This window comes from Naumannella halotolerans (assembly GCF_004364645.1).
GTDB lineage: Bacteria > Actinomycetota > Actinomycetes > Propionibacteriales > Propionibacteriaceae > Naumannella > Naumannella halotolerans.
On record NZ_SOAW01000002.1, the window covers coordinates 1 to 114,664 of the forward strand.

General features: G+C 67.5%; 108 protein-coding genes, 3 pseudogenes and 1 riboswitch (1 of these 112 cut by a window edge). Of the genes and pseudogenes, 53 read left to right on the top strand and 58 right to left on the bottom strand.

Annotation, left to right across the window (positions count from 1 at the left end; all coding sequences use genetic code 11):
• Positions 1-539: 539 nt before the first annotated feature.
• Positions 540-1,319, bottom strand: coding sequence for a DUF881 domain-containing protein (locus tag CLV29_RS11135; RefSeq protein ID WP_133755184.1), 780 nt, complete (start codon positions 1,317-1,319; stop codon positions 540-542).
• A gap of 103 nt (positions 1,320-1,422) precedes the next feature.
• Here CLV29_RS11135 and CLV29_RS11140 point away from each other — a divergent pair, with 103 nt between their 5' ends.
• A complete protein-coding gene (locus CLV29_RS11140) occupies positions 1,423-1,710 on the top strand; it encodes a cell division protein CrgA (RefSeq protein WP_133755185.1) in 288 nt (95 codons plus the stop codon).
• A 286-nt stretch (positions 1,711-1,996) separates the two neighbouring features.
• Here CLV29_RS11140 and CLV29_RS11145 read toward each other — a convergent pair whose 3' ends face one another.
• The 4 genes from CLV29_RS11145 to CLV29_RS11160 all read right to left on the bottom strand — a co-directional run bounded on the left by CLV29_RS11145 (position 1,997) and on the right by CLV29_RS11160 (position 6,074).
• Positions 1,997-2,836, bottom strand: coding sequence for an HAD-IIA family hydrolase (locus tag CLV29_RS11145; RefSeq protein WP_133755186.1), 840 nt, complete (start codon positions 2,834-2,836; stop codon positions 1,997-1,999).
• Positions 2,837-2,882: 46 nt separating this feature from the next.
• The gene (lysS, locus tag CLV29_RS11150; protein WP_133755681.1) at positions 2,883-4,355 is read right to left on the bottom strand and encodes a lysine--tRNA ligase; all 1,473 of its coding nucleotides are present in this window, start codon (positions 4,353-4,355) and stop codon (positions 2,883-2,885) included.
• 195 nt (positions 4,356-4,550) lie between these two features.
• Positions 4,551-5,249, bottom strand: coding sequence for an HAD family hydrolase (locus CLV29_RS11155; protein ID WP_133755187.1), 699 nt, complete (start codon positions 5,247-5,249; stop codon positions 4,551-4,553).
• 114 nt (positions 5,250-5,363) lie between these two features.
• Positions 5,364-6,074 carry a dihydrofolate reductase family protein gene (locus CLV29_RS11160; RefSeq protein WP_133755188.1) on the bottom strand — a complete coding sequence of 237 codons (711 nt, stop codon included), beginning with the start codon at positions 6,072-6,074 and terminating at the stop codon, positions 5,364-5,366.
• Between the two features lie 612 nt (positions 6,075-6,686).
• Here CLV29_RS11160 and dnaB point away from each other — a divergent pair.
• Complete coding sequence (gene dnaB / locus CLV29_RS11165; RefSeq protein WP_133755189.1) at positions 6,687-8,045, top strand: replicative DNA helicase; 1,359 nt, start codon at positions 6,687-6,689, stop codon at positions 8,043-8,045.
• A gap of 137 nt (positions 8,046-8,182) precedes the next feature.
• Here the strand turns inward: dnaB and CLV29_RS11170 are convergent, their stop codons facing one another.
• Entirely contained in the window at positions 8,183-8,647 is a 465-nt protein-coding gene (locus tag CLV29_RS11170; RefSeq protein WP_133755190.1) for a hypothetical protein, read from the bottom strand.
• A 264-nt stretch (positions 8,648-8,911) separates the two neighbouring features.
• Between CLV29_RS11170 and CLV29_RS11175 the strand changes: the two genes are divergently transcribed.
• Together CLV29_RS11175 and CLV29_RS11180 are read left to right on the top strand one after the other, a co-directional pair.
• Positions 8,912-9,334, top strand: coding sequence for an OB-fold nucleic acid binding domain-containing protein (locus tag CLV29_RS11175; protein WP_133755191.1), 423 nt, complete (start codon positions 8,912-8,914; stop codon positions 9,332-9,334).
• Between the two features lie 252 nt (positions 9,335-9,586).
• Entirely contained in the window at positions 9,587-9,934 is a 348-nt protein-coding gene (locus CLV29_RS11180; RefSeq protein ID WP_166649241.1) for a peptidoglycan DD-metalloendopeptidase family protein, read from the top strand.
• 98 nt (positions 9,935-10,032) lie between these two features.
• Here CLV29_RS11180 and CLV29_RS11185 read toward each other — a convergent pair whose 3' ends face one another.
• Positions 10,033-10,398, bottom strand: coding sequence for a DUF5997 family protein (locus CLV29_RS11185; RefSeq protein ID WP_243831897.1), 366 nt, complete (start codon positions 10,396-10,398; stop codon positions 10,033-10,035).
• Positions 10,399-10,436: 38 nt separating this feature from the next.
• Between CLV29_RS11185 and CLV29_RS11190 the strand changes: the two genes are divergently transcribed.
• A complete protein-coding gene (locus tag CLV29_RS11190) occupies positions 10,437-11,087 on the top strand; it encodes a LysR substrate-binding domain-containing protein (RefSeq protein ID WP_133755193.1) in 651 nt (216 codons plus the stop codon).
• Positions 11,088-11,102: 15 nt separating this feature from the next.
• Here CLV29_RS11190 and CLV29_RS11195 read toward each other — a convergent pair whose 3' ends face one another.
• The gene (locus CLV29_RS11195; RefSeq protein WP_133755194.1) at positions 11,103-11,447 is read right to left on the bottom strand and encodes a hypothetical protein; all 345 of its coding nucleotides are present in this window, start codon (positions 11,445-11,447) and stop codon (positions 11,103-11,105) included.
• A 73-nt stretch (positions 11,448-11,520) separates the two neighbouring features.
• On the opposite strand from CLV29_RS11195, the gene CLV29_RS11200 reads away from it, so the two are divergent.
• Positions 11,521-12,009, top strand: a complete 489-nt coding sequence (locus CLV29_RS11200) for a hypothetical protein (RefSeq protein WP_133755195.1) — start codon at positions 11,521-11,523, stop codon at positions 12,007-12,009.
• Between the two features lie 46 nt (positions 12,010-12,055).
• Here the strand turns inward: CLV29_RS11200 and CLV29_RS16495 are convergent, their stop codons facing one another.
• The 7 genes from CLV29_RS16495 to CLV29_RS11230 form a co-directional block, all read right to left on the bottom strand.
• Entirely contained in the window at positions 12,056-12,436 is a 381-nt protein-coding gene (locus CLV29_RS16495) for a hypothetical protein (protein WP_208292925.1), read from the bottom strand.
• Positions 12,373-12,957, bottom strand: coding sequence for an SDR family NAD(P)-dependent oxidoreductase (locus CLV29_RS16500; RefSeq protein ID WP_208292926.1), 585 nt, complete (start codon positions 12,955-12,957; stop codon positions 12,373-12,375). Before CLV29_RS16500 ends, CLV29_RS16495 begins: the two co-directional genes overlap by 64 nt.
• A gap of 37 nt (positions 12,958-12,994) precedes the next feature.
• Positions 12,995-13,516, bottom strand: a complete 522-nt coding sequence (locus tag CLV29_RS11210; RefSeq protein WP_133755196.1) for an ASCH domain-containing protein — start codon at positions 13,514-13,516, stop codon at positions 12,995-12,997.
• Positions 13,516-13,764, bottom strand: coding sequence for a DUF2630 family protein (locus CLV29_RS11215; RefSeq protein WP_133755197.1), 249 nt, complete (start codon positions 13,762-13,764; stop codon positions 13,516-13,518). Before CLV29_RS11215 ends, CLV29_RS11210 begins: the two co-directional genes overlap by 1 nt.
• A 52-nt stretch (positions 13,765-13,816) precedes the next feature.
• Positions 13,817-14,827, bottom strand: coding sequence for an RNA polymerase subunit sigma-70 (locus CLV29_RS11220; RefSeq protein WP_133755198.1), 1,011 nt, complete (start codon positions 14,825-14,827; stop codon positions 13,817-13,819).
• A gap of 52 nt (positions 14,828-14,879) precedes the next feature.
• Positions 14,880-15,296 (bottom strand): VOC family protein, encoded by a 417-nt coding sequence (locus CLV29_RS11225; protein ID WP_133755199.1) that lies wholly within the window; start codon positions 15,294-15,296, stop codon positions 14,880-14,882.
• Positions 15,297-15,471: 175 nt separating this feature from the next.
• Positions 15,472-15,954, bottom strand: coding sequence for a hypothetical protein (locus CLV29_RS11230; RefSeq protein ID WP_133755200.1), 483 nt, complete (start codon positions 15,952-15,954; stop codon positions 15,472-15,474).
• 214 nt (positions 15,955-16,168) lie between these two features.
• Here CLV29_RS11230 and CLV29_RS11235 point away from each other — a divergent pair, with 214 nt between their 5' ends.
• Complete coding sequence (locus tag CLV29_RS11235; protein ID WP_166649242.1) at positions 16,169-17,596, top strand: MGDG synthase family glycosyltransferase; 1,428 nt, start codon at positions 16,169-16,171, stop codon at positions 17,594-17,596.
• On the opposite strand, the gene CLV29_RS11240 is transcribed toward CLV29_RS11235, so the two are convergent.
• A complete protein-coding gene (locus CLV29_RS11240; protein ID WP_243831898.1) occupies positions 17,583-18,557 on the bottom strand; it encodes an arsenic resistance protein in 975 nt (324 codons plus the stop codon). The two genes, CLV29_RS11235 and CLV29_RS11240, sit on opposite strands and share 14 nt — an antisense overlap.
• A 248-nt stretch (positions 18,558-18,805) precedes the next feature.
• On the opposite strand from CLV29_RS11240, the gene CLV29_RS11245 reads away from it, so the two are divergent.
• The 3 genes and pseudogenes from CLV29_RS11245 (at position 18,806) to CLV29_RS11255 (ending at position 21,542) form a co-directional block, all read left to right on the top strand.
• Complete coding sequence (locus tag CLV29_RS11245; RefSeq protein WP_133755202.1) at positions 18,806-19,822, top strand: LacI family DNA-binding transcriptional regulator; 1,017 nt, start codon at positions 18,806-18,808, stop codon at positions 19,820-19,822.
• Positions 19,823-19,858: 36 nt separating this feature from the next.
• Positions 19,859-20,143: pseudogene (locus tag CLV29_RS17225) on the top strand (NAD(P)-binding domain-containing protein); the annotation flags it as partial.
• 556 nt (positions 20,144-20,699) lie between these two features.
• Complete coding sequence (locus CLV29_RS11255; RefSeq protein ID WP_133755203.1) at positions 20,700-21,542, top strand: prephenate dehydratase; 843 nt, start codon at positions 20,700-20,702, stop codon at positions 21,540-21,542.
• A gap of 59 nt (positions 21,543-21,601) precedes the next feature.
• Here CLV29_RS11255 and CLV29_RS11260 read toward each other — a convergent pair whose 3' ends face one another.
• Positions 21,602-22,030 carry an Lrp/AsnC family transcriptional regulator gene (locus CLV29_RS11260; RefSeq protein ID WP_133755204.1) on the bottom strand — a complete coding sequence of 143 codons (429 nt, stop codon included), beginning with the start codon at positions 22,028-22,030 and terminating at the stop codon, positions 21,602-21,604.
• A gap of 183 nt (positions 22,031-22,213) precedes the next feature.
• On the opposite strand from CLV29_RS11260, the gene CLV29_RS11265 reads away from it, so the two are divergent.
• Entirely contained in the window at positions 22,214-23,248 is a 1,035-nt protein-coding gene (locus CLV29_RS11265) for an ornithine cyclodeaminase (RefSeq protein WP_133755205.1), read from the top strand.
• A 3-nt stretch (positions 23,249-23,251) separates the two neighbouring features.
• Positions 23,252-24,274, top strand: a complete 1,023-nt coding sequence (gene ctlX, locus CLV29_RS11270; RefSeq protein ID WP_208292927.1) for a citrulline utilization hydrolase CtlX — start codon at positions 23,252-23,254, stop codon at positions 24,272-24,274.
• Between the two features lie 86 nt (positions 24,275-24,360).
• Here ctlX and CLV29_RS11275 read toward each other — a convergent pair whose 3' ends face one another.
• The gene (locus tag CLV29_RS11275) at positions 24,361-24,864 is read right to left on the bottom strand and encodes a hypothetical protein (RefSeq protein ID WP_133755207.1); all 504 of its coding nucleotides are present in this window, start codon (positions 24,862-24,864) and stop codon (positions 24,361-24,363) included.
• A 264-nt stretch (positions 24,865-25,128) separates the two neighbouring features.
• On the opposite strand from CLV29_RS11275, the gene CLV29_RS11280 reads away from it, so the two are divergent.
• Positions 25,129-25,833 (top strand): DNA alkylation repair protein, encoded by a 705-nt coding sequence (locus tag CLV29_RS11280; protein ID WP_133755208.1) that lies wholly within the window; start codon positions 25,129-25,131, stop codon positions 25,831-25,833.
• A gap of 92 nt (positions 25,834-25,925) precedes the next feature.
• Here CLV29_RS11280 and CLV29_RS11285 read toward each other — a convergent pair whose 3' ends face one another.
• Complete coding sequence (locus CLV29_RS11285) at positions 25,926-26,909, bottom strand: RCC1 domain-containing protein (RefSeq protein WP_424991534.1); 984 nt, start codon at positions 26,907-26,909, stop codon at positions 25,926-25,928.
• Positions 26,910-27,268: 359 nt separating this feature from the next.
• Here CLV29_RS11285 and CLV29_RS11290 point away from each other — a divergent pair, with 359 nt between their 5' ends.
• The gene (locus tag CLV29_RS11290) at positions 27,269-28,582 is read left to right on the top strand and encodes a M20/M25/M40 family metallo-hydrolase (RefSeq protein WP_133755210.1); all 1,314 of its coding nucleotides are present in this window, start codon (positions 27,269-27,271) and stop codon (positions 28,580-28,582) included.
• Positions 28,583-28,719: 137 nt separating this feature from the next.
• Here the strand turns inward: CLV29_RS11290 and CLV29_RS11295 are convergent, their stop codons facing one another.
• From CLV29_RS11295 to CLV29_RS11330, 8 genes are all read right to left on the bottom strand, one after another.
• Positions 28,720-29,037: a hypothetical protein gene (locus CLV29_RS11295; protein ID WP_133755211.1), complete on the bottom strand. Its 318-nt coding sequence runs from the start codon at positions 29,035-29,037 to the stop codon at positions 28,720-28,722.
• A 74-nt stretch (positions 29,038-29,111) separates the two neighbouring features.
• The gene (locus tag CLV29_RS11300; RefSeq protein ID WP_133755212.1) at positions 29,112-29,954 is read right to left on the bottom strand and encodes a transglutaminase family protein; all 843 of its coding nucleotides are present in this window, start codon (positions 29,952-29,954) and stop codon (positions 29,112-29,114) included.
• The gene (locus CLV29_RS11305; RefSeq protein WP_133755213.1) at positions 29,951-30,922 is read right to left on the bottom strand and encodes an alpha-E domain-containing protein; all 972 of its coding nucleotides are present in this window, start codon (positions 30,920-30,922) and stop codon (positions 29,951-29,953) included. The genes CLV29_RS11300 and CLV29_RS11305 overlap by 4 nt, the downstream gene beginning before the upstream one ends.
• 3 nt (positions 30,923-30,925) lie before the next feature.
• Positions 30,926-32,779: a circularly permuted type 2 ATP-grasp protein gene (locus tag CLV29_RS11310; protein WP_243831900.1), complete on the bottom strand. Its 1,854-nt coding sequence runs from the start codon at positions 32,777-32,779 to the stop codon at positions 30,926-30,928.
• 139 nt (positions 32,780-32,918) lie between these two features.
• Complete coding sequence (locus CLV29_RS11315) at positions 32,919-34,331, bottom strand: NCS2 family permease (protein ID WP_243831901.1); 1,413 nt, start codon at positions 34,329-34,331, stop codon at positions 32,919-32,921.
• Positions 34,332-34,479: 148 nt separating this feature from the next.
• On the bottom strand, positions 34,480-35,589 hold the full coding sequence (locus CLV29_RS11320; RefSeq protein WP_133755215.1) for an SPFH domain-containing protein: 1,110 nt from the start codon (positions 35,587-35,589) through the stop codon (positions 34,480-34,482).
• 104 nt (positions 35,590-35,693) lie between these two features.
• Positions 35,694-36,338, bottom strand: a complete 645-nt coding sequence (locus CLV29_RS11325; protein WP_133755216.1) for a 4a-hydroxytetrahydrobiopterin dehydratase — start codon at positions 36,336-36,338, stop codon at positions 35,694-35,696.
• A gap of 146 nt (positions 36,339-36,484) precedes the next feature.
• Entirely contained in the window at positions 36,485-36,808 is a 324-nt protein-coding gene (locus CLV29_RS11330) for a putative quinol monooxygenase (RefSeq protein WP_133755217.1), read from the bottom strand.
• A 465-nt stretch (positions 36,809-37,273) separates the two neighbouring features.
• On the opposite strand from CLV29_RS11330, the gene CLV29_RS16505 reads away from it, so the two are divergent.
• On the top strand, positions 37,274-37,978 hold the full coding sequence (locus CLV29_RS16505) for an alpha/beta hydrolase (RefSeq protein WP_208292928.1): 705 nt from the start codon (positions 37,274-37,276) through the stop codon (positions 37,976-37,978).
• Positions 37,979-38,018: 40 nt separating this feature from the next.
• Positions 38,019-38,660 carry an NAD(P)H-binding protein gene (locus CLV29_RS11340; protein WP_133755218.1) on the top strand — a complete coding sequence of 214 codons (642 nt, stop codon included), beginning with the start codon at positions 38,019-38,021 and terminating at the stop codon, positions 38,658-38,660.
• Between the two features lie 6 nt (positions 38,661-38,666).
• On the opposite strand, the gene CLV29_RS11345 is transcribed toward CLV29_RS11340, so the two are convergent.
• From CLV29_RS11345 to CLV29_RS11355, 3 genes are all read right to left on the bottom strand, one after another.
• On the bottom strand, positions 38,667-39,071 hold the full coding sequence (locus CLV29_RS11345; RefSeq protein WP_133755219.1) for a phage holin family protein: 405 nt from the start codon (positions 39,069-39,071) through the stop codon (positions 38,667-38,669).
• A 94-nt stretch (positions 39,072-39,165) separates the two neighbouring features.
• Positions 39,166-47,499 carry a DUF5979 domain-containing protein gene (locus CLV29_RS11350; protein WP_133755220.1) on the bottom strand — a complete coding sequence of 2,778 codons (8,334 nt, stop codon included), beginning with the start codon at positions 47,497-47,499 and terminating at the stop codon, positions 39,166-39,168.
• 144 nt (positions 47,500-47,643) lie between these two features.
• Positions 47,644-48,162 carry a GNAT family N-acetyltransferase gene (locus CLV29_RS11355; RefSeq protein WP_133755221.1) on the bottom strand — a complete coding sequence of 173 codons (519 nt, stop codon included), beginning with the start codon at positions 48,160-48,162 and terminating at the stop codon, positions 47,644-47,646.
• An 89-nt stretch (positions 48,163-48,251) separates the two neighbouring features.
• Between CLV29_RS11355 and CLV29_RS11360 the strand changes: the two genes are divergently transcribed.
• The 15 genes from CLV29_RS11360 (at position 48,252) to CLV29_RS11430 (ending at position 59,467) form a co-directional block, all read left to right on the top strand.
• On the top strand, positions 48,252-48,860 hold the full coding sequence (locus CLV29_RS11360) for a dienelactone hydrolase family protein (protein ID WP_133755222.1): 609 nt from the start codon (positions 48,252-48,254) through the stop codon (positions 48,858-48,860).
• Positions 48,860-50,356, top strand: coding sequence for a glutamate-cysteine ligase family protein (locus CLV29_RS11365; protein ID WP_133755223.1), 1,497 nt, complete (start codon positions 48,860-48,862; stop codon positions 50,354-50,356). The genes CLV29_RS11360 and CLV29_RS11365 overlap by 1 nt, the downstream gene beginning before the upstream one ends.
• A gap of 11 nt (positions 50,357-50,367) precedes the next feature.
• Entirely contained in the window at positions 50,368-50,715 is a 348-nt protein-coding gene (locus CLV29_RS11370) for a universal stress protein (RefSeq protein WP_243831902.1), read from the top strand.
• Between the two features lie 180 nt (positions 50,716-50,895).
• Positions 50,896-52,317, top strand: a complete 1,422-nt coding sequence (locus CLV29_RS11375; RefSeq protein WP_133755685.1) for an RNA polymerase sigma factor — start codon at positions 50,896-50,898, stop codon at positions 52,315-52,317.
• 104 nt (positions 52,318-52,421) lie between these two features.
• Positions 52,422-53,312 carry a tyrosine-type recombinase/integrase gene (locus tag CLV29_RS11380; protein ID WP_133755225.1) on the top strand — a complete coding sequence of 297 codons (891 nt, stop codon included), beginning with the start codon at positions 52,422-52,424 and terminating at the stop codon, positions 53,310-53,312.
• The gene (locus CLV29_RS11385; protein WP_133755226.1) at positions 53,309-53,812 is read left to right on the top strand and encodes a hypothetical protein; all 504 of its coding nucleotides are present in this window, start codon (positions 53,309-53,311) and stop codon (positions 53,810-53,812) included. The genes CLV29_RS11380 and CLV29_RS11385 overlap by 4 nt, the downstream gene beginning before the upstream one ends.
• Positions 53,813-53,911: 99 nt before the next feature.
• On the top strand, positions 53,912-54,196 hold the full coding sequence (locus CLV29_RS11390) for a hypothetical protein (protein ID WP_133755227.1): 285 nt from the start codon (positions 53,912-53,914) through the stop codon (positions 54,194-54,196).
• Positions 54,190-54,507 carry a hypothetical protein gene (locus tag CLV29_RS11395; protein WP_133755228.1) on the top strand — a complete coding sequence of 106 codons (318 nt, stop codon included), beginning with the start codon at positions 54,190-54,192 and terminating at the stop codon, positions 54,505-54,507. Before CLV29_RS11390 ends, CLV29_RS11395 begins: the two co-directional genes overlap by 7 nt.
• Positions 54,504-54,851 carry a hypothetical protein gene (locus CLV29_RS11400; RefSeq protein ID WP_133755229.1) on the top strand — a complete coding sequence of 116 codons (348 nt, stop codon included), beginning with the start codon at positions 54,504-54,506 and terminating at the stop codon, positions 54,849-54,851. The genes CLV29_RS11395 and CLV29_RS11400 overlap by 4 nt, the downstream gene beginning before the upstream one ends.
• Positions 54,851-56,515, top strand: a complete 1,665-nt coding sequence (locus tag CLV29_RS11405) for a hypothetical protein (protein ID WP_208292929.1) — start codon at positions 54,851-54,853, stop codon at positions 56,513-56,515. Before CLV29_RS11400 ends, CLV29_RS11405 begins: the two co-directional genes overlap by 1 nt.
• Positions 56,516-56,568: 53 nt before the next feature.
• Entirely contained in the window at positions 56,569-57,198 is a 630-nt protein-coding gene (locus CLV29_RS11410) for a hypothetical protein (protein WP_133755230.1), read from the top strand.
• On the top strand, positions 57,198-57,503 hold the full coding sequence (locus CLV29_RS11415) for a hypothetical protein (protein WP_133755231.1): 306 nt from the start codon (positions 57,198-57,200) through the stop codon (positions 57,501-57,503). Before CLV29_RS11410 ends, CLV29_RS11415 begins: the two co-directional genes overlap by 1 nt.
• On the top strand, positions 57,496-57,912 hold the full coding sequence (locus CLV29_RS11420; protein WP_133755232.1) for a hypothetical protein: 417 nt from the start codon (positions 57,496-57,498) through the stop codon (positions 57,910-57,912). The genes CLV29_RS11415 and CLV29_RS11420 overlap by 8 nt, the downstream gene beginning before the upstream one ends.
• Positions 57,913-58,019: 107 nt before the next feature.
• Entirely contained in the window at positions 58,020-58,931 is a 912-nt protein-coding gene (locus CLV29_RS11425; protein WP_243831903.1) for a phage major capsid protein, read from the top strand.
• Positions 58,932-59,068: 137 nt separating this feature from the next.
• A complete protein-coding gene (locus tag CLV29_RS11430; RefSeq protein WP_133755233.1) occupies positions 59,069-59,467 on the top strand; it encodes a hypothetical protein in 399 nt (132 codons plus the stop codon).
• Positions 59,468-59,577: 110 nt separating this feature from the next.
• On the opposite strand, the gene CLV29_RS11435 is transcribed toward CLV29_RS11430, so the two are convergent.
• From CLV29_RS11435 to CLV29_RS11450, 4 genes are all read right to left on the bottom strand, one after another.
• The gene (locus tag CLV29_RS11435) at positions 59,578-60,051 is read right to left on the bottom strand and encodes a hypothetical protein (protein ID WP_166649243.1); all 474 of its coding nucleotides are present in this window, start codon (positions 60,049-60,051) and stop codon (positions 59,578-59,580) included.
• Positions 60,052-60,176: 125 nt separating this feature from the next.
• A complete protein-coding gene (locus CLV29_RS11440; RefSeq protein ID WP_166649244.1) occupies positions 60,177-60,554 on the bottom strand; it encodes a DUF6907 domain-containing protein in 378 nt (125 codons plus the stop codon).
• A 73-nt stretch (positions 60,555-60,627) separates the two neighbouring features.
• Complete coding sequence (locus tag CLV29_RS11445) at positions 60,628-61,365, bottom strand: aspartate/glutamate racemase family protein (RefSeq protein ID WP_243831904.1); 738 nt, start codon at positions 61,363-61,365, stop codon at positions 60,628-60,630.
• Positions 61,362-62,948 (bottom strand): NCS1 family nucleobase:cation symporter-1, encoded by a 1,587-nt coding sequence (locus CLV29_RS11450; RefSeq protein WP_133755236.1) that lies wholly within the window; start codon positions 62,946-62,948, stop codon positions 61,362-61,364. Before CLV29_RS11450 ends, CLV29_RS11445 begins: the two co-directional genes overlap by 4 nt.
• Before the next feature lie 138 nt (positions 62,949-63,086).
• Here CLV29_RS11450 and CLV29_RS11455 point away from each other — a divergent pair, with 138 nt between their 5' ends.
• Together CLV29_RS11455 and CLV29_RS11460 are read left to right on the top strand one after the other, a co-directional pair.
• Entirely contained in the window at positions 63,087-63,704 is a 618-nt protein-coding gene (locus tag CLV29_RS11455) for a helix-turn-helix domain-containing protein (RefSeq protein ID WP_133755237.1), read from the top strand.
• On the top strand, positions 63,701-64,384 hold the full coding sequence (locus tag CLV29_RS11460; RefSeq protein ID WP_133755238.1) for an IMPACT family protein: 684 nt from the start codon (positions 63,701-63,703) through the stop codon (positions 64,382-64,384). Before CLV29_RS11455 ends, CLV29_RS11460 begins: the two co-directional genes overlap by 4 nt.
• Positions 64,385-64,474: 90 nt before the next feature.
• Here the strand turns inward: CLV29_RS11460 and CLV29_RS11465 are convergent, their stop codons facing one another.
• Together CLV29_RS11465 and CLV29_RS11470 are read right to left on the bottom strand one after the other, a co-directional pair.
• Positions 64,475-65,383, bottom strand: a complete 909-nt coding sequence (locus CLV29_RS11465; protein ID WP_133755239.1) for a CE1 family esterase — start codon at positions 65,381-65,383, stop codon at positions 64,475-64,477.
• Entirely contained in the window at positions 65,365-66,606 is a 1,242-nt protein-coding gene (locus CLV29_RS11470; protein WP_133755240.1) for a glutamate--cysteine ligase, read from the bottom strand. Before CLV29_RS11470 ends, CLV29_RS11465 begins: the two co-directional genes overlap by 19 nt.
• A 78-nt stretch (positions 66,607-66,684) precedes the next feature.
• On the opposite strand from CLV29_RS11470, the gene CLV29_RS11475 reads away from it, so the two are divergent.
• From CLV29_RS11475 to CLV29_RS16515, 4 genes and pseudogenes are all read left to right on the top strand, one after another.
• The gene (locus tag CLV29_RS11475) at positions 66,685-68,088 is read left to right on the top strand and encodes a serine hydrolase domain-containing protein (RefSeq protein ID WP_133755241.1); all 1,404 of its coding nucleotides are present in this window, start codon (positions 66,685-66,687) and stop codon (positions 68,086-68,088) included.
• A 160-nt stretch (positions 68,089-68,248) separates the two neighbouring features.
• A complete protein-coding gene (locus CLV29_RS11480) occupies positions 68,249-68,446 on the top strand; it encodes a DUF7455 domain-containing protein (protein WP_133755242.1) in 198 nt (65 codons plus the stop codon).
• A 453-nt stretch (positions 68,447-68,899) separates the two neighbouring features.
• Positions 68,900-69,268 (top strand): annotated as a pseudogene (locus tag CLV29_RS16510) (phosphatase PAP2 family protein); the annotation flags it as partial.
• Positions 69,269-69,336: 68 nt separating this feature from the next.
• Positions 69,337-69,927: a diacylglycerol/lipid kinase family protein gene (locus tag CLV29_RS16515; RefSeq protein WP_208292930.1), complete on the top strand. Its 591-nt coding sequence runs from the start codon at positions 69,337-69,339 to the stop codon at positions 69,925-69,927.
• Between the two features lie 426 nt (positions 69,928-70,353).
• Here the strand turns inward: CLV29_RS16515 and CLV29_RS11490 are convergent, their stop codons facing one another.
• Positions 70,354-70,935 (bottom strand): phosphatase PAP2 family protein, encoded by a 582-nt coding sequence (locus tag CLV29_RS11490; protein WP_133755243.1) that lies wholly within the window; start codon positions 70,933-70,935, stop codon positions 70,354-70,356.
• A 313-nt stretch (positions 70,936-71,248) separates the two neighbouring features.
• On the opposite strand from CLV29_RS11490, the gene CLV29_RS11495 reads away from it, so the two are divergent.
• The gene (locus CLV29_RS11495; protein WP_133755244.1) at positions 71,249-72,925 is read left to right on the top strand and encodes an ABC-F family ATP-binding cassette domain-containing protein; all 1,677 of its coding nucleotides are present in this window, start codon (positions 71,249-71,251) and stop codon (positions 72,923-72,925) included.
• A 28-nt stretch (positions 72,926-72,953) separates the two neighbouring features.
• Here CLV29_RS11495 and CLV29_RS11500 read toward each other — a convergent pair whose 3' ends face one another.
• Genes CLV29_RS11500 through CLV29_RS11515 form a run of 4 tightly spaced genes read right to left on the bottom strand, consistent with a single transcriptional unit; the run spans position 72,954 to position 76,549 of the window.
• Complete coding sequence (locus tag CLV29_RS11500) at positions 72,954-73,517, bottom strand: AAA family ATPase (protein ID WP_133755245.1); 564 nt, start codon at positions 73,515-73,517, stop codon at positions 72,954-72,956.
• Positions 73,517-74,302, bottom strand: coding sequence for an energy-coupling factor transporter transmembrane component T family protein (locus CLV29_RS11505; protein WP_133755246.1), 786 nt, complete (start codon positions 74,300-74,302; stop codon positions 73,517-73,519). The genes CLV29_RS11500 and CLV29_RS11505 overlap by 1 nt, the downstream gene beginning before the upstream one ends.
• On the bottom strand, positions 74,299-75,861 hold the full coding sequence (locus CLV29_RS11510) for an ABC transporter ATP-binding protein (RefSeq protein ID WP_133755247.1): 1,563 nt from the start codon (positions 75,859-75,861) through the stop codon (positions 74,299-74,301). The genes CLV29_RS11505 and CLV29_RS11510 overlap by 4 nt, the downstream gene beginning before the upstream one ends.
• 40 nt (positions 75,862-75,901) lie before the next feature.
• Complete coding sequence (locus CLV29_RS11515) at positions 75,902-76,549, bottom strand: ECF transporter S component (RefSeq protein ID WP_133755248.1); 648 nt, start codon at positions 76,547-76,549, stop codon at positions 75,902-75,904.
• Between the two features lie 19 nt (positions 76,550-76,568).
• Positions 76,569-76,679, bottom strand: a riboswitch (TPP riboswitch).
• Between the two features lie 159 nt (positions 76,680-76,838).
• Here CLV29_RS11515 and CLV29_RS11520 point away from each other — a divergent pair.
• A pseudogene (locus CLV29_RS11520) lies at positions 76,839-77,768 on the top strand (aldo/keto reductase).
• 81 nt (positions 77,769-77,849) lie between these two features.
• Here CLV29_RS11520 and CLV29_RS11525 read toward each other — a convergent pair.
• The 3 genes from CLV29_RS11525 to CLV29_RS11535 form a co-directional block, all read right to left on the bottom strand.
• Positions 77,850-79,229: an NAD-dependent succinate-semialdehyde dehydrogenase gene (locus CLV29_RS11525; protein ID WP_133755249.1), complete on the bottom strand. Its 1,380-nt coding sequence runs from the start codon at positions 79,227-79,229 to the stop codon at positions 77,850-77,852.
• Between the two features lie 213 nt (positions 79,230-79,442).
• On the bottom strand, positions 79,443-80,693 hold the full coding sequence (locus CLV29_RS11530) for a glucose-1-phosphate adenylyltransferase family protein (protein ID WP_166649245.1): 1,251 nt from the start codon (positions 80,691-80,693) through the stop codon (positions 79,443-79,445).
• A 79-nt stretch (positions 80,694-80,772) separates the two neighbouring features.
• Positions 80,773-81,153 (bottom strand): BlaI/MecI/CopY family transcriptional regulator, encoded by a 381-nt coding sequence (locus CLV29_RS11535; RefSeq protein ID WP_133755251.1) that lies wholly within the window; start codon positions 81,151-81,153, stop codon positions 80,773-80,775.
• A gap of 82 nt (positions 81,154-81,235) precedes the next feature.
• Between CLV29_RS11535 and CLV29_RS11540 the strand changes: the two genes are divergently transcribed.
• Positions 81,236-81,661 (top strand): heavy metal-responsive transcriptional regulator, encoded by a 426-nt coding sequence (locus tag CLV29_RS11540; RefSeq protein WP_166649246.1) that lies wholly within the window; start codon positions 81,236-81,238, stop codon positions 81,659-81,661.
• Positions 81,662-81,688: 27 nt separating this feature from the next.
• Here CLV29_RS11540 and CLV29_RS11545 read toward each other — a convergent pair whose 3' ends face one another.
• A complete protein-coding gene (locus CLV29_RS11545) occupies positions 81,689-82,294 on the bottom strand; it encodes a DUF5134 domain-containing protein (protein ID WP_133755253.1) in 606 nt (201 codons plus the stop codon).
• Between the two features lie 91 nt (positions 82,295-82,385).
• Between CLV29_RS11545 and CLV29_RS11550 the strand changes: the two genes are divergently transcribed.
• A complete protein-coding gene (locus CLV29_RS11550; RefSeq protein ID WP_133755254.1) occupies positions 82,386-83,810 on the top strand; it encodes a PepSY-associated TM helix domain-containing protein in 1,425 nt (474 codons plus the stop codon).
• Between the two features lie 39 nt (positions 83,811-83,849).
• Here the strand turns inward: CLV29_RS11550 and CLV29_RS11555 are convergent, their stop codons facing one another.
• Positions 83,850-84,848, bottom strand: coding sequence for a DUF4185 domain-containing protein (locus CLV29_RS11555; protein ID WP_133755255.1), 999 nt, complete (start codon positions 84,846-84,848; stop codon positions 83,850-83,852).
• Between the two features lie 26 nt (positions 84,849-84,874).
• Positions 84,875-85,708, bottom strand: coding sequence for an aldo/keto reductase (locus tag CLV29_RS11560; protein WP_133755256.1), 834 nt, complete (start codon positions 85,706-85,708; stop codon positions 84,875-84,877).
• A gap of 252 nt (positions 85,709-85,960) precedes the next feature.
• Between CLV29_RS11560 and CLV29_RS11565 the strand changes: the two genes are divergently transcribed.
• Together CLV29_RS11565 and glpK are read left to right on the top strand one after the other, a co-directional pair.
• Positions 85,961-87,988 carry a DNA gyrase/topoisomerase IV subunit B gene (locus tag CLV29_RS11565; RefSeq protein ID WP_243831941.1) on the top strand — a complete coding sequence of 676 codons (2,028 nt, stop codon included), beginning with the start codon at positions 85,961-85,963 and terminating at the stop codon, positions 87,986-87,988.
• Positions 87,989-88,116: 128 nt separating this feature from the next.
• On the top strand, positions 88,117-89,631 hold the full coding sequence (glpK, locus tag CLV29_RS11570) for a glycerol kinase GlpK (protein ID WP_133755257.1): 1,515 nt from the start codon (positions 88,117-88,119) through the stop codon (positions 89,629-89,631).
• A gap of 105 nt (positions 89,632-89,736) precedes the next feature.
• Here glpK and CLV29_RS11575 read toward each other — a convergent pair whose 3' ends face one another.
• Positions 89,737-90,339, bottom strand: coding sequence for a LysE/ArgO family amino acid transporter (locus CLV29_RS11575; protein WP_133755258.1), 603 nt, complete (start codon positions 90,337-90,339; stop codon positions 89,737-89,739).
• Between the two features lie 87 nt (positions 90,340-90,426).
• On the opposite strand from CLV29_RS11575, the gene CLV29_RS11580 reads away from it, so the two are divergent.
• On the top strand, positions 90,427-91,311 hold the full coding sequence (locus CLV29_RS11580; protein ID WP_133755259.1) for a LysR family transcriptional regulator ArgP: 885 nt from the start codon (positions 90,427-90,429) through the stop codon (positions 91,309-91,311).
• Between the two features lie 252 nt (positions 91,312-91,563).
• Here the strand turns inward: CLV29_RS11580 and CLV29_RS11585 are convergent, their stop codons facing one another.
• Complete coding sequence (locus CLV29_RS11585; protein WP_243831905.1) at positions 91,564-92,370, bottom strand: crotonase/enoyl-CoA hydratase family protein; 807 nt, start codon at positions 92,368-92,370, stop codon at positions 91,564-91,566.
• Positions 92,371-93,015: 645 nt separating this feature from the next.
• Here CLV29_RS11585 and CLV29_RS11590 point away from each other — a divergent pair.
• Positions 93,016-93,654 carry a class I SAM-dependent methyltransferase gene (locus tag CLV29_RS11590; protein ID WP_133755260.1) on the top strand — a complete coding sequence of 213 codons (639 nt, stop codon included), beginning with the start codon at positions 93,016-93,018 and terminating at the stop codon, positions 93,652-93,654.
• Positions 93,655-93,695: 41 nt separating this feature from the next.
• On the opposite strand, the gene CLV29_RS11595 is transcribed toward CLV29_RS11590, so the two are convergent.
• The 5 genes from CLV29_RS11595 to CLV29_RS11620 form a co-directional block, all read right to left on the bottom strand.
• The gene (locus tag CLV29_RS11595) at positions 93,696-94,718 is read right to left on the bottom strand and encodes a glucosidase family protein (RefSeq protein ID WP_133755261.1); all 1,023 of its coding nucleotides are present in this window, start codon (positions 94,716-94,718) and stop codon (positions 93,696-93,698) included.
• 38 nt (positions 94,719-94,756) lie between these two features.
• Positions 94,757-95,458 (bottom strand): class I SAM-dependent methyltransferase, encoded by a 702-nt coding sequence (locus CLV29_RS11600; protein WP_133755262.1) that lies wholly within the window; start codon positions 95,456-95,458, stop codon positions 94,757-94,759.
• A complete protein-coding gene (locus tag CLV29_RS11605) occupies positions 95,452-96,693 on the bottom strand; it encodes a glycosyltransferase family 4 protein (protein WP_133755263.1) in 1,242 nt (413 codons plus the stop codon). Before CLV29_RS11605 ends, CLV29_RS11600 begins: the two co-directional genes overlap by 7 nt.
• A gap of 247 nt (positions 96,694-96,940) precedes the next feature.
• Entirely contained in the window at positions 96,941-98,074 is a 1,134-nt protein-coding gene (locus CLV29_RS16220) for a hypothetical protein (RefSeq protein WP_166649248.1), read from the bottom strand.
• 200 nt (positions 98,075-98,274) lie between these two features.
• Entirely contained in the window at positions 98,275-99,801 is a 1,527-nt protein-coding gene (locus CLV29_RS11620) for an ATP-dependent DNA ligase (RefSeq protein ID WP_133755265.1), read from the bottom strand.
• 215 nt (positions 99,802-100,016) lie between these two features.
• Here CLV29_RS11620 and CLV29_RS11625 point away from each other — a divergent pair, with 215 nt between their 5' ends.
• The 3 genes from CLV29_RS11625 (at position 100,017) to CLV29_RS11635 (ending at position 104,653) form a co-directional block, all read left to right on the top strand.
• The gene (locus tag CLV29_RS11625; RefSeq protein WP_133755266.1) at positions 100,017-101,231 is read left to right on the top strand and encodes an acetyl-CoA C-acetyltransferase; all 1,215 of its coding nucleotides are present in this window, start codon (positions 100,017-100,019) and stop codon (positions 101,229-101,231) included.
• Between the two features lie 2 nt (positions 101,232-101,233).
• The gene (locus CLV29_RS11630) at positions 101,234-103,399 is read left to right on the top strand and encodes a 3-hydroxyacyl-CoA dehydrogenase NAD-binding domain-containing protein (protein ID WP_133755267.1); all 2,166 of its coding nucleotides are present in this window, start codon (positions 101,234-101,236) and stop codon (positions 103,397-103,399) included.
• 189 nt (positions 103,400-103,588) lie between these two features.
• Positions 103,589-104,653 (top strand): alpha/beta fold hydrolase, encoded by a 1,065-nt coding sequence (locus CLV29_RS11635; RefSeq protein ID WP_166649249.1) that lies wholly within the window; start codon positions 103,589-103,591, stop codon positions 104,651-104,653.
• Between the two features lie 313 nt (positions 104,654-104,966).
• Here CLV29_RS11635 and CLV29_RS11640 read toward each other — a convergent pair whose 3' ends face one another.
• The gene (locus tag CLV29_RS11640; protein WP_166649250.1) at positions 104,967-106,580 is read right to left on the bottom strand and encodes an SAM-dependent methyltransferase; all 1,614 of its coding nucleotides are present in this window, start codon (positions 106,578-106,580) and stop codon (positions 104,967-104,969) included.
• A gap of 104 nt (positions 106,581-106,684) precedes the next feature.
• Positions 106,685-107,485, bottom strand: a complete 801-nt coding sequence (locus CLV29_RS11645; RefSeq protein ID WP_243831906.1) for an SIR2 family NAD-dependent protein deacylase — start codon at positions 107,483-107,485, stop codon at positions 106,685-106,687.
• A gap of 74 nt (positions 107,486-107,559) precedes the next feature.
• On the opposite strand from CLV29_RS11645, the gene CLV29_RS11650 reads away from it, so the two are divergent.
• Positions 107,560-108,897 (top strand): protealysin inhibitor emfourin, encoded by a 1,338-nt coding sequence (locus CLV29_RS11650; RefSeq protein ID WP_133755270.1) that lies wholly within the window; start codon positions 107,560-107,562, stop codon positions 108,895-108,897.
• 132 nt (positions 108,898-109,029) lie between these two features.
• On the top strand, positions 109,030-109,974 hold the full coding sequence (locus CLV29_RS11655; protein WP_133755271.1) for an aldo/keto reductase: 945 nt from the start codon (positions 109,030-109,032) through the stop codon (positions 109,972-109,974).
• 101 nt (positions 109,975-110,075) lie between these two features.
• Here the strand turns inward: CLV29_RS11655 and CLV29_RS11660 are convergent, their stop codons facing one another.
• On the bottom strand, positions 110,076-110,603 hold the full coding sequence (locus CLV29_RS11660) for a rhodanese-like domain-containing protein (RefSeq protein WP_243831907.1): 528 nt from the start codon (positions 110,601-110,603) through the stop codon (positions 110,076-110,078).
• Positions 110,604-110,627: 24 nt separating this feature from the next.
• On the opposite strand from CLV29_RS11660, the gene CLV29_RS11665 reads away from it, so the two are divergent.
• Positions 110,628-111,755: an NAD(P)-dependent oxidoreductase gene (locus CLV29_RS11665; protein WP_208292931.1), complete on the top strand. Its 1,128-nt coding sequence runs from the start codon at positions 110,628-110,630 to the stop codon at positions 111,753-111,755.
• A gap of 73 nt (positions 111,756-111,828) precedes the next feature.
• On the opposite strand, the gene dinB is transcribed toward CLV29_RS11665, so the two are convergent.
• Positions 111,829-113,037: a DNA polymerase IV gene (dinB, locus tag CLV29_RS11670; RefSeq protein ID WP_133755272.1), complete on the bottom strand. Its 1,209-nt coding sequence runs from the start codon at positions 113,035-113,037 to the stop codon at positions 111,829-111,831.
• A gap of 192 nt (positions 113,038-113,229) precedes the next feature.
• Between dinB and CLV29_RS11675 the strand changes: the two genes are divergently transcribed.
• Together CLV29_RS11675 and CLV29_RS11680 are read left to right on the top strand one after the other, a co-directional pair.
• On the top strand, positions 113,230-113,574 hold the full coding sequence (locus CLV29_RS11675; RefSeq protein WP_133755273.1) for a bifunctional 3-phenylpropionate/cinnamic acid dioxygenase ferredoxin subunit: 345 nt from the start codon (positions 113,230-113,232) through the stop codon (positions 113,572-113,574).
• Between the two features lie 65 nt (positions 113,575-113,639).
• On the top strand, positions 113,640-114,664 hold the 5' portion of the coding sequence (locus tag CLV29_RS11680) for an NAD(P)/FAD-dependent oxidoreductase (protein WP_133755274.1). 241 nt of this gene lie beyond the right edge of the window; only the first 1,025 of its 1,266 coding nucleotides appear in the window; it begins with the start codon at positions 113,640-113,642; its stop codon lies beyond the right edge, outside the window.

Here is a 114,664-nt window from a genome sequence, read left to right on the forward strand (position 1 = left end):
TCGGCATGATGACCCCAGTCCAATACGAGCACCACCTACACCAGACGGCTACCCTGGCCGCCTGACCACGTGTCCGTCGAACGGGGTCAAGCCCACACCACCGCCGATCGAGTGTGACGTTTGTCTTGTTGGTGGGCGATCGCTGCATCGGTCCCGGGCGGGGCAATCGCTGGATCGGCGGCAGCCAGGTTGCCCAGGATGAGTCCCTCCCAGAATCAGTCGCAGCCCAGGATCAGTCCCGCCCGCCCAATCACTCGTGCCCCTGGTCAGCCACACCCCAAGATCAGCCACGCCCAATCAGTCGCACCCAAGATCCGTCCCGCCCAATCAGTCGCGCCCCTGGTCAGCCAAGCCCCAGGATCAGCCATGAAGCGAGGCGCAGAGGGTTGGTGCTTACGCACGGCGCGGTGTCCTGCACTGCGCGCAGCCCACGTTGTTGCGCGAAATTATCCCCTGAGGGCAACAGGTTCACGATCCGGCCCCGCTCCCACGGGCGCCGTCGGCTGCCAGGAGGTAGGCCCTCGCGCCGAGCGGCGGATTCACCCGGGCTGGGCGTACCGCAGATCGGCTCCGCCCTCATGGGCCGGCATCTCCACCTCGACGAGGGGTTCCTCGCGATAGCCGAGCTGATAGGCCTCGGAATACTGCCGGTAGATCTGCAGATGCCGATCGGCGGCCAGTGATTCCGACATCCGGGCCGGGTCACCGATCGCGGTGATCACGTACGGCGGCGCGTAGGGCCGTCCGTGCAGCACCACGGTGTTGCCGACACATTTGATCCCGGTGGTGGTGATCACCCGTACCCCCTGGATCGTCACCGCCTCGGCGCCGGCGGCCCACATCGCGTTGGCCACCGCCTGGATGTCTTGTTGGTGCACCACCAACGCGTTGTCGGAAGCGGCGGACTCGATCATCTCCGAGGGTGCGTCGGTCAGGGTGACGCTGAGGGCAGGGCCGACCACGGGGGTCATCGCGGCTGCTGCCTCGGCCTCGGCGAGTTGGCGCTGCAACTCGGGGTCGTCACTGTCGGTACGGGTGAGCGTGTCCACCTCGTCCCGCAGGGCAGCCGCCCGGGCGGTGAGGTCGGCGTTCCGCGCCGCCTGGGACTCGATCAGGCCGATCAGATCGGTCTGCCGGTCCGGCCGTAGGTCCTGGCCGCGGGCATTGATCGCCGAGACCGAGATCATCAACCCGCAAAGACAGGCCACGGCCGCGGTCAGCACGCGTCGTCCCCGACGCACCCGGTGGGTCTGCGTACCGGTCGCTGGGGGGTCGGCCGGGGGTTGTTCGGTCGGGTCGACGGATCCCGAAACTGTCATCGAACCCCTCCCATTCCCGATCCTTGCCGCCCGCAGGGATACTCGAGTGTGACCCGAGCGCCGTGGTGAACTACGCTACAAGGCGCATCAGCAAGGAGGAGCGTTGCCCGAACCCAAGGTACGCAAGAGCGCAGCCGAGAAGAAGAAGGTTGCGGACACCAAGGCCAAGGTCGCCAGTCGCAAGGACAAGGCCGCCAAGGCCCCCGGCGCAGGCAATCGGTGGGTGCCGATCGTCTTCATCGTGCTCGGTCTGCTCGGTGTCGCCTGGATCGTGGTGTTCAACCTGGCCGCCAGCCACATTCCTCCGATGTCGGCACTCGGCAACTGGAACTACCTGATCGGTATCGGGTTGATGGCCGCCTCGCTGATCGTCGCCACCCAGTGGAAATGACCCAGGGTTACTGACCTCGGGTACGACCCCGACACCTGGGCACGGATCGCCGTCGACCGGGTTGACCGTGCCTGCAGCGCCGTACCCCGCCGGGTCCGCTGCATCTCTACCGTTACCGCTGGATCACCCGCCCCGGTCGAACCCCGGGTTGCCCGGTGCGACTGAGCCCAGTGACTGACCCGGCGCGAATGTCCCCTGCCTCAGCACCAAGGCCGAGAAGTGGGGACCTCAACCCTGCCGGGGCCACGCACCTACTCGATGGCCCACCTCAATCGGCATCGACTTCTCAATTGGCGTCCAGTTCGTCGGTCTCCGGCGGCAGCAGTTCTCCCACCAGCGGTACGACATCGGCGATCGAGTCCATCACCCGGGTCGGCCGGAACGGATAGCGCTCGATCTGGCCGGCCTTGGTCGAACCGGTCAACACCAGGATGCTGCGCAGCCCGGCCTCGATCGCGGAGATGATGTCGGTGTCCATCCGGTCACCGATCATCATCGTGTTCTCCGAGTGGGCGTCGATGGTGTTCAGCGCCGACCGCATCATCAGCGGGTTCGGCTTCCCGACGTAGTACGGCTCCACCCCGGTCGCCCGGGTGATCAGTGCCGCCACCGCGCCGGTGGCCGGCAGCGGACCCTCCTGGGACGGTCCCGTGGCGTCGGGATTGGTGGCGATGAAACGCGCACCGTTGTCGACCAGCCGGATCGCCTGGGTGATCTGGTTGAAGGAGTAGGTACGGGTCTCCCCCAGCACCACGAAGTCCGGGTCGCGGTCGGTGAAGACGAACCCCGCCTCGTGCAGCGCCGAGGTGAGGCCGAACTCGCCGATCACGAAGACCGAGCCTCGCATCGAACCGGCATTGGCGGCGAGGGACTGTTCGGCCAGGAACTGGGCCGTGGCCAGGGCGGAGGTCCAGATCCGATCCTCCGGCAGGGTGATACCGGAGGCGTTCAACCGTGCCCGCAGGTCCCGCCGCGAGTAGATCGAATTGTTCGTCAGCACCAGGTACGGGCGGTCGTAGTGCTGCAGCGCGGCGATGAACTCGGCCGCACCGTCGATCGCATGCTGTTCGTGGACGAGCACACCGTCCATGTCGGTCAGCCAGGAACCTATCGGTCGAGCGTTCATCTCTCTCCTCCTCGGGTGCCGCCGTTGGCGCCCAGTCCGGTGTCTCTCAGCCTTCTCGTCGCGGTTTCAGCAGTGGGAACAAGATCGTCTCCCGGATGCCGACGCCGGTGAACAACATCAACAACCGGTCCACCCCGAGTCCGAGACCACCCATCGGCGGCGCGCCGAACTCCAACGCAGCAAGGAATTCCTCGTCCAGCTGCATTGCCTCGGGATCGCCGGCGGCGGCGGCCAGGGACTGGGCGGTCAGGCGTTCGCGCTGGATCACCGGGTCGATGAGTTCGGAGAATCCGGTCCCACGTTCCATACCCCCGATGATCAGGTCCCAGGCCTCGATCAGTCGTTCGCCGTTGCGGTGCGGGCGGGCCAGCGGCTGGGCAGCCGGCGGGTAGTCGCAGACGAAGGTCGGCTGCAGCAGCCCGGGTTCGACCAGCTCGCCGAAGAGTTCGATCACCAGCTTCTCGGCGTCCCAGGCAGGGTCGACGGTGAGGTCATGATCATCGGCGATCCGGCGCAGCTCGTCGGCGGTGGTGTCGGGAGTGATCTCCACCCCGACCTTCTCCGACAGCCCGGGATAGACACCCAGCCAGGCCCATTCCCCGTCGAGGTCGATCACACCGTCGGGAGTCTCGATCTGCCGACCACCCAGGACATCGGCGGCATTGACGATGATCGACTGGGTGAGTTCGGCGATGCTGTGTTGATCACCCCAGGCCTGGTAGGCCTCCAGCATCGTGAACTCCGGCGCATGGGTGGAGTCGACACCCTCGTTGCGGAAGACCCGGCCGATCTCGTACACCCGGTCGGCGCCACCGACCATCGCCCGCTTGAGGTAGAGCTCCAGGGCGATCCGCAGCGTCATGTCGGTGTCGAAGGCGTTCAGGTGGGTATGGAACGGGCGGGCCGCCGCGCCGCCGTGGATCGGTTGCAGGATTGGGGTTTCGACTTCCAGGAAGTTGCGCGAGTCCAGGGTCTGACGGATGCTTCGAGTCACCTTGGCCCGGTCCCGCAGGAGGTCGCGCGCGGCCTCGCGTACCGTCAGATCGACGTAGCGCTGACGGACCCGGGTCTCCTCGGCGAGCTCCTTGTGCAGCACCGGCATCGGTCGCAGCGCCTTCGACGCCATCTGCCAGCTGCTGGCCATCACCGACAGCTCGCCACGGCGGGAGCTGATCACCCGGCCGGTGACGGCCACATGATCACCGAGGTCGACCAGCGATTTCCAGTCGTCGAGGGCTTCTTGTCCGACCTCGGCCAGGGACAACATCACCTGCAGCCGACCGGCGGGATGTTCGGTGTCGAAACCGTCCTGCAGGGTGGCGAAGCAGAGCTTGCCGGTGTTGCGGATGAAGACCACGCGGCCGGCGACGGTGACCACGTCCTGGGTCTCCTCGCCGGCGGTCAGGTGACCCCAGATCTGACGTACCTCACCCAGGGAGTGGGTACGGCCGACATCGACCGGATAGGGCGGTCGCCCGCTGCCGGCCAGCTGCTCGCGCTTCGCGGAACGGAAACGCATCTGCTCGGGCAGGTCGTCTGCCTCGTCTTCTGTCGGGATGGCGGCGTCATTCACCCGACCAACCCTACCGGCGAGCAGACCTTCCGCGGATCCGCAGGCCTGCGTCGACGCGGGCCGATCGTGAGCGCATCCGGACACTCGATGGCCGAATCAGGCACGATCGAGCCGATCCGACGATCGAGTGGCAGTTTTCGCTCACTCGGCTCGATCAGCCGACTCCGCGGGCACCACCCGGATCCGGCCGTCGACGACCTGCCAGGCGACCGCCGACAGGTCATCGACCACCAGGTCGGCGGCCAGCACCTCGCGCGGGTTGGTGGTGACCACGGCCAGGGTGGCGCAGCCGGCCGCCTTGGCACCGAGCAGGCCCTGCGGCGCGTCCTCCACCACCAGACAGTCCGTCGGATCCACCCCGAGCTGGCGGGCGGCGAGCAGGAACGGGTCGGGGGCCGGCTTGCCCCGCTCGACCTGGTCGGCGGTGACGAGCACATCGGGGGCCAACAGTTCGCTGGCGCGCAGGCGCGCCTGGGCCAACGGCATGGTGCAGGAGGTCGCGATCGCATGCGGTGCGTCGGCCAACTCGATCATGGCCCGTTCGGCACCGGGCAACGGCACGACGTCGTCGACATCGGCCAGTTCGAGCTCGGTGATCCGGTCGACCGCGGCGGCGTGCTGGTCCGGCGGGAGAAGTTCGGCGACGATCGCCGCCGCCGGCACCCCGTGGTGCCCGCTCATCTGTTCGCGGGTGAGCTGGTACTCGATGGCCCAGGTGGTCCAGGAACGGTTCACCGCCGGGGTGGAATCGATCAGCGTGCCGTCCATGTCGAAGATGACGGCGGCGAAGTCGCGGCCGCCGAAGAAGCCGGTCGCCTCATCGGGCTGCGGACTGGGCATGGGTGTCTCCGATCTGGTCTGGCTCCGACACCGATGTCGTGCACTGCGTACGGGGCCAGCCTGCCATGCACACCTGCGCCGACGGCGGGTGCGTCCGGCGTACCGACCGCTGGTTCAGTCTCGTCGGCGCACCCAGCGGGCGAACAACGTTCCGTCGTGGTGCAGCAGCCGGGCGAGGTCGAAATCGCGTTGGAGTGTCCGGTCGTCGATCGCCAGCCGGGAGCCGGTACCGAGGACCGTCTTCGGTGTCGTGGTCAGGCAGAGTTCGTCGACCAGGTCGGCGGCCAGCAGCCGCCCGAGGGTACGCGGCCCGCCCTCGCTGAGGATCCGGTCGTGTCCGCGCTGCCGCAGGGCGGTGACGGCCGCGGCGAGGTCGAGCTCGTCGTCGCCGGCGATGATCAGTTCGGCTGCTTCGGCCAGTCCGGTGGTGGGTGTGGCAGCGGCGGGGACGATCAGCAGCGGGGTGGTGCCGGTGAAGGCCGGGCCGGCGGGATCCAGTCGCCCGGAGTTGCTGAGGATCGCCAGCCGGGTCCCGGGGTCGGCACCGAAGGCCGCTCGCAGGGCGATCTGCTGCTCGGGGATCCGGAGCGGTCCGTACCCCTCGGCACGGATGGTGCCGGACCCGACCAGCACCACCTGCGCCTGCGCGCGCAAGGTCCACAGGACCTCCTGGTCGGCGGGACTGGTGAGGGCACCCACGTGTCCGTCGAGCTGGGCCGCCCCGTCGAGGCTGGCGACCATGTTCGCCCGCAGGTACGGCCCCGGCCCTCTCTCGTAGGCCGAAACCGGGTCGATCGTGACCGGCTCGGGGAGGAGTTGCTGCACGGGCCCAGATTAGGTTCCGATCGCGGACGGGTGGCTCTGGCTCGCGGGGCTGACCGCCGGTCGGCGTCGGCATCGGCGCGCCCGCAGCGCCCGGGCGTCGATGATCATGCTGTGAGTCAGTGATGGCGCGGTGAATGCCTCCGACTCCGTCCACAGACCCTTGGGATAACTCACCGGTAACCCCGCGCTGTACACCCGTTGCAGGTGGCTGTCAAACAGTCCCAGGAGTCGATCAGACCACTCGAAGAAAGTTTCTACCCACAATCCGCTGTGATCGTTTCCCCTAGTCAAATGCCACTTCTCAGTGTAATCCGGTGACTTGTCCCCACCTACGTGAACAGGCGATGCACAACTCGCCGGAGTGTCTCCACACCTTTCCCCCGGTTGTCCACAATGCCTGTGGACAACCGTGTTGGTGGGTCGCCCTCCGAGGACTACGGTGGGCCGAGTTCAGATCAACCACAACTGTGTCCGGCGCGCTGACCAGGCGATGTCAGAGCTCCTGCCTACGCTGGAAGTATCGCATCGCAGGAGGCCTCCGAGCCGGCGCAGACGGTGGTCTGTTCTGCCGTCACGACGGCATCCGGGGTTCCACATGGAAGGAGTTTGGCGTTGAGCGTTGCAGAGGTTCGCAGCTTCGAATCCGCACCGCCCCCACCGGACCGGACTCCCCCACAGGATCTTGCCGCCGAGCAGAGCGTGCTCGGGGCGATGATGCTCAGCAAGGATGCGATCGCCGACGTGGTCGAGGTCGTGAAGGGCGCCGACTTCTATCGCCCGGCCCATGAGTTCATCTACGAGGCGATCCTCGATCTCTACGGCCGGGGTGAGCCGGCCGACGCGATCACGGTGGCCTCGGAGCTGACCAAGCGCGGTGAGATCGGCAAGGTGGGCGGCCACCCGTACCTGCACGATGTGATCGCCTCGGTCTCGATCGCGGCGAATGCCGGCTACTACGCCCAGATCGTCCGGGACAAGGCGATCTTGCGGCGGCTGATCGAGGCGTCCACCCGGATCGCCCAGATGGGGTACGAGGGCGCCGGTGACGTGGCCGATCTGGTCGATGAGGCGCAGGCGACCATGTACTCGGTGGCCGATGGCAAGACCAGCGAGGACTATCAGCCGCTGAGCGAGCTGATGGAGTCCACCCTCGACGAGATCGAGGCGATCGCCAACCGATCCGGTGAGATGGCCGGCGTACCGACCGGCTTCGTCGAGCTGGACGAGCTGACCAACGGTCTGCATCCGGGGCAGATGATCATCCTCGCCGCCCGCCCGGCAATGGGGAAGTCGACGCTCGGCCTGGACCTGGCGCGGGCCTGTTCGATCAAGAACGGGATGACCTCCTGCATCTTCTCCCTGGAGATGGGCAAGTCCGAGATCATCATGCGCCTGCTCAGCGCGGAGGCGAAGATCGCGCTGAACAACATCCGCAAGGGCATGATGACCGACGACGACTGGGCCCGGCTGGCGGCGAAGATGTCCGACATCTCCGAGGCCCCGCTGTTCATCGACGACTCGCCGAACCTGACCATGATGGAGATCCGGGCGAAGGCGCGCCGATTGAAGCAGCGTCACGACCTGAAGCTGATCCTGATCGACTACATGCAGCTGATGACCTCGGGCAAGAAGGTCGAGTCCCGGCAGCTGGAGGTCTCGGAGTTCTCCCGCCAGATCAAACTGCTGGCCAAGGAACTCGAGGTGCCGGTGGTCGCCATGTCCCAGCTGAACCGTGGTCCCGAGCAGCGCAACGACAAGAAGCCGATGCTCTCCGATCTGCGCGAATCCGGCTCCCTGGAGCAGGACGCCGACATGGTCATCCTGCTGCACCGCGAAGATGTCTACGACAAGGAGTCGCCCCGCGTCGGCGAGGCCGACTTCATCGTCGCCAAGCACCGCAACGGCCCGACCAAGACCATCGGTGTCAGCTTCCAGGGCCACTACAGCCGGTTCGCCGATATGCAGCACTGATTGGATTCGCACCCTACGTCAGGTGTCGCGGTCGATTCGATCAAGAAGATCCGAACCTGTTTGCGATCGAGCCACGATTCGGCGGCTGCCAACATCCACGCAACCGAAGATCGGCGTCGCAGCGCGGTCGGTTTGGCTCAGGCCAGGACGGCGACGCCGAGACTGGCGAGGATGCCGAACACGATCGCCCAGACGATGATGCCGATGCCCTGCCAGATCAGCACCTTGGTGGTCGAGGCGCCGAGACCGACGAGCGCCGGGGCGGTGAACTGGTTCGGTACGACCATCTGACCGATCAGGCCAACACCCGGTACGCCGAACCGGTCGACCAACTTCTTGATCTTCAGCTGCCGCGGGGTGGACACGCGTTTCTGATCGAAACTTCCGCGGGCCTTGCCTGCACCGACGACCAGCAGACCGGTGCAGATGAAGTTTCCGATCGCTGCCACGATGATCGCCACGGCGAGCGGCAGACCGGCAATCACACCGAGCGCCGAGGCCCCGTGGGACTCCAGGAACGGGATGGCGCCGACCCCGGCAACCACCAGCACCTGGATGATCTCCGGCACGGTCGACATGAATTGCTGGATGGACTCGATCACTGATCTCTCCTGGGTCCCTGAGGGGTTGGTTCGTTGACAGGAACCAGCCTCTCCCGAGACATCGCGTTCGAGCCGTGTACCGAACATCAGCTGGGCTGAGCGGCTACGCGGTGCACGGTGACATCCGTCATGTATGCCGCGTCCGCCGACGACCTCGAGTCGAAGGAGCGCTCTCCGACCGTCGTTCGAACCGGACCTGCCCGATTCGGCCGGGGCAACTGCTCGGCCGATCGGGGTGTCAGTGGGCCACTGAAGACTAGGGCCATGGCTGACGACGATTGGGTACGCGCGGGCTCCGATGAACACCGGGCGCGGGAACGACGACGTAGCCGGCAAAGACTGCAGCCCGTCCCGGACCCGGTCAGCATTGCCGATGCGATTCGCCAGGGACGGTCCGGTATGCAACGAGCTGTGATGGTCACTGGCGTGATCACTCGGCTGGCGGAGAAGCGCACTGATCACGATGAACCTTGGGCGATCATGGAGATCACCGATGAGACAGGTGCGATCGATGTCCTGGTCTTTCCCCTGGCCCATGCTCGGACACAATGGAACGGGCTGGCCTCGGGCGCCCGCGTGCAGGTCTTTGGGAACGTCAGCGACCGTCCCGATGCGGTACCGGAGATCGCCGCCAAAGCGGTTTCCAGCCGGCTTCCTGAGGAATCCGAGGGACGGAAAGATGCTTGAAATGACTCCGAGTGATCGATTCGACCTTCATCGCCACGTTCATGAAGCGGGCCAGAATCACCCACTGTGCCGCGACAGCAACGGAATCCGGACTCTACCGATCATTGTTCTCCCGGGCATCCGGACGGTCACCACACCGCGAGCAATTTCACCGACCCCGAGACGAGCTATTCCGCCGACGGGGCCGCTGATTACGGTGTCGCTGCCGGCACCCCGATCAAGCCCCGCCTCAACGGGCCGTCCAATCTGGAGTTGAAGGTTTCCAAAGTCGCACCCTCCTGTTCCGGAGGCGGCGGTGGCACCGGTGTCCAGGTCGAGGTGAGCGAAGGATCGGAGGTGATCGGCTTCGTCTCCTACCTGCACCTTTCCGATGTGGATGTGGAGGTGGGCGACGTGGTCGACTCCGACACCGTGCTGGGTGAGATCGGGACCGGCTACACCCAGGACGAGAACTGCTGGACCGGACCGCACCTGCACCTGGAGGGGTTCAACCGAGCCGATTACAGCTGCTGGGCCACCCCCTCCAGCGTCAGCGCGGGTTCGACCCTCGGACGCATCGGCGGCAGCGATGTCGGTCAGGCCGGGACGGCCTGCCCCTGACCTCTTGGGGGCCGGCTGCACAACCCGGCCCACTCCGCGGACCGGCACCGCCGGGCGTCCACCGCTCGGCGGTGCGGCAGGTCTACCCACATCCGCCGCTACTCCGCGTCGGGTCGCCGAGCCTTCAACCGCGCGTTCTCCGCGCTGACCTCGCGATAGGTCTCCCGCTCCCGGCGCAGCCACTCCGGCGGATCCGCCAGCAAGGCGCCGATCTGGTCCGAGTCCAGTGCCTCGGTGACACCGGCCCGGGACAGGCCCGAACGCGAGACCCCGAGCTTCTGCGCCACGACGTCGCGCGGGTACGGGCCGTTGGCCCGCAGCTCGATCAGCCACTGCGGCGGATCTGCCCGGAGTGCATCCAGTTCCGCCCGGGTGATCGACGTCTGCTGGAACTCCGCCGGCGCGGCAGGCAGGTAGATCCCAAGCTTGCCGGCAGCGGTCGAGGGCTTCATGGTCTGGCTCACTCCCCCACACTATCCGCGCCGGGAGTAGCCTGCCTGGGGTGACCGATCAGCCCGACCCGCCAGCCGCGCCGCTTCGGATCGGTTTCGTCCCCGGAGTCACCTTGACCAAGTGGCGACGGATCTGGTCCGAACGATTCGGCCGCCGCCCCTTGGAGGTGGTCGAGGTCGACGCCGCCGCCCAGCGGGAGGTGCTGGACTCCGGTCAGTTCGACATGTGTTTTGTCCGACTACCAATCGAGCGCGACGACCTGCACCTGATCCCGCTCTACGACGAACTGCCCGTGCTCTGGTTGTCCAAGGAACACCTGCTCAGCGCCTTGGATGAGATCACCGCCGATGACCTCGCCGAGGAGGATGTACGTACCGATCCGAACCCGATGAACATCGACCTGACCGCCGCCCAGCACACGGTGCTGCACGTACCGATGTCGATCGCCCGCACCCACAGCCGTCGCGACCTGACCTATCGGCCGATCGTCGACGCCAACCCGCCCACCATCGGGCTTGCGTGGCGTACCGACAACAACCATCCGATGATCGACGAGTTCATCGGCATCGTCCGCGGTCGGACGGCGAACAGTTCACGGACCGCTCAGGAACGCCAACCCGAGAAGCCCTCGAAGAAGAGCGGCAAGCGGGCGACCGATCGGGACAGACAACAGCGCCGGCGTCCGCGGCACCGGCGCTGATCGACCCGAGGATCCTCAGTGCCAGGTGAACGCCACGATCGCGTTCACCACGGTCACGCCGGCTGCCGCCAGGGCGAAGGTACGACTCGGCTTGTCCTTCTTGTACCGCGCCTTGCCGACCTCGGCCAGACCGACGACGACGATCGCCAGGATCAGCTTCACTGCGATCTTGGCATGGTTCAGCTCGCCCAGATGCCCGACCTCGATGATCCCGACCAGCGCGAGACCGATCAGCAACTGGATCCGGGCCGCCCAGACCTGGACCGGATGTCCGCTCCTCAGCGGGACCACGGCGCCGACGATGATCGCGACAGTGGCGATCATGTGGCAGACATAGAGAATGATGCGCAGCGTGTCCATGGGCGCAATCTACGACGTTCCGCAGCGGAGCCACATGTAGGCACCCCTGCACGGGGTACGGCAGACTGAACTGGTGAGAATCGAGGAGGAACAGATGTCGGAGACGACGATGGACGCGGCCGCCAAGCAGCGGGTACGCGAGGCCCTGCTGGCCCAGTTGCAGGCCCAGCTCGAGGCCTCCCAGGAGAGCATCGCGGTGGAGACCGAGGGGGCGCAGATCGACGAGGAGGACGACCACCGCGAGGACGACACCGCGCAGTCCTACGAGTACGGCGACAAGGCCGGTGTCCTGGAGGAGTTCGCCGCCGGTCAGGAGCAGCGCGCCGAGACCGCCGAGGACCTCGACTTCTCCCTGACCGACGTCGTCCGTCCGGGTGCGATCGTCGGTTTCGACGGCAACCGCTACATCGCCGGCGTGGTCTCCGATGCCTTCGACGTCGACGGCATCACCTATGAGGGGATCTCCGCCGACGCCCCCGCCTACCAGGCGCTGGAGGGCAAACACCTCGGCGACGGCTTCTCGATCGGCGACCGGGGTCACACCATCGACTTCCTGGCCTGACCTCCGGGCCGCCCGCCCGATCAATCAGCCCGATCAGTCAGCCCGATCAATCAGTATGCGTGGAAACCCGCGTGGCGGGCTGGAGGTCATAGGCGGCCTGTGCCGTCTCCGGACGCCGCCCGTCGTTCAGCAGGCGATCCCACTGACTCTCGGTCTGCGCCCGGATGTCGTCGACGGTGCTGGCCGGTAGTACATGGCGATAGGCCGTGTCCTTGCCGGCCAGTACGTCGAGGGTCACCTGGTAGACCTCTTCGGGATCGAACTGCTCGTGCGGGAACGCCAACTTCGCGTAATCGACCGACCGTGCGGCCGGATCGTCGATCCAGGACTTCCAGGTCTCGAACATGGTGTCGTTGAAGCCGGTCAGGAACGGTCCGGGATTGATCGTGGCGATCTGCGCCCCGTGTTCGGCGAGCTCCTGGTCCAAGGCATCGGCGATTGCTCCACGGCATGTTTCGATCGGGAGTAGGCACCGGTGAAGAGATCGGCGGTCAGCCCGGCCACGGAGGACATGAAGATGATCTTCCCGCCACCCTTTGCGATCATGTTCTTGGCGATCCCCTGGGTGAGCAGGACCGGTCCGAAGACATTGACCTCGAACTGCCGGCGAAGATTCTCCGCCGGGATGTCCACCGCTGAGCCACCTTCGGCGATGCCGGCATTGTTCAGCAGGACGTCGACATCCCACCCCCAGGCCTTGCGCCGATCGCCTTCGTCGGTCACGTCGAGCTTCTCGATCCGAAGGTCGACTCCCCGTGCACTCGCCTCGGCGCGCAGCGCGCCGACCTGGGCGATGATCTCCACACCGGCGATCACCTCGCTGCCCTGTTCAGCCAATCGCAGCGCCACTTCCTTGCCGAAGCCGCTGCCTGCACCTGTGATCAGGTACGTGCTGGACACGATGATCACTTCCCGTCGATAGAGGACGCGGTGTTCCCGCTCCTCCACCATGGCACGGTGGACAAACCAGCCACTCCGGTGGGGCTCAGCTGTAGAGCACCCGGAACCGTTCCAGCACGACCGGCATGTCGGGGCTGAAACCGCCGTGGGAGAACTCGGTGAAGAACCGTCGGTGCTCGGTCTGCCAGTGTGCCAGCGACCGGTCACCCTCTCCCTCGAGACGGGCGTGTTCGGCATCGACCTGGTCGAACGGGCGTACCTCCACCGCGGTGGTACGGATCAGCGCCCGCGGCCGACCGCGACCGTCGACCACGATCCCGAGGTCACCGACACTCGGCACCGGCTCGTCGGCGGCCTGGTAGTCGGCCAGTGCGGAGGCGGTCGCCGTCTTCACCCCGTCGACGATCAGTTCGGCCAACGCGTCCTGCTGTTCGGGCGTACCGCCGAAGGCCATGGTGGGCGGCGGCAGGGTTTCACCGGTGGTGACGCCGAGGTAGCCGGGCAGCGGATTCGCCCGGGTCGCCAGGTGCGCCCCGGCCCAGAACTCGGCGACCAGATCGGGTCCCGGGCTCCCGGGCTCCGGAGCATTGTCGTCCGAAATCGCCATCAGCCCTGGTAGTCCTCGACCTCCGCGGCCGGTCGCAGCTTCGCGTCATCGGGGTCGCGGCCGTACTGCCGGTCGGCCTGCCGCTGCCGCAACAGGTCCCACAACTGGTCGAGCTGGGTCTCCAGGGCAGCGATCCGCTCGTGTTCGGTATCGCTGGAGATCCGCCCGGCCTGCAGGTCGGCGCGCAGCTTCTTCTCCTCAGCGATGGCGTCGGTGATCTGGGAGTGGATCGTCGAATCGTTCGTCATGAACCCATTCTCCTCCTCGCTCACCCTCTTCCACCATCCGGCCGGGTTCCGATCACGTCTGCCACGAACCGACCACACTCGTCCGTCGATCGGATCCGTCCAGGACGATCGGCAACCCGGCCAGGCGGAACCACTGGGGTTCGAACCATCCCGTCACCTGGTCGACCAGACCGTCGCGGTCGACCCGCAGCACCTGGAACTGGAACGCCTCGAACTGGGAGCCCTTGCGCAGGTACATACCGACCGCGGGTTGTCCGTTCGCCCGCGTCGGCAGGTACCGAAGTTGATCCGGGCCATGGCTCGGGCAGTGGGTCCAGGACAGTCGCGCCGACGCCTCGGCGCCGACGTACCACCGGTCGAAGGGCGGCATCTGCCAGGTCACCTCGTCGGCCAGGCTGGCGACCACGGCGTCGAAGTCGTGGTCCTGGAAGGCCGCCACGAATCTTGCGACGGCCACTTTCTCGACCTGCGGATCGACGGCCTCGCCCGTACCGTCCGCGGCTTCGCCGACCATCGCCCGTGCCCGGTGCAGAGCGGAGTTCACCGCGGCCACCGTGGTCTGCAGCGTTTCGGCCGTCTCCGCCGCGCTGTAGCCGAGGACTTCCCGCAGCAACAGCACTGCCCGCTGATTCGCGGTGAGCTGTTGGAGGGCGGTGGTCCAGGCGATCGTGATGTTCTCCTGGGCCAGGAACCGCTCCTCCGGGGTCGGGTTCGCGCCCTGCCACAGGTACGACTCCGGCAGCGGCTCGACCCAGTTGACGTCACTGCGCAGGTTCAGTGGCGCGATCGGGTCCCCGGCAGGAGTGCCCAGATCCGTCGGCAGCACCCGCCGGGAACTCGACGCGAGCGCGTTCAGACAGGCATTGGTGGCGATCCTGTACATCCAGGTCTTCACCGAGGCCCGGTGGTCGAAGGCACCGAATCCGCGCCAGGCCCGGAGATAGGTCTCCTGGACCAGGTCCTCGGCCTCCGTCGTGGAGCCCATCATCCGATAGCAATGCGCCAGCAGCTGTGCCCGCAGCGGCCCGGCCGCGCTCTCGAAGGCTGCCTCGTCGGTGCTCATGCCCCATTCTCCCCTTTTGTCCGTCGCCGGCGTTGCCGGGTTCGGCGGCGGATCAGTTCGACTCGGCCGCCGCGCTCGGATCGAAGTACATCCACTCCCAGACGTGGCCGTCCAGATCGGTGAAGGCACGCGAATACATGAATCCCAGGTCCTGGCTGCAGTTGCGCACCTCGGCGGCGCCGAGGCCGATCGCCTTGTCGACCTGCTGATCGACCTGGTCTCGCGAGTCGGCCGACACGCAGAGCAGTTGCTCGTGGGTACCTGGCTCGTGCGGACGCCCGTCGTGGAAGGAGTTGAAGTAGCTGCGTTCCAGCAGCATGACGTGGGTGTTGGAGTTCACCCGCATGGTGTGCGCCTTCCCCTCCTGGCACATACCCGGGTCGAACTCGTACCCCAACTCGACGAAGAACTGCTGTGCCTTGGCGGTGTCGACGACGGGAAGGTTGATGAAGGTCATCTGGTTCTGCATGGTCGTACCTCTCGGGTCTCGGCGCTGCCGGTTCGCTGCGCCCTCATCACTACAGACCGGCCAGGTACGCCGAACTCATCGCACTCGGCTGACATTCTTTTCGCCATGGTGCCCGGGGCCCACCGACATGTACCCCGGCCCTCGCCCGGGGTACATGATCATCGGCCTCACCGGATCAACTGATCAGGAACTCCTCGAACTGGCCGTAGTCGTTGGTGAAGCTCAACGTGGTCGTCCCCGGGGTGACGTGGTTGCTCATCGCCACCTCGAAGGGCAGCTTGCCCGTGACACACTCACCCTCGGCCAGGAAGACCTCGCGCGGGAACCCCTCGTCGTCACTGATCATCTCGGACTCGATCCCGTCCCAGGGCTTCACCTGCCGCCCTTCGGTGCCCTCCTGGCTGACAGTGAAGTCGTCGTGGGTGACCGTCACCACACCATCGCGATCACCGGCCGGGAGGTCGTCCAGGCAGACCTGCACCTCCGCCACCATCGCCTGCAGCACATGGTCGCCGAGACCGGAGTAGCGCACCTCCTCGAGCTGGATGGTGAGCGCCTCGTCCGCTGGCGCCGCCTGTGCCGGCACGGCTCCCAACCCGAAGGCTCCCAATGCAGCGATGGGGGCAACCAGTGCGGTGATCTTCTGCGGCATGCTCATCGTTCTCCCTCTCCTCGCAGCCGACCTCGGTGGCCGGTCCTACTGAATGCGATGTCGATCCACCCGGATCGGTTCGCTGGCGAGTGGGCCCAACCACCACGAGATCGCCGATCAGCCCGCTGTCGCAGCCTCAGATCGCTGTCCGGATGGTGAACAAACACTCCTGCCGAAACGAGACAGGGCTGCCCTGAGCCCACCCGGTTACGATGCGCTGATGGACCGCAAGGTGTTGATCCTCAGTGCCAGCGTCGGCTCCGGCCACAACAGTGCCGCCGCCGCGCTGGAGACTGTGCTGCGCAACAGCAACGACGTCACCCAGGTCCGCCGGGTCGACGTGCTGCAGACCACCCCGGACCTCTACCGCACCCTCTATGACGACGCCTACTTCAAACTGGTCGAGGCCGCGCCATGGCTGGTGAGCTGGCAGTACGACCTGAACGAACCGCCGTTCAAGCTCGGTGGCACGGCCTCGATCTGGGACCGGCTGAACACCACCGCGATCTCCCGGTCGATCCGCGAGTTCCACCCCGACCTGATCCTGTGCACGCACTTCCTGCCTGCCCGGTTGATCTCGCTGCTGCAGACCCGGGGCGTCCTTCACACCCGGATGGCGGTGATCACCACCGATTACGACTTCCAGGGTCTGTGGTTGCCGAACACGTTCTCCCGCTTCTTCGTGGCCCGCGAGGAGACCCGACAACATCTGATCACCCTCGGCGTACCCGCTGACCGGGTGGCCACCTCCGGCATCCCGGTGCGCCACGAACTCGGCCGTCCGGTCGACCGCCCCGCCGTGCTCGACCGGTTCGGCCTGAGTGGAGAGGTGCCGGCGGTGCTGGTGTCCGCCGGTGCCGCCGGGGGTGCATATGCGACCACGATCGTGCAGCAACTGCTGCACCGGCCCGAACCCTTCCAGGCGGTCGTCGTGTGTGGTCACAATGCCGAGCTGAGGCAACAGGTGGATGCCCTCGTGGCCGGACACACCGATCGGTTCACGGTGCTCGGCTACACCACCGAGATGCCCGATCTGATGCGTGTGTGCGATCTCTTCGTCGGCAAACCCGGGGGGCTCAGCGCCTCCGAGTGCATGGCCGCCGGACTGCCGATGGCACTGATCGATCCGATCCCCGGCCAGGAGGAGCGCAACAGCGACTACCTGCTGGAACGTGGTGCTGCGATCCGCTGCAACTACGACACGACGATCGGCTGGAAGGTCGGTGAGCTGCTGGGCGACCCCGAACGACTCACCCGGATGTCGGCCGCCGCCGCAGCGACCGGTCGGCCGCATGCGGCCGGTACCGTCGTCTCGCAGATGCTGACCGATACCGATGACTCCTTGTGGATCAGTCATGGCGCCCAGCGTTCTCTCCTGCTCGCCAGCGAGGACGGGCTTGCGGAGCTGGATGCCTCCCGCCGCGTGACCGCCCTGCACGATCCCGAATCCGGGCGTTCGCTGGCGCTGATCACCAGGTCCCAGTTGGATTCCTTGCAGCGCGCCACCCGTACCGACCATCCGCAGGAGATGACCGTCGACCGGTCGAGGATGCGTGGCCTGCGGAGCCTGCGGGTGGACCCGTTCCTGCTGCTCACCCTGCACCAGATGCTGGGTGACCGATCGCAGATGACCTTCAGTCTGAGCTGACCCTGGGCCTCCGCTCGGGCAGCACCCGGGGCAGGAGTCGGACCATGATCACCATGGCCACCAGTTCGACCAGGGTCTGGGTCACCACCACCAGTGGCGCCATCGACAGACTCTGCGGCAACGCCAGCGCCAGCGGCAGCACGACCAGGGAGTTCCGGGTGACCCCACTGAAGATCAGCGCCCGACCATCGGCTGCCGGCAGCCGGGCCATCCGGGCCGTGGCCAGACCGATCAGGTTCATGATCACGACGAAGGCCGCATAGACACAGACAACCTGCCACAGCTGCCCGAGCCGTTCACCTACTCCGCGGATCTGGGAGCCCACCACCGTTGCCAGGGTGATCATGAGCAGCGGCACCATCGCCGCCTGCATCAACTCCTCGAGCTGACGGGCGAGGCCGAGGCGGAGCCGCTGGACCACGGCCGCGGCGGCCAGCGGCAGCAGGATCAACAGGCAGAAGGCCCGGAGGAAGGGCTGCGGGTCGATCATCGCGACGGCGCTCGGTCCGAGGAACAGGACGAAGCAGACCGGTAGCAGCACCAGCTGCCCGATCATCAACAGCGGTGTCACGGCCAGCAGTTTGTCCGCAGACCCTCCGACCAGTCGGCTGAAGACGATCACATAGTCGACGCACGGAGCCAACAGCACCAGGAGCATTCCGACCAGCAATGCCCGGTCGGCAGCGACGAACCGGGAGAGACCGAAGACGATCAACGGCACCAGCACGAAGTTGAGCACGCTCAGCGAGCCGAGAAAGCGCAGGTCGGTCCAGGCTGCACCCAAGCGGTCGAACGGCACGCTCAGGAAGGTGGCGAACAACAGCAGGCCCAGGGCCGGCTCGATGGCCACCTCGGCAATCCGGGCTCCGGGCAGGAACCACCCGCCGAGGATTCCGGCACCGATGGCCACCAGGTACAGCATCACCTGATGGCGTTCGGCGAGGGCGGCGAACCGGGACACATCCCGATCCTAAGGAATCGGCGTGCCCGGGGTGCTCGGAGCCGAGCTACGCGATCGACGGCCTGCCGGGCCGTCGCCGATCGAGGATCTCCGACGGGTCGGTCGACAGCGGGTACAGGGAGGTCTCGATGTGATGCCGGTTATGACATCGCTGTCACCATGTGTGAAGCTAGCACAGCCGCAGTGACCTGCACCACCCTCGGCATGATCAAGGAGCCCGACGACGTGCGATCCAGGAGAATCACAGGATGAGCGAAACGACCACCGTGACCCCCCAACGACGGGTGACCCTGGCACAGGTGGCCGAACACGCCGGAGTCAGCCTGAAAACGGCCTCCCGCGCACTCGGCGGCGAACCGCATGTCACCGATCAGACCCGTCAGCGGGTGCTGTCGGCGGCCACCACGCTCGGCTACCGCCGCAACACCGCAGCCAGCCTGTTGGCCAGCGGCCGGGTGGCCGAGCTGGTCGGGCTGGTCACCGGTGATCTGACCAACCCGTTCTACGCCGCCCTGGCTCAGGGCCTGGAGGACGTGATCGATCCGGCCGGGGTGCAGCTGAACGTCGCCAGCACCCGGGAGGATCCCGAACAGGAGTGGCGACTGGTCCGCGACCTGGCCGATCTTCGGGTACGCGGCCTGGCGATCGTCTCGGCGATGGATGATCATTCCCGCTATGCCGAACTGCAGGCCCGCGGAATCGAATTGATCTTCGTCGACCGGCCGGCCCAAGGCGTCAGCGCCTGCTCGGTGATCTCGGACAACCTCGGTGGCGGCCGGGCCGCCGCGACGCACCTGCTGCAGCACGGACACCGCCGGATCTCCTTCGTGGGTGACTATTCCTGGCTGCACACCTATCGGCAGCGAGTCGACGGCATGGGCCAGGTACTCGACCCCGAGGCCCCACAGTGGCGGGAACTGATCCGCGACGGGGCCCATGACTCGGCCACTGCTCGTCGCCATGTACTCGAACTCGAATCGAGCGACCAGCCGCCGACGGCCTATGTCGCCGGCAACAATCGGGTCCTGCTGGGCATCCTCGAGGCGTTGAGCACCACCCGGGAGGATCGCCCGATGCCCGCGGTACTCGGTTTCGACGATGTCGAATGGGGGCCGGTGATGCAGCTCAGCGTGGTGGCGACCGACCCGTACCGGATGGGGCGTCTGGCCGGGGAACAACTGGTCGCAGGCCCGAGCGCCACCGAGGAACCGCTGGTCGTACCGACATCGCTGATCGCGCGCGGTTCCGGGGAGCGGCAGTCGTGACCCAGCCGGCCCGAGCTGTTGCTGCACAATGACGCCATGACATCGTCACACCCCGACAGCATCGGTTTCATCGGTGTCGGAGAGATCGCAGCAGCCATGGTCGACGGCCTGTGCAGACAGCAGGATCCGCCGATGATCATCCTCTCCCCGCGTGGGGCGGACACCTCGGCGAGGCTGGCATCGGCCCATCCGAACGTGAGCGTCGCGGCCGACAACAGCGCCGTCGCCGAACAGTCCTCGACGGTGGTGCTGGCGGTACGACCGGACCAGGTCCACGATGCCCTGTCCGGTCTGGTCTTCGGCCCCGGAACGACCCTGATCAGCGCGGTGGCCGCGACATCGATCGCCACGCTCACCGGTCTGGTCGGTGACGCGGTGACGATCACCCGCTCGATCCCGATGCCCGCGGTCCGGCACGGTTGCGGGGTGACCGCGATCCATCCCGACGAACCGGTGACCAGCAGCTTCTACGAGACCCTCGGCACCGTCGTCCCGGTGGATTCCGAGGATGCCTTCTCGACCCTCTCGGTGTGCAGTGCGACCGTCTCGACCATGCTGGGTTACCTGGCCGAGATCGGCGCCTGGGCCGGTGAGAACGACGTGGAGCCTGAAGCCGTCGACGCGTACCTGAAGGGCATCTTCGCCGGAGTCGGGGAGGAGATCGCCGACCCCGCCACCGGCCTGGACGAGCTGGCGAAGGGGCACGAAACCCCCGGGGGACTGAACGAGCAACTGCGTACAAGTTGGTTGACCCGGCAGAACCGGTCGGCATTGCGAACCGCCCTGGATGCGGTCCGGCGCCGGACCACCCAGGGCCTGACCACCCAGGGCCTGACCACACAGGGCAGGGGGCCGAACGGCTCTACACTGACCAGCCGTGGACACCCTCCGACGCATCGCCTATCAGGGCGAACCCGGCTCCAACTCACACACGGTGTGCGCCAAGTACTACCCGGACGCAGAAGCCATCCCCTGCGCCTCCTTCGAGGATGTCTTCGCCCTCGTCGGTACGGGCGGCGCCGAGCTTGCCATGATCCCGATCGACAACTCGATCGCCGGCCGGGTGGCCGACATCCACCAGTTCCTGCCGACCTCGGGTCTGCACATCATCGCCGAGCACTTCCTGCCGATCCGGTTCCACCTGATGGCGCTTCCCGGTACCTCACTGGACCGGATCGAGACCGTGCACAGCCACATCCACGCCCTTGGACAGTGCCGGGCATTTCTGCGTACCCACCGATTGACCCCGGTGATCTCCGGCGACACCGCCGGGGCCGCCCGGGAGACCAGGGAGGCCGGTCTGGTCAGCCAGGCTGCGATCGCACCGGAACTGGCCGCCGACATCTACGGGCTGGAGATCCTCGAACGCGATGTCGAGGACGAGGCCCACAACACAACCCGTTTCGTCGTCCTCTCGCGCGACCTGGTGGAGGCAGCCCCGGACAACGGACCGGTGGTGACCAGTTTCGTCTTCCGCGTCCGCAACCTGCCCGCGGCGCTGTACAAGGCGCTCGGCGGGTTCGCCACCAATGGCGTGAACATGACCAAACTAGAGTCCTACATGGTCGACGGGCAGTTCACCGCCACCCAGTTCCTGGCCGAGGTGGACGGTCACCCCGCACATCAGGGTGTCCGTCGGGCACTGGAGGAACTGCGCTTCTTCACCCATGAGGTGAAGATCCTCGGCGTCTACCCCGCCGCACCCGACCGCGTGTCCTGACATCACGGCAACACGCCGAGAACGACCGGCTTCGACCCATCGCGGCCGATCGAGGCAGCTCAGCGCAGGACGCTGGACAGCAAGAGACTGGTCTCGCTGTTGATCACGCCGTCGATCGACCGGATCTGACCGAGCAACCGGTCGAAGTCACCCAGATTGGCGGTCCGCAGTTCGGCCACCAGATCCCAACTGCCGTTGGTGCTGTGCAGGGAGGTGATCTCGGAGAAGCCCCGCAACCGCCGGATCACCGCATCGATGCTGCGTCCCTCGACCTCGATCAGCGAGACCGCGTGGATGGTCAACGGGTCGGCCTCCCCGCGTACCCGCGCGGTGAAGCCGATGATCGTCCCCTCCTCGACCAACCGGGCGATCCGGGCACCGACCGTGGCCCGGGAGACCCCGAGCTGGCGGGACAGTGCAGCAGTGCTGGCCCGACCATCCTCCCGCAGCGCCGAGAGCAACCGACGATCCAGATCATCCAGAGCCATGGCCGCACTCTACTTCACAGATTGACCAACAAGAGCTATCGATCTGTGCAGAATCCTGCGATAAGTCGATCACTCTTGCGGTTGCCCTTGCACATCGACCAAATCTAGCCTTGAAGGACCGTCGGCCGGCGAGGTTGCCGCCCCCGGCGTACCCTGCGAGATCCCGAGCTGCGAGGAGCGACCATGACCACCTTCGTCGACGTACCCAATATGGTCCGTTGGATCAGCGACCGCGGTGTCGCGAACATCATCGGCGGCATGGCCGAGTACATCCGGTCTGATTTCACGCGCTGGGAGCACTTCGACAAGACCCCGCGGGTCGCCAGCCACACCCCCTTCGGCGTGATCGAGCTGATGCCGACCAGCGACGGGGAGACCTACGGCTTCAAGTACGTCAACGGCCACCCCGCCAACCCGGCTCGCGGCTTCCAGACCGTCACCGCCTTCGGGGTGCTGGCCGATGTGCACAACGGTTACCCCACCTTCCTGACCGAGATGACCCTGTTGACCGCGCTACGCACCGCCGCCACCTCCGCTGTGGCCGCGAAGGCCCTGGCTCGCCCGGACTCGCAGGTGATGGCGATGGTCGGCGCCGGTTCGCAGTCGGAGTTCCAGGCCCTGGCGATGCGGGACGCGCTGGGCATCGACACCCTCCGGGTCTTCGACGTCGACCCTGACGCGACCGCGAAACTGGTTCGCAACCTCGAACCCCTGGGATTCACGATCACCGTCTGCGGATCGGCCGCCGAGGCGACCCGTGGCGCCGACATCGTCACCACCTGTACGGCCGACAAGGCACTGGCCACGGTCCTGCACAATGCCGATGTCGTTCCCGGGATGCACCTGAACGCGATCGGCGGGGACTGCCCGGGCAAGACCGAACTCGATCCGCTGATCCTCGACCGGTCGGAGGTGAAGGTCTTCGTCGAATATCCGCCGCAGACCTTCATCGAGGGTGAGATCCAGCACAAGAGCCCCGACTTCGGTGTCACCGAGCTCTGGCAGGTCCTGACCGGTGCGGTTCCGGGCCGCGACAGCGAAGAGCAGATCACCCTCTTCGACTCGGTCGGTTTCGCCGTCGAGGACTTCTCCGCGCTGCGCTACCTGCGCGACGATGTCACCGGTACCGACCTCGCCGACGAGATCGATCTGATCGCCGCACCTGAGGATCCGAAGGATCTGTACGGTCTGGTCGGCGCGTTCTCCCCGGTCGGCTGAGTGATGCAGCGTCAGGCACCGGGGGCGGTGATCATGATCCGCCCCCATCACTTCCGACCCAATCCGCAGACCCGTGCCGACAATGCTTTCCAGTCCCCCACCGACCGCTCACCGCGCGCTGTCGCCGCGACCGCCTTCGCCGAGGTGACCGCCGCTGCCGAACGCCTGCGTGGAGCCGGGGTCGAGGTCCATCTGTTCGACGACCATGATCACGGACGCCCCGACAGCGTCTTCTGCAACAACTGGTTGTCGACCCACGCCGATGGCCAGGTCGGGCTTTTCCCGATGTATGCGCCGAATCGTCGCAGCGAGCACCGGTCCGACGTGCTGGAGTTCCTCCGTACCCACTATCGCGTCGGCCGGGTCACCGACTACTCGCCCCTGCAGGCCGAGGAGGTCTTCCTCGAGAGCACCGGCGCGATGGTTCTCGATCATGAGTTCCGGACCGCCTACACCGCCCGCTCGCATCGCGCCGACCCGTACCTGCTGGAACGGTTCTGCACCGACTTCGGCTACCGTCCGGTGATCTTCGACGCCCTGGACGGCGCCGGCGTGCCGATCTACCACACGAACGTGATGATGGCGATCGGCACCGAGTTCGCGCTGATCGGGCTGGATGCGATCGCCGACCCGGCCCGCCGTACCGAGGTCGCCCTCGGACTGTCCGCCGACGGTCGACGAGAGATCGTCGAGCTCTCCATCGAGCAGTTGCAGCAGTTCGCCGGTAACGCCCTGGAGCTGAGTGCCGGCAGCCATCGCATCCTGGCCATGTCCACGACAGCCCTGGCCGCCCTGACCGCCGATCAGCGACGGGTGATCGAGAAATCGGCCGAGATCGTCGCCCTGTCGGTGCCGACGATCGAACTGGCCGGTGGTTCGGTGCGGTGCATGCTGGCCGGGGTGCACCTGCCACCCCGCGACGACCCGCGCGCACCGACCTCGGCCGATCAGCACCAAGTTGATCATGGATCGGTTGACGGAGGACCGGTTGATCATCACCACGACCGGGAGTGCGCCGACAGCTGAGGACAGACGCGAGGGCCCGGGTGTCGATCACCCGGACCCTCGTGCAGTTTTCGGTCAGCCCCTGTTCGCCCAGCGAACCGAACCGATCAGTGGGCCTGGATCGCATCGTCGAGGGAGAAGGTCTCGACCTGGCCGAGCCCGGAGTCCCAGACGACCTCGTTGTCGGCGATCGTGCTCCCGTGATTGACCCGGATCGGCAGGTTGCCCTCGGCGCACTCGCCGACCCGGTAGCTGCCACGCTCGGGGAAGTCTCCGGAAGCCTCGTCCGGGCCGGCCTCGATGCCGTCCCAGGCATGTGTGGTCTTGTCGTCGTTCTCCTCGATCACCACACCCCACGGCTGGATGCTGATCTGCGACCACCCGTTGACCGAGGTCGGGTTCTCCGCGGTCACACAGACCTTCGCCGGGACGTTGTAGATCGTGTAGGTGTCCTGTTCGCTGTAGACGATGGCACCGGTCAGCTCGACCGAGTAGTAGTCCTCGCTCTCGACGGGACCGGCGCTGGCCGGGGTGGCGGCCAGGGCGCCTGCGGCCAGAGCGGCCGGGACAGCGGTGGCCAGGGCCAGGGTGCGGAGCTTGGGAGCGTTCATGATGTGCATTCCTTTCGTGGTTTGCCTACAGCTGCTTCGAGTCCCCGCCTGGCCGGGAAGTTCGGAGAAGACCGTGATCTTCCGGCTCCTGACGCCCACCGGCCCGCGTCTCAGGCCGCCGTGGCAGGCTCAGCGACCGATCCGGCAGCGCCACCAACATGGTCCACATCGTGGGATCCGGATCTGCGCCAGCCCGGCTGCCACCGGTCCACCCTGGTCGACGCACACGGATCGTTCCCGGTGGTGCTGCGGCAGAATCCCGCCATGGACGCACCCACTCGCGCCGAACACCTCCGCCGGCTGCTCGACGCCGCAGCCGACCCGGGGATCGCCGCAGGCCAGCAGGCCTACATGAAATCGGCGATGCCCTTTCGTGGGGTACGGATGCCTGCGGTGCGCCGGATCGTCCGGGATGCGCTGGCTCCCCGGTCCGCGATCCCTGCCGGTCCCGGAAAGGTGTCCAGCGATGATCTGTTGCCGATCGCGACCCTGCTGTGGCGCGGTGCGCAGTTCCGGGAGGATCGCTATGCCGCGATCACCGTGCTCGACCTCCCACCGATACGAACCTCACCGGCGACGATCCCGCTGAGCCGGGAGATGATCACCACCGGTGCGTGGTGGGATCTGGTCGATGCCACCGCGAGCCATGTCGCAAAGGTGCTGCTCACCCATCGTGACGAGCTGACTCCGCTGATGTACGACTGGGCCGGTGACGACGACCGCTGGCTGCGGCGATCCGCGATCATCAGTCAGTTGGGTGCGAAACAGCGCATGGACCGGGTGCTGTTGCACTCGGTGATCGAATCGAATCGCACCGATCCCGACTTCTTCATCCGCAAGGCGATCGGTTGGGCGCTGCGCGACTTCGCCCGTACCGATCCCGACTGGGTGCGGGCCCTGACCGACCAGGTGGAGCTGAGTCCGCTGTCGCGTCGCGAGGCCCTGAAGCATCTGCACCTTCCGGTCTGACGACGAGGATCTCCCGCCGCGCGACCGCGCCTCAGCCCGGTAGCTCCGATCAGGTGGACGGTCTCGAAATCGAGGTACGGGCCGGTGCCCGGTCAGTTCGCGCAGCCGGGGCCGGACCAGCTCCCGACATCGCGCCTGCCATCGGCGCTGTTCCCTGTGCTGATCACAGTCCCATCGGCCCTGAGACCGAGAGTATGGGTCGAACCGGCAGCCACGGCGACGATCCGTTGCCAGCTCCCGACATCGCACTGCCCGTGACTGTTGTCCCCCACGGCGACAACCCGGCCGAGCGCATTGATACCCACGGTGTGATGGCTCCCGGCATCCACCGCCACGATGTCCTCCCAGGACTCGATGTCGCAGGCGCCAGCCGCGCCTGACCCGACTGCGACGACCCGTCCATCGCGACGCAGGCCCACGGTGTGCAGATACCCGGCGGAGCTGGCAGTGAGATCTCGCCAGTTCTCGACGGCGCATTGCCCCCGTTCGTTGTTCCCTGCCGCGATGGCCGATCCGTCCGCGCGGACACCGACCGAATGCCAGTCACCGCAAGTGACCGCCACGATTTCTCGCCAGGCTCGTACCTCACACGCCCCGTCGGCTGTGCGGCCAGTCGCGAGCACGGTGCCGTTGGCGGTGAGCCCCAGCGTGCGGCGCCAGCCCGCCGCCACCGAGATGACGTCTCGCCATTCGTGGACGTCGCACTGACGATCGTCACCCCAACCCGTCGCCAGCACCGTGCCATCGGCGCGGAGCCCGACGGTGTGCGACTTCCCGGTATTGGCTGCGGTATGGACATTGCCCGCCGCGACAGCAACGACGTCTCCCCAATGGCCGACTTCGCATTCACCAGCTCGGTTGTCACCGACGGCCAAGACTGTGCCGTCCGGCCGTATGGCGACTGAGTGACGTCGGCCGGCCGCCAACACTGCTCCATGTCCACCCATGGCCCCTCCCTGCCGGGTCAGAATAGGCGACCTACTGCCCCGCAGGACGCGTGCCGTCCCGCCAATCGGGCCCTGCGGGAAACCGCTGGAGTGGCTCCAGACACAGAAAGCGGCGTCAGATTCACCCATTTCACGATCTGGCGCCACTGTTACGGTGCACCCCCGGGACACAGTGGAACCGACTGTCGGATGGCAGGTGAGCTGCGCGGCTGCCGACGAGCGCCACGAACGCCGCTGATGGGTCGTCACGAACACGAGTCGTCACGAACACGAGTCGTCACGAACAGGGTCCACATCCAGCCCGTCATTCAGAACTGGCGCCGGGTGGTGGGCAGCGGCCCACACGATTCGATCCCCGAGTTTCGAGGTTCGGCTGGCACCTGGGGCGCGGAATGCCTACGCTTCGTTCAACAACCACGTGAGAAAAGACCCCCTGCATGACTTCCTCGGCGACAACCACCTGGCAGCACGGCTGCCGGGCTGCCGTCGTGTCCGCAGCCACCGCAGTCGTCCTCACCTCCGGAGTGGCGTTCGGGCCGGATGCCTCGGCTGCGCCGGTCGATCCGTACGAGTTCGCGGCAGCGGTCGATCGGGAGGCGATCTCCGACCATCTGGAGACCTTCCAGCAGATCGCCGATGAGAACGAGGGCAATCGCGCCGATGGCAGCCCGGGGGGCGTCGCCAGCGCGGACTACATCGTCCAGGTCCTGACCGAGGCCGGTTACGCCGTCGAGGTGCAGGAGTTCACCACCGAATCCGGCAGTGAGTCCGAAAACATCATCGCCTCCACCCCAACCGGTCGCGACGACAACGTCGCCGTCTTCGGTGCGCACTACGACAGCGTGCCCGAGGGGGCCGGGATGAACGACAACGCCAGCGGTACGGCAGCCCTGCTGCAGGTGGCGACCGAGCTGATCGCCACCGAGCCGCTGAACAACCAGGTCCGCTTCACCTTCTGGGGTGCCGAGGAGACCGGCCTCGAGGGCTCGGCGGCCTATGTCGACTCACTCACCGATGCCGAGCTGGAATCCCTGATCGTCTACTACAACTACGACATGATCGGCTCCCCGAACTACCTGATCGGCGTGGAGGACGGAAAGGCCGACAGCTACAACGGTGCTCCTTTGACCGAGGGGTCGGCGGCGGCGATGGACCTGCAGACCGACTACTTCGACAGCATCGAGCAGCCCTGGCAGCCCTCGGAGATGTGCTGCACCGATTACAACCCGTTCCATGACGCCGGCATCCCGATCGGTGGTCTCTACACCGGCGGCCGGGAGGCCCCGAAGACCGACGAGGAGTACGAGAAGTTCGGCGGCGTGGCCGGTGAGTTCCCGGACCCGAACTACCACACCGCCGGTGACGACCTGGCGAATGTGAGCCTGGAGGCGATCGACATCAACACCGGGGTGATCGCCTTCGCCGCGGCCTCCCTCGGCGCCTCCTCGGAGTCGATCAACGGCATCGCGCCGACCGAACCGACGACCAGCCCCAGCGGATCACCGAGCAGCTCCGGGTCCGTGCCGCCATCGACCAGCCCGTCGACCCCGACGAGCCCACCGAGCAGCCCGCCCACCACGAGTAGCCCGCCGACCTCGAGCAGCACCAGCCCGGAACCGTCGGCGACGCCCACCCCGGTGCGCAGCACCGCCCCCACGACCCCCAGCCCGGAACCGGTACCGGACCGGAAGCCCTTCAGCGGTTCCATGGCCGAGACCGGCGCGCCCGCCCTGGCCGTCATCGGGGCCGGGGCCTTGGCTGCCCTGACGGCCGGCACTCTGCTGCTGCGCCGACGTCCCTGACACCCGTCGATCCTGACACCCGTCGGTCCTGACACCCGTCGGTCCTGACACCCGTCGGTCTTGACAATCGTCGTCGCTGAGAACCGGCCCGCCCTCGGCGCCCGGTCGTCACTGACAACCCGGCATCCTTGGGCCTGTCAGATCAGGACGAACACGATCAACCCGACCAGCAGCATCACCACGGCAGTGATCGTCAGCCGTCGCGGGAACCGGTGGTAGCCGACCAGCACCCAGACGACGCCGGTCGCGACCAGGAACAGCAACAAGCCCAGCGATCCCCAGAACAGTCCCGGCAGGACATTCGAGGCCTCGGTGCAGTCCAGCAGGCAGCCTTGCCAACCGGCCGCCATCAACAACGCCGTGACCGACACCGGCACGATCAGCACCAGCAGAGCGCCCAGGCCGCAGACCACGGCCCACGGAACCGACGTGGATCGGGCTTCGGCTGACGGCACGGCGATGAGGATACGCCGAGTCGGCTGGCAAGGGGCTACGGATCGGCTGTGCAACCGCTCAGCGAACAGACACCTCAGGCCAGCCGGGTGACCTCCACGGTGACTGCCAGATCGGTCGAGCGGGAACCGGTGAAGATCCCCTTCAGCGGCGGTACGTCGGAGTAGTCGCGGCCGACCCCGACCGTCACATGCCGCTCGTTCACCAGGTTGTTGTTGGTCGGGTCGATCGACCACCACTCCCCGGTCCAGGCCTCCACCCACGCATGGGACTCACCGAGGACCGCATCGCCGATGTCGGCATTGGGCCGCGGATGCAGATAACCCGACACGTACCGGCTGGGCACACCGATCGACCGCAACATCAGCAGTGTCAGGTGGGCGTAGTCCTGGCAGACGCCCTTGCGTTCGGCGAAGGCCTCCACCGCCGAGGTGTGCACCGCGGTGGCTCCGGGTACGTAGCTCATCTGCTCATGCACCCATTCGGAGATCGCCACCACCGTGTCGGCCGGGGAATCGGTCTCCCGCCGGATCTTCCGGGCGGCGGTCGCCAGCTGCCGGTTCACCGGGACGTACTTGGTCGGCACCAGCAACTCGTTGAACCGGTCGCCGACCTCGTCATTGTCGATGTCGGACCAGCTGCCCTCGATCGGTCCCCGGGTCGGCTCGGTCTCCACGATCGAGGACCCGACGACCTCCAGCGAGGTGTGCGGTGCGTGCAGGTCGAAGGCGGTGACGGCGCTGCCCCAGTAGTCGGTGTAACGGTACGCACGGGTCGATGGGGTGGTCTCCACCCGGTTCAGCACCACGTTCTGCCGCGAGTCGCTGCGCGGGGTCAACCGCGCCTCGTTGAACGACGAATGGACCGGTTGTCCGTACTCGAAGCCGGTGGTGTGCACCACCCGCAGTCGCCAGCTCACAGCTCTCCCTCCACAACGATGTCCTCGACGCCGGTGCCGGCATCGCTCCAGGCCACCCAGGGAGCGGCGTGGAAGTACTGCAGGGCGATCGCCTCGTTCACCTGCCGGGTCGACTCGCGCAGCGACAGCAACCGCTCCTGCAGACCGTCCAGCAGGTCGGTCGGTTGCAGGAACTCCAGTTCGCTACGGGTCCGGCCGAGCAGTCGCTGCGCCTCGGCCCGCTGCCCGACCCGGCTGTAGGGCCGGTGGTCCAACTCGTCCAGACAGGTCTCGGCCAACCGGAACGCATGGAAGACCGAGCGCGGGAACAACCGGTCCAGCAACATGAACTGCACGATCCGGGAGGCATCCAGTGCACCCCGGGTGGTCCGCAGGTACGTGTCATGGGCGCCGGCCGAGCGCAACAAGGTGACCCAGGCCGGCGACGACGGTCGGTCACCGGCGCGCGAGAGCAGCAACCGGACCATCATGTCGGCCCGTTCGATCGAGCGCCCGAGCAGCAGGAACCGGTAGCCGTCGTCACGGGACAGGGTGGAGTCGGCCAATCCGGCGAACATCGCGGCCCGTTCCTCGACATAGGTGAAGAACTGCGCCGGACCGAGCCGACGGGCCAGCCGCTGCCGATCACCGAGCGCGTTGTAGGTCGTGTTCAGGCATTCCCACATCTCCGAGGAGGTCACCTCCCGGGCCGAGCGGGCGTTCTCCCGGGCGGCGCCGAGGCATTCGACGATCGACCCGGCCTGCCCATGGGAGTAGGCGACCAGCTCGGTCAGCGACCACACGTCGAGCTCCTCGTCGGGCGGCTCGATGCCCAGCACCCGCAGCAGCACCCGGGAGGTGAAGTCGGGGTTGGCGGTCGGATCCTCCAGCAACTGGTGCACGGTCACGTCGAGGATCCGGGCGGTGTCATCGGCCCGTTCCACATAGCGACCGATCCAGTACAGCGATTCGGCATTGCGCGCGAGCACCGGTCACTCCCCCTTCGCGGTCGTGGCGACCGAATCGGCCACCGAGCCCGATCGGCCCGCTGTCCGTGGGGTCTCCGAGGGAGAATCGGGCGCCGACCGTACCTGTTGTTGCTGTTCCTGCTGCTGTTGCTGGCTGGCGGTCAGATCCCGGCCGAACTCGGCGGTGGCCAGTTCCGGCGGATCGCTGACCACTTCGTCGCCGGCGAGTTCCTGTTCCTCCCGCGAGGCCCGCGTCGCGAGCACCCAGGTGTCCTTCGAACCGCCTCCCTGGGAGGAGTTCACCACCAGCGACCCCTCCGGCAGGGCGACCCGGGTGAGGCCACCGGGCAGCACCCAGACGTCCTCACCGTCGTTCACCGCGAACGGCCGGAGATCGACATGCCGGGGCACCAGATCATTGCCGATCCGGGTCGGTACGGTCGACAGCTGCATCACCGGCTGGGCAATCCAGTCACGCGGATCGGCCTTGATCTTGCGGGCCAGGGTCTCCAGTTCCTTCGCCGTGGCGTCGGGGCCGAAGACGATCCCGTACCCGCCGGAGCCCTCGACCGGCTTGATCACCAACTCCGTGATCCGGTCCAACACCTCCTCGCGCTCGTCGTCGAGCCAGCAGCGCAGGGTGTCGACATTGGGCAACTGCATCTTCTCGCCCAGGTAGTAGTCGATCATCTCCGGTACGTAGGTGTAGACCAGTTTGTCGTCGCCGACGCCGTTGCCGACTGCGGAGGAGATCACCACATTGCCTGCCCGGGCGGCGTTCACCAGCCCGGCCACGCCGAGCACCGAGTTCGGCCGGAACTGCAGCGGATCGAGGAACTCGTCGTCCACCCGGCGATAGATCACGTCGACCTGTCGCTCCCCTTCAGTGGTCCGCATGTAGACGGTGTTGTCCCGGCAGAAGAGGTCGCGGCCCTCGACCAGTTCGACACCCATCTGCCGCGCCAGCAGGGAATGTTCGAAATAGGCGGAGTTGAACACCCCGGGGGTGAGCACGACCACCGTCGGGTCGGCCTCGTTGGTCGCCGAGGCGGCACGCAGCGCGCGCAGCAGGTGGCTGGCGTAGTCGCCGACCGTGCGTACCCGGTGGGAGGAGAACAGGTCGGGGAAGGTACGGGCCATCGTCCGCCGGTTCTCCATCACATAGGAGACTCCCGAGGGGCTGCGCAGATTGTCCTCCAACACCCGGAAGGTGCCCTCGGCATCGCGGATCAGGTCGATGCCGGCGACGTGGATGCGTACCCCGTTGGGCGGCTGGATACCGGCCGCGGCGCGGTGGAAGTGGGCGCAGCTGGTGATCAACCGGCGCGGCAGGACGCCGTCGCGGACGATGTTCTGTTCGCTGTAGATGTCGTCCAGGAAGGCCTCCAGCGCCTTCACCCGCTGGGTGATGCCACGCTCCAGGCGGGACCATTCCGCGGCCGCGATGACCCGTGGGACGAGGTCGAGCGGGAAGGGCCGTTCGGCACCGGAGAGGGAGAAGGTGATGCCCTGATCGATGAACGCGCGGCCCAGGGCATCGGCCCGGGTCTCCAGGTCGGCAGCATCGGCCGGGGCGAGGGCGGAGTAGACCCCTTTGTAGGCCGGGCGTACCTCACCCTCGGCGTCGAACATCTCGTCATAGGCCGCGCGATAACTCTCGACGTCCCAGTAACCCTCGAAGGATCCGTCGATCCTCGGTGCCGCCTTGGTGGAGGATCGCTGCCGCTGGGACTGCGATCCGCCACGCCCGGACCGGGACTGGGATTGCGAGGACTTCTTCGTCTTGGCGCCGGTTTCCGCCTTCTTCGCTGCCGTCGTCTTCGTGGCAGGCGCCCGGCGGCCGGACTTCTGACCTGATCGAGGTGTCGCAGGACTCACCCCGCCATCATGCCAAGGCTCGCCACCCGTTGGGCGCGAACGCACGAATCGGCGCGCCGTGGAGTTGCCTGCGCAACGGCCGAGGCCGGTCGGCCGGATCGGCCGACCGGCCTCGGACCGATCTGGGTGAAGTCTGGTGCTACATCAGCCAGACGTAGCGGATGATCAACAGCGCGGCGAGCAGGTAGAGCAGCCAGCTCGCCTCACGCCAACGACCGGTGAGGACCTTGATCAAGGCGTAGCTGATGATGCCGAAGGAGACGCCATTGGCGATCGAGTAGGTGAACGGCATGGCGAAGATCGTCAGGAACGCCGGCAGTGCCTCGCCGATGTCGTCCAGATCGACGTGTTTGACACCCTCGAGCATGATCGCGCCGACGATGATCAACGCCGGGGCGGTCGCCGCACTGGGCACCACCCCGATCAACGGCCAGAAGAACATCGCCACCACGAACAGTGCGGCGGTGGTGATCGCGGTCAGACCGGTACGGCCGCCCTCCTCGACACCGGCCGCCGACTCGACATAGGCGGTGGTGGTGGAGGTGCCCATCATGGCGCCGAACATCGCGGCCAGCCCGTCCATCGAGAACAGGGTCTTCGCCCGCGGCATGTCACCGTGCTCATCGACGTACCCCGATCGCTGGGCGAGGCCGGTGAGCGTACCCGTGGCATCGAAGAAGTCGACCACGAAGAAGGTCAGCACCACGGTGACCGCACCGACCAGCAGGGTCTCGTGGTTGAGCAGTGCGCCGAAGTCCATCTTGAAGGCGATGTCACCGGGCCAGAACGGGGCGGCGACGATGCCGTCGGTGAAACCGGCGAAGGAGGTGTTGTCGGTGTAGACCGGCAGCCGGAAGACGATCGCCACCACGGTGGTGGCGAGGATTCCCCAGAGGATGGCACCGGTGACCCGCAGCTTCATCAGCACTGCGGTCAGCACCAGACCGACGAGCGCCAACCAGACCGGCGCCTGGCGGATGTCACCGAGGGCGACGAAGGTGGACTCGTCGGCGACCACGATGCCGGCGTTCTTCATCCCGATCAGCGCCAGGAAACCACCGATGCCGGCGGTGATCGCCATCTTCAGCGACATCGGCAGCGCCTTCACGATCGCCCGCCGGGCACCGACCACGCTGAGGACCACGAACAGCACGCCGGAGATGAACACCGCAGCCAGCGCGGCCTGCCAGGTGTAACCCATGCCGAGCACGACGGTGAACGCGAAGAAGGCATTCAGCCCCATGCCGGGCGCCTGGGCGAACGGATAGCGGGCGACCAGGCCCATCACCAGCGAGCCGAAGGCGGCGGCGACACAGGTGGTGATCACCAACTGGGTGAAGATGTTGTCCACCCCGTCGACCACGATCGCGCTGGAGAGCACATCGGGATTGACGAAGATGATGTACGACATCGCCAGGAAGGTCGTCAGACCGGCGCGCAGCTCCCGCGGGACCGTGGAGGCCGCTGCGCTGATCCCGAAATAGCGGTCGATCAACGACGGCGCCTTCGGCGGCGCGGGCGATCCGGCCGGTTCGTTCTCGATCTTCGTCACGGGCAGACTCCTCAGACGATCCTGCGCCTCGGCCATTCTCCGAGGTCTGGTGATCGGAGATTAGGACTGAAATGTGTCAGGCATATGTCATGGGCGCATCACTTCGGAACCAGTTCCGCCCGCCTCATCGATCCCGCCCGGATGCCGATCACTGCTGTCCGGGCAGCCACCTCTCGGCTCCTTCGGTCAGCCGCTGCCGGGCCTGCTGCAGACGGCCCTGCGGGGGCAGCGATCCGCTGTCGGGCTCCGGTTCCTGGGGCAACTGCGGGAACTGCTGCGGTCGGGGCGGCGGAGCCTGCGGGCGGGGCGCCGGTCGCGGCGGCGGCGCCGGCCGTGATCCCGGTTCGTCCTCGAAGGCGCTCTCGGCGGCCTTGCCCTGCAACAAGGCGTTGCGGATCTCGTCGAACATACTGCCGATACCGCCGGGGTTCGACGGCAGGTAGAGGACGCTGGTCTTCCCGTTGCGGGCGACGTCCTGCATCGTGTCGAAGTACTGGGTCATCATCAGCAACTGTTCGGCGGTGGACTCGATGCCCACCCGTCGCAGCATCTCGTACTGCTCGGCGATACCTTCGGCGATCGCCTTCCGTTGGGCCGCGACACCGACACCCTGCAGGCGTTTCGCCTCGGCCTCGGCCTCGGCCTGGGTGACCCGTTTGATCTTGTCGGCCTCGGCCAGCGACTGGGCAGCCACCCGATCACGCTGGGCGGCGTTGATCGAGTTCATCGAATCGCGTACCCGCTGATCGGGTGAGATGTCGGTGACCAGCGTGTTCACGATCTCGAAGCCGTACTCCCGCATCTGGCTGGACAGGGTCTTCTCCACCGAACCGGCGATGTCGTCCTTGGACTCGAAGGCCTCGTCCAGGTTCAAGCCCGACAGGGCCGAACGCACCACATCGAAGACGTAGGACCGGATCTGTGCGGTCGGGTCCGACAACCGGTAGTAGGCGGCGACCACGTTCTGCTCGGGGATCACGTACTGCACCGCCACCGGCACGGTGACGAAGACGTTGTCCTTGGTCTTGGACTCGATGTTCACCTCGAGTTGCTGCACCCGCAGGGAGATCGGCGGGGTCACCGAGTCGATGAACGGTGCCTTGAAGTTCAACCCCGGCCGGGCGACCCGGACGAACTTGCCGAAGCGCTCCACGATGCGATTCTCCTGGGTACGCACGGTGAACAGCGCCGTGGCCCGGATCAGGATCACCGCCACCACCACGATCACCAGCAGGAAGGGTATGGCCACGAGTTCCATTGGGGTTCACTCCTCAGATCGGTCCATCAAGTCTGCCCGACGGCAGGCCGGCACCGGGCAGGGGGCCGCTTCGACGCAGCGCGCGGTTCACCGGTTCCCCGGTCTCACCGCCCCTCGGCCACACAGAGGCAGACCTTGTTGCCTTCGGGGTCGGCCAGCACGGTGAACGTCTCCGGGCTGTCGTCGACGACGGTGCCACCGGCAGCCAGGGCGGCGACGATCCGGTCCTCCACCTGCTCGCGACCGAGCCACAGATCCAGATGGAAGCGCTGCCGCGGTGCGGCGTGCGGATCGGTCCGCTGCAACCACAACAGCGGCACGCGCTCCCTGGGGTCGATCACGTCGTCACCGTCGACATTGTCCGGCGTGCCGGTCAGCACCGCCGACCAGAACGCCCCCACCCCGGCCGGGTCGGCGGTGTCCAACGCCAGTTCCAGCAGGGCAAGCTCGGCCGGCGCACCGGAGATTCCCCGGTCCGCGGCCAGGGCGCTGATCTCGCGGGCCAGGTTCACGTCGCGCTCGCTGAGCCCGCCGATGTCATGGCTGGACAGCTGGACACTCACCCGCGGGTAGCTGAGACGTACCTCGGGGTGATGGTCGGCGCGCTCGGCGAGTTCGGTCAGCCCGGCGACGAAATCGGCGCCGGTGCGGAAATCGCCGGTCTCGAAGGTGGCATGCAGTGTGGAGGCGAGGATCCGCCAATCGCTCAGTCCTGCGGCGTGGACTTCGTCGTTGCTCAGCCGTCCCATGCCCTCATTGTTCCTCGCCGTGCCCACAGGGGACACCTCGGGGGCCCTGGTAGAGCACGGCGGACGGGGCATCACCCCGGCGACGAAGGATCCTCCTTGCCGCGATGGGGCCCGCCGTCGCCGTGGGCCGAGGGCTTTCGGTCGGCTCAGTCGACCGACATCTCGCCCAACTCGTCCCAGTCGTCCTGCTCGATGGTCTGGCTGATGACCTTCGGGGTGATCCGCAGGTACTTGGGCAGTTCCTTGCCGGCGGTCTGGAAATGCTCGGAGTTCACATGGGCACTGCCCGCTTCGCCGTCGGCGAATGCCTCGACCAGGACGTAGATGTTCGGGTCGTCGACACTGCGGGACCAGAAGAACCATTTGCAACCGGGCTCGGCCTGGGTCGCCTCGGTGAAGCTGCGGGCGATCTCCGGCCAGTCGTCGGCATACTCGGGCTTCACCTCGAACTTGGCGGTGATGAAGATCATCTTTTCTTCTCCTGGGAATCGGGAACCTGACCCCACCGGATCCTACCGGGAGCGCGCCGGATGATGATCATTGCCTGATGTCGAAGGTGATCACTTCCCGGTCTCGCAGTATCGTCCGGTGCCAGAATGGACGGGTGCGTACGAACTCATTGATCAGCGGCATCGGTACCGCAGTGTTGGCCGGCCTGGCGATCGAACGCCGTCGCCGGGAGCTGCAGGCTGTCGCCCCCGAGCTGCGGCACGGGGGCTTGTGGGTGCCGACGCCGATCACCAATGCGGTGGAGCTTGCAGTCACCCGGAGGATCCGGGCCCGGCAGGAACACAATGCGCCGGCGGTTCCCTGTGTCCGGCTGCGGGCCGACACCGGCGCTGCACCACCGGTCGATCTGCTGCGGTTCGACCCGCCGGAGCCCACCCAGCCGGGTGGGGAAGCGGCCCCGACCGGTGCGGTGTTGTGGATCCACGGTGGCGGTCTGTTGGTCGGTTCACCGGAAACGCACCGCACCGTTCGCTGCCGAACTTGCCGCCGATCTCGGCGTACCGGTCTTCTGCAATCGTTACCGGCTCGCACCCGAACACCCCTATCCCGCGGCCATCAACGACTGTTTCACCGCATTGCAGTGGCTGCACGTCCAGGCCGACGAACTCGGGATCGACCGGCAACGGATCGTGATCGGTGGCCACAGCGCCGGCGGCGGTCTGGCCGCGGTGCTGGCCCAACGGGCTGACGACGCAGAGCTGCCGGTGGCCCAGCAGACGCTGGTCTACCCGATGCTGGACGAACGAACCGGTTTCGGTGATCAAGTCGGACAACGCGGTCGGATCGGTTGGGATGCAGCATCGAATCGGTACGGCTGGAGCAGCTATCTGGGTCATCAACCGATCGTCGCCGACCGGCCGTGGGCGGCCGCCAGGCGGCGCAAGGATCTTTCCGGCCTGCCACCGACGTGGATCGGCGTCGGTGATCTCGACCTCTTCCACGACGAGGATCTGGAGTACGCACAGCGGCTTCGGCGAGCCGGCGTACCGACCGAACTGGTGGTCGTACCGGGCATGTATCACGCCGCCGAACGTGACGTACCGGACGCACCGTCCATGATTGATTTCACTTCCCGCATGCGGGCCAACATGCGGCGCGCACTGAGCGGATCAGCCACCGGCGGGCAGTGAGGCGGGAATATCTCCCGCACCACCGTTTGCTACAGGGCACATGAGCACTGTGACGATCATTGGTGGCCACGGCAAGGTGGCCCTGTTGGCAGCCCCACACCTGGTGGAGGCAGGTCACCGGGTCCGCTCGGTGATCCGCAACCCCGATCACCGCGAGGAGGTCGCCGCCACCGGCGCCGAACCGGTGGTGGCCGATGTGGAGAACCTGGACGTCCCGGGTCTGGTCGAGGTCTTGTCCGGGTCCGATGTGGTGGTGTTCTCCGCCGGTGCCGGCGGCGGTAGCCCGGCTCGTACCCGCGCTGTCGATCATGATGCCGCGGTACGTTCGATGCAGGCGGCCGGTGAGGCCGGGATCTCCCGGTACGTGATGGTCTCCTACTACGGCGCCGGGACCGACAACGTCCCCGAGGACGATCCGTTCTACCCCTACGCCAAGGCGAAGGCCGATGCCGATGCGGCACTGCGGAGGACCGACCTCGAGTGGACCGTGCTCGGCCCGAGCCGACTGACCTCGGAGGATCCGACCGGATTGATCGACGTCGACAAGGGTTCGGGTGAGGTGTCGCGCGGCAATGTGGCGCTGGTGATCGCGGCCACGGTCGAGGAACCCTCGACGATCCGTCGGACGATCAACTTCGATGACGGAAGCACTCCGGTCGCCGAGGCGATCCGGGCATCCTGAGCAGGTTCAGTCGAACCGCTCCTGTTTGCGCAGGACTCCGGTGAAGACGCCGATCAGCGCATTGGCGATCGACATCACCAGGGCACCGGCGACGGCCCACCAAAAGCCGTCGACGATCAGCCCCCAGCCGAGGAAGGTCATCGAGATCCAGCCGACCAGCAGGAACATCAGGCCGTTCACGATCAGCCCGAACAACCCCAACGTCAGCACGTAGAGACAGGCCGTGGCGAACTTGACCAAGGGCGCGATGATGCCGTTGACCAGACCGAAGACCAGTGCCACGACCATGTAGCTGAGCACGGTGGCGAGCGTCGTCTGGTCGTACGGCTGGACCGCGACCCCGGGCAGCACGAGAGCGGTCAGTGCCAGCGCCAGTGCGCTGGTGACCAGGCCGATCAGGAAGTTGCGCATACCGCCAGATTGCCAAACCCGGCCAAGGGTCCGCCGAGCGGGTCGGTCGAAGCATCACGCAGATGCTCCGACCGGCCGTTCGGGCTCACCCCGGTCAGTCCCGTCGTCGTAGCAGTGCCAGACCGCCCAGCAGACTGATCACGGTGACGGCCAGCACTCCAATACCGAGGGTCGATCCGGTACCTGCCAGTGGACCGGTGTCACCATCACCACCACCTTCGCCGGGCGGTGTGGTTTCGGTCGCCGAGGGCGACCAGGTCGGTTCGCTCGAGGTGCTCGGCGGCCCCGATTCGGTCGGGACCTCGGTCGGGCTCGGTGAGGTCGACCCGGTCGGGGTCTGCGTCGGCGTTCCCGTCGGGGACTGGGTCGGCGTTCCCGTCGGGGACTGGGTCGGCGTTTCCGTCGGAGACTGCGTCGGCGTTCCCGTCGGAGACTGCGTCGGCGTTCCCGTCGGAGACTGCGTCGGCGTTCCCGTCGGAGACTGCGTCGGCGTTCCCGTCGGAGACTGCGTCGGCGTTCCCGTCGGAGACTGCGTCGGCGTTCCCGTCGGAGACTGCGTCGGCGTTCCCGTCGGAGACTGCGTCGGCGTTCCCGTCGGAGACTGGGTCGGCGTTCCCGTCGGAGACTGGGTCGGCGTTCCCGTCGGAGACTGGGTCGGCGTTCCCGTCGGAGACTGGGTCGGCGTTCCCGTCGGGGACTGGGTCGGCGTTTCCGTCGGGGACTGGGTCGGCGTTCCCGTCGGAGACGTGGTCGGAGACTCCGTCGGCGTCGGCGTACCCGTCGGCGTCGGGGTCGGTGACGGAGCGGCTGACAACGGGTTCTCGACCCTCACCTCGACCGGCACCCAATCCGCGGCACTCGGCAGGTCGAACTCGACCGTCCGGTTCTGCTGTTCGGCACCGGTCCCGCCATCCACGGTGAACACCGGAGCACCCCACTGCCCGCCCGGCACCTCGTTCGGCGCGATCTCGGTCACCGTGCAGCTACTCCCCGGAGTCAGATCCACCGACGGAGTCGAGCCGCCATCGACCAGGGTGACATTGCCGTTGGTGACACCACCGTCGGGCACCGCACAGCTGTACTGGACCGTGAACTCGCTACCCCCGGGCAGCAACTCGGTCGCGCCGGTGACCTGCTTGGAGAAGCTGATCGGGAACCGGATCCGGTCCACCGGGTTGGTCACGGTCAGTGTCACGACCGCATCATCGACCACCGTCACCGGACCGTCGGCGGTCCACTGACCCCACCCGAAGCTGGGGTTGTCGTCGACCGGCGGTTGGGCCGGGGTGTCCTCCCCGGTGATCTCGCACTCGGCACCGGCCGGCAGGCCGTCGACCGTGGTGCTGCCCGTACCGGAAACCGTCCAGGTTCCGGTCTGCGGCTCATTGCCCGCCAGCTCGCACCGGTAGGTGCCGCTGAAGGTGCTGTCCGCGGGCAGATCGGCCGGGTCCGCGCCGGTGATCGCCTTCGTGATCTGCAGCTCACCGGTCAGGCGCTGCACCTCGTTGGTGACCTCGACACTCGCCACGGCGTCCCGGGAGGTGACGACCTCGGCCGGCTCGGTCCCGATCGGGCCCTCACTCGGAGCGAGCACCCGGTACTGCGGGGCCAGCCACGACCAGGAGCCGTCGACCAGCAGTTCCTCAGCCGGGGCCGATTCACTGACGGTGCAGTCGGCACCTGCCGGGACCTCGATGCCTTCGACGCTGCCGTCGGCGGCGAAGGCAGTCGCCTCACCACCGTCGGCGGCCAGGTCGACCTCGCCGCGGTAGGTCTCCTCACCGTAGGTGCAGACCCACTGCGCGGTGACCGTTCCGACCGGATCGGCCAGCGCTTCTTCCGGCCCGGCGTAGACCTTCTGGATCGTCAGTGCGCTGTAGCGGCGTTCGGCGGTGTTGGTCACGGTCAGCCGGGCCGGTTCGTCAGCGGCGGTGATGGTCACCGGCTCACTGAACTGCGGCGATGTCCAGGACCACGACTGGTCGACCAGGTCGGCCTGGTCCAGGTCGTTCTCGGTCGCCTCGCAGGAGGCTCCCACCGGGACCTCCATCGTGCTCGAACCGACCTCACCCACACCGGCGGTCCAGCCGTCGGTGAAGGTCTGCGCCGCGTCGCCCTCGCCATAGGTACAGACGATCTGCCCGCCGAACTCGGCATCATCACTCACCACACCGGGCGGCACCTCGTCCCCGAGGAGCTTCTGCACCGCGACGGTTCCGTACACCCGCTGGATCGGGTTCTCGACCTCGACCAGACCGTCCTCGGGCGCATCCGCTGCCCCGACGGTGAAGGTCTGCGGGGTGATCACCGGCTGTCCCCAGGCATAGGAGTCGTCCCGCAGCAGGTCCTGCTCCGGTGCAGTCTCGGTGACGGTGCACTCCCAGCCCACGGGCGCGGCGTCGAGCAGCTGTACCGCCTCGGCCCCCGGGGCGAGTTCGACCTGGCCCGACACCGACAGCGTCTCGTCGTCGGGGCTGACACATTCGACCCCGATACCGAACGGCGTGCCTTCGCCGACATAACCCTGCACCTGTCCGGTGAGCTCCTTGCTCACCGTCAGCGGTTCGGTACGCCGCTGGTAGCTGTTGCCCACCGTGACCGGTGCCGGGTCCTCGCCGATGATCGCGTCGACGATCTCGGGTGCATTCCAGCCGTACGACGGATCACCCAGCGACGGCTGGACATCGATGCCGCCGACCTCGTCGGCGGTGCAGTCGGACCCGAACAGGATTCCCTCCTCGGGCACCCCCTGGAGAGTGGCCGGGCCGGAGCCGGTCACGGTCCAGGTGCCGGTGACCGGATCGGTGTCGCGATAGGTACAGGTCCAGCCACCGCTGAAGACACGGCCGTCCTCAACGACCTCTGCCGGGTCGTCCAGTGTCTTGGTGATGGTCAGTGTCCCGTAGGCCCGGACGACCTGGTTGGTCACCGTCAGCACGGCGGCTTCCGGCGCCCCGACGACCGTCACCGGGCCGTCGGCGCTCCACTCATCCCACTGGTAGCTGTCATCGCCGTCGACCGGCGGTTGGATCCGCAGGTCCTCGGAGGTGATCGTGCACTCGGAGTCGCGGAGGATGCCACCGATGGTGGCGCTTCCCGTACCGGTCACCGCCCAGACACCGGTCTGGTCCGGATCCCCGGGATGGGTACAGGTCCAGCTGCCGCTGAACTGGCTGCCCGCGGGCAGGTCGGCAGGATCGGACCCGCTGATCGCCTTGGTGACGGTGAACGCCCCGGTCACCCGGGTGACATCGTTGGTGATCTCCACCGAGGCGACCGTCTCGGCATCGGTGCTCAGCTGGGCCGGGGTCGAGGTCACCTCGCCCGCCGTCGGGGCCAGCACCTGGTACGTCGGTGGCTGCCAGGCCCAGGAGGCATCGTCCAGCAGGTCCTGGGTGGGCGTGGTCTCGGTCACCGCACAGTTCGAGCCGGCCGGCACCTGCACACCTTCGACGCTGCCGTCGGCGGCGAAGGCGGTGACCTCGCCGCCGGCCAGTGGCAGGTCGACGACACCGTTCCAGCTCTGGTCGCCGTTGGCGCAGACCCAGGTGGCACCGATGGTGGCCTCGGGGTCGGCCAGAGCCCGTTCCTCACCGTCGAAGACCTTGCTGACGGTCAGACCGCTGTAGACCCGTTCCGGGGTGTTGGTGACGGTCAGCTGCGAGGTCTGCCCGGCGGCAACGGTGACCGGGTCGCTGACCACCGGATCGGCCCAGGTCCACGACTCGTCGGCCAGCAGGTCGTCCGACGGCGCGGTCTCGGTCGCCTCGCAGGAGGAGCCGACCGGCACCTGGGTCAGTTCGGCACTGACCTGACCGGCCTCGGCGGACCACTCATCGGTGATCTCCTCGGCATGGTCTCCCTCGCCGTAGGTGCAGACGATCTCGCCACCGAAGGTCGCATCGGCGTCGACCACACCTTCGGGCGCGTCAACCAGTTTCTGCACGGCCACCTGTCCGTACACCCGGCGGATCGGGTTGGTCACCTCGACCACCACGTCGTCGGTGTCGGCGACGGTGAACCGGGCGGGCTCGATCTGCGGCAGTTCCCAGGCATAGGACGCGTCGGCCAGCAGCTCCTGGCCGGGTGAGGCCTCGGCCACCGAGCAGTCCCAGCCGACCGGGGCCTGGTCCAGCAGCGTCACCGGGGAGTCGGCACCGGGAGCGACATCGACCCGGCCGACGAGCGTCTGGGTGTCACCGGCCCCGCCGGGGGTGACACAGCGGACGTCGACCTGGAAGGCCTCGCCCTCACCGACGTACCCCGCGGTCTCCCCGGTGATCTCCTTGGTCACCTGCAGGGACGCGGATTCGCGGTGGTAGCGGTTGGTCACCGTGATCGCCGCCGGCGACCCGGCCTCGACGGTGGCATCGTCGGTGATCTGCGGATCGTCCCAGACCCACGACGGATCGGTGGCCGACGGGGGATCATCGATGCCGTCGGTCTCGGTGGCCGTGCAGTCGGAGGTGAGCAGGATCCCCTCGTCGGGTACGCCGTCAAGACTGGCCGTGCCGGCACCGTCGACCGCCCAGGTGCCTTCGACCGGCTCGTCGTCACCATAGGTGCAGCTCCACTCGCCGCCGTAGGTACGGTCGGACTCGACCACGCCGGTCTGGTCCTCGACCAACTTGTTCACGGTCAACCCGCCGTACACGCGCCCGATCGAGTTGGTGACGGTGATCGTCTGCGGATCCTCGCTGGCGGTCACCTCGGGCGCGTCGATGCTCACGCCGTCCCAGGCGAAGGAGGGGTCGGTGAGTCCGTACCCGGCGGCGACCGGAGCCTCGGCCAGGGCACACTCGGCACCCAGCGGCACCCCGTCGAAGCTCACCGGCTCGCCGACCTCGGCCGCGACGGGACCGAACTGGGGGGACGCTCCCCGCGACACACAGGTCAGGGTGAGGTCGAAGGTGCCCTCGTCGAACCCCTCGACAGCACCGTCGAGTTCCTTCACCGCCTCCACGGAGACGGTCTCCTCTGCCAGGACATTGGTGAAGGTGACCTGCTGGCTGGCGTCGTCATCGATCGTGAAGTCGATGCTGTCACCGGTCTGCGGATCGCCGGTGTCGAGTTGGACGGTCGTCTCCTCCGGCTGCCAGACCAGCGGGTCGACCGGATCAGGGAAGTCGCTCTGCTCGGTCAGCGTGCAGTCGCTGCCGGCAGGCAGGTCGGGGCCGCTGACCGATCCGCCGGCCTCCACCTGCAGGGTGCCGTCGGCGGTCGACCCGTCCGGCAGCTCGCAGGTGTAGCTCATGAGGAACGGCGTGTCGGCGAAGTCCGTACCCGGCTGGCCGCCGAGGACGGTCTTGCCGACGCCGAAGGAACCGGTCAACTGGTGAACGCTGTTGGTCACGGTCAGCTCGGCCTCGGACGCGTCACCGGTGACGACGACCGTGCCGCCGAGGTCGGATCCGGCCCAGACGTAGGAGCTGTCGGTGGGAACGGGCTGGCCGTCCACGGTGCCCTCGGTGACCGAACAGCTCGATCCGAGCGGCACCTGATCGGCGTCGCCGGTCAGCTCTGCCGGTCCTGCCCCGGTGACGCTCCAGGTGCCCTCGTTGACGGTGTCGCCCTTGGTGCAGGTCCAGGTCCCGGCGAAGTCGGCGGACGCACCGGCGCCGTCGGGTCCGCCGGTGATCGCCTTGGTGATGTCGAGGCTGCCGTAGACCCGTTCGAGAGTGTTGGTGACGGTCACGCCGACGACCTGATCGGCCTCGTCGACGGTCACGGTCTGCGCTGCCGGGGCGTCACCGAAGACGTAGGACTCGTCGACCAGCAGGGCATCGGCCGGGTCCTCCTCGGTGATGGTGCAGTCGGTGCCGACCGGTACGCGCGGCGTGGTACCGGTGCCGTTCACGCTGAGGGAGAAGGTCTCGGAGTAGTCCTCGTCGGTGCCTTCTGCCGGGGCGTCACATTCGACGGTGATGTCGAAGGTAGCGCCGTGGACCAGACCGGCGCTCAGGTCGCTCGGGTCGAGTTCCTTCGTCACCTGGACGGCGCCGTAGATCGGGGTCGTCGGATTGGTCACCGTGACCGTCGCCGATCCGTTCGCCGGCACCGACACCGCGCCATTCGTCAGGCCGTCATAGGTGGGGGGCCCCCAGATGTGTCCGGCGTCGAGCAGGTCGGCTTCCGGAGCCGCCTCCTCGACCGTGCAGCTGGGGCCGGCCGGAACGGTGACCGTCTCGCTGTCGTCGGGCCCGAGAGTCACCGTGCCCGAGTCGGTTCCACAATTCCATGCGACCTCGAACGGCTCGCCGTCCCCGACGTAACCCTCACCGTCGAGCTGCTTGGCCAGGGTCAACTCGGCAGTGTCCCGGACGAAATAGTTGGTGATCGTGGCCGCGGCGGTGCCGTTGGCGCCGACCGTGACCGTTGGGGGGCTGACGGTGTAGCCATCCCATTCATACGACGCGTCGGCGAAGTCACCCGGGAGTGTCTGCTGGGTCTCGGTGAAACTGCAACTCGCGGTTGCCGGCAGGCCGCTCAGCTGCACCACTGCCTGGTCCGCGGCGACCTCGGTGGTGCCACTGGCGACCTGAGTGCCGCCGACCTGACAGCTGTAGGCGACCGGGAAGGTACGGTCAGCCCCGCCGGTCCAGGCGCTGATCGAGGTGCCCTCACGCGCGACGACCTGCTTGCTCACACCGACGGCGCCCGTGTCCTGCCGGTAGCTGTTGGCGATGCCGACCGTCTGGGTCTGCTGGTCGGCGATCGTCACCGTCCGGTTGGTGTAGGTCGGTGCGTTCCAACTCCAGGAGCTGTCCGCCAGGTTGCCGCTGGGTTGGTTCTCGGTGACCGTGCAGGACACCCCGGCGGGCAGTTGCGGTGAGGTGAAGGTGGTGCCGGTGGAGACGGTGAAATTCACCGGTTGGGCCGTGCCGCACTGGTAGGAGCCGGTGAACGGCGTCTGCGCATTGCCGGTGAAGCCGCCCGGCGGTCCGTCGACGGTCTTGGCGACGGTGAAGGCTCCGGTGGCGTACCTGTTGGTGACCGTACAGGTGACGTTCATACCGTCGGTGAGCGTGATCTGACCGTTGGTCACCGCGACGCCGGAGTTGCACGTCCAGTTGCCCGGGACGTACCCGCTGGTGTTGGTCGCCTCACTCAGGCTGTAGGTGCCCGGGTTGACGGCCCGGCCGGCCACCGCCGCACTCCCGCCGGGACCGCTGACGGTCGAGGGTCCGGCTGCGGTGAGAGTGAAGTCGGCCGGGGTCGCACTGCCGCCGGTGACGTTCTTGACCAGCGTCAGCGTGGCCTTCGGCGTGTAGGTATTGGTGACGGTGCAGGTGATCGGTCCGTCGGCCACGGTGGCCGGCGCCGGGACGTTGTTCAGGGTGAGGCTGGAGCCGGTGACGCTCACCACCCCGGACCCGAGTGGGCTGCCCGTACCGGTGACGCAGGCGATGTTGGACAGCGCCCAACGCGGATCCGACGGCACACCCTCACCGATCGTGACGGTCTCCCCCTGCAGCAAGGGTCGTGCTCCGGTGCTGGCGGTCCTGGTGCCGGTGGTGGGCGGGGTGAGACTGAAGGCGCTGTTCCAGGCCGAACCACTACCCAGGCTGCTGTTCGCACTGAAGTTGAACGCGGTGGACGGGGCCGGACCGGCAACGGTCTTGACCACGTTCAGGGTTCGGATCTGGCTCAGCTGGGCGTAGATGCAACCGGTAGTGGTCGTCCCTTCAGCGGTGACGAAATTGCCGCTGGGCGTGACGTTCCCGGTGGTGGCCGGACAGGTGCCGTTGGCGGCCGCCCCGAAGCCATTGATGACCAGCCGGTACGAGATGCCGTCCCGGGTGATCGTCTGGTTGGAGACCACATTGGTGAAAGCCGTCACGTCCGGACATGCATTCGGATTGTTCGTCGGTGGGGGCTGCGAACAGTTCCCGACGTTCGGGGTCTCGTCCATCGTCCAGGGAAAGCTCAACGTTGGTGAGGTGTCGAAGCCGGACAACTGAATTCGCATGTCGCCGGTGTAGTACTGGTCGGAGGTGTAGATCGGGTTGTTGTAGTGCCGAACCGTTGCCAGCAGGAAGTTCGTGCCGTCCTCCACCGACCCCGGGTTGTTCGGTGTCACGCCGAGAACGCTTTGGCCGGTCGTGGACAGCGTTGTCGAACAGATGTTCGACGAAGGGGTGCCGTGCCCGGTTCTCGCTTCGGTCGGAGAACTGACAAAGGTCGTCTGGGCCGACGTGCCCTGTCGGGGGGCATAGGTGACACAGTTCCCCGTGGTGCCATTGTCCCGGCCTACCTGATTTGCCAACTGGGCCGTCACCCCGATGTTCGGAATGATCGCCGCCTCGGCCTGCTCGGTCGGCGCGGTCGGCGTACCGACGAGCACCAGCCCCGCTGCCAGGACCAAGCTGGTCAGCAGACACAGTGCTGCATGCCACTGGCGGGTACGACGACGCAAAGATGAAACCATGTCCAGCGGCCCCCACCGCCTGTGTCCGCACATCCTCCGGCTGGAGCGAGACCCACGCGTCGGGTGCCGAACGGGCCGATCGTAGAGGGGAAACGCCCCCGAAAACCGGCACCGGACCAGGCCGATATCAATTCGTGACCTTGACTATCGAAATCTCGGCGGCGCTTCGGGGTCGGGCCCCAGTTCGCGTCGACACCAGTACACGTCATGCCAACCGCCGTGTTTCCAGCCGATCCGCTCGAAGGTGCCCACCGGCCGGAATCCCAAGGCGGTGTGCAACCCGACACTGGCCTCGTTGGGCACCGTGATCACGCCGACGGCGGTACGGAACCCGCACTCGGTCAGATCGTCCAGCAACTGCGTGTACAGGGCGCGCCCGGCACCGGTACGCCGCAGGCCCTGACGCAGGTAGACACTCACCTCGCACGCCCAGTCATAGGCGGCCCGGGCCTTGAACGGGCCGGCATAGGCATATCCGATCAGCTCGCCGTCGCGCTCTGCGATCAGCCAGCGGTACGCACCAGCGATCCGTCGCTGCAGTTCGGCCACCGAGGGGACGTCGTACTCGAAGGTGATCACGGTGTCGGTGACATAGGGGGCATAGATCTCCCGGCAGGCCGCCGCATCGGCGGCCTCGGCGACCCGGATGGCAACTGGACTCACCCGGCAAACCCTAGGCCCACCACTCGGTGTCGGGAGAAGGTTCGGTGCGGGCAGTGCCAGGAACCTCCTGTGTCTGGCACGCTGTCGCCATGAGCACCGTGTTGCTGTTGCATTCTGCTCTCGGCCTGCGGCCCGCCGTCGGCGAGTTCGCCGATCGGTTGCGCGGTTTCGGGCACGAGGTGCTCACCCCCGACTACTACGACGGTCTGGTCTTCGACGACACCGCCTCCGGCATCACCTACCGCGACCAGATCGGTGCGTCGACGCTCTTCGCCCGGGTACGCAGCCAGCTCGCCGACCTGCCGCCGGACGCCGCCATGGCCGGGTTCTCCCTCGGCTCGGCCTTCGCCCAGCGGCTCGCCGCCGAACGGCCCGAGGCGTCGGCGGTGATCCTGCTGCATGCCGCCGCCGCCCCGCGCCGCCGGTGGTCGGGCCAGCCCGTCCAGGTGCACCGCTACGCCGAGGACGACTGGATCTCACCCGGTGACGTGGCCGCCCTGGCCGCGGCGGTGACCGCTTCCGGGGCCGGATTCGAGGACCTGGTCGTACCCGGTCACGGCCACCTGTTCACCGATGCCGGGACCGCTGACTACGACGCCGCGGCCACCGAACGCTCGCTGGCCCGGATCGGGGCACTGCTGGAGTCGGTGGAGCCGTCCGGTGCCGAACCAGGAACACGCGCAGAGGGAGGTACCTGATGGGGGCCGAGGTCAACGACGCCAGTTACACCGAGGAGGACCGCGACCGGTTCGCCGAGCGGGTGGAGCGTTCCCTCGATGTCCTGGAGGAGATGCTCGCCTCCCAGGTCTTCGAACACGCCAATCCGCGGGCCGGGATGGAGGTGGAGATCAACCTGGTCGACGAGCAGGGAGCACCGTCGCCGGCCAACACCACGGTCCTGACCGCGATCGACGACTCGGCCTTCGTCTCCGAACTGTGCCAGTTCAACATCGAGCTGAACCTCACCCCGCGGCATCTGGGTCCCGGCGGTCTGCGCACCTTCGAACATGTCGTCCGTTCCTCACTGAACGACGCGGCCGCCCGAGCTGCCCGCCACGACGTGGGCCTGGCCGCGATCGGGGTGCTGCCGACCGCACAGCCCGAGGACGTCACGGTGACGGCGCTGACACCGAATCCGCGTTACGCGCTGCTCGATCAGCACATGCGCGCCCTGCGCGAGGACCCCTTCGACATCGTCATCGACGGTGCCGAACCGCTGCACGTGAGCAGTGAGTCGATCGCCCCGGAGGCTCTGTGCACCTCGATGCAGGTGCACCTGCAGGTGGCGCCGGAGGACTTCGCCGGGTACTGGAACGCCAGCCAGGCGATCGCCGGGATCCAACTCGCGCTGGGCGCGAACTCGCCGTTCGTCTTCGGTCACCGGTGGGTCGCCGAATCCCGGATCCCGCTGTTCACCCAGGCCACCGACACCCGGAACCGGGCCGAACGCCGGGCCGGGGTGACGCCGCGGGTGTTCTTCGGTGACGACTGGATCGGTTCGGTGATGGACCTGTTCCGGGCCAACCAGCGGTACCGGCCGCTGCTGCCCGAACTGACCGAGGAGGACCCGGTCGAGGCCCGGGCGGCCGGGCGTACCGCCTCGCTGAAGGAACTCAACCTGCACAACGGCACCATCTATCGGTGGAACCGGCCGGTCTACGACATCACTCCTCCCGGGCCCCACCTGCGGATCGAGAACCGGGTGCTGCCGGCTGGGCCGACCGCGGTGGACATGATGGCGAACATGGCCTTCTACGCCGGCCTGACCCGGGAACTGGCCGATCGGGCCGCCGATCTGTGGCCCGATGAGCCCTTCGACTGGGCCAGGGCGAACTTCGACGCCGGGGTACGCGACGGGATCAATGCCATCGTCTCCTGGCCCGGGAAGGGGCAACTGCCCGCGCGGGAACTGGTCTCGACGGTACTGTTGCCCCGAGCGGCGGCGGGACTGCAGACCTACGGTGTGGACGCAGAGGACATCTCGCATTATCTGGGCGTGATCCAGGGCCGGTGTGATTCCGGCCAGAACGGTGCGGCATGGCAGACTGCCGAGGTAGCCGCCCGCGAGGACGCTGGCGCCAGCCGTAACGAAGCGCTCAGCAGCATGATGCGTACGTACCTGATGCGAATGCACCGGAATCAGCCCGTCCACACCTGGCCGGTCTATCCGGCAAGTGAGGAGGTAGCGAACTGATGCCGGTGGTAGTGGGATTTTCGACCAAACCTGAGGGGATCGCCGCCCTGAAGGTGGCAGCCGACGAGGCGCGCCTGCGCCAGGCGCGCGTCCTCGTCGTGCCGAACACCGAGGCCGACGATCCCGGCCCGCACATCGACGCCCTGACCGAGGCGGGTGTGGAATGGGAATTGCGACCGGCACCGGTCACCCGGGAGATCGCCGAACACCTGATGGAGATCGCCGATGAGGTCGAGGCGGAGATGATCGTGATCGGCCTGCGTCGCCGCTCCCCCACCGGCAAGCTGCTGTTGGGCATGAACGCCCAACGGGTGCTGCTGGACGCAGGGCCGCCCGTCCTGGCCGTGAAGGCCGACTGAGCGCAGCCTGCCCGCCGAATCCTGCGTTCGCAGGTCCGGCGCCGGCGGTGCCGACCGAGCACGGATACCAAGCACAGATCACGGTGCGGGGCAAGCTTCTGAGGTCTCGATCTGCTCCACCCGTTTGGGTCTGTTGTCCGAGCGTGCCAGAATGTTGTGAGAAGCACCATTGACTTCCGGCTGGTGGTGCGCGCCCAAAATCCGAACCGCCGATCATCAAGAGGTTCTTTAGTGACATCCTCCCCGAGCGACAAGCAGCCCACCAGCGACGCTGTATCGGCCCCGGTGGCCGCCGCAGCGTCGGCCAAGGCCGCGAAGGTCTCCGTGGCGGCCGAGAAGCCACCGGCGAAGAAGACTTCGGCCCGGAAGACGACGGCGAAGAAGGCTCCGGCCAAGAAGGCGGCGGCGAAGAAGGCCCCGGCCAAGAAGGCGACGGCGAAGAACGGCGCCACCACCACCAAGAGCGATCTGGTCGACAAGATCGGTACCGGGGATGTGGATGTCTCCATCGACGGGGACGAGGTCGTGCTGCGGGTCGGCAAGAAGCCGGATCTGGATGATGTCGACGAGGCCGCCTTCGACCAGAAGAAGGAGGCCGAGGACGAGAAGCAGCTCACCGAGGACCAGGGCTTCAGCCTCTCCGACGCCGACGATGCCGACGAGCCCGAACAGCAGGTGATGGTCGCCGGGGCGACCGCCGACCCGGTGAAGGACTACCTGAAGCAGATCGGCAAGGTCGCACTGCTGAACGCCGAGCAGGAGGTCGAGCTCGCCAAGCGGATCGAGGCTGGCCTGTTCGCCGACGAACGCCTGGTCGCCACCGACACCAAGGTCAAACCCTCCGAGCTGGACGACTACAGCTGGATCGCCGACGACGGCAAGCGGGCCAAGAACCACCTGCTGGAGGCGAACCTCCGACTCGTGGTCTCCCTGGCCAAGCGCTACACCGGCCGCGGCATGTTGTTCCTGGACCTGATCCAGGAGGGCAACCTGGGCCTGATCCGGGCGGTCGAGAAGTTCGACTACACCAAGGGCTACAAGTTCTCCACCTACGCGACCTGGTGGATCAAGCAGGCGATCACCCGCGCGATGGCCGACCAGGCCCGGACCATCCGGATCCCGGTGCACATGGTCGAGGTGATCAACAAGCTCGCCCGGGTGCAGCGGCAGATGCTGCAGGACCTGGGCCGCGAGCCCACGCCGGAGGAACTGGCCGAGCAGCTGGACATGACTGCCGAGAAGGTGGTCGAGGTGCAGAAGTACGGTCGTGAGCCGATCTCCCTGCACACCCCGCTGGGTGAGGACGGCGATTCGGAGTTCGGTGACCTGATCGAGGACTCCGAGGCCGTCGTACCGGCCGAGGCGGTCTCGTTCACGCTGCTGCAGGAGCAGTTGCACGATGTGCTGGACACCTTGTCCGAGCGTGAGGCCGGGGTGGTCTCCATGCGGTTCGGCCTGACCGATGGACAGCCGAAGACGCTGGACGAGATCGGCAAGGTCTACGGCGTCACCCGCGAGCGGATCCGGCAGATCGAGTCCAAGACCATGTCGAAGCTCCGGCACCCGTCACGTTCGCAGGTGTTGCGCGACTACCTCGACTGAGAAACCCTGGTGTCCCGACGGAAATCCGCGTGATTGCTGGGGTTGAGTCGAGACACTAATACCGCACAGCGCTCTAGTCAAGAATATTGGGCTACACTTCCGGTGTGGACCTGACCGACCTGCTCGCCTCCTGGGAGCTACACCTGCGCGCTGAACGCAAGTCTGCCCAGACCGTGAAGTCCTACGGCGACGGCGTTCGTGCCTACATCCGGTTCTGTGACGAGCACGACCGGCCACAGAGCATCGACCGCACCACCCTGCGGTTGATGATGGATGTGATGCTGACCGAGGGCGCGAAGCCGGCGACCGCGACCTCACGCCACCTCGCGGTGCGCCGGTTCTCGGCATGGCTGACCGAGGAAGGCGAGCAGGACACCGACCCCCTGCTCGGACTGAAGGCACCCAAGCTCGACCAGCCGGTTGTCGAGCCGCTGAGTGACGCCGACCTGCGCGCACTGATCAAGGCGTGCAAAGGCCCGGCGATGCGGGACCGGCGGGATGAGGCGATCATCCGATTGATGTTCACCACCGGCGCCCGTGCGGGCGAGGTCGTCGGGATGCAGACCACCGACCTCGACCTGCGCGAGAACCCGCCGAACGCGATCATCCGGCGCGGCAAGGGCGGGCGTGGCCGGTCGGTGCCGTTGGCCGTCGAGGTGGCCGCAGCGCTCGACCGGTACCTCCGGGCGCGGAAGTCGCACCGACTCGCCAGTGAGCCTGCCCTGTGGCTCGGTGACCGGGGCAAGACGTTCACCTACGACGCGCTGCACAAGACCCTGCGTGGTCGGGCCGACGCCGCTGGGGTCGAGGGGTTCCATCCGCACAGGCTGCGACACACGGCGGCGCACCGATGGCTGTCGCGAGGTGGCTCAGAGGGCGGGCTGATGGCTGTTGCCGGCTGGACCCGACCGGAGATGCTGCTGCGCTACACCCGCGCCCAATCAGCAGCACGAGCCGCTGCCGAGGCCGAGCGCCTGAACCTGGGGGACATATGACCGGCCGCGCAGCGGATGAGGAGGGCGGCGTCACCTTCACCGACTGGGACGAGTACCGAGACTGGCTCGACGAGAAGGGCGAGTTGGCCGTGACCGCGTACGCCGCGCTCAAGAAGGCGGGTGCGTTGAAGGATCACCGACTCGTCGCATACCGGTGCGGCAACCGACGCCGGTGCCTGCTACTCGATGTAGTCAACATGCCACCACCGGTCGGGCCGATCTTTCACAGGCCGCGGTACAAACTGTCTCCGAAGGTCAACGCCGCCACCAGCAACGACTCGGGAAGGGCCGCGAACACCGAGGATGGTGACCACAAGTGGAAGGCGCAGACATTCCCGCCTGCCCAGTGCCTGAACGTCAGTTTGTCGTGTGATCACCTGCAGCATGTTTTGGTGAGCAAGGAACGTATTCAGGCCGATGTTGATGCGGGTCGCCGGGAGGTCATTATCACCCCGCAGGATTCCGAGTCGCCGCCCAACGCATCCATTTCCCGACAATGACGACGGTATGCTGTAGGGTAGGAACAACGTAGAGCCCGTTATGTAAATGACAGCCCCGGATTTGGCACCCCGGCGACGCCCGAAAGGGGCGAAGCTGTCATGCCCGAATCTGAACGGCGACTCCGCTCGTCAATCGCAGCCCACACCAGTTGGGCCAACACCGAGAACCGCAGCAAGCGCACCGCGCCCGCCCGTGCTGCTCTCGACGCCAAGTTCCTGGCCGAGGCCGGGGGAGACCCCAAGCGGGCCGAATCCCTACGCAAGGCGCATTTTCAGCGTCTCGCGCTGAAGTCAGCCAAGGCACGGCGTAAGGCCAAGGAGGCCGCTGCCGAATCCGCCGAGGTTGCCGCAGAGCTCGACGCGCTGGGCGGTGCCGCATGCTGAGTTCAGAAAACAGAAGCCGCCCGGCGGGCAACCGGGCGGCCAACAAGATCAACGCGGGAACGGGATCTACCTACAGTGTAGTTGATCTGGACGCGATGGCCGCGCAAGTCGATGGCGCGTTCGTCGTGCTGGTCCGTGTCGCTGACGATCGCTACCGCCGGCGAGTGTTCCTCACCGTCAAATCAGCAGAGAACCACGCACGCAAAGCGCAGCAGCGCGGCCAAGATGCTCGAATCTTCCTTTGTGAGTTGAAGCCGCTGGTCAAGGTGTGCGGCCTGGAAGCGGCACCGCTGCCGGGGGTGGTCGCATGACACCCATTCAGTACCGGCCACATCGGGAGAAGTTGCAGTACCTGCGAGGGATTCTTGCCGCGATCGACTGGCAGGAGCAGATGCGGGTCCGGGCCATCCGTGAGGCGATCAGGATGGCGACGGCCGAGTTCTGGGAGCGTCGCGCGACCGACTTCGAGTGGGTGATGCAGGAGCGGTTCACCGATCCCCTGGACGCCTGCACTGAGGGCATGGAACCGAACCGGGCAACCGCGTTGTCATGCCGGCGTCACGCTCACCTGCTGCGGACCGGGTTCTTTGCCGAGCCGTGGTGGGGATTCGATGAGGACTTTGCCGACATCCTGGCCGAGAGGCAGGTGGCGTGATGAGCGAGGATGAGAAGAAGAAGTCGCCGTCGGCCGCGCACGTCCTGGTCGAGTTGGCGTTGAAGAAGTACCGCTTCGGCTGCACACCGGACGGGCAGCCTTACGCATGCCCGCGCGGCAGGGGTGCGCACATCGTGCGGCAGTTGCGTGGCGGGCGTCAGTCGCTACGAGCCGAGCTGGCCAAGATGTATCGGCAGGACCAGCACGCGATCCCACCACAGCAGTCGCTGGCCGATGCCGTGCTGGTGTTGGAAGGTGAAGCGCAGGACGCCACCCCGGTCGCCACGCACCTGCGAGTGGCCGAGGCCGACGGGTCGACGTGGATCGACCTGGGCGACGCGATCGGCACCACTGTCCGGCTGAACGCGAACGGCTGGCAGTTGACCAGCGATGTTCCGGTGCTGTTCGCGCGGACCGCTCTGACCGGAACCCTGCCGTCGCCGGCGGTCGGTGGTGATCTGGCCGAGTTGTGGGAGTTGATCAACGTGGCCGAGCCGGATCGGCCGTTGGTGCTGGCATGGCTGGTGTCAGCGATCCTGCGGGCCGACATTCCCCACCCGATCGCTGCGCTGTTCGGTGAACAGGGCACCGGCAAGTCCACCGCGTCGCGACTGTTGACGCAGTTGGTCGACCCGTCCCCGGTGCCGCTGCGCAAGCCACCGCGCGATGCCGACTCGTGGGTGACCGCAGCAGCGGGTAGTTGGCTGGTGGCTCTGGACAATCTGTCGACGGTGCCGGACTGGCTCAGCGACTCGCTGTGTCGGGCCGCTACCGGTGACGGCGATGTGCGCCGCCAGCTCTACACCGACGGACAGTTGGCGGTGTTCGCGTTCCGCCGGGTGATGCTTCTCAACGGCATCGACGTGGGCGCGCTGCGCGGCGACCTGGCCGAACGGCTGATCATGATCAACCTGACCCGGATAGCCGAGGCCGACCGCATGACCGAGCACGACCTCGACACTCGCTGGCAGGAGGCCTATCCGCGACTGTTCGGTGCGCTGCTCGATCTGGCAGCGGGGGTGGCAGGGAAGATTCCCTCTGTCCGTCTTGCCAGCAAGCCGAGAATGGCCGACTTCGCGCTGATCTTGGCTGCCGTCGATCAACTGCTCGGCACGACCGGCGCCGAGCGGTATCTGTCGCAGTCGCGCACACTGGCTGAGGACAGTCTGGAATCCGATCCGTTCTTGGCTGCGGTGAAGACGTATGGGGAATCGTTCACCGGTACTGCGGCTGATCTGCTGGACGCGGTGACGCCGACGGAGGACGGTTGGCGACCGTCCCGGGACTGGCCGAAGAACGCGCGCACCGTGACCAGTCTGCTGCGGCGTAACGCACCAGCACTGCGCAAGGCCGGCTGGATCGTCGACGACCTGGGGAATCAGAACAAGGCCGGCACCACCGAGTGGCACCTCGACCCACCCGACGGTGACCGTCCTGAGAAGGCCGGTAATCGTTCCCTGCCATCCCCGCCTAACCCGCCAAACCGCCCATCTGGCGGGGAAGCGGGGATGGCAGGGCAGGAATACGGGCAATCTCAGGACGACCAGACCGGCCGCTGCCAGTGCGGTGAACCTGCCGACAAATCCCGCGGAGCCGGGCTCATGTGCCCGCCCTGCTACGACCGGATCAGCGAACTCCGACGCGCAGCCAGGGAGGCGTCATGACCGGCCGCAGACCGCCGACGGTTGGCCCTGCGGGCAGAACGTGAGGCAACGGCATGACCGTCGCCACCCGCCCCGAGATCCCGTTGCAGGTCATCACACCCGCTGATGTGCGTGCATCCATCCGTCGTGCTCGGCAGGGCTTGGAGAGAGCCGCCGAAGAGATCGTCTGGCAGATCGAGATGGAGGCGTGGCGCACCCTCGGTTACTCGTCTTGGGGTGCGATGCGTGAAGCGGAGTATGGCGGGGCTGCGTTCATGGTGCCGTCCAAGAGTCGACGGGAATTGGTGGCGCGCATTCGCGCCGCTGGCATCACCCAGCAGGAAGTGGCAGCGACCGCTGGTGTGAACGTCCGCACCATCAAGCGCGATGAGCGATCTAGCACTGAGGGGACAAATGTCCCCTCAGACTCCGATGAAGACATCGTTGATGCCGAACTTGTAGAAGACGACGACTCGTCGACCTACATCGACCGCGCCACTGGCGAGGTGTTCGACACCCCTCAAAAAGCAACGGACCCAGCGCCCGCTGAGCCCGTCAACGCCATCACATGCCCGACATGTGAGCCACCACCGTGCCTGCAATGCCTCAGACCGCTCCACAGCAACCTGACCCGCCAGCGCGGCCTGTGCGCCGCCTGCTGGGCACTCAGAGACCTACCCACACCTGATGAAAGGAAACCATGATGCACATTCCCGAACCCGAGAACGTGCCCGGCGACATTGTTGGACACACAGACGGATGCACCCGTGAGCATTACATGTACCTCAACAACCGGGTGAACACCATCGGTCCCATCACCATCGCCGGCCAGCCTGTTTACGGCCCCGATGGTGAATGGTTGGGAATGACCCCCAACCGGACCGAGCCGTGCCATTACGGCACCAGCTTCGTCACCCGCGCCCAACTCGAAAAGGTTGGGCTCACCGCTGCTGACGTGCCGAACCTGCGCGTCATCGACACCACCGGAAGGACACCCAGCAATGACTGACAACACCACGAACGAGCTCGACACCACCCCCGACACCGACGGGCAGGAGCCGGCGTCGAAGAAGGACCGGCAGGAAGCGAAGTACCGGGCACAGCTGCGCGACACCGAAGCCGAACGAGACCGGCTCGCCGCCCGGCTCGAAACGATGCAACGCAACCAGGTCGAACAGATCGCCGCCGACACGCTCGCCACACCCGCCGGGCTGTGGGCATCCGGTGTCACCCTCGACGACCTCACCGACACCGACGGCGACATCGACCGCGCCAAGGTCGACACCGCCGTCAAAGCGGCAGCCGAAACGCTGGGATTGCGCACCAAACCGGCCGGGAACTATTCACCCCTCGAAGGGCTCACCCCAGAAAAGCCGAAACTGAACGATTTCAGTAACGCGTTCGCACCTCAAAGCTAGGTAATTGTCGGTCCGGTCCGGTATCCTGATTAACGAATTCGGGATGCCGGGCCGGGTGCCCTCCCTGACATTCACGCAGCCCCGTAATGGGGCAGCCGGTAAGGCTGGTGGCCGCACCGGAACAAACACACCTGTTCCCCGTTGCGCCCAACAATGCGGCGCACCATCCGAAAGGCCCACCAATGGCTACCGAAACCACTGTTACCTCCGCGACCGCCTGGTCACCTGATGTGTCCGTGTTCGCAGCATCCGAAGTGCTGCCCGACGCGCTGATCCTCCGCACCGCCACCGTCGCCGGCAGCGTCGAAGGAGACGCCCCGGTCGTCCGCGTCGCCTGGGTCGACGACGCCGACGCCGAGTTCACCGCCGAAGGAGCGGCCATCCCGGAGTCCGACCCCACCCTGTCGGAAACACTGATCCCGACCGGGAAGATTTCCCAACTGCTGCGGCTGTCACGCGAGCAGTGGCAGCAGCCCGGCACCTCGACCGAACTGTCGGCGTCCGTGCAGCGCGCTGTGACCCGCCGAGCCAACGAGGCCTACCTGACCCAGGCCGCGCCGACTGCGCCCGCCATCGGCCCCGCACCGGGCTTGCTGAACGTCGCCGGCACTGTCGACGGTGAACCGGTCGACGCGAACCTCGACGCACTGGTCGACCTCGTGGCGCAGCTGGAGGCGAACAACGCCACCCCGACGCACATCCTGATTGACCCGGCCGGATGGGCTGCGCTGCGGAAGTTCAAGACGGCTACCGGATCGGCGCAAACGCTGCTTGGCGCGGGGACTGCCGACGCTGAACGGCGTCTGCTCGACCTGCCCGTGATCACCAGCCCGGCGATGCCCGCCAAAACCGGACTCGTGATCGACAAGGCCGCTGTGGTCGCCGCTGCCGGACCCGTCCGCGTCGCACAGTCCGAGCACGCCTACTTCGACAGTGACAGCGTGGCGCTGCGCTGCACCTGGCGTGTCGGGCAGAACGTCGTCCACCCCGACCGGATCGGCACCTTCACCGTCGCCTGACCCGGCCCCACAAACACGGCACACCATCGGCCCTCAAAATCAGAGTGGGCACGCCGACAGCGTGTGTCGTCCGGCCCGGACCCCATCCTTAGCCCGTGGGGTCCGGGCCACCCCCAACCCGAACAGGGAGACCACCAGTGCTCATCACCCCCGCCGACATCGCACCATTCGCCACCATCGACCCGACCAAACTCGCCGCGATGATCGACGACGCCGAAGCGATGGCACACCGGCTCGCGCCCTGCCTCACCACCACCACAGACCCGACCGTGCTCGCCGCAGCCAAAGCCATCGTGCGCGGCGCAATCCTGCGATGGAACGACGCCGGCACCGGAGCAATCACCCAGGAAACTCACGGCCCATTCGCCCGCACCATCGACAACACCGTCGTCCGTCGCGGCATGTTCTGGCCCTCGGAGATAGCCGACCTGCAAGGGCTGTGCCGCACCACCAGCACCAGCGGCGCGTTCACCATCGACACCCTGCCATTCCGCCCGGCACCGACCGTGCACCCGTTCCTCACCGACACCGAATGACCCCGGGCCAGTATCCCGCTCCCACACACTGCGGCCACTTCTCGGCTTAGAGCCGCCGATATAGAGCAGCCCAAATTTCCGCAGGCACCCCAGGGGAAGGACTCCGCTGTTCAAACCCCAAAGGCCATTTCTCGGCTTAGAGCCGATACCCCCGTGAGGTACCCCCCGGGGGTGCTGGTCGGCGTTCCTGGTGCCTGGGTCAGGTGGTGAGTGTGACGGGCACTTTCGGTTTGTGTGTCACGGCCGTCGACATTGACGTAAGCCAGTAACGATGGATTCGGGCCAAGTTGGTCGAACTCCGCGACCGGGAACGGTGCGAGGACTTCGGTCTGCGATCGGGTTGGTTCGATGTCACGCCAGTTCTGTTGATTGGGTGACGCGTGGTCGAACACGAAGTAGGCGATGCGTTCAGCGTCGAGGTACTTGATGCCGTACTGAAAGGACCGTGTTCCGTCCTGGCTGCTGGCGAATACCCCGAACAGCAAGGTGCCAGCGCTGATGTCGAGGTTGTCGAACTGGAATCGGATCATGAGCGAGTCGTTCGCAGTGATCAGCGCGACGTCTCGGAGGCGTGGTGTTGTCATGCGGAAAAAACGCTACTTGCCAGGACCGCCCGGTTGAGAGCTGCCGGTGGTGGCGGGCAGGTGTGACCGTTGCGTCATTTGCCCGTTACTGTCCGAACAGCGCGATGAGCGCATGGGGCCGCTTGTCAGTGGGCACCGCCAATCTCCGACGTGGATCGCATGAGGCCGGCCGCGAGTTCGATTGCCTGCCCGTAGGTGAGCAGGCCGACGAGTGTCTGTTGATCGGCTCCGATGCCGGCGGAGTAGCTGACCTCGATCAGCGGGGCGTCGTCGCCGGGCAGGAGTGTGGTGGTGACGGTGAGGGTGCTGTCTACCGCTGTGACGGTGGATTGGTGGCCGGCGTGAGATTCTGTGACCTGGGTTCGGTGGTCGGTGGTGCACCAGGCCGGGCAGTGGACGGTGATGGGTTGAGCGGTCATGGTCTGCTTTCTGAGTCGGAGATATTGCGCCCCACAGCGCTCTGAGCGCTTCCGTGGAAACAGGGGCTCTCCGACGACATGCACAGCGCTCAGGTCATGAACACTGCGCGACTACCTCGACTGAGGTTCGAAGCACCGGCTGTGCCGAGGCCGCGGGTCAGGCCTTCGGTGGCGCGTACTCGCGCAGCCGGGAGGTACGGGTCCCCATCCGGACGAGCCCGAGCGCCATCCCGACCGAGGCCGCCACACCGTCGATCACCGGTACCCCGGTGGCCTCGGCGAGCGTCTGGCACAGATCGGTCATCCCGGCACAGCCGAGGACGATCACGTCGGCGCGATCCTCCCGCACCGCGGCGAGGGCGCTGTCGGTGATCACCGCCACGGCGTCGGCCTCGGCCTCCTCCAGCGCCAGCACCGGCACTTCGGTCGCCCGGAGACCGACGCAGGCGCGCTCGAAGCCGTAGCGCAGGACCAGATCCTCGGCCCGACCCAGGGTGCGGTCCAAGGTGGTGACCACCGAGAAGTGACGACCTACCAGGGTGGCGGCATGCATCGCGGCCTCGGCGATCCCCAGCACCGGCGCACCGGTCGTCTCCCGAGCCGCATCCAGGCCCGGGTCACCGAAACAGGCGATCACATGGGCATCCGGTGACGGTCCGGACGCCCGTTCGGCCTCACCGATCGCCTCCACCACGGCCTGGGCGGCCAGGATCTCCTCGGTGTGCGACTCGATGCTCGACGGCCCCTTCGACGGGCAGACCGCGGTGATCGACACCCCGGGTCCGGCGACCAGTTGGCCGGTGGCCCGGATCTTCTCGGTCATCGGCACCGAGGTGTTCGGATTGATCAATTGGATCCGGATCGGATCGGCGCTCACCGTCGCAGGCTCGTTCACTCCTGCGAGGATACGGTGCCGTCGGAGACCCCGGCGCTCTGGCCGCTGAAGGTCGGAATCCGCGGACGGGCCTTCTCCAGCAGGGTGAATGCCACGAAACCGAGGCCGCAGCCGATGAACCAGGTGAAGTCCCCCAGCCAGGTGATGTTCAGCTCGCTGACACTGCTGATCAGCCGGGGCAGGGTGGCGATCAGGATCGTCGGCACACCGGCGATGATCATCGCCAGCACGGCATTCGGGTTGTAACCCTTGTCGTACCAGTAGGGAGCATCGGGATCGGAGGTGTAGAGCGCGTCGGTCAGCAACCGCTGCTTCGCCGCGACGTAGTAGCCGGCGATCAGGATGCCGAACAACGGACCGATCAGTGCTGCCAGGATGCCCAGCGAGTAGTGGATCGCCTGATCGTTGTTGTACCAGTTCCACGGTGTCAGCAGCACCGAACCGACGGCGGCGATCATGCCACCCATCCGCCAGCTGATCTTGTGCGGGGCGACATTGGAGAAGTCGAAGGCCGGGGCGATGAAGTTGGCGACGATGTTGATGCCGACGGTGGCGGTGACGAAGGTCAATCCACCGAGGATCACCGCGAACGGCGTACCGATCCTCTCCACGGTGTGGATCGGGTCGGTGATCAACTCGCCGAAGACCGGTACCGTCGCCGAGGCGGTGATCACGGTCAGCAAGGAGAAGAACAGGAAGTTGATCGGCAGCCCCCAGAAGTTGCCCTTCTTCACCGCCTCGAAGCTCTTGCCGTACCGGGCGAAGTCACCGAAGTTGAGCATCGGACCGGAGAAGTAGGAGACCACGATCCCGACCGCCGAGGCCATCACGCCGATCGAGCCCCAGAAGCCGAGCGAGGCATCACCGGCGGACAGGCTGAGCGAGATGTTGGAGATACCGGCCTCGGAGACCAGGTAGACCGCGAGGATGATCATCACCACGTAGACCGCGGGGCCGGCGAAGTCGATGAACCGACGGATCGCCTCCATCCCCTTCCAGAACACGGCCATCTGTGCGAGCCAGAGGATCGAGTAGGACAACCAGCCGAGCGCGGACAGGCCGAGGAAGGAGTACTCGGTCTCCCAGACCTGTGCCCAGTCGAAGAACTTCAGGAAGATGATGTTCAACGACGCGGCAGCCAGATAGGTCTGCACCCCGTACCAGGCGATGGCGATGATCCCGCGGATGATGGCCGGGATGTTCGCACCCTTGATCCCGAAGATCGCCCGGTTGACCACCGGGTACGGTACGCCGGTCTTCTGGCTCGGTTTGGCGACCAGGTTGGTGAACACCTGCACGATCACGATGCCGACGACCAGGGACACCAGCACCTGCCAGGACTGGATACCGAGGGCGAACAGGCTGCCGGCGGTGACGTAGCCGCCGACCGAGTGCACATCGGACATCCAGAAGGCGAAGATGTTGTAACTGCTCCATCGCTGCTTCCGCAGCGGGGCGAGGTCCTCATTGGCCAGTTCGGGGTCGTATCCGGGTTTGACGCACAGGTCGCCGACGGGTTCACCGGCGGCGGAGACGACCTGGGCGGTGGACATGGTGCCTGCGGGGGCTTGCTCGGTGGACATGGGCGTCCTTCCTGCTGGGGAGGCTGGGCAAGGCGACGTCGCCCTGCTGTTGAAGCTATGCCTTCACGTATGCGAGCGGGTTTCGTTGCAGTTACGGCTGTGTCACAGGTTCGTCGGCGCCGTCCTAAGCTGGGGTCCATGGTCGAGGTCACCACTGATCGGATCGCCCCTCCCACGCCTAATGTCGGCGAACGCCTGCGGGAGCTGCGACAGCAACGCGAACTCACCGTGCGGGCATTGGGCGAACGGCTCGGTATCTCCGCCTCCGCGGTCTCGCAGATCGAACGCGGGGTGATGCAGCCATCGGTCTCCCGGCTGATCGAGTTCGCCCAGGTGCTCGACGTCCCCCTGGCCTCGATGTTCGCCGACGAACGCTCCCCCAGCCTGGGCACCAGCCGACTGGCCGACCTGGCCTTCGCCGGCACCACCCTGACCCGGGCTGCGGAGACCCGGCCGATCACCCTCGACGGCGGGGTGAGCTTTCGCCGGCTGTCCCCCAGCCGGCTGCCCGGTCTGGACTTCTTCGAATCGACCTATCCGCCCGGTTCCACCGCCACCCCGGCCGACGAGCTCTTCCATCACGAGGGATTCGAGACCGGTACGGTCACCGCCGGTGAGTTGACCATCGAGTTCGACGACGAGGTGGTGGTGATGGCTGCCGGCGACTCGATCAGCTACCCCTGTCACCGATCCCATCGGCTCCGCAACGACGGTGATCGAGTCGCGGTCGCAGTCTGGTTGATCCTGCACCCGTGACCGCCGAACCGACCGGGCCGGACAGCTACCGGGTGATCGCCCGCCGGGCGAGTGCGGAGCTGGTCGAGCGCAAATCCCGGTTCCTGGCGACGGTACGCCGGGTGCAGACCGAGGAGGATGCCCGGGCGGTGATCGAGGAGTGCCGGCGCAATCACCGCGACGCCGGCCACCACTGCTCGGCCTTCGTCCTCGGTGCCCAGGCCGAGATCACCCGTACCTCCGATGACGGTGAACCCGCCGGGACCGCCGGGATGCCCATCCTGGAGACCATTCGCGGACACCGGCTGAGCGACCTCGTGGTCGTGGTCAGCCGCTGGTTCGGCGGGACGAAACTGGGGACGGGCGGGCTGGTTCGCGCCTACTCCGAGGCGACCGCCCGCGGCCTGTCGGTCGCCGGCAGCCGCTCACGGGTACGGGTCCGCAGCGCCGGTGTCGCCGTCGACTTCGAGCGACTGGGCCGGGTGGAGAACGAACTCCGGAGCCGTCCCGAGGCCCTGGCGGCAGGACTCGAGGTGGACGAGATCGATTACACCGGAGGTACGCCGACGATCAGGATCACCGCTCCGCTGCGCAACTGGGACGAGGCACTGGCAGTGCTCTTTGAGCTGCAACTGACCGCTGCACCGACCGGCGAGTCGTGGGCCGACCGGCCGATCGGGGGGCCGGCCGGGTCGCACTGAATCAACCGGCCTCGCGACCCGATCGGACCCGCGACCCGATCGATCCCGCAACCCGATCGGACCCGCAACCCGGTCGATCCCGCGATCCGATCACGGTTCGCGATGTGCGCTGAGGAATCCCCAGATGATCGTGGTGGCATCGACCTGCTGATCGGCCGGCGCTTGCGCACCGGACTGCTGACCACCGGGCCAGACATGACCACCGTCGGCGATCACGTACAACTCCACGTCGGCGTCGTCGTAGCAATCGCTCCAGCTGGTGTGGGCGACTCCACCGAGGTCGGTCTGCGAGACGTTGTGGCAGTCATTGCGCTCGACCCAACCGGTGACCCACTGGGTGGCCGAGACGTAGTTCTCGCCGTTGCGCTGCCCGCCGTCGAAGTTGATCACCTGGTCGTTCGTACCGTGGAAGGCGATCACCGGCATCGGCATGGCCCGGTCGCATCCGTCGAATGCCTGCTGGTAGTAGGCGCCGGAGACCGTCGCCACCGCCGTGAAGATGTCCGAACGCTGACAGGCGAGCAGCGAGGTCAACCCGCCACCGTTGGAGAAGCCGATCGCATTCACCTGCCGATCGTCGACGCAGAACTCCTCGCGTACCTGACGGACGATGTCGACGGCATAGGCGACATCGTCGACCTCCGGCGCATAGGGAGCACCCTGCCACGACGGCATCCCCTGGCTGAACTGTGCCTGGGCGAAGACCACCAGTGCGGGCAGCTCGGCGAGCCGGCTGATCGAGGCCATACCGGCGGCACTGCCACCTCGTCCGTGGAAGGCCAGGAGCAGCGGCAGCGGCTCGGTGTGCCCGACCTCGGGAACACTCAGCAGGTACTCGCGTTCGGCCCCGTCGATGACCACACTGCGGGTCGTGCGACCGGCCTGCACCGGACCCTCGCAGGTCTGCGCGACCTCGTCGCTGAACTGGGTCGGTGTGGTGCAGCCCAGCAGGCCGAGCCCCAGCAGGGCGATCACCGCACTCAGGAACCGCCGGACCATCGAGATTCCTGCCCGCGGGCCCCGGGCTCGCCGGCGGGCTCGGCCTCGAACTCCGATACGGGAAGCGCCCGGCCCCGCCGGAACTCCTCGACCACGCTCGCCACGACCGCCTCCATGGCGCTCGGCGCACCGGGTGAGCCTTGGCTGGGAACCGAGGCCGCCACCCGTCGCTGCCGTTGGTAGGAGGCCCCGTGGCGGATCAGGTCGGCCACCCCGGCCAGTTCGGCGCTGCAGTGCAGCTCTGCCGCGACCGGGGCGAGTTGATCCAGCAGCCGGGCCAGGGCATCGGTGACCAGCTCCTCGTTACCGGCCTCGTCGACGATCACGATCGCCTCCATGCCGTACCGGGCCGCCCGCCATTTGTTCTCCTGCAGGAACCAGGGGCTGATCCGCGGCAGGGTCTCACCGGCATCCAGCCGCCGGGACAACCACTCGACCAGGCAATGGGTCAGCGCGGTCAGTGCCGCCAACTCGGTGCGGTTGGTGATGCCGTCGAAGATCCGCATCTCGATGGTGCCGAACTTCAAGGAGGGACGGATGTCCCAGCGCACCTCGTCGAAGGAATCGATCACCCCGGTGTGCACCAGGTCGGCCACATAGCGTTCCAGCTTCGGCCAGCTGTCGATCTCGGTGAACGGCAGACCGGCGGTCGGCAGTTGCTGGAAGAGCAGGGCACGGTTGGAGGCGTAACTGGTGTCGCGGCCGTTCCAGTACGGGGAGGAACACGACAGCGCCAGCAGGTGCGGGTAGTAGGTCAGCATCGCGCCGATGATCGGCAGCACCTTGTCCCGGCTCTCGACCCCGACGTGGACGTGCACCCCGTAGATCATCATCTGCCGACCCCACCACTGCGTGCGGTCGATCAGGGTGCCGTAGCGCTCCTTGTTGGTGACCTTCTGGTGCGCCCAGTGGGCGAACGGATGGGTGCCGGCCGACATCAGTTCCACCCGCAAGGGATCGGTGACCTCGCGGACCGTCGCCACACTGCGGTCGAGATCGTCCATCGCCTCCCCGACATCGGAACAGACACCGGTCACCAGCTCCACGGTGTTCAACAACAACTCCTGGCGGATCGTCGGATGCGCCGAGCCGTCGGCCGGCGCCACGGCATCCAGGACCGTCTGCGCCACCTGCCGCAGGTCCCCGGAGTCGGCGTCGACCAGCGCCAGCTCCCATTCCACACCCAGCGACGAGCGGGCCGATTCTCCGAACTCGAGTTGCACGCGCCCATCCTGCCCGCTGGACACCGATTCCGACGACAGCTCGGCGACACCACCGGCAGCAACCCTAGGATCAGTCGGGTGAATGACACAGCTGCCGAACTGCTCGGACGGGTCGAGGCGCAGGCCACACGTTGGTTCGCCGAACGCCCCTCACCGGGGATGGCCTGGTCGCTCTTCCGTGACGGGGAGGTGATCGGCAGCGGGATGCTGGGCTCGGCGGTGCTCGGCGGCCCCGCGCCCACCGAGCGGACCGCCTTCCGGATCGCCTCCATCAGCAAGTCCTTCCTCAGCGCCACCGTGCTGGCCCTGCGCGACCGCGGTGAGCTGACGCTGGACACCCCGGTGACCGAGATCCTCGACTGGATCGACGGCTTCCGCCTGCCGCCCGGGGGTATGCCGCCGACCCTGCGGATGCTGCTGTCCATGTCGGGCGGGTTGACCACCGACGACCCCTGGGCCGACCGCCTGGAATCGATGACCACCGAGGAGTTCCGGGCGATGGTGAACCGGGGAGTCCTCTTCGGCACGGTCCCCGGTACCGCCTTCGCCTACTCCAATCTGGGGTACGCGCTGCTCGGGCAGGTGGTCGAGACGATCACCGGGCAGTCCGTACCCGAGGCCATCGGCGAAACACTGCTGCGCCCGCTGGGGCTGCAGCGGACAGGCTTCGACACCGGTGTCGGTGAACCCCTGGCCGTCGGTTACGCCTGGGCCAACGGTGGCTGGCAGCCACTGCCCTACACCGGCCCGGGGGCCTTCTCCGCGATCGGCGGCCTGTTCTCCACCACCGCCGATCTGGCCCGCTGGGCGGACTGGCTGAGTACCCCCTGGCAGCCGGGGAACGAGCCGCTGGACCCTTCGCCGTTGTCCGCTGCCTCCCGCCGTGAACTCGCCCAGGTGGCCCGTCCGATCGATCCCGACGACGAGGGTGTGCAGCGCGGATACGGACTCGGTCTGCGGATCGAGCAGACCGGTGGCGGGACGGTGATCAGCCACAGTGGCGGCTACCCGGGATGGTCGGCCCATCTGCGATTCCATCCGGCCTCGGGGCTGGGACTGGTGGCCCTGGCCAATGCCACGCACAGCTTCACCCACCGGTTCTGCACCGCCGCCCTGGCCGAGATCCTGCCGCAGGGGGCCCCGGTCGACCCCTGGCCGGAGACCACGGCAGCACAGACCCGGCTGATCGCGCTGTTGCGTACTCCGACCGGGTTCGCCGACGGATTGCGCGGCAACTGGGTCTCGGACAACCTGCTGCGGGACAGTTCCGGGGCACAGCGGCAGCGTGATCTGGACGCCGCACTGGCGATTCTGGACGGTTCGGTCGAGTCGGACCCGGTGAACGAACGGTCTTCGAACCCCTCACATCGGGAATGGGATCTGCCCGTCGGCCGGGGTCTGCTGCGCTGTCGGATCACCCTCAACCCGCTCGGGCAGTTGCAGGCACTGCAGACCGTACCGATCGTCCGCGGCCAGACCTGAGCCCCCGGGAAGTGAGGCACGCCACACTTCAGGTTTCGGATCTCGGTGGAATCGACCGCACACGGGGGTAGTCTCGAACCACGTCAGCCAGTGATCGCGCGGCGGGAATAGTCCCCGTCGGCAGGGCGTTGATCTGGCGAGAGTGAAGGAGGGCCCAGCCATGAATAACACGATCGTTGACGACGCCCTGACAGCCGCCGACCGGTGCGACCGGTGCGGCGCCCAAGCCTATGTACGCGTCACCCTCGAGGGCGGCGCGGAATTGTTCTTCTGTGCCCACCACAACAAGGCACATGAGGACAAGCTGAAGCAGGTCGCGCTGCGCATTCAGGACGAGACCGCACGGCTCAACGCCTGAGGCGGACCGGCGACGACGTCGGTTCCCGCAGACAGCGCGAAGGGCCCGATCCGATCGGATCGGGCCCTTCGCGCTGCCCTCTCCCCGTGTGCGCCCGAGCCGGCCCACCCGAGCCGTCCGGACCATGACTCAGCGCCTCCGCGCTCGGCCGGCCCGCTTCCAGTGCTAGAACTGGGTTGATGTCCCACTGATGCGCGGCTGCCGCGCATCGCCCCTTGCAGAATCGCCCGACAGACCGGACCTGGTATGGCACTGTTCACCCGCAGCAACCCCCCGGCGAAAGGCTGGTGGCGAACCCGCCGCTGGCGGGCCGTGCTCGCCCAGGTCGACGCTCTGGACACCGCGGTCTTCGATGCCGTGGCCGAGACCCGCAGCCCGCTGCTGGATGCCGCCATTCCCCGGCTGACCCGCTTGGCCGACCGCTCCGGAATCTGGCTGGGCATCTCCGCGGTGATGGCGCTGAGTGGTTCGGCCCGGGCACGACGCGCCGCCACCCGCGGGCTGGTCTCGGTGGCCATCACCAGTCTGCTGGCCAACCAGGTCTCCAAACGTCTGCACGGCCGCCCGCGCCCGCAGACCAGCGGCATCCCGATGCCGCGGCTGGCCCACCGGATCCCCAGCTCCACTTCCTTCCCCAGCGGCCATTCCGCCAGTGCGATGGCCTTCGCGGCCGGTGCCTCCACCGAATGGCCTGCGCTGTCGGTGCCCTTGCGCTCGCTGGCGGCGGCGGTCGGCTTCTCCCGGGTCGCCACCGGTGCCCACTACCCCTCCGATGTGGTGGCCGGTGCAGCCCTCGGTGAGACCGTGGCCTGGCTGACCACCAAGATCGTCGGCGTCCAGCGGATCGACCCGACCCGCGACGATCTCTCGGTCTGGCCGCGGCGGCCGCGATGCGAGCCGACGTCCCCTTGGCGGTACTGCCGGCCGGCACCTTCAATCATTTCGCCAGGGATCTGGGGATGTTCCCGCTCTCCAGGGCGATCGCGGCAATCCGTGCCGGGGCGCTGGCACGGGTCGATCTGGGTGAGGTCAACGGCGGCATCTTCGTCAACACCGCCAGCATCGGCGCCTACACCGACTTCGTCGAGATCCGGCAACGCTATGAGAAGCGGATCGGCAAACCCCTGGCGGCGCTGGTGGCCGGGGCCCGTACCCTCCACCGCGCGAAGGCGGTACGGCTGCGCATCCTCGATGCCGACGGGACCCACCTGGATGCCCGGTTCAGCCTGCTCTTCATCGGCAACGGTCGCTATGAGCCGAGCGGATTCGCACCGATGCACCGGGCAACCCTGGACGACGCACGCCTCGATCTGCGGATCCTCGGCGTCACCCGGCTGGCGTCACGGGCGAAGATCCTGCTGGACATGCTGACCGGGCAGGTGGCGCGCAACCGGCGCTACCAGCAGTATTCCGAGGCCGAGTTCGACATCGAACTCCCCGATGGGCCCTATGCCATCGCCCGCGACGGCGAGCTCGGCTAGCCGATCGACCGGCTGCGGGCACGAGTCCTGCCCCGGGCACTGCGGGTGATCGCCCCGGCGCGACCGCGTCACTGAGCCCGACCGGATCAGTGCCCCACCCCGGTGAGCGCGGCCGCGCTGCATGCTCCTCTCCCCCGAGGCGGCCCAACAGGTGGACTCCCGGTATGCAACCAACTCCAGCGCGTTCTTGCTTTCGCAGGTCGCCAGGTCGATCCCCCGGGTGCAACCAGTTCCGGGCACGTTCATGTTCTCGCCGCGGCTCGCCAGGTGGGTCCCGGTATGCAACCAGCTCCGGGGTTGCAACCAAACAAACGTCACACTCGATGAGAACCCGCGCACCAAGAGCCTGCGTTTGCGCGAAACACGCCTGCCGGCAGCTCATCGAGTGTGACGTTTGTTTGGTGGAACCCCGACCACCATCATCCATCAGCGGCGGCGCGTCCCGCTCCCGACTGCCGCCCGCGGTCCCGGCGCCCAGCACAGGCTGAGCCCTCGCAGCAGCCCCAGCCAGACCAGGCCGAGAGCACAACCGGCCAGCACATCGCTGACGTTGTCCACGACCAACAGCACCCGGGCAAGACAGACCAGCACCACCAGGACGGCGGCGAGCAGTCCGAACAGGATCCGGCCCCGCCGGTGCAGGTGAGCGCCCAGTGCCAGCACCGCGACCACCGCTGCGACGGTGATCGCGAAGGCATGACCGGAGGGGTAGGAGGTCTGCGTCACCGGCACCAGCGCCGCCAACGGTCGGGGCCGCTGCACCACCGCCTTCACCGCCAGCGGCACCAATCCACCGGCCAGCACCGCGACCACCAGCCACGGCACTCCCACCCACGAGGGCCGGCCCCGTTCCCGCAGCAACCACCACAATCCCCAGGCGGCCGCCAGCAGCCGCCAGGCCCACGGGCCCAGCACCATCGAGAGCACCCACCACAACGGTGTCCACCAGACCAGCTGCGGTCCGGTGGCAGCGGCCCAGGCCGCCACGGCGGCATCGGTCTGCAGCACCGGCGCGAACCCGAACCCACCGCCACCGTGAGGGCCACGAACAGGATCAGGCCACCGACGGCGAACAGCGCCAGGCCCCGGTCGTACCACTGACCCCGGTCGTGGGCCTGACCCCGGTCGGGGCCAGCATTCATCGCATCCCCCGGTTTCGGTCTGTCACGGCGTGAGCCCCGGATCCTGGGGCCGGCGATCCGGAGGCCTGCGACAACGACATGGGCCCGACCGTACCCGGCGCCATGAGGCAGCGGCGTGCGGCGGACCGAGGGCGAAACTCGGCTGCGTCGCGGGTGCGGTGCTGGCAGGCTGTCTCCACGTGGGACATGTGGAGCTGAGCGGTATCGGATACGACCTGCCCGACGGGCGTCCATTGCTGCGCGATGTCGGCTTCCGGGTCGCCGACGGTGCGAAGGTGGCGCTGGTCGGTGCCAATGGTGCCGGCAAGTCCACCTTGTTGCGGATGGTCAGCGGTGAGCTGGATCCGCAGGAGGGTACGGTCTCGCGCTCCGGCGGCCTGGGGGTGATGCGGCAGTCGGTGGCCCACGGGTCGACCGATGTGCGCGAACTGCTGATCTCGGTGGCACCGCCCCGGATCCGCTCGGCCGCCCGGGCGGTGGACGAACTGGAACTGCGATTGATGGACCACGACGACGAGGCGACCCAGCTGCGCTATGCCACCACCCTGGCCGAATACGCCGACGCCGGCGGGTACGACTTGGAGGTCATCTGGGATGCCTGTTGCACCGCCGCACTGGGTGTCGGTTTCGACAAGGTGCGCTGGCGTGAACTGGCGACCCTGTCCGGTGGTGAGCAGAAGCGGTTGGTGCTGGAGGCATTGCTGCGCGGCCCCGATGAGGTGCTGCTGCTCGATGAACCGGACAACTATCTCGACGTACCGGGCAAGGAATGGCTGGAGGAACGGCTGCAGACCTCGCCGAAGACCGTGCTCTTCGTCAGTCACGATCGGGAGCTGATGGCCCGGGTGGCGACTCGGGTGGTGACGGTCGAACTCGGCGCGGCGGGCAACACCGCCTGGGTGCATCCGGGCGGGTTCGGGTCCTATCACGAGGCCCGCCGGCAGCGTTTCGCCCGGCTGGAGGAACTGCGGCGGCGCTGGGACGAGGAGCATCGCAAGATCAAGGATCTGGTGATGATGTACAAGACGAAGGCCGCCTTCAACGACGGCCTGGCGTCGCGCTACAAGGCCGCGCAGACCCGATTGGCGAAGTTCGAGGAGGCCGGTCCGCCGCAGGCGATCCCGCGCGAGCAGCAGGTGAACGTGCGTTTCCGCGGTGGTCGTACAGCGAAACGGGCAGTGATCGCCGAGCAACTGGAGCTCACGGGGTTGATGCACCCCTTCGATGCCGAGATCTGGTTCGGCGAACGGGTGGCGGTGCTGGGCTCGAACGGGTCCGGCAAGTCACACTTCCTGCGCCTGCTGGCCGGCGGTGGCAGTGACCCCGAACCGGAGCACCGACCGGTCGGTGAGTTCGAGGTGAGACCGGTGGCCCACACCGGGCGGGTACGTCTGGGTGCGCGGGTCCGACCGGGATGGTTCGTGCAGACCCATGATCATCCGGAGTTGATCGGCCGCAGCCTGCTGGAGATCCTGCACCGCGGTGATGATCATCGCCGGGGTATGCCACGGGAGGAGGCCTCCCGCAAACTCGATCGCTACGAACTGGCCGGCAGTGCCGAGCAGAAGTTCGAGTCGCTGTCCGGTGGGCAGCAGGCACGGTTCCAGATCCTGCTGCTGGAGCTGTCCGGGGCGACACTGTTGCTGCTCGACGAGCCGACCGACAACCTCGACGTGCAGTCGGCCGAGGCACTGGAGGAGGGTCTCGCCGGTTTCGAGGGTACGGTCATCGCGGTCACCCATGATCGCTGGTTCGCCCGCGATTTCGACCGGTTCCTGATCTTCGGCGCCGACGGGTTGGTGACCGCCGCCGACGAGCCGGTCTGGCACGAGGCCCGGGTGGACCGAGCGCGCTGACCGGCCCCGGCAGCGCCGGGTGCTTCGATCATGGAGCCAGATCGGTGTCGACCAACAGCTCGGCCAGGGATTCGGGGCGGTTGGCGCGCAGATGTTCGAGCTCCTGGCCGGCCCACTGCTCCCACCACCAGTCGTCGCCGTCGCGTCGCCTGGCCCGGGCACGGCGTACCGCCTCGGAGGCCGCCAGCCACACCGTTGCCTGGGCCAGTGGCAGCGTCTGCGATGTCAGGGAGCCGCAGCCTTCGATGATCAACCGCTCGCCCGGTTCGATCCGGTGCCACCGGTCGCGCCGATCAGTCGCCCAGTTCCAGGACTGCCAGCGGGCGGCCCGCCCCTGCAGCAGCGGGGTGATGATCTTCTCCACCAGATACCGCTGACCGGCGCCCAGGCCGTCCCAGCCCTCGTACAGATCGTCCAGGTGCACCACCCGGGCACCGAACCTCTCGGCCAACCGATCGGCGAGCTGGGTCTTGCCCGACCCCGAGCGGCCGTCGATGATGATCACCCGCGCCCCGGACAGCCGATCGGGCAATTCGGCGATCCCGATCCTGCGTGGCCCCGGGTCCACGGCAGCAGGCGGTTCGACAACCATCAGGCCCCCAACAGCCGGTAGCTGCCGGACGCGATGCCGGCGCCGATCGACACCGCCGCCACGGCGAGCGCCACCAGCACCAACACCAGATCGGCGCGCCCGAGCGACGACGGCCGGGCCCAGGTCCGCTCCCCGACGCCGAACCCCCGCGCCTCCATGGCGGTCGCCAGTCCCTCACCCCGCCGCAAGGCGATCACCAGCAGCGAGAAGGCCAGGGAGAACGCGCGCCGGATTCGCCCGTCATCGCCCAGGCCGCGGGCACGACGGGCGAGCGCCAGTTGCCGCCAGTCCTCCCCGAGCACACCGAACAGCCGTACCCCGGCCAGCGCCCCGAGCACGAACCGGGCAGGCAGTCGGGCCACCTGGCCGAGGGCGTCGGCGAGCCGGGTCGGGTCGATACCGCCGAGGGCGACCAGGGTCGGTACGCCCACTGCCAGCACCCGTAGTCCGATGGCCAGCGCCAGTTCGATCGAGTTGTCGCTGATCACCGCCAGCAGGAACTGCGCATACACCTGTCCGCCCGGTGCGGCGTACAGCAGCATGCTGATCGCGCTCACCGGTGCAGCGATGAACAACGGCCAGCTGCGACGGATGATCGTCCGCGGGCCGATCCCGGCGACGGCGAACAAGATCAACCAGCTGACCAGGGCCACCGCGGCACTGACTGCATCGATGGTGGTCAGCATCGGGATCGTGTAGAGCACGGCGGCGACGAAACCGGTGACCGGGTTCACCGTGTCCGGCCAGGTCCGCCGGGGCGCGGTGTCGGCGACAGCGGCGCTCATGGCGTACCGTCCGCGGGTCCGAGCCGCAGGATCTGATCACCGAGGACGTCGATCAGGTCTGCATCATGGGTGATCGAGACCACCGCGCAACCGCGCCCGTCCACCAGCGCGATGATCAACCGCAGCATCGACTGCCAGGTCAGCCGATCCTGACCGAAGGTCGGTTCGTCGAGCAGGATCAACCGCGGAGCGGTGGCGAGCACGGTGGCCACCGACAATCGGCGCTGCTCCCCGCCGGAGAGGGTGAACGGGTTCGCCCCGGCCAGCGATTCCAGGCCCAGCTCGGCCAACAACTCCGCCACCCGGGTACGGATCTCCTCCGGTCCGGTCCGCACCGCCCGCAGGCCGACGGCGATCTCGTCCGAGACCGTGGCGGTGACGAACTGGTGGCCGGGCTGCTGGAAGACCACCCCGATCCGGGTGGCCAGCTCCCGGGCCCGCCAGCGGGCCGGGTCCGGACCGATCGGGCGCCGGCGCTCGAACCATCGTGTCCGGGAGCGGTCGACGACCTCCCCTTCGGCACGCAGCTGCGCGGTGGCCACGGCGGTTCCGGCGACCGGCGGCAACAACCCGGCCAGGGTGAAACCGAGGGTGGACTTGCCGGCACCGTTCACCCCGGTGATCACGGTCGACCGGCCGGCGTCGAGACTCACCTCGACCGGGTCGTGCACCCCCACGCCATCGCGTCCCGACACCAGCTCGGTGGCCTGCAGCAAGGGCACCGGGTTCGCCCGGCCGGGGCCACCGGAGGCTGTCGAGCGGGGTCGGCGGTCGATCGACAACGGCACTCCGGGCACCCAGACCCCGCGGGCGGCCAGCTGTTCACCCTCGGCGGCCAGCACCCGATCCGGCGGCCCCTCGGCGATCACCCCACCGGCCGGTTCGAGGACGACGATCCGATCGACCACCGGCAGCCAGGTACTCACCCGGTGCTCGACCACCACCAGGGTGGCAGAGCGATCGGCCAACAGGCGGTCGACGGCATCGCGTACCTCGATCACCCCGTCGGGATCCAGGTTCGCGGTCGGTTCGTCGAGCAGCAGCAGACCGGGCTGCATGGCCAGCACCCCGGCCAGCGCGAGCCGCTGCCGTTGTCCGCCGGACAACGCCTCGGTGGAACGATCCAGCGGCAGGTCGAGCCCGACAGCCTCCAGTGCCGCCGACACCCGACGCCAGATCTCGGAGCGCTCGATGCCCAGGTTCTCGCAACCGAAGGCGACGTCATCCCCGACCCGGGAGAGGATGGTGTTCGCCTGCGGATCCTGCAGGACCAGCCCGGTCCGCCCGGCTCCCGGATCGGGTCGCTGCCCGTCGACCAGGATCGAACCGCTCTCCTCCCCCTCGTCGGGCCCGCCGAGCACCCCGGCCAGGCCGGCCAGCAGGGTCGACTTGCCCGCCCCCGAAGGCCCCAGGAGCAGCACCCGCTCCCCCGGTTCGATCCGCAGGTCCACCCCGGCCAAGGCGGGGCGACGTCGGGAACCGTGCCGCCAGCCCCAGTCGGTGAGGTCGATCCGGGCACCGGTGCGGGTGCCGGGTACCTGATGGGCGCGAATACTCATCGAGTGGCGCAACCTCCAGCGGTGCGCACCGGGTTGATGATCATGAGAGTTTGCGTACCTCCCGACCGGCGGCGAACCGGTCCAGCACCCCGGTGGCGGCCAATGCCCTGGTGAGCAGCCAACCGATGAGTCCGGCCAGGATCGCGCCGGAGATCAACAGGCAGACCAGGTAGATCACCAAGAACTCCGGCGACTTCGCCAGGTTGCCGGAGACGAAGAGTTCCAGCACGAAGGCGCCGGCCGCGGCACCCATACCGGCCAGCGCCGCGACCACCAGCCCGAACCGACGATAGGCGAAGATCGCGAAGATCAACTCCGCACCGAGACCCTGGGCGATCCCGGAGTAGACGGTCTCGATCGACCACTGGCTGCCCAGCAGCATGGAGACCACCGAGGCCAGCAGTTCGACGAACAGCGCCGCGCCGGGTTTGCGGATGATCAGCCCGCCGAGCACGCCGCCGAGCAGCCAGATGCCGACGGCGATGCCGCCGATGCCGGGGGTCAGGGCGTCCATGGCGGTGAACCACGCGTAGCCGACGACGTTCCAGGCCACGAAGATCAAACCCGTGGCGACGCCGAGTACGGCGGCGACCACGATGTCGACCACCCGCCAGCGGTAGGAGGTGGGACGTCGTCGGTCCCGGGTGGTCGAGGAATCGGTGGGACTCTGGGTGGGCCTGGTGGACATCTGTGCCTCCATTCGAAGGGCACAAGGAGTTGCTCTCTCCCTGCGCCGGCATGATCCGGATCAGGTTCGACGGTCAAGGACGTTCAGCCCTAATCTCAGCCCGGTGTGCCGGACCCCCGTGGAACTGCCCACAGAGTACGCCGACCGGCGCCACGTTGGCCACCCGGGTGTTGCCCACCCTGGCCGAGGTGAACAATGGTCGTCGAGGATCACCGATCCGTCGGATCCCGGAGAGGACACCTTGGAACTGCAGCGGCTGGGCGCATCCGGATTGAAGGTCTCCCCGATCGTGCTCGGATGTATGAGCTACGGGCAGCCCGATCGCGGATCCCATCCGTGGAGCATGCCGGAGGCCGACTCGCGGCAGTTCTTCGAACGTGCCCTGGCAGCCGGGATCACCACCTTCGACACCGCCGACATGTACTCCCTCGGCTCGAGTGAGGAGATCACCGGCCGTGCCCTGGCCGAGCTCGCCGATCGCGAGGATGTGGTGATCGCCACCAAGGTGTACATGCCGATGAAGGAGAACGGTTACAGCAAGGGCCTGTCGCGCAAACACCTGCTGCAGGCGGTCGACGCCTCGCTGACCTGGCTCGGCACCGATTAGATCGACCTGTACCAGATCCACCGTTTCGACCCCGAGACGCCGGTGGAGGAGACGATGCAGACGCTGGACGACATCGTGCGCTCGGGCAAGGTGCGCTATCTCGGCGCATCCAGCATGGCGACCTGGCAGTTCGCGAAGCTGCAGTACACCGCCGACCTCGGTGGCTGGACCCGGTTCATCTCGATGCAGGACCAGTACAACCTGATCCAGCGGGAGGAGGAGCGGGAGATGTACCCGTTCGTCCTCGACCAGGGTGTGGGCGTACTGCCCTGGTCGCCGCTGGCCCGCGGCAAGCTGACCCGCCCCTGGGGTGAGAGCACCCACCGCAGCGAGACCGACGACGTGACCGCCTGGCTGTACCAGCAGGCGGCCGAGGCCGACCGGGCGATCGTCGAGGCCGTCGCGGCGATCGCGGCAGAACGCGGGGTCTCGATGGCCCAGATCGCGCTGGCCTGGGTACGCCAGCAGCCGGCCGTCACCGCACCGATCATCGGTGCCACCAAACCGCAGCACCTGGACGATGCCATCGCCTCACTGTCGATCGAACTCAGCGACGACGAAAGGGCGCTGCTGGAGGCGCCGTACACCCCGCGCAATCCCGAGGGCTACTGACCCGGGCTCAACCTCCCGTGATCCGCCTGCCCACCTCCGGTGCGGGGCGGGCAGGCGGTCTCGGCGTCGGATCTGATCCGGTCAGGCCTTCTTGTAGACCATCTGCTTGTTGCAGAACTCGTCCATGGCCAGCGGGCCCAGTTCACGACCGATACCGGAGCGCTTGACCCCGCCGAACGGCAGGAACTCGCGGGAGGCCTCCGGGGTGTTGATGTACACCATGCCGGCCTCCAGCCGGTCGGCGACCTTCTCCGCACGTCCGCGGTCGGTGGCGAAGACCGCCGACCCCAGCCCGAAGGGGGTGTCATTGGCCAGGGTGACGGCTTCGTCGTCGTCGGCGACCCGGAACAACATGAAGGCCGGGCCGAACAGCTCATCGTAGTAGCCGGCATTGCCTTTCTTCACATCGGTCAGCACGACCGGTTGCACATAGGCACCCGGGCCCTCGATCCGCTCCCCGCCGGCGAGCACCGTCGCCCCGTCCTTCACCGTCTCCTCGACCTGGCCGACGAACCGCTCGGCGGCCGAGATGCTGGACAGCGGGGACAGCTTGCCCGGATCGGCGTAGGGGTCGGCGGGGATCAGCGCCTTCGCCTTTTCGGCGATCTTGGTCGCCACCTCGTCGTAGATGTCATCCATGATGATCATTCGCTTGGGCGAGTTGCAGGCCTGGCCGTTGTTGCCCATTCGCGTACCGAACATCGTCTCGACGGTGGCGTCGATGTCATCGGTGTCCAGCACGACGAAGGGGTCGGAGCCGCCGAGTTCGAGCACCACCTTCTTCAGGTTCTTCCCGGCCGCGGCGGCGACAGCTGATCCGGCCCGCTCGGATCCGGTCAGCGAGACCCCCTGGTTCAGCGGGCTGGGCAGGATGACCTCGGACACCTGGTCATTGGTGGCATAGACATTGATGTAGGCATCGGCCGGCAAACCGGCGTCGACGAAGATCTGCTCCATCATTGCCGCCGACCGGGGACACTGCGGGGCGTGCTTCAGGATGATCGTGTTCCCCAGGGCCAGGTTCGGAGCGGCGAATCGCGCAACCTGGTAGTAGGGGAAGTTCCACGGCATGATCCCGAGCAGCGAACCCACCGGCTTGCGGAGCAGGTACGCCTGGTCGTCCCCGGCCGGCCCGCGCAGCAGCTCGTCCTCGATGAAGGCCGCCGCATTGTCGGCGAAGTAGTTGTAGATCCGGTTGCAGATCTTCACCTCAGCGACGCCCTCGGGGACGGCCTTGCCCATCTCCAGACCGATGATCCCGGCCAGTTCCTCCGCCCGCTCGGTGTAGATCTCGGCCACCCGGCGCAGGACCGCGGTCCGTTCCTCGACCGGCGTGTCCCGCCAGGAGAGATAGGCCTTGTGGGAGCGCTCGAGCGCATCCCGGATCTGCTCATCGGTCGCCGTCGGGAACTCCTCGACCACCTCTCCGGTGGCTGGGTTCTGTACCTGATACTCCGACATCGCTTCCTCCTGTGGTCGGCAACTGCGTCCACCGCTGCGATCGAGCACCACAACGTTGGAATGGCCTTCGATTGTCTCAAAGGTACGAACGGCCGACCGGCCCCGGGGGGCCCACAACCGGGGCCGATCATGATCAAACGAGCCGAGGCGGCGGCCGTTCGGAACCGCCCGGCTGGTGATCACCGGGCGAGGAGGACGCACCCGCCCCGGCACTCAGGCGGTCGAGCCGGGTTCCATCCGCGTACCCGTGGACAGTTCGGCGCCGCGACCGATCGTGGAATCCTTGCCGATCATGCAGATCTGGTCGTCGCTGAGTCGGGTACCGGAGGGTTCCTGCCCGACCCGCGCCTTGCGCCCGATGGTCACCCCGGTGTCGACGATCGAGGTGTGCACCTGCGCACCGGCCTCCACCAGGGTGTCACCGAACAGCACACTGTCCTGTACCAGCGCCCCGGCTTGCACGGTGACTCCCGGGCCCAGCACCGAACGCACCACCCGGCCGCGTACCACGCTGCCGAGACCGATCATCGAGTTCTCGACCGATCCGTTACCGCTGACCAGCCCGGCCGGACCACCGGTGACCGGCGCCAGGATCGGTCGGGAGGGGTGGGAGAACACGTCGACCCGGCCGGCGAGCAGATCGCGGTGGGCCTGCAGGTACGCCTGGGGGCGGCCGACATCCTTCCAGTATCCGGTCATCGGCTCGGCCCGTACCTGTTTGCGGCGTACCAACTCGGGCAGCAGTTGATCACCGAAATCGCCCAGCTCCGTCTCGGCCGAGGCTGCCTGCTTGGCGACCAGCCGGGCGAAGGTGCGCTTCAGGACGGCCGGGTCGTAGAGGAAGACCTCGGTGGCGACGGTTCCGGTGGAGGCCTTGGAGGGTTTGTAGGCGACCGAGGTCACCCGGCCCTCCTCGCGGCCCTTCTCGACCTCCACCACCATCTTCTGCTTCGCCTCGCTGCGACCGACGTGCGAGGTGAGGACGGTGCAACCGGCGCCGGAGGCGAGATGACGGGCCATCGCACCGGCAAGATCGAAGGAGTAGATGCTGTCGGCGGAGGTGACGATCAACAGATCGGGATCGAGGACACCGATCTGGTCGAGCAGGCTGAACAGGTCCTCGGCATTGCCGCCGGCGAAACCCTCGATCTGCGATCCCCCGCCGCCTTCCTGGGGCGACATCCGGCGGAATCCACCGTGGTTGCGATCGAGGTCCCAGGGGCGGCCACCGGCCAGGTAGTCGTCCATCGAGGAGGACTGGTACTGATCACTCACCCAGACCTCGCTGAACCCGGCACCGGCGGCGGTCGAGAGCGGGAAGTCGATCAAGCGATGATTGCCGGCGAAGGGCAGCGCCGGTTTCGCCCGTTCCCGGGTCAGCACGTCCATCCGACTGCCCTGACCTCCTGCCTGGACGATCATCAACGGTCGCAGGCCCCAGCGCGGAGCGTCCTTCTCAGCCATGGCGCCCATGATGCAGGAACCGGACACTGTCGGGCAGCCGGGCACACACTCCTGCCGATGCAGACCGGCAGGGCGCGCGTCAGTCGAGCGCTGCGCGCAGCGTGGCCTTCTCCGACGGGGAGAGCGCCGCGGCGAAACCGGCAAGCAACGCCTGCCGATCACGGGCCCGGTCGAGGATCGCCAGCAACTGCTCGGCGAGGTGATCGCTCTCCGAGCGGACCGGATGGAACTTGATCTTGCGCGGGGACAGCGTGGTCCGGGCGACCTGGCCCTTCTCCTCCAGCCGGGACAGCACCGTCATCACCGCGGAGTAGCTGGGACGGGGGGCGGACAGTTGTGCCTGGACCTCGCGGACGCTCAACTCCGCCAGGGACTGCCACAAGATGCCGAGGACCGAGGACTCCAGCGCCCCGGTGGAGCGGGTGCGTCCGGCATTGGCCGGCGGCTGCGTTGCGGTCATGCTCACCCCTAAGTCGACTGCTTGTAGTGTTGTCCTTCAAGTCGGGTTGAAGGTCAAGCAATTCCGAGCCAGGAGGCGAGCGGTGCGGATCGGCGAGGTCAGTGAACGTACCGGGGTGGCGACCTCGACCATCCGGTACTACGAGGATCAGGGTTTGTTGCCCGCGCCGTCGAGGACGGCGAGTGGTTATCGCGACTACGGCGATCGTGCGGTGTCGCGGATCCGTTTCGTCCGCCAGGGGCAGGCGGCCGGGTTGCAGCTGGACGAGATCGCCGAGATCCTGGCGATCCATGACAGCGGCCGGGCGCCCTGTTGTCGGGTGACCGACCTGTTGCAGGACAGACTCAGCAAGGTCGAACAGCAGATCGCCGACCTGCAGGCCCTGCAGGCCAACATCCGCGGACTGATCGGACGGGCCGCCGACGATCCGGAGGCAGGCAATGCCGAGGCCGAGATCTGCTGGCTGATCGAGGGCACCGAGCCCGCGCCGACCTCGACGGCGCACTGATCACCGGCCTCGGGCGTTCGACAAGTCTCAGGCGTTCATCAGCCACAGCATGAGCGCCATCCCGGCGGCCATCAGGGCGTGCCCGACATTCGGCAGGCGATGGTCACGGCTGACCACCGCACGGTGGATCCACCACACCATGGCGGCGAGGCAGGCCGCGATCACGACACCGTTCACGACCTCGGCCCAGACCGGCGTACCCATCGGCGTACCCGCGGTTTCGGCACCGCCATGACCGCCACCGTGGCCGGCATGGCCGTCCCCGCCGCCGGTGTGGCCCATCAGCAGGCCCATGGTCGCGAGCATCCAGATCATGGCGAGGTTCAGCACCCCGTGGGCCAGCCGGCTGATCCGGCCCGGGAGGTCGGTCTCACCGAATCCCGGCAGCAGGGCCAGGGCGCAGATGGCGAAGATCGCGATCTGTGCCCAGCCGACCACCGCGGGCAGCATCACCCAGGCCATCAGGATCATCGCGATGCTCATCAGGAGGTGGGTCACGTCGACCACCCCGGCGGCGGTCAGACCGCCGCGGCGCTCACCGGGCCGATGGTTCACGGCCAGATCGAGCAGATGGATGATGCCGGTGAGGACGAACAGCACCGTGAGACTGCCGGCCCAGAGCGGTGACAACACCAGGGCAGCCTAGTACGACATTGTGTAGAGAAGTCAATTGCACTACATTGCGTCGTGCTCGGCCCAGCCGCCCCGTCCGCGAAGGAACCCGATGACCACCACCCCGACGTTGCCGTCCGAGCTCGACGGTCGGCGTCAACCCAGGCGGACCAACTGGTTCGCCGCTTTCTGGCGGTGGCACTTCTACGGTTCGCTGATCGTGATCCCGGTGCTGTTCGTGCTCGCCGTGACCGGGATGACCTACATGTTCCGCGCCGAGGTCGATGCCTGGACCCATCCGGGTGTGCTGCGGGTGGAGGTCCCGCCCGAGGCCACCCGGGCACCGCTGGTGGAACAGGAGGCGGCGGTCCGCGCGGCCCATCCGGACGCACCGGTGCTCTCGGTCGTCGACGGCCTCGGGGACCGGTCGACGGTGTTCGTGATCGAGAACGGCGACGGTGAGAACCTGAATGTCTATGTCGATCCGTACCGCAGCGAGATCACCGGTGAGCTGACCGCCGATCAGTTGATCTCGGACTGGGCCGAGCGGATCCACGGCGACCTGCTGATCGGTGAGGACGGGATCGGGGACCGGATCGTGGAGCTGGGGGCGAGCTGGGCGATCGTGCTCACGATCACCGGGTTCATCATCTTCTTCCTCGGCCGCCGGCCTCGTCGCGGCGCGGTGCGGAAGGGGATCCGCGGCGCCCGGCTGCGCGGACTGCACGCGATCGTCGGCCTGCCCGTCGGGATCGGCATCCTGATGCTCGTGCTGTCCGGGTTGCCCTGGACCGGTGTCTGGGGATCGGCGGCGCAATCGGTGGCCGCCGGGAACGGTCTGTCGCTGTGGGGTGAGGACCCCGGGGCCGAGTCGAGCCTGGGCGAGCGGATGGAGGACACCAGCGGTACGAGTGCCCCGGCCGGATGGGCCATCGGGAACGGACCGATGGGTACCAGCGGCGGCGCCGGTACGTCCATGATCACCGTCGATGACGCGACCGCGGTGGCCCGCTCCCTGGGAGTCCCGGAACCGTATTCGATCATGTATCCCGAGGATCAGAGCGGTGTCTTCACCGTCACCGCCAGCCAGTGGAGCGACAACGGCAACCCGGCCGAATCCGATGTCGCCCAGGAGGTGGCGATCCACATCGACCAGTACACCGGCGGAGCGGTCGGTGAGTACGGGTACGCCGACTACAGCCCGGCGGCCAAGGCCGTCTCCCAGGGGATCGCGATCCACGAGGGCCGTCGGCTGGGCGTGATCAACACGATCGGTTCCACCCTGTTCTGCCTGGCGGTGATGTTCATGTGCGTCTCCGCGCCGATCATGTGGTGGACCCGCCGGGGTTCTGCCTCGGGCTTGGCAGCGCCCCGGGCCAAGCTGCCCCTGTGGGGGAACTGGCTGCTGGTCGCGGTGATGGCGGGGCTGGGTGTCTTCCTGCCGCTGTTCGGTCTGTCGCTGATCGTGGTGCTGGTGCTCGACCAGCTGCTGATCCGGCGGCTGCCGCGGATGCGCAGGTTCTTCGGCACCGTCTGATCGAGCTGGTGACGTCGGCCGGATCTTCTCCGGGCGGCCTCAGCCGCTGAGTTCGGTACGCATCCAGAACACGTCGTAGTCGCCCCAGCGCGACATCGTCCAATAGATCGCCGGGTCGTCGGCACCGACCGTCCAGGGATGGATGAAACCGCCGTACAACCCCGGGTACTGCGCGAAGGTCGCCACCGGCACGCCCTCGGTCCACGGACCGGTGACCGCCGGGGCCTGTCGCAGCAGGATCTCGCCCCGGGTCTCGTCCAGGTGCATCGCCAGCCAGCCGTACCGCTCATGCGGCATCACCGACAGCTCACCGACATTGCCGCTCAGCACCGGGCGTGCACGGCGCCGGCTCCCGACCCAACCCTGGCCGTCGAAGTAGGTGTAGGGCCCGGAGGTGATCTCGGCCGGGCGTACCCGGGAAAGGTAGGCCGGGCCGTACCGGCCGTTGGTGGTGCCGAACAGGTAGACCCAGTCCGCGTCGGCGGCGAAGCAGCCGATCTGAAAACGGTTCCGGCCGCTCGGGTTCCACCAGAGCGGCCGCCGTTTGTGCCAGGTCAGTCCGTCGTCGACCGACACCGCCAGGCCGGCATGGCTGGTCCGCCAGCGGCCCGGCCCGAGCCAGCTCAGCACCGACATCCAGTGCACATAGTGCACCCCGTGGACGGTGATGCCGGAGTTCGGGATCACCGTGTGCTCCACCGGTTTCGGCAGGGAGCTGATCAACTGACTGGCCGAGCGTTGCCCGTTCCGGGTGACCGCGGCATCGAACTGCAGCCCGTCGGTGAAGTCGGTGTCGGTGGAGCTCAGCAGCACGTTCTTGCGCCAGTTCGCGCTGCTCGGGCCGGCGCCGGCCGGTCCCCAGCCCTGGCCGTAGGTGTCGCCGAACATGACCAGACAGCGCGGCCGTCCGTCGGCACCGGGGCCGGCGTCCCAGATGAATCCCAGATCGGTGCCGTGGATGTCGAACCGGCCCGGGGTGTCACTGAGACTCCCCGGGCCGGTCACTCGACTGATGAGTTCGGTTGCGCCGACGATCACCGGCTCAGCCTAATGGCCGCTACGGCTCAGTACTCCTCGTACTCGGCCGGGTCCTGATCGTCGATCCGGCCGTCGGGGCGGCCCAGGCCGGTGATCCGGGCGAGCTGATCCTCGGTCAGCTTCAGGTCGACCGCAGCCAGGTTCGCCAACTGGTTCTTGGTCGATCCTGCCTTGGCCAGCGGGATCGTTCCGCGGGCGATGTGCCAGGCGAGTACGACCTGGCCCGGTTCGGCGTTCTGCTCGGCGGCGATCTCGGTGATCACCGGGTTGCTCAGCAGGTCGTTGCCGCGGCCCAGCGGGCTCCAGGCCTCGACCAGGATCCCGCGCTCGTGCAGATCGGCGATCGCCTCGGTCTGCGGGAAGTAGGGGTGGATCTCGATCTGGTTCACCGCCGGGACGACGCCGGTCTCGGCCTGCAGCCGGTCCAGGTGCTCGGGCAGGAAGTTGCTGACACCGATCGCCTTCAGCAGTCCGCGTTCCTTGGCCTCGATCAGGGCCTGCCAGGCCTCCACGTACTTGCCGGTCTCCGGGTTCGGCCAGTGGATCAGGTAGAGGTCGAGGTAGTCCAGACCGGTACGGAAGACGCTCTCCTCGATGGTCGCGATCGCCTCGTCATGGGCGTGATGGCGGCCCGGCAGCTTGGAGGTGACGATGATCTCCTCGCGGTCCACACCGGAGGTACGTACCGCCTTGCCGACGGCGCCCTCGTTCTCGTAGTTGAAGGCCGAGTCGAGCAGCCGGTAACCGTTGCCGAGTGCCTTCACGACGGACTCCACCCCGGAGTCGCCGTTCAGGTTGTAGGTGCCGAAGCCGACCGTCGGAAGGGTCTCACCGGTGCCTGCGGTGAGAGTCGGGATCATGGGGGAACCTCCTGGTTCTCGTCTGTGCTTGCACCCGGTACAACCCGGCGTGGGTGGGGTGTTCTTCCCCGATCGGACGTGGAATGGGTCACGCACCGTCCGTCGCTGCCGGATTTCGTCGGTGTCGGCCGGTAATCTCGACGGGTGCCCAGCAAGACGCCGAAGCAGGCCGAGAAGGCCGTCCCCGCCTCCGCCACACGTACCTCCGCGTCCCGACCGGTCGACGGTGGACGCGACTACGACGCCCGCAACCTGCTGGTCCTCGAGGGTCTCGAGGCGGTCCGCAAGCGCCCGGCGATGTACATCGGTTCGACCGACACCCGCGGCCTGATGCACTGCCTGTGGGAGATCATCGACAACGCCGTCGACGAGGCACTGATCGGGTACGGCGAGAAGATCACCATCGCGCTGAACGCCGACGGCTCGCTGACCGTCGCCGACACCGCCCGCGGCATCCCGGTCGACATCGAGCCCCGGACCGGACTGTCCGGGGTGGAGGTCGTCTACACCAAACTGCATGCCGGCGGGAAGTTCGGCACCGGCTCCTACAACGCCGCCGGCGGTCTGCACGGCGTCGGCGCCTCGGTGGTGAATGCCCTCTCGGCGCGGCTCGACGTGGAGGTCGACCGGAACTCCGCCACCTGGGGGATGTCCTTCCATCGCGGCACCCCCGGTACCTTCGACGGCCCCGGACCGGACGCCAGGTTCACCCCCGGCGGGTCCCTGCAGAAACTGAAGCGGGCCAAGAAGGGCGTCACCGGCACCCGGGTCACCTGGTGGCCGGACCCGCTGATCTTCGGTCCCGACATGTCGCTGGCCCCGGAGGAGTTGTCCAACCGGGCTCGGCAGACCAGCTTCCTGATCCCGGGCCTGGAGCTGCAGATCACCGACGCCCGGGGGGCCGACCCGGTCACCGAGACCCACCGGCACGATGGCGGCATCTCCGAGTTCTGCGAGTTCCTGGCCCCCGACCAGCCGGTCACCGAGGTGTTGCGACTGCAGGGCAACGACAGCTTCACCGAGACCGTACCGATGCTCGACGAGGAGACCGGGGCGATGCTGCCGACCGATGTCGATCGGGATGTGGAGATCGACATCGCCCTGCGCTGGGGCACCGGGTACGACACGGTCACCCGGTCCTTCGTGAACATCATCGCCACCCCGAAGGGCGGCACCCACGTCAACGGTTACGAGCGGGCGCTGACGAAGACGGTGAACAAGGCCCTGTCCAGCACCCGGTTGTTGAAGAACGGTGAGGAAATCACCAAGGACGATGCCCTGGAGGGGCTGACCACCGTGGTCACCGTCCGGTTGGCCGAACCGCAGTTCGAGGGTCAGACCAAGGAGGTGCTGGGCACCCCGGCGGTCTCCCGGCTGGTGGCCAAGGTGGTCGAGTCCGAGCTGGGCGGCTTCCTGTCCTCGAACAAGGCCGCCGACAAACAGCAGTCCCGGGTGGTGCTGGAGAAGGTCGCGGCGGCCATGCGTACCCGGCTGACCGCCCGGGCGCAGAAGGAGGCTCAGCGACGCAAGACCGCCCTGGAGTCCTCCTCGCTGCCGGCGAAACTGCGGGACTGCCGCTCCAATGACGTGGATCGGACCGAGTTGTTCATCGTCGAGGGCGATTCGGCGCTGGGTACGGCGAAGGACGCCCGCTCCTCGGAGTTCCAGGCGCTGTTCCCGATCCGCGGCAAGATCCTGAACACTCAGCGCGCCTCGATCGGCGACATGTTGAAGAATGCCGAGTGCGCGAACCTGATCCAGGTCGTCGGCGCCGGGTCCGGACGTAGTTTCGACCTCGACGCTGCCCGGTACGGCAAGATCATCTTCATGGCCGACGCCGATGCCGACGGGGCCCACATCCGTTGCCTGCTGGCGACTTTGTTCTTCCGCTACATGCGGCCGCTGATCGACGCCGGCCGGGTCTACACCGCCGTCCCGCCGCTGCACCGCTTCGAGTTGAAGAACCCGAAGAAGGGGCAGGAGAAGTACCTCTACACCTACTCCGACAACGAGTACCAGCGGACCGCTGCCGAGCTCACCAAGAAGGGCATTCGGTTCGACGATCCGCAGCGGTACAAGGGCCTGGGCGAGATGGACGCCAGCCAGCTGGCCGAGACCACGATGGATCCGCGGCACCGCTTGCTGCGGCGGATCACCGTCGACGACGGCGCCGCGGCCGAGCAGGTCTTCGAGATGCTGATGGGCAATGACGTGGTCCCCCGCAAGGAGTTCCTGGTCGACGGTGCCTACCGGCTGGACGCCGAACAGATCGACGCCTGAGCGATCACCCCGTCGCATCGGACCTGGTTCCGGACTTCCCAGGAGGACGCCGGGGCTCCAGCGATGGGGACCTTCAGCACCGCTGAGCCACCTCGTTAGGCTGGAGGCTCGATCCCGAGGAGAGTCCCATGGCTGAGTACGTGATCGCCATCGATCAGGGCACGACCAGTTCGCGTGCCATCGTCTTCGACCACTCCGGGGAGATCGTCTCGACCGGCCAGTTGGAGCACGAGCAGATCTTCCCCCGCGCCGGCTGGGTCGAACATGACCCTAAGGAGATCTGGAGGAACGTCCGCGAGGCGATCGGGATGGCGCTGTCCAAGGCCAGCCTGACCCGCGACGACATCGTCGCGGTGGGCATCACCAACCAGCGCGAGACCACGGTCGTCTGGGACGCCAGGACCGGGGAGCCGATCCACAATGCGATCGTCTGGCAGGACACCCGTACCCGCAGGATCGTGGAGGAACTGGCCGCCGACGGGGGCGTCGACCGGTTCCAGGCGAAGGTCGGCCTGCCCTTGGCGACCTACTTCGCGGGGCCGAGGATCTGCTGGCTGCTGGACAATGTCGAGGGGGCGCGGAAGCGGGCGGAGACCGGTGAGCTGCTCTTCGGCACCATCGACACCTGGCTGTTGTGGAACCTCACCGGCGGTACCCGCGGTGGTATCCACGCCACCGATGTCACCAATGCCTCGCGGACGATGTTCATGGATCTGGAGAGCCTGGCCTGGGACAGCGAGATCCTGGCCGCCTTCGGTGTCCCGGAATCGATGCTGCCCGAGATCCGTCCCTCCTCCCACGCCTTCGGCCGGGTGGACCACTCCCAACTGCTGGCCGACGTACCGATCACCGGAATCCTCGGTGATCAACATGCCGCCACCTTCGGCCAGGCCGCATTCTCACCGGGGTCGGCGAAGAACACCTACGGCACCGGCAATTTCATGATCGTCAACACCGGGAACGAGATCGTCCGTTCCGAGAACGGGCTGTTGACCACCGTCTGCTACCAACTCGACGACGAACCGCCGGTCTATGCCCTGGAGGGCTCGATCGCGGTCACCGGTGCCGCGGTGCAGTGGTTGCGTGATCAACTCGGTTTGATCAAGGACGCCGCCGACATCGAGAGGCTGGCGAAGACGGTCCCGGACAATGGCGGGGTGTACTTCGTCCCGGCCTTCTCCGGTCTCTACGCCCCGTACTGGCGTGGCGATGCGCGCGGCGCGATCGTCGGTCTGACCCAGTACGCCAAGGCCGGCCATCTGGCCCGGGCCACCTTGGAGGCGACCGCATTCCAGTCGATGGACGTGCTGGCCGCGGCCGACAAGGATGCCGACGTACCGCTGAAGGAGTTGAAGGTCGACGGCGGGATGACGGTCAACGACTCGTTGATGCAGTTCCAGGCCGATGTGCTCGGGATCCCGGTGGTCCGCCCGCGGATCACCGAGACCACGGCGCTGGGAGCGGCCTATGCCGCCGGCATCGGTGTCGGTTACTGGTCCGGCACCAAGGATGTGGCGAAGAACTGGTGGGCCGATCAGCGCTGGCGCCCGGAGATCGACGACTCCGAGCGGCAGCGGTTGGCCCGCGAATGGCACAAGGCCGTGGAACGTACCTTCGACTGGGTCGACGACGACACCCCCTGAGTCCAGCGGAACGTTCACCGCCCGCCGGACCCGGCCGGTTGCTGTCGCCCGTTTACCCCGGCCCTGCCCGCACCGGCCCGATTGCCGCCACCTGCGGCCCGGTGATCAGCGGGACAGAGCGAGCCCGGCCGCGATGCCGAGCATCACCACCCCGATTCCGATGTCCAGCACCCGCCAGGCTCCCGGACGGGCGAGCATCGGCCGCAACAGCGCTGAACCGTACCCGAGCAGAGCGAACCAGGTCGTGCTGGCCAGCACCGCCCCGACTGCGAACCACCACCGACCGAGCTCACCCTGACTGTTGGCGAGCGAGCCGAGGACCAGGATGTCGACGAACAGGTGCGGATTGAGCCAGGTCAATACCAACATCCGGCCGGCCGCGGACCAGGGACCGGTGGTGCCCGCCGGTCGCGAGGCTTGCAAGGCCGACGGGTTCAGCGCCCGCCGGAACGAGAGCAGCGCATAACCGATCAGGAAGGCCACGCCGCCCCAGCGCACGAGTTCCATCACCACGGGATGCGCGCCGATCACCACTCCCAGTCCGGCCGTGGCGGCCAGGATCAGGACCAGGTCGGAGAGGATACAGATCGCCACCAGGACTCCGACATGGGTCTTGGCCAACCCTTGACGCAGGAGGAATGCGTTCTGTGCGCCGATGGCGATGATCATCGCCCAACCGGTCAGTAGGCCCGTGGTCAGTGCCGTCATGAGTACCACGCTAGGGATCGATGAGGATCCGGTAAAGCGAAAGATTCTGCAGTATCTTCAGTTATACTTCACTTTGGAGGTGTAGCGATGGACTGGGATCGACAGCACCTGGCCGCGCTCCGGGCAGCGGTCGAGCACGGTACGTTCGATGCCGCGTCGAAGGCCTTGCAGATCACCCCATCGGCGTTCAGCCAGCGGATCCGTGGCGCCGAGCAGCGGGCGGGGAGCCTGCTGCTGACCCGGAGCAAACCGGTCCGGCCGACCGCCGCCGGTGAGGTCTTGGTGCAACTGGCCCGGCAGCTGTCGCTGCTGGAGACCGAGGCGCAGGAGCGGCTCAGTCATGGCGGTGAGGCGGTCACCGAGCTGTCGATCTCGTTGAACGCCGACAGCCTGAGCGTCTGGTTCGCCCCGGTCCTGTCCGAGATCGCCGACTGGGACCAGGTGGCCCTGCGGTTGCAGATCGAGGACCAGGATCTCTCGGCCCGGATGCTCCGCTCCGGTGAGGTGATGGGTGCGGTGACCGCCGATCCGCGTCCGGCACCGGGCTGCCGCAGTCAACCGCTCGGCGTGATGCGCTATCTGCCGGTGGCCCATCCACGGTTGCTCGAACGGCACGGCGTCTCACCCCAGCGGGCGGCCGACCTGGCGCGCTTGCCGATGGTGGAGTACGGACCCGATGACGATCTGCAGCGCAGTCTGCTGCGCCAGCTCGGCGTACCACCGAATCCGGTGAGCCATCGCGTACCCACCTCGGCGGAGTTCGCCCTGGCGGTCGAGGCCGGGCTCGGCTGGGGAGTGGTCCCCGAACAGCAGGTGCAGGGACCGCTGGCGGCCGGCGAGCTGGTCCGGCTCGGATCCCGGCGGAAGGTGGACGTGGCGTTGTACTGGCAGCGGTGGCGTCTGGATTCCCCGTTGCTGGAACGACTGAGCGCCGTGGTGCTCGATGCGGCTGCCGTGCTGCGCAAGGCCTGAGCGGTACCCGGTCACCGAGCGCTGCTTGATGTTGTCGTCGTGGAGACGCTCAGACCGGGCAGATGCCTAACCCGCCCTGTCGCGGCGAAACGCTCTTGGCGCCGGTTGTACCGGGTCGGCTCGACGGAACGCTCCTGGCGGAAGGTTGTAGCGGGCCAGCTCGCGGATCCGATCCCTATCGATCTTCGCCGATCGGGCGCGTCACCCCGGTTGCGGCAGCCTGCCGGTCCGGCGAATCGCCTGGGGCTGCGGTCAGCGGCGCGGCCGGAAGACCGGCTGTTCCTTCTTCATCCCGGCCTTCCTGGCGATGGCGAAGTTCTCACCCCACAGCAGCGGCAGCTGCGCGACCCGCTCGACGACGAAGGTGAGCCGGTCACTGCCCGGCCACGCACGCTCGAGGAGGCGCTTGCCGCGGGCCACCGCATCGGGGGAACGGCTGGCGATCAGCGCCAGCAACTCCCTGGCGGCGGCGACCGGATCGTCGGCGGTCTCGGTCGCCAGACCCCACTCGGAGGCCGTCGCACCGTCGATGATCTCACCGGTCATCACCAGCCGCTTCGCCACATCGACGCCCACCAACTGGGCGAGCCCGCGGACACCGCTGCAGTCGGGTACCAAGCCCCATTTGGCCTCCATCACCGACCACTTCGAATCGGTGGTGGCGAAGCGGAAGTCGGCCCCCAGTGCCAGCTGGATCCCGGCGCCGAAACAGTTGCCGTGCACCGCCGCAGCGACCGGTGCCGGGATTCGCCGCCAGACCCAACATGCCTCCTGGAACATGTTGGTGCCGCGCAACGGGTTCGGGATGAACTGGGGAAGCAGGTCCTTCGGGGCGAAGGAGACGCCCTTGAAGTCGAGCCCGGCGCAGAAGCTCGGCCCGTTGCCGGTCAACAGCACTCCCCGCACCTGCTTGTCCCTGGCCAGGTCGTGCCCGATCCGGATCAGCGCCCGGAACACCTCGGCGTTCATACCGTTGTGCCGATCAGGCCGGTTCAGCCGTACCTCGGCGATGCCATCGGCGATCTCACAGGTCACCAGGTCCGTTGCGACGTTGCTCACGCGCCAGATTCAATCACCCGGGGCCGGGCCACGATCGGGCGGGTGCTCGCGGCCGGGACAGATCTCACCCAATGCCGCGACCGGAACACACCCAGCGGGTGCCGCGACCGGAACACACCCGGCAGGTGCCGCGACCGGAACACACCCGGCGAGTGCCGCGACCGGAACACACCCGGCAGGTGCCGCGACCGGCACAACACCCTCACGCAAGGCCATCTCGCCACGGGTCATCTGCGGCGAACCAAACAAACGTCACACTCGATCTCGGGACCCCAGACCCCCAGCCCGCCACCACGCGGTCCGATGCGACGGCCGCGGAATCGAGTGTGACATTTGTTTGATTGCCCCATCGGCAGCGCGTACTCGGCCGTGGCAACTGACCGGGGCGCGGGGTCTCGTGGCGCCAGTCGACGAAGCTCCTTGGGAACGAGAAGCAGCTCCACGCCCACCGCGGCGACTACGACCACCACCGGGGGTGACCAAGACCAGTGCGGCGACTACGACCACGCCCACCACCGGGGGTGACCACGACCACGACCAGCGGGGGTGACCACGCCCACCGGGGTGACGACGACCAGTGGGGTGACGACGACCAGTGGGGGTGACCACGAGCAGCGGCGGCCCGCAGTACGCAAGACTGCACCCATGAACCCGATCGACCTGCTCGCCCCGGTGATCGATGGCACCGAGGGATTCATGCCCGAGGACGAGGGCACAGCCCTGCACGATGCCGTACTCGCCCACCTCGGCACCGGGCTGGCGGTCGAGATCGGCACCTGGTGCGGGCGGTCGACGCTGTACCTGCTGGGCGCGGCGGTCGCCACCGGGGGCCAGGTCGTCACCATCGACCATCACCGAGGATCCGAGGAGCACCAGCCCGGTTGGGAGTACCACGACGAGTCCTTGGTCGATCCGCGGATCGGCCGGATCGACACCCTCCCGCGGCTGCGGGACACCATCAACCGCGCCGGCCTGGCGCTACCGGTGGTCGAGGAGCAGCTGACGATCATGGTCGGCCGCTCGGAGGTGATCAGCCGCTGGTGGCAGACGCCGATCCGGATCCTCTTCATCGACGGCAGTCACACCATGGAGGCTGCTCAACGTGACCTCGACGGTTGGTCACCACGGATCGAACCCGACGGATTGTTGATCATCCACGATGTCTTCCCTGATCCGGCCGACGGCGGACGGCCGCCGTACGAGATCTACCGGCAAGCTCTGGATTCGGGCCGGTTCAGCGAGCTCAGCGCAACCGGGTCACTGCGGGTGCTCCAGCGCCGATGAGGTCGCGTCGCCCGTCCGCCGAAAACCACCGGCACACGCGCTCAGTGCCGGCAGCGCGCGCAGTCGACGGGCCCTGGCCGGCCCACGGGCCGGTGCACCCGATGGCCCGGTGTGGTCTCGGTGATCGCATCGGCGGCCAGCAGCATCGCCGCGGCGGTCCACGACGACAGCTCGACCGGCCAGCGCACACCGTCGGTGAGCACCAGTCCGGTCCAGTAGCTTCCGTCCGGTTCCCGCAGGTGCTGGACGTCGGTGAGCAACTGCATCGCCGCTGACCGCAACCCGAGCGAGGCGAGGGTGATGGCCAGTTCCGCGGTTTCCGCACCGGTCACCCACGGTTGGTCGTCCACGCACCGGATCCCGTACCCGTTCTCGACATAACGGTCCCAGTCGGTACGGATCCGGGTCCGTGCCGCCTCACCGGTGAGGGCACCGCCGAGCATCGGGTAGTACCAATCCATCGAATAGCGTCGCCGGTCGGCGAAGGATCCCGGGTGCGAGCGCAGGTCGTGCCCGATCCGTTGCCGCAGCCGTTCCCAGTCCGGCCGCGGCCGGCCGAGCCGTTCGGCCAGCACCACCCCGGCCGTCAGCGCATGGAAGACGCTGGAGCTGCCGCTGACCAGCGCCTCCTCGAACCGACGACCATCGGCGTCCTCGGCCCAGGCGATCATGCCGTCGGCAGTCTGCATGCCCGCCACCTTGTCCAATGCCGCCGAGACCACCGGCCACATCCGGTGCAGGAACTGATCATCACCGGTAATCGACCAGTGGTGCCACACCCCGACTGCGACATAGCTGGTGAAGTTCGCATCCGTCCCCGGATCCAGGACGGTTTCGTCATTGCCGATCTTGATCGGCCAGCTGCCATCGGCGCGTTGGGTCCGGGCGCTCCACTCGTACGCGGCGGCGGCCTCCTCCAGGTACCCGGCAAGACTCAATCCCATGGCGGCCTCGACGTGGTCCCAGGGGTCGATGTGGCCGTGGTCGAACCACGGGATAGCACCGCTGGGCAACTGCAGGGAAGCGATCCACCGCCCGGTACGGCAGACCTGCGCATCACTCAACAGGCCGGGAACCACCGGACGTGGATGAGGTCGGGTCGTCACGGTTTGGTCAGGTAGAGGTTGATCGACTTCCCCATCACCGGATCCAACAGCCGCTCCGCGGTCCGGGTCGGCCAGGGCGCCTTCATCAGATCCCACACGAGCATCCGGTGCCAGGCATCGGCGATCGGATGATGATCACCAAGTGCGGTACGCAGCCACCAGTAGGGCGCATGCAGCGCATGCGCCCCGCCCTCGGCATCCAGTCGCAGACCGGCTGCCTCCAGTTTGGCCACCAGCTCGGCCCGGCTGTAGATCCGCACATGCCCACCGGGGACGGTGTGGTACTCGGTGGAGAAGGCCCAGCAGATCCGCTCCGGCCAGGCCCGGGGTACCGAGACGATCACCCGACCACCGGGTCGGGTCACCCGTACCGCTTCGTCGATCACCGACAGATCGGCCGGGACGTGTTCGAGGATCTCCGACATGATCACCAGGTCGAAATGATCATCGGGGTACGGCAGCGCGCTCGCGTCGCCGACCACCGCCTGCGCCTTGGCCTGCGCCGGCGCCTGCCCCTCGACTGCCATGGCGGCGAACATCTCACCCACCTCGGCCATGTCGGATTCCGACATGTCGAAGGCGATCACGTCGGCCCCCCGGCGATACAGCTCGAAGGAGTGTCGGCCGAGACCGGCGCCGATGTCGATCGCCTTCATTCCGGGGGCGATGTCCAGGCGATCGAAATCGAAGGTCAGCACACCTCTCCTCCCGTCGCCGGGTCATCGACCTGGCGGGCACGTACCTGCTCATAGACCGCGGCAGTGGACCGGGCCGCGGCGAGCCAACTGTATGCCTCGGCCGCCCGGGCCCGGCCGGCCGCTGCCATCGACTCCCGCAGTTGGGCGTCGTCGAGCACCTTGGCCAGCGCCAGCCGCAGTTCGGTCACATCACCGGGCGCCACCAGCATCGCCGCCTCGCCGACGACCTCCGGGATCGCACCGGCCCGGGTGGCCACCAGCGGCGTACCGCTGGCCATGGCCTCCACGGCGGGCAGCGAGAAGCCCTCGTACAACGACGGCACACAGGCGACCGTCGCGGTACCCAGCAGTTCGGCCAACTCGGCCTCGCTGAGCGAGGACCGGATCTGCACCCGGTCCCCGATGCCCAGTTCGGCGGCCTGCCCGATCGCGGTCCCCCCGGGCGGCGTGACCAGGGTGAGGGTGACCTCGCGATCGGTCGCCAATTCCGCCACCGCCCGCAGCAACACCGGCACACCTTTCAAGGGCATGTCGGCACTGGCGATGCAGACGATGCTGTTCGGTCGGCGCTGTGGTCGGGGGGCGAACTGCTCGAGGTCAACTCCCAGGCCGACGGTGCTGATCCGTTCCGGGTCGACACCGAAGTCGGTGGCAATGTCGGCTGCCGAGTTGGCCGAGACGGTCAGGATCCGCGGCAATCGGCGCGCCACCCTGCCCTGCATCCGCAGGAACCCGTACCAGCGTCGGACGGTGAGCCGTCGCCAGCCGGTCGCCTCGGCGAGGTCGAGTCGCCGGTCGCGGGTGATCGGGTGATGGATGGTCGCCACTACCGGCCAGCCGGCGCGCTGCAGGTCGAGCAGGCCGCTGCCCAGGCACTGGTTGTCGTGGATGATGTCGAAGTCCCCACGCCGATCGGCGAGCAGCCGGGCGACCCGCAGCGAGAAGGTCCAGGGCTCGGGAAATCCGGCGGTGCACATGGTGGCGAACTCGGCGACATCGATCAGGTTCCGAAACTCACCCAGCCGCGGCCGGCGGAACGGATCGGGTTCGCGGTACAGGTCGAGGCTGGGGACCTTGGTCAACCCCACCCCGGGATCCAGCTCCGGATAGGGCTGGCCGGAGAACACCTCGACCTGGTGACCCAGTTGGGTCAGTCCGCGACTGAGTTGCCGGACGTAGGTGCCCTGCCCCCCGGAGTGCGGTTTGGAGCGGTACGACAGCAGGGCTACGCGCATCCCGGTTCCTTCCCGCTCCGATCGGCGGGCTGTCGCCCACCGGTTGTGCCGCCCATCATGGCCGCCCCATGTGACCGATCGGTAACGGGGGCACCCTTCTGGCGTGGGCGGTCGGAGGCGAGGTCACCAAGGTTGCCCGGCCCCCTATTGATCGGGACGATCGGGTTGCTGGGCCACTCACCCGGGGATGACGAAAGCCCCAGGTCCCGCGAAACTCGCGCGATCCGGGGCCTGTTCGCCCGCGAGCTCAGCTGTCGGCCGAGCCCGAATCTGCGGTCGACTCGGCGACACCGGGGTCGATGCTCCCCGCCGAACCGTCGGAGGTGTCGGAGACACCCGAGCCGGAGGTGTTCGAACCCGAGCCACCCGAACCACCGGACCCGGATCCCGAGCCGGAACCGGACCCACCCGATCCCGATCCCGAGCCCGAGCCGGAACCTGAGCCCGTGTCGCCGGAGTCGGAATCGGAACTGCCGGAACCGGAGCCCGAACCATCCGAACCCGAGCCGTCCGAACCGGAGCTCGAACCGCCGGTGCCGCTGCTCGGATCGCTCTCGGGCTGCTGGGTGGTGTGGGCCGACGGTGCCGGGGTGGACTCGTCGGAGTCGCTTCCCTGATCGGTCCCGCTGCTGGGATCCGAGGTGCTCTCCGAGCCGTTGTCGGAGTCCGAATCGTCGGAGCTCCCGTTGTCGGAGTCATCGGAGGAACCGCCGGTGGCATCGTTGCCGATGGTCGAGATCGTGGTGCCCTGTCCCGTCGGGTTCGACAGCGGATGCCCCAGCAGGGCCTCCAGCCCGGTGATGGCCGCGCCGGCGATCACCAGCACGAAGGCGGCGGCGACGGCGACCCGGCCCCAGCGAATGCCCTTCAGCTTCGAGGTGTTCTGCTCATCCTCGGCCGAGTCGTCCTCAGCTGCCGGATCGGTGGCGTCGACTGCGGTCAGGTCGGTACGGGTCTGCTCGGCCGGGGACTCACCGAGCACCCGGGTCTCGGCATCGGCCTCACTGACCGGATGCAGTTGGGCGGTGTCGATCGCCTCGGTCGACTCCCCGTCGGTCCGATCCCTCACCTGGGTGGTGGTCGCATCGGCGGTGGTGTCACCGTCGGCCGCATCCTCCTCGGAGAAGCTGGCCCGCTTGTCGCTCGAACGGGGCTTGCGCAGCTGGGAGAGCTTCTCGGCGTTCAGCCGGATCGAGTTGCTGTAGATCGTGCCGCCGACGGTGGCGACGACACTGGCCAGCGCAGCACCGATCAGGGTCCCGGCGACGCCGAGACCGGAGGCGGCAACGGCCGAGGTGATGGCGGCCAATGCACTACCGATCACCTGGACCAGGGACAGATCGCCGACGATTCGGCGGGAGGTGGATCTTGTTTCGGACATGCTCCAGTAACTGCTCAACGTTGGAAGGGGTGGGGCGGAGTTTCCAGCTTAGCTCGCCGACGTCGTGTCTCAACCGGGATTCCTTTCCCACGACCGTGGTGGGAGGCGACTCGTCCCGCGGTACGACCGGCACCCGATCTTCATGATCAACTTCGGGCCGACGGAGCGGAACTACCGCCGGGGAAGCCGATCATCCCGGGTCAACGCAGCAACGAACGGACCGCCTGGATGGTGTCGGCCTCGGCAGCGGATTTGTCGTCGCGGTAGCGCAGGACGCGGGCGAAGCGCAGCGCCACGCCACCGGGATAGCGGGTGGATCGCTGGACACCGTCGAAGGCGATCTCCACCACCTGTTCGGGCCGCAGCTCCACCACCCAGTCCGCAGCATCCACCGGCCCGGTGGCCAGTTCGGTGAACCGCTCGGTCTGCCAGGCCAGCATCTGGTCGGTCATCCCCTTGAAGGTCTTGCCCAACATCACGAACTCACCGGTCTCGGCATCCCGCGCACCGAGGTGGATGTTCGACAACCAGCCGCGGCGTCGACCACTGCCCCGTTCGACCCCGAGGACCACCAGGTCCAGGGTGTGCCGCGGTTTGACCTTCACCCATCCCGATCCACGGCGTCCGGCCTGGTACGGACTGCGCGGGTCCTTCACCACCACACCCTCGTGCCCGGCGGCCAGCACCTGATCGAAGAACTCCTGCGCGGAATCGACGTCATCGATCTCCACCCGCGCGGTGAGGTACTTCGGCGGCACCAGCTCGGCCAGCCGGGCCAATCGGTCGGTCAGCGGCAGGTCGATCAACGACTCGTCATCGACGGCCAGCAGATCGAAGAACGCCGGTGCCAGTGACTGCTCCACACCGAGCTCGACCTCCCCGCTGCTCGCCCGGGAGGCCGTCTCCTGGAACGGCCGCGGCCGGCCCTGGGCATCGCTGGCCAGCAGCTCGCCGTCGAGGACGAAGGAGGCGGCGGGAAATCGCCCGACGAGCTCGACCAGCCCGGGCAGTCGTTCGGTGATGTCATCGAGACTGCGGCTGTACACGTGCACCTGATCAGCTGTCCGGTGCACCTGGATCCGGAAACCGTCCAATTTGCTGTCGACGATCACCGCCGAGGCGAACTTGTCCACCGCGGTGGTGAGGTCGGGCGCCGAGGAGGCCAGCATCGGCCGGACCGCCCGGCCGACCTGCAGATCGATCGCCTCCACCGCCTGTCGCCCGTCGGCCAGCGCCACCCATGTCGCCACGGCGCTGGACCCGCTCAGCATCGCCGCCCGCCGCAGAGCCGCCACCGGTACCTGCGATGCCGCGGCCGCAGCATCGAGCAGTGCCGCGTCGAGCGCACCCTGGCGTACCTCACCGGAGACCAGACCCCGCAGCAGACGTTGCTCCTCCTCGGTCGCCCGGCCGAACAGCTCGGCCACCAACCGGGCCCGAACCGCCCGCGACCCGGGCCCGGCCAGGCCGGCCAGGTCCTGGAACCTCGCGTCGACCTCGGCCACCTGCAGACTCGCCTGCTCGGCCGGCTCGGGCAGCGAGCGCAGCGAACCCCAGCTGACCCCGGTCCGGCGCTGCCGCAGCTCACCTGCCAGATAGCGGGCGACGATCGGCAGCTCCCCGACCGGGGTACGGCTGAGCAGCTCGGCCAGCAGATCGCGTTTGGCATTGCGGGAACGGGTCGCCGCGACCGCGGCGGAGGTCTGTGCCACCTCGTGCAGCAACATCTCGCCACCTCCTCCAGGCAGTTGCGGAATCCGAACCCCTCGAGGGAAACGGGTCGAAGGGTACGGCTCGAAGGGTACGGGCCGGGTCCGTCAGCCCTCCGGCCCGGAGCCGCGCGCCTGCGGCACCTCGCCCGTCATCGCGACGCCCGTCTCCTTGGCTTAGCGAACGCTAAGTGACAGACTGAGCGGCGTACATCGGCGTGCAAGGAGGAGACATGGCCGAAGAAGCCTTCATCTATGAGGCGATCCGCACCCCGAGAGGTCGCGGCAAAGCATCCGGTTCACTGCACGAGGTCAAGCCTGTGCACCTGGTCACCGGACTGATCGACGAACTGCGCAACCGCTTTCCCGAACTCGACGCCTCGACCATCGATGACCTCGTCCTCGGTGTGGTCACCCCGGTCGGCGACCAGGGCGGCGACATCTCACGGACCATCGCCCTGGCCGCCGGTCTGCCCGAGACAGTCGCCGGGGTCCAGCTCAACCGGTTCTGCGCCTCCGGCCTGGAGGCGGTGAACACCGCAGCGGAGAAGGTACGCGCCGGCTGGAACGACCTGGTGCTTGCCGGCGGTGTGGAGTCGATGTCGCGGGTGCCGATGGGCTCCGATGGTGGCGCCTGGGCCAACGACCCGGAGATCGCCATGCAACTCGGTTTCGTCCCCCAGGGCATCGGCGCCGATCTGATCGCCACCATCGAGGGCTGGAACCGTACCGATGTCGATTCCTGGGCAGTGGAGTCGCAGACCCGGGCGGCCAAGGCCTGGGCCAACGGCTGGTTCGACCGCTCGGTGGTGCCGGTACGCGACCGCAACGGCGAGCTGATCCTGGACCGCGATGAGCACATCCGCCCGGACACGACCGTGGAGAGCCTGGCCGCGCTGAAGCCCTCCTTCGCCGGTATCGGCGATCAGGGCGGTTTCGACGCCGTGGCCCTGATGAAGTACCACACCGTGGAGGAGATCGACCATGTGCACACCGCCGGCAACTCCTCCGGCATCGTCGACGGCGCCGCACTGGTCGCCATCGGCAACGAGGAGGCGGGCCGCCGCAATGGCATGACCCCTCGCGGCCGGATCATCTCCGCCGCGGTCACCGGTTCGGACCCGACGATCATGTTGACCGGTCCCGGCCCGGCGGCGAAGAAGGCACTGGCCAAGGCCGGGTTGAGCGCCGACCAGATCGATCTCTACGAGATCAACGAGGCCTTCGCCTCGGTGGTCCTGCGGTTCATGAAGGATCTCGAGCTCGACCCGTCGAAGGTGAACGTCAACGGCGGCGCGATCGCCATGGGGCACCCGCTGGGCGCGACCGGGGCGATCATCCTCGGCACCGTGCTGGACGAACTGGAACGCCGCGACCTGCGGTACGGGCTGTGCGCGCTGTGCGTCGGTGGCGGAATGGGCATTGCGACGATCGTGGAGAGGATCTGATCATGACAGGCAACGACAACGGATCCGCCGACCGTCCCGCCGTCCGGGTGGAGCTCGGTGAGGACCGGATCGCCGAACTGATCCTGGACGATCCGGGCGCCTCGGCGAACACCATGAACGACCGCTACCGGACCGCCATGCACGCTGCGGTGAACCAACTGGCCAGTGTCGATGATCTTGCCGGAGTGATCATCACCAGCGCGAAGTCGACCTTCTTCGCCGGTGCGAACCTGAAGGAGCTGCACGATCCGGAGTCGGTCGATGCCCTCGATCTGCAACGGGTCGAGTCCCTGAAGGCCGATCTGCGGAAACTGGAGACCCTGGGCGTACCGGTGGTGGCGGTACTCGGCGGCGCCGCCCTCGGCGGCGGTCTGGAGATCGCACTGGCCGCCCACCGGCGGATCGCCGTGGACAACCCGCGGTCGGTCTTCGGACTGCCCGAGGTGACCTTGGGACTGCTGCCCGGTGGGGGTGGCGTGACCCGCGTGGTACGGATGCTCGGCATCCTCGACGCCTTGTTGAAGGTGCTCGGTGAGGGCAGGCGGTTCAAACCGGCCGAGGCACTGGAGGTCGGGCTGATCGACGAGCTCCAGCCCGATGCCGAGTCGGCGCTGGCCGCTGCCAGGCAGTGGATCGCCGACAACCCCGAGTCGGCCCAGCCCTGGGATCGGCCCGGGTACAAGCTGCCCGGTGGCACCCCGTCGAATCCGAAGTTCGCCGCCATCGCCCCCAGCCTGCCGGCGAATCTGGTGAAGCAGCTCAAGGGCGCACCGATGCCGGCACCACGGGCGATCCTGGCCGCGGCCTACGAGGGTGCACAGGTCGACTTCGACACGGCCAGCCGGATCGAGTCGCGCTACCTGATCTCGTTGATCAAGGGACCGGTCTCGAAGAACATGGTGCAGGCCTTCTTCCTCGACCTGCAGACGATCAGCAAGGGCGGCAGCCGACCCGGTGACAGCGCCCCGCACAAGATCAACTCTGCCGGTGTGCTCGGTGCCGGGATGATGGGCGCCGGGATCGCCTACTCACTGGCCCGCTCGGGAATCGAGGTCGTGCTGAAGGATGTCGACCTCGCGGCAGCGGAGAAGGGCAAGGCGTACTCGCAGAAGCTGCTGGACAAGCAGGTCGGCCGGGGCAAGCTGACCCAGCAGCAGGCCGATCAGGTGCTGGCCAGGATCACACCGAGTGCCGAGGCAGCGGATCTGGCCGGGGTGGACGCACTGATCGAGGCGGTCTTCGAGGACCAGGCGTTGAAGCACCAGGTCTTCGCCGAGGCCCTGGCTCATGTCCGGACCGACACCTTGTTGTGTTCCAACACCTCCACCCTGCCGATCACCGGCCTGGCTGCCGGGGTCGACCGTCCGGCCGACTTCGTCGGTCTGCACTTCTTCTCCCCGGTGGACAAGATGCCGCTGGTGGAGATCATCCGCGGCGAACAGACCTCCGACGAAACGGTGGCCCGGGCCTACGACCTGACCCTGCAGATCCGGAAGACCCCGATCGTGGTCAACGACTCCCGTGGCTTCTACACCTCACGGGTGATCAGCACCATGGTCAACGAGGGGTTGGCGATGCTGGCCGAGGGAGTGCATCCGGTCTCGATCGAGTGCGCCGCCACCCAGGCCGGTTACCCGGTGGGGCCATTGCAGTTGACCGATGAGTTGAACATGGAGTTGTTGCAGCGGATCCGTACCGCCTACACCGATTCCGGCGCCGAGCAGACCTCGGTGGAGACGGCATCGGGACGGGTGCTGGAGACCATGATCAACGCGGGTCGGCCGTCCCGGAAGGCCGGCGCCGGTTTCTACTCCTACGACGAGGCGGGCAAGCGCGGCAAGCTGTGGCCCGGCCTGTGGGACACCTTCGGGGTGGCCGAACAGCAGCCACCGTTCGCCGATCTGCAGGACCGGTTCCTGTTCACCGAGGCGCTGGAGACCCAGCGTTGTTTCGACGAGGGTGTGCTGACCTCGACGACCGACGCCAACATCGGTTCGATCATGGGTATCGGTTACCCGGCCTGGACCGGCGGCACCGCGCAGTTCGTGGCCAACTACCCCGGTGGACGAGACGCGTTCCTGGCCCGTGCCGGTGAGCTCGCTGAGGCCTACGGTGATCATTTCCGGCCGCCGAGCTCGCTCACCGAAAGGGTCGCTGCCACGGTCTGACGAGAGCCCTGCGCGACCCCCGGCGACATCACGGGTGACCGGCCGTACCGGCCGCTGGAATCGACCGGCCGTCCCCTCGGGGCGGCCGGTCGAACGCTGCGGTTAGGCTGGGCCCGCACCCATGCAGGCCAGACCATGCAGGCCCAGATGATGCAGGCCGACCGAGTTGCCCCGACCGAAGGTGGACCGATGGCACTTCCTCTGATCGGAGTCGGCGCACTGGCGCTGGGAGCCGCGGCGCTGGGCGGGTACGCCTGGCGCAACACCGGTTATGCCGACCGCGATGCCGCCAAGGTGCGCGCAGCCGGGTTCAGCACCGAACAGGTGACGGTGGCAGACGGGGTCGGGATCAGTTTCTCGCGCGGGCCGCAGAACGGCCCGCCGCTGTTGCTCCTGCACGCCCAGTCGGCCGACGCCCATTCCTACGACCGGGTGCTGCCGGCACTGGCCCGGGAGTTCACCGTCTACGTCCCCGACCTCCCCGGTCACGGGGCCTCCGACCGTACCCCGGGCCGATACGACATCGGGTTCCTGACCGAGCTGGTGGTCGATTTCTGCAACACCGTGATCGGCCGGCCGGTGCTGATCTCCGGCCACTCCTCGGGAGGCCTGATCGCGGCAGCGGTCGGGGCCGCGATCCCGGCCCAGGTCCGTGGGTTGCTGCTGGAGGATCCGCCGTTCTTCTCCACCGAGGCCGAGCGGATGCCACAGCAGTTCAACTACGTCGATCTGGCAACTCCGGCACACCGTTTCCTGCAGCAGGACGCGGAAACCGACTTCGTCAGTTGGTACATCGAACACAATGCCTGGATCGGTTACCTCGGCAAGGGCGCTCCGAAGATCATCGAGCAGGCCCAGCGGTACCGCCGTCGTCATCCCGATCGGCGGCTGAACCTGTGGTTCCTGCCGCCTTCGGTCAACCAGACCTTCGCCGCCATGCACCTGTTCGATCCGCGATTCGCCGATGCCTTCCACGAGCTGACCTGGCAGGCCGGTTTCGACCAGGCGGCCACCTTGGGCTCGTTGTCGATGCCCGCCACTTTGGTGCATGCGAACTGGCGGGTCACCGGTGACGGGATCCTCGAGGGCGCGATGACCGACGACGACGCCTCCCGTGCCTGCGGACTGATGGGCGACTGCCGCTTGGCCCGGGTGGACACCGGGCACGGTTTCCATTTCGAGGCCCCGGAGCGTTTCGTGCATCTGCTGCGGCGGGTGGCCGATCGGGCCGCGACTTCGGTCGCCACCACCTGACCGATCGCACAGGCAGAACCGATCAGATACACATCCCCGGCCCATCCTCGGGGCCGGATTTCAACGATTGCGTCACGGAAATACTGCCGGTTTCTAAGGATTTCGTTCAGGAGTCGGGAATCTGGCCGATTCCACTTGCCTGTGACCCTTCCGCGCAGGAAACTTCCTAGCGAGTAGGAGCCAGCTGCTGGGGGGCGTGCTGGCCGACTCGAACAACGGCGAGCGGGTTCACCGCTCGCCGTTGTGCTGTCCGCAGCACCTCAGTCAGGTACGCGCTGTCCGCAGCAGCTCAGGTACGTGCCGTCCGCAACACTCAGGTACCGCTGCTCGTTCCCGCCCGGCGGCTGAACTCCACGATGCCGTCGCAGTGTTCGATCTCGGTGCCGTCGGGACGGGTCACGGTCCGCGGGATCACCTGCTTGCGAATGCTCCACGCTTCATCCGGCAGGTCGAGGGCGGTGACTTCGGCATCGACCGTCGGCAGGTCCAGGTGGTGGCGATGGTGCTCCCCGGGCTGGTGGGAGATGACCAGCAGCCGGCCGCCCGGGGCGACCCAGCCTACGGCACGGCGCAGGATCTCGGTGCGCGGCAGATCCACCGGTGAGTGCAGGAAGCTCGCCGTCACCAGATCGAACTGCCGTCCCGGATCGAAGGTGCGCAGGTCGACCGCGGAGAAGGCGGTCCGGTCCGCGACACCTGCGGCCGCGGCGGCCTTCCGGGCGCGGTCGACGGCGATCGTGGAGATGTCCACCCCGGTCGCCTGCCAGCCCTTGCCGGCAAGCCAGATCACATCCGCCCCCTCACCGCATCCCAGGTCCAGCGAGCTGTCGGGAGCAAGGTCGCCGGCCTCAGCGACGAGCGCGGCGTTGGGGTTGCCTGACCAGGACTGTGCGCTCGCCCCGTAACGGTTCTCCCAGAACCGGTCCGGTTGCTGGGCGTCGTCGAAGTCCTCCTCGGCCAGGAAATGGTTGACCCCTGCGCCGGTCGTGGCTGCCGCACCCAGCGACATCGGCACATTGCCCGTCGGCACGGTCAGGTTGCCGGTGGCGAAGATCCGCGGGTTGCTGGTGTGGCCCATCGGATCGACCTCGAGGAACTCACCGAACGGGGACTGTGCGCGGCGCAGCCCGAGACCGTCGAGATAGGCGGCCTGTTCCCGCAGCTCGGCTCCGGTGAAGATCGCCTCCACCGGTACCCGGGCACCGGTGGACAGCTCGACCTCGGACAGGTCCCCGCCTTCGCCGTGCAGCGCCACCACCGGTTCGGTGACGATCTTGACCTCGCGTGCCTGCAACCGCTGCCGCAGTTCGGCGGTCAGTTCGACCGGTGCCCCGGCGCTGCCGGTCCCGTCGTCGAAGCCACCGAAGAAGGCGGTCACGTCGGCACTGAGCTGACGCACCAGCGGCACCTGGTGCGGGGCCAGCGGTGAGGTGAACACCACCCCGAGAGCACGATCGCGTACCTCCCAGCCATGGCAGTACGGGCAGTGCAGCACCGATCTGCCCCAGCGCTGGGACAGACCGGGTACGTCGGGCAGCTGGTCGCTCACCCCGCTGGCAGCCACCAGCGCCCGGGCGGTGATCCGGTCCCCCTCGGCGGTGTGGACGGTCACCGTGCGGTCGTCGGTGGCGACCGCGGTCACCTGCGCCCGCCGTACCTCGACGTCGTAGGCGCGCAGCTCCTCGATCCCGGTGGCCAGCAGATCCTCGGGCGCCTTCCCGTCACTGCCCAGCACCGCCTGCATGTGCGCGGCGAAGCGGTTGCGGGGACGACCTGCGTCGAGCACCAGGGTCCGGCGGCGGGATCGGCCGAGCATCAGAGCCGCACTGAGACCGGCGACGCCGCCGCCGACCACGATCACGTCGTGATCGGTCTCGGTCGCGCAGCAGCCAGCACTGGTGGAGTCATGGTGGTGTTCGTCGGACATGGGACAAGGATCAGCCCGGCCGGCGAGCATTGCAACGCCTCTTGCTGAAACAGCAATCAGCTCTCGGGCGGATCTTCGCTCGACTGAACCCCGAGGCCCGGCGGTCAGTCCCGGTCGTCGTCGTCCAGCAGGGCGGCCATCGCCGGCAGCCCGACCGCCGCGGTGGTACGCCAGACCTGATCGGCATGATCGGAGAAAGGGGTCTCGTCCGGATTGAGCTCGATCGTCGGAACGCCGGAAGTCTTGGCCAACAAGGGGATGCCGGCGGCCGGCTGGACCAGTCCGGAGGTGCCGACCACCAACAGCAGGTCGACCCCGACCGCCAAGGCCTGGGCCCGTTCGAAGGCCTCGGCGGGAAGCATCTCGCCGAACCAGACGATGCCCGGTCGGACCGGCCCGAAACACACCTGGCAGTGCGGCGGTTCCAGCCGCTCGACCTGTTCGGTCGGGATCTCCACGGTCCCGTGGTACGGCCGCCCGCAGTCGAAACAGCGAAGGTCGAACAGGGTCCCGTGCAGATGCGCGACATCGATGCTGCCGGCCCGTTCGTGCAGGTCGTCGACATTCTGGGTGGCGATCCCGACCGGGACCCGTCGGCCCCAGCGCGCCAGCGCCAGGTGGCCGGCATTCGGTGCCACCTCCTGCATCAACCGCAGCCGCCAGGCGTACCAGGCCCAGACCAGGTCGGGTTGTTCGGCGAAGGCTTCGGGAGTGGCCAGGGTCATCGGGTCATAGCGTGCCCACAGACCCGTCTGTGCATCGCGGAAGGTGGGTACGCCGCTCTCGGCGCTCATCCCTGCACCGGTCAGCACACCGACCGTGGAGGCCGAGCGGACCAGCTCCGCGATCGGTTCGGGCACCTCGATCGGCTCGGGCAGATCGGTCGTCGCCGGCTCAGAACTCACATCGCAACGCTACGCCACACCGCGCCCGCGGTCCCCATCGTGGGGTTGTCGGAGCCCACGCGCAGAATAGGGACATGAGCATCCCCATGCTGTTGCCCCCGTACCTGCTGGAATCGATCGCCATTCGCGGGTCGGAGCAGGAGGCCCGGATCGCCCAGGAGACCCTGCGGCACGATGCCGCACTGCGCGCGGCACGCGCGGTCGGCGGTGCCCGACCGGGTGCTGCCGCCGATGCCGGCACCCCGGGCCGCGCCAATCGGGTGATCCATGACGCCCGGTCCACCGAGACCCTGCCCGGCACGCAGGTCCGCGCCGAGGGTGAGCCGGCCACCGGTGATGCTGCCACCGACGAGGCCTATGACGGCCTGGGGGCGACCTGGACGCTGTTCTTCGATGCCTTCGGGCGCGATTCGCTGGACGGTCGGGGGATGCAACTGCTGGGCACGGTGCACTTCGGCCAGAACTACGCCAACGCGTTCTGGGACGGTCAGCAGATGGTCTTCGGTGACGGGGACGGGGAGCGGTTCAACCGGTTCACCGCGAGCATCGACGTGATCGGGCATGAGTTGACCCACGGGGTGATCGAGTTCACCGCCGGGTTGCGCTATCAAGGCCAGTCCGGCGCGCTGAACGAATCGATCTCCGATGTCTTCGGCTCCTTGGTCCGCCAGCAGTCCCGTGCCGAGACCGCCGAGACCGCCGACTGGCTGATCGGCGCGGAGCTGTTCACCGATCTCGTCCAGGGTGATGCCCTGCGTTCGATGATCGCCCCGGGCACCGCCTATGACGACCCGGTGCTGGGCAAGGACCCGCAACCGGCGCACATGGACGGCTTCGTGCACACCACCAGCGACAACGGCGGGGTCCACATCAACTCCGGGATTCCGAACAAGGCCTTCCAGCTGGCCGCCACTGCCCTGGGCGGCAATGCCTGGGAACGGGCCGGCCAGGTGTGGTTCAACGCCTTGACCGGTGGACAACTGCGACCCGACTGCGACTTCGCCACCTTCGCGCAGCTGACCATCGATGCCGCCACGGCGATCGACGCAAAGACGCAGGCCGCGGTCGAGCAGGCCTGGGCTGCGGTGGGCGTCGCCCCGGGTGTCGCGGAGGTGCCCGCGACCGCACCCCTGGCCGCCAACACCAAACTGCACCTGACCCGCTCGGGCGGTTTCGCCGGCATCACCAAGGAGCGCGATTTCGAGCTCAGCGAGCTGTCCGAGCCCGATGCCGAGGGCTGGCAGCGACTGGTCGGTGGCAGCGAGCTGAACGATCTGAGCCGGGTCAGCGAGATGCATCCGGACGGATTCGTCTACCACGTCGCCTGTGATCAGGTGCCGTTGGAGGTCCAGCTCCCCGAACCGGCCCTGCCGGCAGCGGTGAAGGAGCTGTTCCAGCGCACCCTGGGTTGATCCCCCGGGAGGTGGATCCCCTGTGAGGTTGAGCCCCTGTGAGGTTGAGCCCTGTGAGGTTGAACCCTGTGATTGTCATCGCACCGACACCGATCGTGGAACAACCACCCGACCGGGCCGGTTGAGTCGGATATGACTCGAATCGGAAACAGTGACCTGGATGTGACTCCCCTCGCCCTGGGCGGGAATGTCTTCGGCTGGACCGCCGACCGCGACACCTCGTTCGCGATCCTGGACGCCTTCGTCGATGGTGGCGGCAACCTGATCGACACCGCCGATTCCTACAGTGCATTCGCCGAGGGCAATGTCGGCGGTGAGAGCGAGACGATCATCGGCCAGTGGCTCGCCTCGCGTGCACCGGCCGATGTGCTGGTGGCCACCAAGGTCAGCCAGCATCCGGATTTCCTCGGTCTGTCGGCGCGCAACATCAAGGCCGCTGCCGATGCTTCGCTGCAGCGACTCGGCACCGAGACCATCGACCTTTACTACGCCCACTTCGACGATCGGTCGGTCCCCCTGGCCGAGACGGTGGGCGCGTTCGGTGAACTCGTCAGTGCCGGCAAGGTACGCCAGATCGGTGTCTCCAACTACACCGCGGAGCGGATCAGCGAATGGCTGTCCCTGGCCGACGAGCTCGCCGTGCCGCGACCTGTGGCCATCCAGCCGCACTACAACCTGGTCCACCGCAACGAGGTGGAGGAGACGATCATCGGCCTCGCCGAACGGGAGAACCTGGGCCTGTTCCCCTACTACTCCCTGGCCAGCGGATTCCTCACCGGCAAGTACCGTTCCACCGATCTGCAGGACCAGACCTCCCCGCGGGCGCAGATGGCGGCGAAGTTCGCCGTACCCCAGGGCTTGGAGATCATCCGCACCCTGGAGACGATCGCCGCCGACCACGGTGTCGCGATCGCGTCGGTCGCCCTCGCCTGGCTGCGGGCCCAGCCGACCGTGGTCGCACCGATCGCGTCCGCCTCGAAGGTCGAGCAGGTCGCCGGGTTGCTGGACAGCGTGAAGCTGGACCTAAGCGCCGAGGAGGTCGCGGCGTTGACCGCGGTGTCGACCTGGCAGGGCTGATCAGTTCCGGACGATCCTCCTGGATCTGCGGCAGGGATGATCACGGCCCTCGGGTCTTCCCGAACCGGGAACGGATGGTCACACCCGGCAGGGATGATCACTCAGGCTGCCGCGACCCCGACCACCTGCTCCACCTCGGTCAGGGTGTTCGAGACCGGAAACCCGGCGTCGGTCCAGGCGAGCACACCACCGTCCAGATCGCCGGCCGGCAGCCCCACCTGGGCCAGGCTTGCCGCGTTCAGTGACGAGCTGTAGCCCTCCTGGCAGACGATGATCAGCTCCCTGCCCGCGTGGGCCTGCGGCAGGCAGGCTCCGGAGCCGGGATGCAATCGCCACAGCAGGTGATTGGCTTCGATGATCAACGAACCCGGGATCTCCCCGAGCGCGGAGCGCTGCCACTGCGGCAGGATGTCGACAAACAGCGCGCCCTGGCCCACACGTTCCCGGGCCTGGGCCGGGGAGTAGCGGCTGATCTGCGTCCGGGCGTGCTCCAGCAGCGCATCAACACTGTCGAAGCGCTCGCTCATGCGCTCACTCGCGGTGAAGCCTGCGACTGTCAGCTCCCCGACGGTGTCGTACTCGGCGGGTTCGGCCCTGCGTATCGCGACCGGGACGGCCCATACGGACATCTGCCCAAGCGGCCCGAGCGACTCGTGTTGGAACGCGATGTCGCCGCGCGTGCAGCCTCGGGCGAGGTGCTCCTCGCCGAGATCGATGCGGAACCGGCCGGTACGGTCACCCTGCTGCGGCCGGGTACGCCGCAGAGCCGACTGGCCGTCGACAGTGAGGGTGCAGGATGGAAGGAGTGGGTGCCAACCCCCTCATCCGTATCGGCCGGCTCCGCCGCCTTGGGGGAACGGACCCGCAGCGACATTTCGCGAAAGGAGGCGACGGCGATGGGCAACCCGGCCGAACATGAGGTGGCAGTCCTGGGGCTGGGCGTGATGGGAGGCGGCTTCGCCCACAATCTGGCCCGTGCCGGACTGGACACGGTGGGGTGGAATCGGAGTACTCCCACAGCCGAACGCCGGGCCTGGCTCGGCATCACGATCTCCCCCGATGTGGCCGACGCGGCCGCGGCCCGGGTGGTGCTGACGATGCTTCCGGACGCCGACACCACGATCGCGGTTCTGGAACAGGTAGTCGACCAGCTGCCCGAGCAGGCGATCGTGGCCCAGATGGGCACGATCGGTGTGGACGGTACGCATCGGCTCGCCGACTTCCTGTCCGGCAGCCGACCGGATGTGCGGTTCGTCGACGCGCCGGCCTCGGGGACCAGGCAACCGGCCGAACAGGGCACCGTCACGGTGCTGGCCTCCGGCCCGGACGCCGCTCGGAACGATCCGACCCTGACCCGCGCCTTCGACGCCGTGGGCAGCAGGACCGTCTGGTTGGGTGAGGCCGGTACCGGCACCCGGATGAAACTGGTGATCAACTCCTGGCTGATCGCGACCATGGAAGGTATCGCCGAGACCGCGGTACTGGCAGACCAGCTCGGCTTCTCGCCCGAGGAGGTCTGGGACGTACTCGACGGCGGCCCTTTGGCCTCGCCCTACATCGAGGGCAAGTTGAGGAAGTTGCAGACCGGTGACTACAGCACCGAGATGGCGATGAGGTGGGGGGCCAAGGACGCCCAGCTCGCTGCCGATGCGGCGCCCGGGCTCCGGCTTCCCGCGCTCGATGCCGCCCGGGAACAGTGGCAGCACGCTGCACAGGCCGACCCGGAGGCCGACATCGCCTCGGTCTACACCTTCCTGCGGGCGGACCGAAACGGGCGTTGATCGGTGCGCCCGGGCGCTGCTCGGGTGAACCCGGTCAGGCGGGTCCGGTCAGGTGGGTCCGGTCAGGTGCGGGTCAATCGGGGAGCATCGGCACCTGCAAGCCGGGGTCCTGTCCCACGTTCACGCCACGGCTGATGGTCCGGCTCCCCCATCGCCGGCGGATCTCATCGACTGCCGCATCCAACTCGGTGCTGTCGGTGCCGCCCAGCGGCAGCGTCGCCTGCAGACTGTCGTACTCGTCGAGGTTGGCCAGGCTGAGACCGATCAGGGTGCACCCCCGATCGGCGATCAGGGGGCCGGCATCACTCAACAGGCGCAATGCTGCGGTCATGATCACTTCGGTCTGCCCGCTCGGTGCCGGCAGTGTGCGCGATCGAGTGGCCCGACCGTAATCGGCGAAGCGCAGCCGCAGGACGACGGTCGAGGCCTGGCGCTCGGCCCTGCGCAGACGCTGGCAGACCCGTTCGGTCAGCACGATCAGCGTCGGCCGCAGGATCGACGGGTCGGCCTGGGACCCGAGTGCGCGCTGTGCCCCGATCGACCGTCGGCGCACACCGGTGCGAACCCGTCGCGGATCCCGGGCATGGGCCAGTGCATGCAGGTGCCGCGCCGCGCCCGGCCCGAGGATGCCGGCCAGCCGGGTCTCGGACTCGGCCGCCAGTTGCCCCACGGTCGTGATCCGCTGCTCGGCGAGTTTGGCCGCAGTGATCTCGCCGACACCCCACAGGCGCTGCACCGGAAGGGGATGCAGGAAGTCGAGCTCGCGCCCCGCCGGAACCTCCAACAGCCCGTCGGGTTTGCCGACTGCGCTGGCGACCTTGGCCAGGAACTTGGAGCCGGCGATGCCGACGGTGATCGGCAAACCCACCTCCTCGCGTACCCGGTGGCGCAGGGTCTCGGCGATCTGTCGCGGGGAACCGCTGATCCGCCACAACCCGCCGACCTCCAGGAAGGCTTCGTCGACCGACAAGGGTTCGACCAGCGGCGTGGTCTGCTCGAAGATCCCGAAGACCTGCCGGGAGGCCGCGGTGTAGGCCTCGAACCTGGGCGGGACGACCACCGCATCCGGGCAGATCCGCAGCGCCTGGCGTCCCGGCATCGGGGTCCGTACCCCTCGCCGCTTCGCCTCGTAACTGGCGGCCAGCACCACCCCACCACCGACGATCACCGGTCGCCCCCGCAGCGTCGGGTCATCCCGCTGCTCCACCGAGGCGTAGAAGGCATCCAGGTCGGCATGCAGGATGCTCGCCGACCCGTGCGGAGAGCCCTCGTCCTGCTGCATCGGACCACCTTCGCAGCAGGCTCCGACAGGACCCCACGCAGTGATCGACAGCACTGCGTTACAGGTCCGTGTCAGGCCCGCGAATCCCTTGCCTCGGCTTCCGGGACGGATCCACAATTGTTGTGTGGTGCGATACGCGTTGCGTACCAAGCAACACGGTCGGTTGGCGAGCGAGAGGAATCACATCGCGCAATGGTCAAGGTGTGCACGATCAACGACTTGGTTCCCGGAGAGGGACTGCGGATCACCTCGGTCCAGCCGCCGATCGCGGTCTTCCTCACCGAGGACGGCGAGGTGCATGCGATCGACGACACCTGCACCCATCAGGATGCCTCCCTGGCAGAGGGGTGGCTCGAGGGATGCGCAGTCGAATGCCCTTTGCATGCGAGCTCGTTCGACCTGCGTACCGGTGCGGTCGACCAACCCCCGGCGCGGCTTCCGGTACGGGTGCACAAGGTCGAACTGGATGGTGACGACGTACTGGTCGAACTGTCCACCGAAGCCCCCAACCTCCCCCCGACCATGAGCCAGACCTGACCTACCGGCCCGACCTGTCCGGGACGACGCCCCGGACCGGACCAACCCGTGCGACGAAAGAAGCCATGTACGCCGAAACCGTGACGGCCGACAGCCGTGTGATCATCGTCGGGGCCGGCCTCGCCGGGTTCACCGCAGCGGAGACCCTGCGCCAAGGGGGTCACCACGGTGAGATCGTGGTCGTCGGCGCCGAGACCCACCGGCCCTATGACCGGCCGCCGCTGAGCAAGGGGATGCTGTCGGGTGCGCTGGCGATCTCCGACGTCTCCTTGGAACCCATGGGCGCTCTCGAGGTGGACCTTCGACTGGGTTTGAGCGCACTCGCCCTGGACGTGCCCGCCCGCTCGGTCAGCCTGAGCGACGGCAGCAGCCTGGCCGCCGATGTGGTGATCATCGCCAGCGGCTCGCGACCGAAGCTGCTCCCCACCGATCTCGGCGGAGTGCACACCCTCTACAGCCTCGACGACGCCCTGGCCATCCGGGAGCAGATCGGCGAGGGAAGCAAGGTGGTCAGCATCGGCACCGGCTTCATCGGGCTGGAGGCGGCGTCCGCGGCCCGCAGCCTGGGCGCGTCTGCCACCGTGATCGGCAACAGCGCACCGCTGCACCGGCGATTCGGCCAGTTCGCCTCCGAGGCGGTGCTCGGGCTGCACGAGCGCAACGGAGTCGACTTCGTCCTCGGCGCCACGGAACTGGAGTTCCGCTCCGACGGCCGGGCCCGGATCGCCTCGGTGGTCGCCAACGGGACCGAGATCGAGGCCGATGTGGTGGTGGTCGGCATCGGTTCGGCACCGAACGTCGAATGGCTGGCCGGCAGCGGGTTGTTGATCGACGACGGCATCGTCACCGATCAGTGGGGCAAGGCCGCGCCGGGGATCTTCGCCGTCGGCGACTGCGCCCGTTGGCAGCGGCCCGACGGCACGAGCCATCGCGGGGAGCACTGGACCGCCGCCCAGTCCGAGGCCCGAGAGGTGGCCCACCTGCTGCTGGGAGCTCCGCTGAGCCCGAAGGTGGAACCGGACTACGTCTGGTCCGACCAGCACGGCGTCCGGTTGCAGATCGCTGGCCTGATTCCGCCCGACGCGGTCTG

What these genes read in the sequence shown, in the direction of transcription:
- CLV29_RS11660 (WP_243831907.1), bottom strand. Translation starts at nt 110,603, where the DNA reads ATGTCCGTATGGGCCGTCCCGGTCGCGATACGCAGGGCCGAACCCGCC.
- CLV29_RS11275 (WP_133755207.1), bottom strand. Translation starts at nt 24,864, where the DNA reads ATGAACGCTCCCAAGCTCCGCACCCTGGCCCTGGCCACCGCTGTCCCG.
- CLV29_RS11550 (WP_133755254.1), top strand. Translation starts at nt 82,386, where the DNA reads ATGACCACCACCCCGACGTTGCCGTCCGAGCTCGACGGTCGGCGTCAA.
- CLV29_RS11415 (WP_133755231.1), top strand. Translation starts at nt 57,198, where the DNA reads ATGCACATTCCCGAACCCGAGAACGTGCCCGGCGACATTGTTGGACAC.
- CLV29_RS11280 (WP_133755208.1), top strand. Translation starts at nt 25,129, where the DNA reads ATGGACGCACCCACTCGCGCCGAACACCTCCGCCGGCTGCTCGACGCC.
- CLV29_RS11500 (WP_133755245.1), bottom strand. Translation starts at nt 73,517, where the DNA reads ATGGTTGTCGAACCGCCTGCTGCCGTGGACCCGGGGCCACGCAGGATC.
- CLV29_RS11435 (WP_166649243.1), bottom strand. Translation starts at nt 60,051, where the DNA reads ATGACAACACCACGCCTCCGAGACGTCGCGCTGATCACTGCGAACGAC.
- CLV29_RS11385 (WP_133755226.1), top strand. Translation starts at nt 53,309, where the DNA reads ATGACCGGCCGCGCAGCGGATGAGGAGGGCGGCGTCACCTTCACCGAC.
- CLV29_RS11505 (WP_133755246.1), bottom strand. Translation starts at nt 74,302, where the DNA reads ATGAGCGCCGCTGTCGCCGACACCGCGCCCCGGCGGACCTGGCCGGAC.
- CLV29_RS11530 (WP_166649245.1), bottom strand. Translation starts at nt 80,693, where the DNA reads ATGGCTGAGAAGGACGCTCCGCGCTGGGGCCTGCGACCGTTGATGATC.
- CLV29_RS11225 (WP_133755199.1), bottom strand. Translation starts at nt 15,296, where the DNA reads ATGCAGAACCAGATGACCTTCATCAACCTTCCCGTCGTCGACACCGCC.
- CLV29_RS11420 (WP_133755232.1), top strand. Translation starts at nt 57,496, where the DNA reads ATGACTGACAACACCACGAACGAGCTCGACACCACCCCCGACACCGAC.
- CLV29_RS11360 (WP_133755222.1), top strand. Translation starts at nt 48,252, where the DNA reads ATGAGCACCGTGTTGCTGTTGCATTCTGCTCTCGGCCTGCGGCCCGCC.
- CLV29_RS11630 (WP_133755267.1), top strand. Translation starts at nt 101,234, where the DNA reads ATGACAGGCAACGACAACGGATCCGCCGACCGTCCCGCCGTCCGGGTG.
- CLV29_RS11515 (WP_133755248.1), bottom strand. Translation starts at nt 76,549, where the DNA reads ATGTCCACCAGGCCCACCCAGAGTCCCACCGATTCCTCGACCACCCGG.
- CLV29_RS11400 (WP_133755229.1), top strand. Translation starts at nt 54,504, where the DNA reads ATGACACCCATTCAGTACCGGCCACATCGGGAGAAGTTGCAGTACCTG.
- CLV29_RS11350 (WP_133755220.1), bottom strand. Translation starts at nt 47,499, where the DNA reads ATGGTTTCATCTTTGCGTCGTCGTACCCGCCAGTGGCATGCAGCACTG.
- CLV29_RS11260 (WP_133755204.1), bottom strand. Translation starts at nt 22,030, where the DNA reads ATGGCTCTGGATGATCTGGATCGTCGGTTGCTCTCGGCGCTGCGGGAG.
- CLV29_RS11625 (WP_133755266.1), top strand. Translation starts at nt 100,017, where the DNA reads ATGGCCGAAGAAGCCTTCATCTATGAGGCGATCCGCACCCCGAGAGGT.
- CLV29_RS11620 (WP_133755265.1), bottom strand. Translation starts at nt 99,801, where the DNA reads ATGTTGCTGCACGAGGTGGCACAGACCTCCGCCGCGGTCGCGGCGACC.
- CLV29_RS11580 (WP_133755259.1), top strand. Translation starts at nt 90,427, where the DNA reads ATGGACTGGGATCGACAGCACCTGGCCGCGCTCCGGGCAGCGGTCGAG.
- CLV29_RS11245 (WP_133755202.1), top strand. Translation starts at nt 18,806, where the DNA reads ATGAGCGAAACGACCACCGTGACCCCCCAACGACGGGTGACCCTGGCA.
- dinB (WP_133755272.1), bottom strand. Translation starts at nt 113,037, where the DNA reads ATGCAGCAGGACGAGGGCTCTCCGCACGGGTCGGCGAGCATCCTGCAT.
- CLV29_RS11450 (WP_133755236.1), bottom strand. Translation starts at nt 62,948, where the DNA reads ATGTCCACCGAGCAAGCCCCCGCAGGCACCATGTCCACCGCCCAGGTC.
- CLV29_RS11390 (WP_133755227.1), top strand. Translation starts at nt 53,912, where the DNA reads ATGCCCGAATCTGAACGGCGACTCCGCTCGTCAATCGCAGCCCACACC.
- lysS (WP_133755681.1), bottom strand. Translation starts at nt 4,355, where the DNA reads ATGCGTTTCCGTTCCGCGAAGCGCGAGCAGCTGGCCGGCAGCGGGCGA.
- CLV29_RS11455 (WP_133755237.1), top strand. Translation starts at nt 63,087, where the DNA reads ATGGTCGAGGTCACCACTGATCGGATCGCCCCTCCCACGCCTAATGTC.
- CLV29_RS11230 (WP_133755200.1), bottom strand. Translation starts at nt 15,954, where the DNA reads ATGAGCATGCCGCAGAAGATCACCGCACTGGTTGCCCCCATCGCTGCA.
- CLV29_RS11395 (WP_133755228.1), top strand. Translation starts at nt 54,190, where the DNA reads ATGCTGAGTTCAGAAAACAGAAGCCGCCCGGCGGGCAACCGGGCGGCC.
- CLV29_RS11220 (WP_133755198.1), bottom strand. Translation starts at nt 14,827, where the DNA reads ATGAGCACCGACGAGGCAGCCTTCGAGAGCGCGGCCGGGCCGCTGCGG.
- CLV29_RS11175 (WP_133755191.1), top strand. Translation starts at nt 8,912, where the DNA reads ATGGCTGACGACGATTGGGTACGCGCGGGCTCCGATGAACACCGGGCG.
- CLV29_RS11325 (WP_133755216.1), bottom strand. Translation starts at nt 36,338, where the DNA reads ATGGGACGGCTGAGCAACGACGAAGTCCACGCCGCAGGACTGAGCGAT.
- CLV29_RS11525 (WP_133755249.1), bottom strand. Translation starts at nt 79,229, where the DNA reads ATGTCGGAGTATCAGGTACAGAACCCAGCCACCGGAGAGGTGGTCGAG.
- CLV29_RS11235 (WP_166649242.1), top strand. Translation starts at nt 16,169, where the DNA reads ATGGACCGCAAGGTGTTGATCCTCAGTGCCAGCGTCGGCTCCGGCCAC.
- CLV29_RS11265 (WP_133755205.1), top strand. Translation starts at nt 22,214, where the DNA reads ATGACCACCTTCGTCGACGTACCCAATATGGTCCGTTGGATCAGCGAC.
- CLV29_RS16220 (WP_166649248.1), bottom strand. Translation starts at nt 98,074, where the DNA reads ATGTCCGAAACAAGATCCACCTCCCGCCGAATCGTCGGCGATCTGTCC.
- CLV29_RS11330 (WP_133755217.1), bottom strand. Translation starts at nt 36,808, where the DNA reads ATGATCTTCATCACCGCCAAGTTCGAGGTGAAGCCCGAGTATGCCGAC.
- CLV29_RS11605 (WP_133755263.1), bottom strand. Translation starts at nt 96,693, where the DNA reads ATGCGCGTAGCCCTGCTGTCGTACCGCTCCAAACCGCACTCCGGGGGG.
- CLV29_RS16515 (WP_208292930.1), top strand. Translation starts at nt 69,337, where the DNA reads ATGCGAGCCGACGTCCCCTTGGCGGTACTGCCGGCCGGCACCTTCAAT.
- CLV29_RS11560 (WP_133755256.1), bottom strand. Translation starts at nt 85,708, where the DNA reads ATGATCCCGACTCTCACCGCAGGCACCGGTGAGACCCTTCCGACGGTC.
- CLV29_RS11575 (WP_133755258.1), bottom strand. Translation starts at nt 90,339, where the DNA reads ATGACGGCACTGACCACGGGCCTACTGACCGGTTGGGCGATGATCATC.
- CLV29_RS11155 (WP_133755187.1), bottom strand. Translation starts at nt 5,249, where the DNA reads ATGCCCAGTCCGCAGCCCGATGAGGCGACCGGCTTCTTCGGCGGCCGC.
- CLV29_RS11195 (WP_133755194.1), bottom strand. Translation starts at nt 11,447, where the DNA reads ATGGACACGCTGCGCATCATTCTCTATGTCTGCCACATGATCGCCACT.
- ctlX (WP_208292927.1), top strand. Translation starts at nt 23,252, where the DNA reads ATGCAGCGTCAGGCACCGGGGGCGGTGATCATGATCCGCCCCCATCAC.
- glpK (WP_133755257.1), top strand. Translation starts at nt 88,117, where the DNA reads ATGGCTGAGTACGTGATCGCCATCGATCAGGGCACGACCAGTTCGCGT.
- CLV29_RS11215 (WP_133755197.1), bottom strand. Translation starts at nt 13,764, where the DNA reads ATGACGAACGATTCGACGATCCACTCCCAGATCACCGACGCCATCGCT.
- CLV29_RS11285 (WP_424991534.1), bottom strand. Translation starts at nt 26,909, where the DNA reads ATGGGTGAATCTGACGCCGCTTTCTGTGTCTGGAGCCACTCCAGCGGT.
- CLV29_RS11480 (WP_133755242.1), top strand. Translation starts at nt 68,249, where the DNA reads ATGAATAACACGATCGTTGACGACGCCCTGACAGCCGCCGACCGGTGC.
- CLV29_RS11145 (WP_133755186.1), bottom strand. Translation starts at nt 2,836, where the DNA reads ATGAACGCTCGACCGATAGGTTCCTGGCTGACCGACATGGACGGTGTG.
- CLV29_RS11655 (WP_133755271.1), top strand. Translation starts at nt 109,030, where the DNA reads ATGACTCGAATCGGAAACAGTGACCTGGATGTGACTCCCCTCGCCCTG.
- CLV29_RS11410 (WP_133755230.1), top strand. Translation starts at nt 56,569, where the DNA reads ATGACCGTCGCCACCCGCCCCGAGATCCCGTTGCAGGTCATCACACCC.
- CLV29_RS11675 (WP_133755273.1), top strand. Translation starts at nt 113,230, where the DNA reads ATGGTCAAGGTGTGCACGATCAACGACTTGGTTCCCGGAGAGGGACTG.
- CLV29_RS11640 (WP_166649250.1), bottom strand. Translation starts at nt 106,580, where the DNA reads ATGTCCGACGAACACCACCATGACTCCACCAGTGCTGGCTGCTGCGCG.
- CLV29_RS11405 (WP_208292929.1), top strand. Translation starts at nt 54,851, where the DNA reads ATGAGCGAGGATGAGAAGAAGAAGTCGCCGTCGGCCGCGCACGTCCTG.
- CLV29_RS11535 (WP_133755251.1), bottom strand. Translation starts at nt 81,153, where the DNA reads ATGACCGCAACGCAGCCGCCGGCCAATGCCGGACGCACCCGCTCCACC.
- CLV29_RS11210 (WP_133755196.1), bottom strand. Translation starts at nt 13,516, where the DNA reads ATGGCGATTTCGGACGACAATGCTCCGGAGCCCGGGAGCCCGGGACCC.
- CLV29_RS11510 (WP_133755247.1), bottom strand. Translation starts at nt 75,861, where the DNA reads ATGAGTATTCGCGCCCATCAGGTACCCGGCACCCGCACCGGTGCCCGG.
- CLV29_RS11590 (WP_133755260.1), top strand. Translation starts at nt 93,016, where the DNA reads ATGAACCCGATCGACCTGCTCGCCCCGGTGATCGATGGCACCGAGGGA.
- CLV29_RS11465 (WP_133755239.1), bottom strand. Translation starts at nt 65,383, where the DNA reads ATGGTCCGGCGGTTCCTGAGTGCGGTGATCGCCCTGCTGGGGCTCGGC.
- CLV29_RS11340 (WP_133755218.1), top strand. Translation starts at nt 38,019, where the DNA reads ATGAGCACTGTGACGATCATTGGTGGCCACGGCAAGGTGGCCCTGTTG.
- CLV29_RS11635 (WP_166649249.1), top strand. Translation starts at nt 103,589, where the DNA reads ATGGCACTTCCTCTGATCGGAGTCGGCGCACTGGCGCTGGGAGCCGCG.
- CLV29_RS11135 (WP_133755184.1), bottom strand. Translation starts at nt 1,319, where the DNA reads ATGACAGTTTCGGGATCCGTCGACCCGACCGAACAACCCCCGGCCGAC.
- CLV29_RS11320 (WP_133755215.1), bottom strand. Translation starts at nt 35,589, where the DNA reads ATGGAACTCGTGGCCATACCCTTCCTGCTGGTGATCGTGGTGGTGGCG.
- CLV29_RS11650 (WP_133755270.1), top strand. Translation starts at nt 107,560, where the DNA reads ATGAGCATCCCCATGCTGTTGCCCCCGTACCTGCTGGAATCGATCGCC.
- CLV29_RS11365 (WP_133755223.1), top strand. Translation starts at nt 48,860, where the DNA reads ATGGGGGCCGAGGTCAACGACGCCAGTTACACCGAGGAGGACCGCGAC.
- CLV29_RS11345 (WP_133755219.1), bottom strand. Translation starts at nt 39,071, where the DNA reads ATGCGCAACTTCCTGATCGGCCTGGTCACCAGCGCACTGGCGCTGGCA.